The organism is Micromonospora sp. NPDC005710, assembly GCF_040630995.1.
Classification (GTDB): Bacteria; Actinomycetota; Actinomycetes; order Mycobacteriales; family Micromonosporaceae; genus Micromonospora.
The window spans coordinates 111,298-226,640 of the sequence record NZ_JBEXYP010000003.1; the positions used below are offsets into that span (position 1 = coordinate 111,298).

The 115,343-nt window shown below is 70.8% G+C and carries 99 protein-coding genes (1 of these 99 running past the window's edge); 36 read left to right on the forward strand and 63 right to left on the reverse strand.

The features are described 5' to 3' along the window. Nucleotides 1-362 precede the first annotated feature (362 nt). The 3 genes from murQ to ABZ406_RS04995 all read right to left on the reverse strand — a co-directional run bounded on the left by murQ (nt 363) and on the right by ABZ406_RS04995 (nt 3,307). Nucleotides 363-1,304, reverse strand: a complete 942-nt coding sequence (gene murQ / locus ABZ406_RS04985; RefSeq protein ID WP_357756027.1) for an N-acetylmuramic acid 6-phosphate etherase — start codon at nt 1,302-1,304, stop codon at nt 363-365. Then, complete coding sequence (locus ABZ406_RS04990) at nt 1,301-2,215, reverse strand: MurR/RpiR family transcriptional regulator (RefSeq protein ID WP_357756028.1); 915 nt, start codon at nt 2,213-2,215, stop codon at nt 1,301-1,303. The genes murQ and ABZ406_RS04990 overlap by 4 nt, the downstream gene beginning before the upstream one ends. A gap of 75 nt (nt 2,216-2,290) precedes the next feature. Further along, a complete protein-coding gene (locus ABZ406_RS04995; RefSeq protein WP_357756029.1) occupies nt 2,291-3,307 on the reverse strand; it encodes an NAD-dependent epimerase/dehydratase family protein in 1,017 nt (338 codons plus the stop codon). A 320-nt stretch (nt 3,308-3,627) separates the two neighbouring features. Here ABZ406_RS04995 and ABZ406_RS05000 point away from each other — a divergent pair, with 320 nt between their 5' ends. Continuing rightward, nucleotides 3,628-4,320 (forward strand): SDR family NAD(P)-dependent oxidoreductase, encoded by a 693-nt coding sequence (locus ABZ406_RS05000; protein ID WP_357756030.1) that lies wholly within the window; start codon nt 3,628-3,630, stop codon nt 4,318-4,320. Here ABZ406_RS05000 and ABZ406_RS05005 read toward each other — a convergent pair. Beyond that, nucleotides 4,305-4,991 (reverse strand): dTMP kinase, encoded by a 687-nt coding sequence (locus tag ABZ406_RS05005; RefSeq protein ID WP_357756031.1) that lies wholly within the window; start codon nt 4,989-4,991, stop codon nt 4,305-4,307. The two genes, ABZ406_RS05000 and ABZ406_RS05005, sit on opposite strands and share 16 nt — an antisense overlap. 166 nt (nt 4,992-5,157) lie before the next feature. On the opposite strand from ABZ406_RS05005, the gene ABZ406_RS05010 reads away from it, so the two are divergent. The 5 genes from ABZ406_RS05010 to ABZ406_RS05030 all read left to right on the forward strand — a co-directional run bounded on the left by ABZ406_RS05010 (nt 5,158) and on the right by ABZ406_RS05030 (nt 7,600). Continuing rightward, nucleotides 5,158-5,742, forward strand: a complete 585-nt coding sequence (locus tag ABZ406_RS05010; RefSeq protein ID WP_357756032.1) for a nucleotidyltransferase — start codon at nt 5,158-5,160, stop codon at nt 5,740-5,742. Then, nucleotides 5,739-6,014, forward strand: coding sequence for a hypothetical protein (locus ABZ406_RS05015; protein WP_357756033.1), 276 nt, complete (start codon nt 5,739-5,741; stop codon nt 6,012-6,014). The genes ABZ406_RS05010 and ABZ406_RS05015 overlap by 4 nt, the downstream gene beginning before the upstream one ends. 10 nt (nt 6,015-6,024) lie before the next feature. Then, complete coding sequence (locus tag ABZ406_RS05020; RefSeq protein ID WP_357756034.1) at nt 6,025-6,801, forward strand: metallophosphoesterase; 777 nt, start codon at nt 6,025-6,027, stop codon at nt 6,799-6,801. Continuing rightward, entirely contained in the window at nt 6,792-6,935 is a 144-nt protein-coding gene (locus tag ABZ406_RS05025) for a GPGG-motif small membrane protein (protein ID WP_007464364.1), read from the forward strand. Before ABZ406_RS05020 ends, ABZ406_RS05025 begins: the two co-directional genes overlap by 10 nt. Nucleotides 6,936-7,105: 170 nt before the next feature. Further along, the gene (locus ABZ406_RS05030) at nt 7,106-7,600 is read left to right on the forward strand and encodes a TspO/MBR family protein (RefSeq protein WP_357756035.1); all 495 of its coding nucleotides are present in this window, start codon (nt 7,106-7,108) and stop codon (nt 7,598-7,600) included. Between the two features lie 51 nt (nt 7,601-7,651). On the opposite strand, the gene ABZ406_RS05035 is transcribed toward ABZ406_RS05030, so the two are convergent. Next, entirely contained in the window at nt 7,652-8,425 is a 774-nt protein-coding gene (locus ABZ406_RS05035; RefSeq protein WP_357756036.1) for a peptidoglycan DD-metalloendopeptidase family protein, read from the reverse strand. 250 nt (nt 8,426-8,675) lie between these two features. Here ABZ406_RS05035 and ABZ406_RS05040 point away from each other — a divergent pair, with 250 nt between their 5' ends. The 5 genes from ABZ406_RS05040 to ABZ406_RS05060 all read left to right on the forward strand — a co-directional run bounded on the left by ABZ406_RS05040 (nt 8,676) and on the right by ABZ406_RS05060 (nt 14,930). Then, complete coding sequence (locus ABZ406_RS05040) at nt 8,676-10,022, forward strand: ABC transporter substrate-binding protein (RefSeq protein WP_357756037.1); 1,347 nt, start codon at nt 8,676-8,678, stop codon at nt 10,020-10,022. A 70-nt stretch (nt 10,023-10,092) separates the two neighbouring features. Beyond that, nucleotides 10,093-11,139 carry a sugar ABC transporter permease gene (locus ABZ406_RS05045; protein WP_357756038.1) on the forward strand — a complete coding sequence of 349 codons (1,047 nt, stop codon included), beginning with the start codon at nt 10,093-10,095 and terminating at the stop codon, nt 11,137-11,139. A 1-nt stretch (nt 11,140) separates the two neighbouring features. Continuing rightward, nucleotides 11,141-12,109, forward strand: a complete 969-nt coding sequence (locus ABZ406_RS05050; RefSeq protein ID WP_357756039.1) for a carbohydrate ABC transporter permease — start codon at nt 11,141-11,143, stop codon at nt 12,107-12,109. Nucleotides 12,110-12,179: 70 nt separating this feature from the next. Then, nucleotides 12,180-13,226 (forward strand): LacI family DNA-binding transcriptional regulator, encoded by a 1,047-nt coding sequence (locus ABZ406_RS05055; protein ID WP_357756040.1) that lies wholly within the window; start codon nt 12,180-12,182, stop codon nt 13,224-13,226. Between the two features lie 30 nt (nt 13,227-13,256). Next, nucleotides 13,257-14,930: a glycoside hydrolase family 13 protein gene (locus ABZ406_RS05060; protein WP_357756308.1), complete on the forward strand. Its 1,674-nt coding sequence runs from the start codon at nt 13,257-13,259 to the stop codon at nt 14,928-14,930. 674 nt (nt 14,931-15,604) lie between these two features. Here the strand turns inward: ABZ406_RS05060 and ABZ406_RS05065 are convergent. The 3 genes from ABZ406_RS05065 to xylA all read right to left on the reverse strand — a co-directional run bounded on the left by ABZ406_RS05065 (nt 15,605) and on the right by xylA (nt 19,755). Further along, nucleotides 15,605-17,038 carry an MFS transporter gene (locus ABZ406_RS05065; RefSeq protein ID WP_357756041.1) on the reverse strand — a complete coding sequence of 478 codons (1,434 nt, stop codon included), beginning with the start codon at nt 17,036-17,038 and terminating at the stop codon, nt 15,605-15,607. Between the two features lie 93 nt (nt 17,039-17,131). Continuing rightward, nucleotides 17,132-18,559, reverse strand: a complete 1,428-nt coding sequence (gene xylB, locus ABZ406_RS05070) for a xylulokinase (protein WP_357756042.1) — start codon at nt 18,557-18,559, stop codon at nt 17,132-17,134. An 8-nt stretch (nt 18,560-18,567) separates the two neighbouring features. After that, entirely contained in the window at nt 18,568-19,755 is a 1,188-nt protein-coding gene (xylA, locus tag ABZ406_RS05075; RefSeq protein ID WP_357756043.1) for a xylose isomerase, read from the reverse strand. A gap of 77 nt (nt 19,756-19,832) precedes the next feature. Between xylA and ABZ406_RS05080 the strand changes: the two genes are divergently transcribed. Continuing rightward, nucleotides 19,833-21,071, forward strand: a complete 1,239-nt coding sequence (locus ABZ406_RS05080) for an ROK family transcriptional regulator (RefSeq protein WP_357756044.1) — start codon at nt 19,833-19,835, stop codon at nt 21,069-21,071. A 71-nt stretch (nt 21,072-21,142) separates the two neighbouring features. Here the strand turns inward: ABZ406_RS05080 and ABZ406_RS05085 are convergent, their stop codons facing one another. Continuing rightward, nucleotides 21,143-21,799 (reverse strand): MarR family transcriptional regulator, encoded by a 657-nt coding sequence (locus ABZ406_RS05085; protein ID WP_357756045.1) that lies wholly within the window; start codon nt 21,797-21,799, stop codon nt 21,143-21,145. 67 nt (nt 21,800-21,866) lie between these two features. Here ABZ406_RS05085 and ABZ406_RS05090 point away from each other — a divergent pair, with 67 nt between their 5' ends. After that, nucleotides 21,867-22,940: a PP2C family protein-serine/threonine phosphatase gene (locus ABZ406_RS05090; protein WP_357756046.1), complete on the forward strand. Its 1,074-nt coding sequence runs from the start codon at nt 21,867-21,869 to the stop codon at nt 22,938-22,940. A gap of 61 nt (nt 22,941-23,001) precedes the next feature. On the opposite strand, the gene ABZ406_RS05095 is transcribed toward ABZ406_RS05090, so the two are convergent. From ABZ406_RS05095 to ABZ406_RS05125, 7 genes are all read right to left on the reverse strand, one after another. Beyond that, nucleotides 23,002-24,483, reverse strand: coding sequence for a sugar transferase (locus ABZ406_RS05095; RefSeq protein ID WP_357756047.1), 1,482 nt, complete (start codon nt 24,481-24,483; stop codon nt 23,002-23,004). Between the two features lie 216 nt (nt 24,484-24,699). Beyond that, a complete protein-coding gene (locus tag ABZ406_RS05100; protein ID WP_357756048.1) occupies nt 24,700-26,457 on the reverse strand; it encodes a substrate-binding domain-containing protein in 1,758 nt (585 codons plus the stop codon). A gap of 157 nt (nt 26,458-26,614) precedes the next feature. Then, the gene (locus ABZ406_RS05105) at nt 26,615-27,652 is read right to left on the reverse strand and encodes a lactonase family protein (protein ID WP_357756049.1); all 1,038 of its coding nucleotides are present in this window, start codon (nt 27,650-27,652) and stop codon (nt 26,615-26,617) included. An 87-nt stretch (nt 27,653-27,739) separates the two neighbouring features. Next, complete coding sequence (locus ABZ406_RS05110; RefSeq protein ID WP_357756050.1) at nt 27,740-28,342, reverse strand: ATP/GTP-binding protein; 603 nt, start codon at nt 28,340-28,342, stop codon at nt 27,740-27,742. Beyond that, on the reverse strand, nt 28,323-28,712 hold the full coding sequence (locus ABZ406_RS05115) for a DUF742 domain-containing protein (RefSeq protein WP_357756051.1): 390 nt from the start codon (nt 28,710-28,712) through the stop codon (nt 28,323-28,325). Before ABZ406_RS05115 ends, ABZ406_RS05110 begins: the two co-directional genes overlap by 20 nt. Continuing rightward, nucleotides 28,702-29,124, reverse strand: coding sequence for a roadblock/LC7 domain-containing protein (locus ABZ406_RS05120; protein WP_357756052.1), 423 nt, complete (start codon nt 29,122-29,124; stop codon nt 28,702-28,704). Before ABZ406_RS05120 ends, ABZ406_RS05115 begins: the two co-directional genes overlap by 11 nt. Next, on the reverse strand, nt 29,124-31,481 hold the full coding sequence (locus ABZ406_RS05125) for a nitrate- and nitrite sensing domain-containing protein (protein WP_357756053.1): 2,358 nt from the start codon (nt 31,479-31,481) through the stop codon (nt 29,124-29,126). Before ABZ406_RS05125 ends, ABZ406_RS05120 begins: the two co-directional genes overlap by 1 nt. Nucleotides 31,482-31,800: 319 nt before the next feature. Here ABZ406_RS05125 and ABZ406_RS05130 point away from each other — a divergent pair, with 319 nt between their 5' ends. From ABZ406_RS05130 to ABZ406_RS05150, 5 genes are all read left to right on the forward strand, one after another. Further along, the gene (locus ABZ406_RS05130; protein ID WP_357756309.1) at nt 31,801-32,394 is read left to right on the forward strand and encodes a hypothetical protein; all 594 of its coding nucleotides are present in this window, start codon (nt 31,801-31,803) and stop codon (nt 32,392-32,394) included. Between the two features lie 11 nt (nt 32,395-32,405). Beyond that, nucleotides 32,406-33,458, forward strand: coding sequence for a hypothetical protein (locus tag ABZ406_RS05135; RefSeq protein ID WP_357756054.1), 1,053 nt, complete (start codon nt 32,406-32,408; stop codon nt 33,456-33,458). Between the two features lie 195 nt (nt 33,459-33,653). Next, nucleotides 33,654-35,312 (forward strand): sodium:solute symporter family protein, encoded by a 1,659-nt coding sequence (locus tag ABZ406_RS05140; RefSeq protein ID WP_357756055.1) that lies wholly within the window; start codon nt 33,654-33,656, stop codon nt 35,310-35,312. A gap of 16 nt (nt 35,313-35,328) precedes the next feature. Further along, the gene (locus ABZ406_RS05145) at nt 35,329-35,637 is read left to right on the forward strand and encodes a hypothetical protein (RefSeq protein ID WP_355429394.1); all 309 of its coding nucleotides are present in this window, start codon (nt 35,329-35,331) and stop codon (nt 35,635-35,637) included. Nucleotides 35,638-35,770: 133 nt separating this feature from the next. Next, a complete protein-coding gene (locus tag ABZ406_RS05150) occupies nt 35,771-36,157 on the forward strand; it encodes a hypothetical protein (protein WP_357756056.1) in 387 nt (128 codons plus the stop codon). A 122-nt stretch (nt 36,158-36,279) separates the two neighbouring features. On the opposite strand, the gene ABZ406_RS05155 is transcribed toward ABZ406_RS05150, so the two are convergent. After that, a complete protein-coding gene (locus ABZ406_RS05155; RefSeq protein WP_357756057.1) occupies nt 36,280-38,061 on the reverse strand; it encodes a glycoside hydrolase family 6 protein in 1,782 nt (593 codons plus the stop codon). Between the two features lie 597 nt (nt 38,062-38,658). On the opposite strand from ABZ406_RS05155, the gene ABZ406_RS05160 reads away from it, so the two are divergent. Both ABZ406_RS05160 and ABZ406_RS05165 read left to right on the forward strand, forming a co-directional pair. Continuing rightward, on the forward strand, nt 38,659-39,948 hold the full coding sequence (locus ABZ406_RS05160; RefSeq protein WP_357756058.1) for a hypothetical protein: 1,290 nt from the start codon (nt 38,659-38,661) through the stop codon (nt 39,946-39,948). 1 nt (nt 39,949) lies between these two features. Then, nucleotides 39,950-40,648 (forward strand): class F sortase, encoded by a 699-nt coding sequence (locus tag ABZ406_RS05165; protein WP_357756059.1) that lies wholly within the window; start codon nt 39,950-39,952, stop codon nt 40,646-40,648. 75 nt (nt 40,649-40,723) lie between these two features. Here ABZ406_RS05165 and ABZ406_RS05170 read toward each other — a convergent pair whose 3' ends face one another. Next, nucleotides 40,724-45,805 (reverse strand): NAD-glutamate dehydrogenase, encoded by a 5,082-nt coding sequence (locus ABZ406_RS05170; protein WP_357756060.1) that lies wholly within the window; start codon nt 45,803-45,805, stop codon nt 40,724-40,726. Nucleotides 45,806-46,094: 289 nt separating this feature from the next. Between ABZ406_RS05170 and ABZ406_RS05175 the strand changes: the two genes are divergently transcribed. Continuing rightward, entirely contained in the window at nt 46,095-48,059 is a 1,965-nt protein-coding gene (locus ABZ406_RS05175; RefSeq protein ID WP_357756061.1) for a penicillin-binding transpeptidase domain-containing protein, read from the forward strand. Nucleotides 48,060-48,230: 171 nt separating this feature from the next. Here the strand turns inward: ABZ406_RS05175 and ABZ406_RS05180 are convergent, their stop codons facing one another. The 6 genes from ABZ406_RS05180 to ABZ406_RS05205 form a co-directional block, all read right to left on the reverse strand. Continuing rightward, nucleotides 48,231-49,658, reverse strand: a complete 1,428-nt coding sequence (locus ABZ406_RS05180; RefSeq protein WP_357756062.1) for an arginase family protein — start codon at nt 49,656-49,658, stop codon at nt 48,231-48,233. A gap of 69 nt (nt 49,659-49,727) precedes the next feature. After that, nucleotides 49,728-50,651, reverse strand: a complete 924-nt coding sequence (locus ABZ406_RS05185; RefSeq protein WP_357756063.1) for a tetratricopeptide repeat protein — start codon at nt 50,649-50,651, stop codon at nt 49,728-49,730. Nucleotides 50,652-50,848: 197 nt separating this feature from the next. Beyond that, a complete protein-coding gene (locus tag ABZ406_RS05190; RefSeq protein ID WP_357756064.1) occupies nt 50,849-52,537 on the reverse strand; it encodes a methylmalonyl-CoA mutase family protein in 1,689 nt (562 codons plus the stop codon). Nucleotides 52,538-52,660: 123 nt separating this feature from the next. Then, the gene (locus tag ABZ406_RS05195) at nt 52,661-53,074 is read right to left on the reverse strand and encodes an Asp23/Gls24 family envelope stress response protein (RefSeq protein ID WP_357756065.1); all 414 of its coding nucleotides are present in this window, start codon (nt 53,072-53,074) and stop codon (nt 52,661-52,663) included. A 218-nt stretch (nt 53,075-53,292) separates the two neighbouring features. Then, complete coding sequence (gene meaB / locus ABZ406_RS05200) at nt 53,293-54,297, reverse strand: methylmalonyl Co-A mutase-associated GTPase MeaB (RefSeq protein ID WP_357756066.1); 1,005 nt, start codon at nt 54,295-54,297, stop codon at nt 53,293-53,295. Between the two features lie 55 nt (nt 54,298-54,352). Beyond that, on the reverse strand, nt 54,353-55,552 hold the full coding sequence (locus ABZ406_RS05205; protein WP_357756067.1) for an acetyl-CoA C-acetyltransferase: 1,200 nt from the start codon (nt 55,550-55,552) through the stop codon (nt 54,353-54,355). A gap of 61 nt (nt 55,553-55,613) precedes the next feature. Here ABZ406_RS05205 and mce point away from each other — a divergent pair, with 61 nt between their 5' ends. The 4 genes from mce to ABZ406_RS05225 all read left to right on the forward strand — a co-directional run bounded on the left by mce (nt 55,614) and on the right by ABZ406_RS05225 (nt 61,721). Further along, nucleotides 55,614-56,090: a methylmalonyl-CoA epimerase gene (mce, locus tag ABZ406_RS05210; RefSeq protein WP_357756068.1), complete on the forward strand. Its 477-nt coding sequence runs from the start codon at nt 55,614-55,616 to the stop codon at nt 56,088-56,090. A gap of 370 nt (nt 56,091-56,460) precedes the next feature. Continuing rightward, complete coding sequence (gene ccrA / locus ABZ406_RS05215) at nt 56,461-57,816, forward strand: crotonyl-CoA carboxylase/reductase (protein WP_357756311.1); 1,356 nt, start codon at nt 56,461-56,463, stop codon at nt 57,814-57,816. Between the two features lie 356 nt (nt 57,817-58,172). Beyond that, a complete protein-coding gene (locus tag ABZ406_RS05220; protein ID WP_357756069.1) occupies nt 58,173-59,435 on the forward strand; it encodes a DivIVA domain-containing protein in 1,263 nt (420 codons plus the stop codon). Nucleotides 59,436-59,612: 177 nt separating this feature from the next. Continuing rightward, nucleotides 59,613-61,721, forward strand: a complete 2,109-nt coding sequence (locus ABZ406_RS05225; RefSeq protein WP_357756070.1) for a hypothetical protein — start codon at nt 59,613-59,615, stop codon at nt 61,719-61,721. 72 nt (nt 61,722-61,793) lie between these two features. Here ABZ406_RS05225 and ABZ406_RS05230 read toward each other — a convergent pair whose 3' ends face one another. Next, the gene (locus tag ABZ406_RS05230; RefSeq protein WP_357756071.1) at nt 61,794-62,768 is read right to left on the reverse strand and encodes a hypothetical protein; all 975 of its coding nucleotides are present in this window, start codon (nt 62,766-62,768) and stop codon (nt 61,794-61,796) included. Between the two features lie 260 nt (nt 62,769-63,028). Here ABZ406_RS05230 and ABZ406_RS05235 point away from each other — a divergent pair, with 260 nt between their 5' ends. Beyond that, nucleotides 63,029-63,193, forward strand: coding sequence for a DUF397 domain-containing protein (locus tag ABZ406_RS05235; RefSeq protein WP_357756072.1), 165 nt, complete (start codon nt 63,029-63,031; stop codon nt 63,191-63,193). A 144-nt stretch (nt 63,194-63,337) separates the two neighbouring features. After that, on the forward strand, nt 63,338-64,438 hold the full coding sequence (locus tag ABZ406_RS05240; protein WP_357756313.1) for an AI-2E family transporter: 1,101 nt from the start codon (nt 63,338-63,340) through the stop codon (nt 64,436-64,438). Between the two features lie 35 nt (nt 64,439-64,473). On the opposite strand, the gene ABZ406_RS05245 is transcribed toward ABZ406_RS05240, so the two are convergent. From ABZ406_RS05245 to ABZ406_RS05275, 7 genes are all read right to left on the reverse strand, one after another. Next, on the reverse strand, nt 64,474-65,283 hold the full coding sequence (locus tag ABZ406_RS05245) for an alpha/beta hydrolase (protein ID WP_357756073.1): 810 nt from the start codon (nt 65,281-65,283) through the stop codon (nt 64,474-64,476). 90 nt (nt 65,284-65,373) lie between these two features. Further along, nucleotides 65,374-65,697, reverse strand: a complete 324-nt coding sequence (locus tag ABZ406_RS05250) for a hypothetical protein (protein WP_357756074.1) — start codon at nt 65,695-65,697, stop codon at nt 65,374-65,376. Nucleotides 65,698-65,727: 30 nt separating this feature from the next. Continuing rightward, nucleotides 65,728-66,786, reverse strand: coding sequence for a hypothetical protein (locus tag ABZ406_RS05255; protein ID WP_357756075.1), 1,059 nt, complete (start codon nt 66,784-66,786; stop codon nt 65,728-65,730). Continuing rightward, entirely contained in the window at nt 66,783-67,277 is a 495-nt protein-coding gene (locus ABZ406_RS05260) for a SigE family RNA polymerase sigma factor (protein ID WP_357756076.1), read from the reverse strand. Before ABZ406_RS05260 ends, ABZ406_RS05255 begins: the two co-directional genes overlap by 4 nt. A gap of 40 nt (nt 67,278-67,317) precedes the next feature. Next, a complete protein-coding gene (locus tag ABZ406_RS05265; protein WP_357756077.1) occupies nt 67,318-69,108 on the reverse strand; it encodes a 3-hydroxybutyryl-CoA dehydrogenase in 1,791 nt (596 codons plus the stop codon). A 126-nt stretch (nt 69,109-69,234) separates the two neighbouring features. Beyond that, a complete protein-coding gene (locus tag ABZ406_RS05270; RefSeq protein ID WP_357756078.1) occupies nt 69,235-70,296 on the reverse strand; it encodes an alpha/beta hydrolase in 1,062 nt (353 codons plus the stop codon). A gap of 89 nt (nt 70,297-70,385) precedes the next feature. Next, on the reverse strand, nt 70,386-70,802 hold the full coding sequence (locus ABZ406_RS05275; protein WP_357756079.1) for an FHA domain-containing protein: 417 nt from the start codon (nt 70,800-70,802) through the stop codon (nt 70,386-70,388). Between the two features lie 257 nt (nt 70,803-71,059). Between ABZ406_RS05275 and ABZ406_RS05280 the strand changes: the two genes are divergently transcribed. Further along, nucleotides 71,060-72,556, forward strand: a complete 1,497-nt coding sequence (locus ABZ406_RS05280; RefSeq protein WP_357756080.1) for an aldehyde dehydrogenase family protein — start codon at nt 71,060-71,062, stop codon at nt 72,554-72,556. A gap of 9 nt (nt 72,557-72,565) precedes the next feature. Here the strand turns inward: ABZ406_RS05280 and nucS are convergent, their stop codons facing one another. After that, nucleotides 72,566-73,225 (reverse strand): endonuclease NucS, encoded by a 660-nt coding sequence (nucS, locus tag ABZ406_RS05285; protein ID WP_357756081.1) that lies wholly within the window; start codon nt 73,223-73,225, stop codon nt 72,566-72,568. Nucleotides 73,226-73,296: 71 nt separating this feature from the next. Between nucS and ABZ406_RS05290 the strand changes: the two genes are divergently transcribed. Continuing rightward, on the forward strand, nt 73,297-73,914 hold the full coding sequence (locus tag ABZ406_RS05290) for a DUF4126 domain-containing protein (protein ID WP_357756082.1): 618 nt from the start codon (nt 73,297-73,299) through the stop codon (nt 73,912-73,914). A gap of 83 nt (nt 73,915-73,997) precedes the next feature. After that, the gene (locus ABZ406_RS05295; RefSeq protein ID WP_357756083.1) at nt 73,998-74,294 is read left to right on the forward strand and encodes a DUF1540 domain-containing protein; all 297 of its coding nucleotides are present in this window, start codon (nt 73,998-74,000) and stop codon (nt 74,292-74,294) included. A gap of 73 nt (nt 74,295-74,367) precedes the next feature. Here ABZ406_RS05295 and ABZ406_RS05300 read toward each other — a convergent pair whose 3' ends face one another. Further along, nucleotides 74,368-76,374, reverse strand: a complete 2,007-nt coding sequence (locus ABZ406_RS05300; protein WP_357756084.1) for a protein meaA — start codon at nt 76,372-76,374, stop codon at nt 74,368-74,370. A 151-nt stretch (nt 76,375-76,525) separates the two neighbouring features. On the opposite strand from ABZ406_RS05300, the gene ABZ406_RS05305 reads away from it, so the two are divergent. Continuing rightward, nucleotides 76,526-77,377, forward strand: coding sequence for an ABC transporter ATP-binding protein (locus ABZ406_RS05305; protein ID WP_357756085.1), 852 nt, complete (start codon nt 76,526-76,528; stop codon nt 77,375-77,377). Continuing rightward, nucleotides 77,374-78,219, forward strand: a complete 846-nt coding sequence (locus ABZ406_RS05310; RefSeq protein WP_357756086.1) for an ABC transporter permease — start codon at nt 77,374-77,376, stop codon at nt 78,217-78,219. The genes ABZ406_RS05305 and ABZ406_RS05310 overlap by 4 nt, the downstream gene beginning before the upstream one ends. 44 nt (nt 78,220-78,263) lie before the next feature. Here ABZ406_RS05310 and ABZ406_RS05315 read toward each other — a convergent pair whose 3' ends face one another. Next, on the reverse strand, nt 78,264-79,112 hold the full coding sequence (locus ABZ406_RS05315) for a 3-hydroxyacyl-CoA dehydrogenase family protein (RefSeq protein WP_357756087.1): 849 nt from the start codon (nt 79,110-79,112) through the stop codon (nt 78,264-78,266). Nucleotides 79,113-79,210: 98 nt separating this feature from the next. Next, on the reverse strand, nt 79,211-80,653 hold the full coding sequence (gene murA / locus ABZ406_RS05320; protein WP_357756088.1) for a UDP-N-acetylglucosamine 1-carboxyvinyltransferase: 1,443 nt from the start codon (nt 80,651-80,653) through the stop codon (nt 79,211-79,213). On the opposite strand from murA, the gene ABZ406_RS05325 reads away from it, so the two are divergent. Further along, nucleotides 80,652-81,224, forward strand: coding sequence for a cob(I)yrinic acid a,c-diamide adenosyltransferase (locus ABZ406_RS05325; RefSeq protein WP_357756089.1), 573 nt, complete (start codon nt 80,652-80,654; stop codon nt 81,222-81,224). The genes murA and ABZ406_RS05325 overlap by 2 nt on opposite strands. Nucleotides 81,225-81,601: 377 nt before the next feature. Here ABZ406_RS05325 and ABZ406_RS05330 read toward each other — a convergent pair whose 3' ends face one another. The 13 genes from ABZ406_RS05330 to glyA form a co-directional block, all read right to left on the reverse strand. Beyond that, the gene (locus ABZ406_RS05330; RefSeq protein WP_357756090.1) at nt 81,602-82,057 is read right to left on the reverse strand and encodes a DUF2550 domain-containing protein; all 456 of its coding nucleotides are present in this window, start codon (nt 82,055-82,057) and stop codon (nt 81,602-81,604) included. A 12-nt stretch (nt 82,058-82,069) separates the two neighbouring features. Then, the gene (locus tag ABZ406_RS05335) at nt 82,070-82,351 is read right to left on the reverse strand and encodes a F0F1 ATP synthase subunit epsilon (protein ID WP_030333186.1); all 282 of its coding nucleotides are present in this window, start codon (nt 82,349-82,351) and stop codon (nt 82,070-82,072) included. Between the two features lie 87 nt (nt 82,352-82,438). Further along, nucleotides 82,439-83,581 (reverse strand): LCP family protein, encoded by a 1,143-nt coding sequence (locus ABZ406_RS05340; RefSeq protein WP_357756314.1) that lies wholly within the window; start codon nt 83,579-83,581, stop codon nt 82,439-82,441. A gap of 228 nt (nt 83,582-83,809) precedes the next feature. Beyond that, complete coding sequence (gene atpD / locus ABZ406_RS05345) at nt 83,810-85,246, reverse strand: F0F1 ATP synthase subunit beta (RefSeq protein ID WP_357756091.1); 1,437 nt, start codon at nt 85,244-85,246, stop codon at nt 83,810-83,812. Further along, on the reverse strand, nt 85,246-86,175 hold the full coding sequence (locus ABZ406_RS05350) for a F0F1 ATP synthase subunit gamma (protein ID WP_357756092.1): 930 nt from the start codon (nt 86,173-86,175) through the stop codon (nt 85,246-85,248). Before ABZ406_RS05350 ends, atpD begins: the two co-directional genes overlap by 1 nt. Nucleotides 86,176-86,179: 4 nt before the next feature. After that, nucleotides 86,180-87,832 carry a F0F1 ATP synthase subunit alpha gene (gene atpA, locus ABZ406_RS05355; RefSeq protein WP_357756093.1) on the reverse strand — a complete coding sequence of 551 codons (1,653 nt, stop codon included), beginning with the start codon at nt 87,830-87,832 and terminating at the stop codon, nt 86,180-86,182. A 142-nt stretch (nt 87,833-87,974) separates the two neighbouring features. Further along, complete coding sequence (locus tag ABZ406_RS05360) at nt 87,975-88,796, reverse strand: F0F1 ATP synthase subunit delta (RefSeq protein WP_357756094.1); 822 nt, start codon at nt 88,794-88,796, stop codon at nt 87,975-87,977. Then, a complete protein-coding gene (locus tag ABZ406_RS05365) occupies nt 88,796-89,335 on the reverse strand; it encodes a F0F1 ATP synthase subunit B (protein WP_357756316.1) in 540 nt (179 codons plus the stop codon). Before ABZ406_RS05365 ends, ABZ406_RS05360 begins: the two co-directional genes overlap by 1 nt. Before the next feature lie 33 nt (nt 89,336-89,368). Continuing rightward, entirely contained in the window at nt 89,369-89,602 is a 234-nt protein-coding gene (locus ABZ406_RS05370) for an ATP synthase F0 subunit C (protein WP_357756095.1), read from the reverse strand. 65 nt (nt 89,603-89,667) lie between these two features. Next, entirely contained in the window at nt 89,668-90,465 is a 798-nt protein-coding gene (gene atpB / locus ABZ406_RS05375; protein WP_357756096.1) for a F0F1 ATP synthase subunit A, read from the reverse strand. 11 nt (nt 90,466-90,476) lie between these two features. Further along, the gene (locus ABZ406_RS05380) at nt 90,477-90,713 is read right to left on the reverse strand and encodes a hypothetical protein (protein WP_357756097.1); all 237 of its coding nucleotides are present in this window, start codon (nt 90,711-90,713) and stop codon (nt 90,477-90,479) included. A 182-nt stretch (nt 90,714-90,895) separates the two neighbouring features. Further along, nucleotides 90,896-91,321 carry a hypothetical protein gene (locus tag ABZ406_RS05385; protein WP_357756098.1) on the reverse strand — a complete coding sequence of 142 codons (426 nt, stop codon included), beginning with the start codon at nt 91,319-91,321 and terminating at the stop codon, nt 90,896-90,898. Then, entirely contained in the window at nt 91,314-92,603 is a 1,290-nt protein-coding gene (glyA, locus tag ABZ406_RS05390; RefSeq protein ID WP_357756099.1) for a serine hydroxymethyltransferase, read from the reverse strand. Before glyA ends, ABZ406_RS05385 begins: the two co-directional genes overlap by 8 nt. Nucleotides 92,604-92,638: 35 nt before the next feature. Here glyA and ABZ406_RS05395 point away from each other — a divergent pair, with 35 nt between their 5' ends. Then, nucleotides 92,639-94,102, forward strand: a complete 1,464-nt coding sequence (locus ABZ406_RS05395) for an SDR family oxidoreductase (protein ID WP_357756100.1) — start codon at nt 92,639-92,641, stop codon at nt 94,100-94,102. 769 nt (nt 94,103-94,871) lie between these two features. Here the strand turns inward: ABZ406_RS05395 and ABZ406_RS05400 are convergent. From ABZ406_RS05400 to prmC, 4 genes are all read right to left on the reverse strand, one after another. Further along, entirely contained in the window at nt 94,872-96,986 is a 2,115-nt protein-coding gene (locus ABZ406_RS05400; RefSeq protein WP_357756101.1) for a transglycosylase domain-containing protein, read from the reverse strand. A 106-nt stretch (nt 96,987-97,092) separates the two neighbouring features. Then, nucleotides 97,093-97,704: a phosphotyrosine protein phosphatase gene (locus tag ABZ406_RS05405; protein WP_357756102.1), complete on the reverse strand. Its 612-nt coding sequence runs from the start codon at nt 97,702-97,704 to the stop codon at nt 97,093-97,095. After that, nucleotides 97,705-98,352 carry an L-threonylcarbamoyladenylate synthase gene (locus ABZ406_RS05410; RefSeq protein WP_091406475.1) on the reverse strand — a complete coding sequence of 216 codons (648 nt, stop codon included), beginning with the start codon at nt 98,350-98,352 and terminating at the stop codon, nt 97,705-97,707. Continuing rightward, nucleotides 98,352-99,299, reverse strand: a complete 948-nt coding sequence (gene prmC / locus ABZ406_RS05415; protein WP_357756103.1) for a peptide chain release factor N(5)-glutamine methyltransferase — start codon at nt 99,297-99,299, stop codon at nt 98,352-98,354. Before prmC ends, ABZ406_RS05410 begins: the two co-directional genes overlap by 1 nt. A gap of 73 nt (nt 99,300-99,372) precedes the next feature. On the opposite strand from prmC, the gene ABZ406_RS05420 reads away from it, so the two are divergent. Then, nucleotides 99,373-100,917 carry a GGDEF domain-containing protein gene (locus ABZ406_RS05420; protein ID WP_357756104.1) on the forward strand — a complete coding sequence of 515 codons (1,545 nt, stop codon included), beginning with the start codon at nt 99,373-99,375 and terminating at the stop codon, nt 100,915-100,917. 4 nt (nt 100,918-100,921) lie between these two features. On the opposite strand, the gene prfA is transcribed toward ABZ406_RS05420, so the two are convergent. Then, nucleotides 100,922-102,010: a peptide chain release factor 1 gene (prfA, locus tag ABZ406_RS05425; protein ID WP_357756105.1), complete on the reverse strand. Its 1,089-nt coding sequence runs from the start codon at nt 102,008-102,010 to the stop codon at nt 100,922-100,924. A 133-nt stretch (nt 102,011-102,143) separates the two neighbouring features. After that, nucleotides 102,144-102,368, reverse strand: coding sequence for a 50S ribosomal protein L31 (gene rpmE, locus ABZ406_RS05430; protein ID WP_030333150.1), 225 nt, complete (start codon nt 102,366-102,368; stop codon nt 102,144-102,146). A gap of 282 nt (nt 102,369-102,650) precedes the next feature. Between rpmE and ABZ406_RS05435 the strand changes: the two genes are divergently transcribed. Then, nucleotides 102,651-103,547 (forward strand): AAA family ATPase, encoded by an 897-nt coding sequence (locus ABZ406_RS05435; protein WP_357756106.1) that lies wholly within the window; start codon nt 102,651-102,653, stop codon nt 103,545-103,547. A gap of 75 nt (nt 103,548-103,622) precedes the next feature. Here ABZ406_RS05435 and rho read toward each other — a convergent pair whose 3' ends face one another. The 8 genes from rho to lysA form a co-directional block, all read right to left on the reverse strand. Continuing rightward, entirely contained in the window at nt 103,623-105,827 is a 2,205-nt protein-coding gene (gene rho / locus ABZ406_RS05440; RefSeq protein ID WP_357756107.1) for a transcription termination factor Rho, read from the reverse strand. Between the two features lie 297 nt (nt 105,828-106,124). Continuing rightward, the gene (gene thrB, locus ABZ406_RS05445; protein ID WP_357756108.1) at nt 106,125-107,069 is read right to left on the reverse strand and encodes a homoserine kinase; all 945 of its coding nucleotides are present in this window, start codon (nt 107,067-107,069) and stop codon (nt 106,125-106,127) included. A 64-nt stretch (nt 107,070-107,133) separates the two neighbouring features. Continuing rightward, a complete protein-coding gene (locus tag ABZ406_RS05450) occupies nt 107,134-108,378 on the reverse strand; it encodes an MFS transporter (protein ID WP_357756109.1) in 1,245 nt (414 codons plus the stop codon). An 11-nt stretch (nt 108,379-108,389) separates the two neighbouring features. Then, entirely contained in the window at nt 108,390-109,208 is an 819-nt protein-coding gene (locus ABZ406_RS05455; RefSeq protein WP_357756110.1) for a polysaccharide deacetylase family protein, read from the reverse strand. 159 nt (nt 109,209-109,367) lie between these two features. After that, nucleotides 109,368-112,646 (reverse strand): efflux RND transporter permease subunit, encoded by a 3,279-nt coding sequence (locus tag ABZ406_RS05460; RefSeq protein ID WP_357756111.1) that lies wholly within the window; start codon nt 112,644-112,646, stop codon nt 109,368-109,370. Between the two features lie 130 nt (nt 112,647-112,776). Beyond that, nucleotides 112,777-113,826, reverse strand: coding sequence for a threonine synthase (gene thrC, locus ABZ406_RS05465; RefSeq protein ID WP_357756112.1), 1,050 nt, complete (start codon nt 113,824-113,826; stop codon nt 112,777-112,779). Between the two features lie 138 nt (nt 113,827-113,964). After that, complete coding sequence (locus ABZ406_RS05470) at nt 113,965-115,275, reverse strand: homoserine dehydrogenase (RefSeq protein ID WP_357756318.1); 1,311 nt, start codon at nt 115,273-115,275, stop codon at nt 113,965-113,967. An 8-nt stretch (nt 115,276-115,283) separates the two neighbouring features. Then, nucleotides 115,284-115,343 carry the 3' portion of a diaminopimelate decarboxylase gene (gene lysA, locus ABZ406_RS05475; protein WP_357756113.1) on the reverse strand. Its footprint extends 1,326 nt past the window's final position, so 60 of the gene's 1,386 nt are visible here — the last part of the coding sequence; its start codon lies off the right edge, out of view; its stop codon occupies nt 115,284-115,286.

A 115,343-nucleotide genomic window follows, 5' to 3' on the forward strand; every position in this document is an offset into this window, starting at 1 on the left:
TCAGCCCCTGGTAACTTCTGCTGTGCCCATCGGTGCTGACACCTACACAACAGATGAGACGTGTCGGGGATTCCTCGTCGTGAGTCGAAAGTGTCACGAATGCCTGAGTAGTAGCTGAGAGCACGGTCCATGTTTGCTGTCAGCACCCCACCGGGTGGATAGCCACCGGGCACCACGTACGGGTTACGACCCATGGCAACACCGCCCGCCGTGGGGGCACAGCGACCCGGGTCACCACCGCGATGCGATCCTGGTCACTGCCAGATACGCACCGGTGGACCGGTCGGTTCATCCACGGGGGTGTTATTACCCCCCGGCCCGATGAACAATCCGAGACCCGGTTCGCTTCCCGGGGCGGGCGGCTACGGGGAGAGCAGGGCGAGGGCGCCGCGTACCTGGTCGGCCGAGCGGGCCAGCGCGGCCCGGGCGACGTCGATCTCGGCGCCCGAGACGAGGGAGACCAGGGCGGTCTTCAGATCCCCGTCGGCCTCGGTGAGGGCCCGCTGGGAAAGCTCCTCCGAGCAGCCGGTGGCCTCGACCAGAATCGAGAGCATTCGTCCCCGGAGTTTCGCGTTCGTGGCGACCATATCGATCATGAGGTTCGAGTAGACCCGGCCCAGGCGCACCATGACGGCTGTCGAGAACGTGTTGAGCACCAATTTCTGTGCGGTGCCCGCCTTCATCCGGGTCGACCCGGTGACCACCTCGGGTCCGGTGTCCACCCCGATGAACACGTCGACCGACCGGGCGGCCTCCGCCTCCGGATTGGCGCAGAGGAGCACGGTCGAGGCACCCTTGGCGCGGGCTGCGGCAAGCGCCCCGAGGACGTACGGGGTGCGCCCGCTGGCCGCCAGACCGACCACCAGGTCCCCGGCCCGTACACAACTGGCCGCTTCGACAGCGCCGCCCCGGTCATCGTCCTCGGCGTCCTCCACGGCCCGCCACATGGCGTCCGGGCCGCCCGCGAGGTGTGCGCAGAACCAGTGCCGGGGCGAGTTGAAGGTGGGGGCCAGCTCGGCGGCGTCGAGCACGCCCAGCCGGCCGGAGGTGCCGGCTCCGAAGTAGTGCACCCGGTGACCGCCGCGAAGGGCGGCGACCGCCAGGTCGACGGTGGTGGCGATCTCGTCGAGCACCGCGGCGACGGCCGCCGGCACCCGCCGGTCCGCCTCGTTGATCACGGTGAGCACGTCCCGGGTCGACATCAGGTCCAGGTCGACGCTGTGCGGGTTACGCCGTTCGGTGGGGGCGCCCACCCGGACCGTCGGGCGAGCGGGTGGTGCGGGCATCTCCGCACCGTCCGTCATCCCCGCCTCCGGTTGGCACCCACCCGGTGCGACTGGACCGCCTCGGCGGTCGCCTCCAGTGCCTTGCGGGCCCGGGCCCGGTTGCGGGCGGCCACGCCGACGAAGAGGCAGTCGACAACGGTGAGCTGGGCCAGTCGGCTTGCCGTCGCACCGGAACGGTAGGTGGTCTCCCGGGCCGCCGTCGTCAGCACGAAGTCCGCCACGTCGGTGATCGGCGAGCGCGGGAAGTTGGTGAGCGCCACTGTCGCGGCACCCCGGGTACGGGCCTGCTCCAGCACCTCGATCACGTCGGAGGTGGTGCCGGTGTGCGAGATGCCGATCGCGACGTCTCCCCGGCCGAGGAGGGCGGCCGAGGTGAGTGCGGTGTGCACGTCCGGGAAGTAGAAGGCGATCCGGCCGATGCGGTGCAGCTTCTGCTGGAAGTCCGAGGCGACGAACCCGCTGGCGCCCGCGCCGTAGATGTCGATCCGACCGGCGCCGCCGATCGCCTCGACCACCTGCTCGCAGACCGCCGGGTCGAGCTGCTCGGCAGTCTCCTCGACGGCGCGGGCGTCGTTGAACGCGATGGTGGCGATGATCTGGGCGAGGTCCGCTCCGGGCGGGATGTCACCGCCGACCACGCGGGCGTCCGGTGGTTCGATCCGGCGGGCGGCCTCGGCGGCCAGGCGAATGCGCAGTTGGGGGTAACCGTCCATGCCCACCGAACGGCAGAACCTGATGACTGTCGCCTCGGATGTCTCGGCTGCGGTGGCGAGGTCGGTGATCGTCCGACGGGCGGCGGCTGCCGGGTCGGAGACCACCAACCGGGCGACCCGCTGCTCGGCGGGCGACAGCGACGGCAACAGCCCGCTGATGTGGACGATCAGCCCACCGGGCTCGTGACTCGCAGAAATCTTCGCACTCTTCGCCACGGTTGAAACTTACTTTCAGCAGGCGTGAGCGTCAACTATGACTGTCCGAGGTGGGGGAAACTTTGGTCGCCGGGATCACCGGTCCCGTACAGCCTGCCACTTCCTCAGGATCGCCGCCTCATCCGCCGGGTCCAGTCCACTCTGCCGGACGGCAGCCGGGTGCGCGGCCAGCCAGGACGCGGTCGCCCAAACGGTGTCGGCAAGCGGCCGGATCGTCAGACCGGCGTCCAGGGCCGGTCGAACGTCCCGGTCCATCAGGCCGGCGGTCTCCGGCAGACGCACCCAGAGCGGCAGCGCCCGCTCCCCCGACCACTCGCGTACGTCGTGGGACAGCAGGAACTCCTGATCGACCCAGGTGAGGAACGGATCGGTGACGCCCAGCCCGGCGGCCACCCCGGCCAACAGGTCGGCCCGTGACATCGCCGGGCCGCTGCCGTCGTAGGTGCCGGCGAGGCGGGTGCCGGCGGCGTGCAACAGCCACCGCGCCAGGTCGGCGACGTCCACGAACTGCACCCGGTCGGTCGGGTGCCCGGGCGCCAGCACCTCGCCGCCGACCGCGAGCCGTCGCACCCAGTACGGGAAACGGTCGCTCGGATCCTCCGCGCCGACGATCAGCCCGGCTCGACAGATGAACGAACGGTCCCCACCCATCCGCTCCCGGACCATCTCCTCGATGCTCACCTTGCACTCGCCGTACCAGCGGTGATCCGGGCCCATCGGACCGTCCACGTCCGGCGGTGCGGGGGCCAGGACCGGCGCGTCCGCCACGGTCTGGCCCGGGGTGGTGTGGTCGGCGTACACCGAGATCGTCGAGACGAACGACCAGTGGGCGACGTGGTCGGCGAGTGCCGCGAGCGCGTGCCGGGCGTGGCTGATCTGGCGGGCCACGTCGACCACGGCGTCGAAACCCTCCTCGGCGAGCGGGACGAGCGCCTCCGGATCGTCGCGGTCGACGGGCACGAACCGCGCCCCGGCCGGCACCACGCCGGACACGCCCCGGGCCGCGCAGGTCACGTCGTGTCCCTGTTCGACGGCGAGCTGCGCCGTGGCCCGACCGAGAAACCGGGTCCCACCGAGAATGAGAATCTTCATCAGCCGATCCTGCGTCCCGACACCCGAACAACCCAACACAATCTGCCCACGGCAGACCCTCGTCGCGAAGCACCACCCCGTCTCGCCCCCCGTTCCCGTGCTGCCACCCCCGCTACCCCTCACTCCCCCGAGCCTCCCTTTGCTCTGCACCCGTACGCGCACCACCTACCGCCCGCCGTTCACAGAGCGTGACCGCCGCTTCGGCGGGTGCAGAGCAAAGGGGGATGCTCGCGGCAATGGACCCGAGCGCGGGCTCCCGCGACCACCGACCACGAGCGCTGGTCGGCGCGGGGGACGGTAGGGGTATTAGCGTGAGGCGCATGGCAGAGCGCAGCGTGTTGGTGACCGGGGGGTCAGGCGGGCTCGGCGGAGCGGTCGTCACCGCGTTCGTCGAGGCGGGCTGGCGGGTGGTCGTACCGGAGCGGAAGGCCCGGCCCGGGTCGGAGCCAGCGGCCGCCGGACTGGTCCGGGTGGTCGCGGACCTGGGCGAGCCGGCGGGCGCGGCACAGGCGGTCGAGGTCGCCGCCGGCGAACCGACGGCGCCGCTGCGCGCGGTGGTCAACCTCGTCGGGGGGTACGCCAGCGGTGGGCTGGTGCACGAGACGCCGGTCGAGGAGTTCGAACGGATGCTCACCGTCAACCTGCGGCCGACCTACCTGGTCACCCAGACCGCGCTGTCGCACCTGGTGGCGTCCGGTGGCGGCGCGGTGGTCTGCGTCTCGGCCCGGGCGGCGGTCGCCCCTTTCCGCGGCGCGGCCGGTTACTCGACGGCCAAGGCCGCGGTGCTGGCCTTCGCCAACGCGGTGGCGGTGGAGTACCGGCCGCAGCACGTGCGCTGCAACACGGTGCTGCCCAGCGTCATCGACACCCCGGCGAACCGGGCGGCACAGCCCGACGCCGACCACTCCCGTTGGGTGACGCCGGACGAGATCGCGCCGGTGATCCGGTTCCTGGCGTCGGACGAGTCCGCTCCGACGAGTGGGGCCACGGTTCCGGTCTACGGGCGGGCCTGAGCCGCCACCGGGCCGGCCTCGTCCCCGGTCGGCGCGGACGGCGGTAGCCAGGTCTCCAGGTGCGCCTGGATCTGCTCGGTCACCTCTTCGGCCGGGCGACCCGCGTCCACGAGCACGAAGCTGGGGTACTCGGGTAGCGCCCGGTAGGCGGTGTCGGCGGCGGTGAGCCAGCCCATCGTCTCGTGGTCGGTGCCGCGTTCCTCGATGCGCCGGTACGCCTCCGCCGGGTCGACGGTGAGCAGGAAGGTCACCTGCGGCGTCGGGAACAGCCGGTAGCCGGCCCGGGCCAGGCGCTCCCAGCGCTGCCCGCCGTGCGCCCGGATGCTCGCGTACTGGCAGGCCGAGTAGCGGTCCATCACCGCCGTCCGCCCGGTGAGCAGACAGCTGAGCAGGGCGATGGCGATGGCGAGCCAGCGCAGCACCGACTCCACGGCGAGCACGCCGTCGCGCCCGACGAGCCGTTGCGCGTCCGGTCGGCCGAGGCGGTGGGCGAGCCGGCCCAGCCAGCGCCGTCCACTGGCGTTTCGGCGGTAGGTGGCGGGGCGGCCGGCGGCGTTGAGCGCGTCGGCCAACCGGTGTGCCTGGGTGGTCTTGCCCGAACCGTCGATGCCGATCAGGGCGACGGTACGCAGTCGGGCCTTGGCTGGTCGCATCCCCGATGATCTGGCCACTCTCCACAGGTTATCCGACCCGCGCACCTGCTCCGCGCGGTTTGTCATGGTTCATCCCTGTTGGCGCCCGACCGGGGCACCGGCAGGTGTGGGCGACCGGAATGACGGGTACCGGAGTTCGAAATCCAACCGCCGGTCCACCAACACGACGACGGAGGAAATCCAGATGGCTGAGCGCGGGGACGAGAGTCTGGTGCACACCCTCAAAAAGGTCGCCGCCGTGCTCAAGCAGTCCGAGATTCCGTTCGCCCTGGGCGGCAGCTTCGCCGTCTACGCCCACGGAGGCCACTCGAGTGATCACGACGTCGACTTCCTGATCCGGGAGCCCGACGTCGAACAGGCGCTGGAGGCACTTGTCGCCGCCGGCTTCGTCGCCGAGCGGCCCCCGGAGGACTGGCTGGTGAAGGTCTTCGACGACGACCGGATGGTCGACCTGATCCACCGCCCGGTTGAGACGCCGGTGACCGAGGAGACGTTCGCCGACACCGTCGTCCGGCCTGTCGACGCGATCCGCATGCCGGTGCTGTCCGCCACCCAGCTGATGGTGCACAAACTGCTCAGCTTCTCCCAGCACTACTGCGACTTCGCCCGCGGTCTGCCGCTGGCCCGCTCGCTGCGGGAGCAGATCGACTGGGAACGGGTACGCAAGGAGACGCAGCACTCGCCGTACGCCGAGGCGTTCCTGGTGCTGCTGGACCGGCTGGAGGTGGTGCCGGCCGCCGGCACCCAGCCAGGAGAGGGGACATCGTGAGCCACCAACGCGACCTGAGCGCGGGCCCACCTGACGAGTACGTCGAGGCGGAGATCCAACGGTTACTCGTCGAGGACCCCGCCGTCGCCGAACAGGGGATCACCGTGGTCCGACGAGAAGAAGCCCTCGTGCTGCACGGCGAGGTGGAGAGCCCGCACCGGCGGGAGGAGATCCTGCGTCGGGTGTCCGAGCGCTTCCCGGACGTGCCGATCACCAGCGACATCGGGGTGATCCGCGCCCACGCGCCCACGGAGATCGAGCAACTGCCCTGAGGGAGGTTCCATGGTGATCCGGATAGCCGCTGTGGGCGACGTGCATCTGGACAAGGACGTGGTCGGCCGGTTCCGACCGGCGTTGGAAGAACTGCCGGAGTGCGCCGACGTGCTGCTGCTGGCCGGGGACCTGACCCGGCACGGCACCGAGGCCGAGGCGCGCTGCGTGGCAGAGGAGTTCGGCGGTTTGGCCGTGCCGGTGGTGACGGTGCTCGGCAACCACGACCACCAGTGTGACCAGGTGCCGCAGGTGGTCAAGGTGCTGGAGGACGCGGGCATCACCGTGCTGGAGGGCAACGGGGTGGTGCTGGACTGCGCGGGCGGCCGGCTCGGCATCGCCGGCGTGAAGGGCTTCGGCGGTGGGTTCGCCGGGCGGTGCGCGAGCGACTTCGGCGAGCCGGAGATGAAGGCCTTCGTGCGGACCACCACCGACAGCGCGGACCGCCTCGGGGCGGCGCTGCGCTCACTTGACTGCGACATGCTCGTCGCGCTCACCCACTACGCACCGGTGCCGGACACACTGGTCGGCGAACCGTTGGAGATCTACCCGTTCCTGGGGTCGTACCAGTTGGGGCAGGCGATCGACTCGGCGCCCACCGCGCTTGCCGTGCACGGGCACGCGCACGCCGGCACCGAGCGCGGCACGACGCCCGGAGGGGTGCGCGTCCGTAACGTCGCGCACCCGGTGATCAAGCAGGCGTACAGCGTTTTTCATGTCGGGGATCAACTCGACACGGACCAGGTTTCCCCGATCGGCCAGTCGGGTAGTCAGAGGTCATGGAGCTGATTCTCTGGATTCTCGCAGTCGTACTCGTGGTCGCCGGCATCCTCGCGCTGTTCCGCCGGCAGATCCTGTGGGGCATCGTCCTCATCGTTGTCGGGCTGTTGGTCGGCCCGGGTGGTGTCAGCATCTTCAATTAGCGCTCGTATCGCCCCAACACCAGTGACCCGCCGGGGTCGCCGCGGCCGGAGCTTCGTCCTCCCGACAGAAGCATCGGCTGCGGCGATCCCGGCGCTTTGTCGTTGCCGGCCGACCGGCCCGCCCTCCCATTCGGCGGTTTGAGCCGACCCGGAGAGGAAATATCTCGACGATGGAGATACCTCAGGACGCGCCGGCACGATCCGGGCGGCGAGTGTGGTGGGCCCTCGCCGGCTTCGCGGCGGCGGTCTTCGTCGCGGCCGCGATCGGCGGGCTGGGCGTGCAGGGCACCACCGAGGAGTACGCGAACCTGCGGCAGCCCGACTGGGCCCCGCCCTCCTGGCTGTTCGGCCCGGTCTGGTCGCTGCTCTACGCGTTCATCGCGGTGGCCGGCTGGCTGGTGTGGCGCCGGGTCGGCTTCTCCCCCGCCCTCTGGGCGTGGACCGCCCAGTTGGTGCTCAACGCGATCTGGACCCCACTGTTCTTCGGCGCGGGGCAGTACGGGCTGGCTTTCGCCGAGATCGTGCTGATGTGGCTGGCGATCGGCCTGACCGTCGTGCTCTTCGCCCGGGTGTCCCGGGTGGCGGCGGCGCTGATGCTGCCGTACTGGGCCTGGGTCACCTTCGCCGCCGCGCTGAACCTGACGATCTGGCAGCTGAACACCTGACCGACCGGTCCCCGGCGACCGCTGCCGCCGGGGACCGTGGGCGAAGGCTGGTCAGCAGCGGGGTACGCCGGGGATGTACCCGTCGTAGCCGGTGTACACGTACGCGTCGGCGATGTAGCGGCCCGAGCCGATCCGGTCCCAGATCGAGCTGGTGCCGTACGTGCCGGTGACAGTGGTGCCACTGGTCTGACAGGCGATCGTCACCCGGGTGCCGTCGGCGACGGTGCCCACCGACGCGTACCCGGTGCCGGGGCCGGAGCGGACGGTCAGCGGGGTGCCGCTGGTGTCGACAGTCGCGTTGCCGCTGCCCGAGGAGCACCCGTTGTCACTCGTGTAGCTCTTGGTGCCCCAGTAAAGGCCGAGGGTGCCGTTGAAGCGGACCTGGATGTCGCTGCCGTTGAGGCGCTGCTCGTAGTGCAGGTGAGGGCCCGTCGATCCCCCGGTGCTGCCGACCCAGCCGAGCACCTTGCCGTAGGCCACCGTCTGCCCGACCGAGACGTTGAACCCGTTGAGGTGCGCGTAGTAGGTGCTGTAACCGCCACCGTGGTTGATTCGGACGTACTTGCCGTAGCTGGTGCCGCCGAGGTCGGTCACCCGGTCGACGGTGCCGGGGGCGCTGGCGACCACCGGGTCGCCCAGGTCGTCGGTGCGGTTGAAGTCGACGGCGTACGCCGGGCTGTGATCCGACCTGGTCTGACCGGACCAGGACTGGCCGCACGGGAAGGGCACCTTGAAGCTCGGCGCGGCCAGCGCCGGGCTCGCTGGCACCAATGATCCTCCGACGAGCAGACCCGTCACCAGCAGGCTCATCCACCGCTTACGCATGCAGCTCCTCCTATGTCGAAAACCTTCGATCCGGTGCGCATAGCCTGACAGATATCGTCAAGCTTCGAAAGAGCTGAAGATCCGCACCGGGAACGCGCCCACCAGGCAGCCCGCAGGTTTCCGGATTGTTACTCGCTCGTGTCTGACTGGGGGTGGACCGCGCCGGATGCAAGCGCTTACATGTGTGCACGCCCAATCGGACCGGCGACGGGTCACCAGCACGACCGCGCCGGCTAGGAAGGAGGACGGCATGGCGGTCTTTACCAGACCACGTCAGGCCTTCGTGATCGCCGGTGTACTCGGGCTGGCGCTCAGCGCCACCGCCTGCGGTACCGGCAACGACAAGAAGAGCGACAAGGCAGGCTCCGCGGAGTGCGCCGCATACGACAAGTACGAGGGCCACGACGGCAAGAAGGTCTCCATCTACGCGTCCATCCGTGACGCCGAGGCCGACCTGCTGGAGAAGTCCTGGTCGCAGTTCACCGAGTGCACGGGCATCGAGATCGACTACGAGGGCAGCGGCGAGTTCGAGGCGCAGCTCCCCGTCCGGGTCGACGGTGGCAACGCCCCCGACATCGCCTTCGTGCCGCAGCCGGGCCTGGTGAAGCGCTTCGCCGACGCCGGCAAGCTCAAGTCGCTCGGCGCCGACACCAAGGCCCTCGCCGAGCAGAACATGCCCGCCGACTGGCTGAAGTACGGCACCGTGAACGGGACGCTCTACGGCGTGCCGCTCGGCGCCAACGTGAAGTCCTTCGTCTGGTACTCGCCGAAGACGTTCAAGGAGAAGGGCTGGGAGGTTCCGACCACCTGGGACCAGCTCATCGCCCTGAGCGACAAGATCGCCGCCAGTGGCATGAAGCCGTGGTGCGCGGGCGTCGAGTCCGGTGACGCCACCGGCTGGCCGGCCACCGACTGGATCGAGGACGTGGTCCTGCGGACGCAGGGTCCCGAGGTCTACGACCAGTGGACCACCCACGCCATCCCGTTCAACGACGCGAAGATCGTCGACGCGGTCGACCGCGCCGGCAGCATCCTCAAGAACGAGAAGTACATGAACGGCGGCTTCGGCGGCGTCAAGAGCATCACCACCACCGCCTTCCAGGAGGCGGGCCTGCCGGTGACCACCGGCAAGTGCGCGATGCACCGACAGGCGTCGTTCTACGCCAACCAGTTCCCCGAGGGCACCAAGGTGGCCGAGGACGGCGACGCGTTCGCCTTCTACTTCCCGGCCATCGACCCGGCCAAGGGCAAGCCGGTGCTGGGCGCTGGCGAGTTCGTCGTCGGCTACGCCGACCGTCCCGAGGTCCAGGCCGTGCAGACGTACCTCGTCTCGGCGGAGTACGTGAACAGCCGCGCGAAGCTCGGCAACTGGGTCACGGCGAACAACAAGCTGGACATCGCCAACGTCGCCAGCCCGATCGACAAGCTCTCCGTCCAGATCCTCCAGGACAAGACGGGCACCTTCCGCTTCGACGGATCCGACCTGATGCCGGCCGCGGTCGGTGCGGGAACGTTCTGGAAGGGCATGGTCGACTGGCTGAACGGCAAGGCGACCGCCCCGGTGCTCCAGGGCATCGAGAGCAGCTGGCCTAAGTGATCCCGGCGGTGGCCCGGTCCGCTGTCGCGGGCCGGGCCACCGGCCGAGGTGGACCCGGAAGGGAGGGTTGATGACGTTCGACTTCGCCGATCAGCAGCCGAAGTTCCTCATGCTGATGTACGGGCTGGTCGCCTTCGTGGTGGTCGTGGGCGGTCTGCTCCTGTTGCTCGACGTGGTGCCGGCCTGGTTCGCCCGTCGGCGGGAGGCCCAGCTCGTCGCCGCCTCAGTGGGCGGCGGCCCGCTGCCCCGCCGACGCAAGCAGCGGGAAGGGCTCTTCGCCTTCTTCTTCCTGCTGCCGACTGTGCTGCTGCTCGTCATCGGCCTGGTCGTGCCGGCCATCCGCACCACGCTGCTCTCCCTGATGGATGGAAGCAGCACCAACTGGGTGGGCCTGCGCAACTACGGCTGGATGTTCTCCGACGACTCGATCGTCCGGGTCCTGATCAACACTCTGGTCTGGGTGCTCCTGGTTCCGCTGGTGGCGACCGGCTTCGGCCTGATCTACGCCGTGCTCGTGGACAAGGCCCGGTTCGAGGCGGTGGCGAAGTCACTGATCTTCCTGCCGATGGCCATCTCCTTCGTCGGCGCCAGCATCATCTGGAAGTTCGTCTACGCCTACCGGGGTGAGGGCGACCAGATCGGTCTCCTCAACCAGATCGTGGTCAGCCTCGGCGGGGAACCGAAGCAGTGGCTCCTCGAATCACCCCTGAACACGCTGCTGCTGATCGTCATCATGGTCTGGATCCAGGCCGGTTTCGCCATGGTGGTGCTCTCCGCCGCGATCAAGGCGATCCCCGGCGACATCGTCGAGGCCGCCCGGCTCGACGGCGTCAGCCCCTGGCAGATGTTCTGGCGGATCACCATGCCGAGCATCCGGCCGGCGCTCATCGTCGTGGTGGTGACGCTCACCATCGCCACGCTCAAGGTCTTCGACATCGTCCGGACCTCGACCAACGGCAACTACGACACGAGCGTGATCGCCAGCGAGATGTACAACCAGGCGTTCCGGTACGGCCAGAACGGGCAGGGTTCCGCGCTCGCGGTCTTCCTCTTCATCCTGGTCATCCCGGTCGTGATCTACCAGATCCGCAACCTCCGTCAGCAGCGGGAGGGCTGAGATGACCACCGCAACGCCCACCGTCGCCGCCGGCACCCAGAAGACCGAAGGCACCCCGACCACCACGGCCGGGCGGGTCCGCAAGCGGTTGAACAGCCGCACCGCGACGCTCGTCTCGATCGTCATCGCGGTGGTCTGGACCATCCCGACGTTCGGCCTGCTCGTCTCCTCCCTCCGCCCGGAGGACGAGATCAAGACGACCGGTTGGTGGACGGCCTTCACCAACCCCCAGTTCACGTTCGACAACTACGAGCAGGTCCTGTTCGGGCGGTCGGCGTCCTCGGGGCAGCTCGCCGGTTCGTTCATCAACTCGCTGGCGATCACCATCCCGTCGGTGCTCTTCCCGCTCGCCTTCGCCTGTCTCGCCGCGTACGCGCTGGCGTGGATCAACTTCCGCGGTCGGGACTGGGTCTACATCGCGATCTTCGCGTTGCAGATCGTGCCGCTGCAGATGGCCCTGGTGCCGCTGCTGAAGTTCTTCTCCACAGGCGTCACCCTCGGCGGCGTCACACTGATGCCGGCCTGGGACCTGGTCGACGAGCAGAAGTTCGCCCAGGTGTGGTTCGCGCACACCTGCTTCGCGCTCCCGTTCGCCGTCTTCCTGCTGCACAACTTCATCTCGCAACTTCCCGGGGACCTGATGGAGGCGGCCCGCGTCGACGGCGCCACCCACCCGAAGATCTTCCGCACCATCGTGCTGCCACTGATCACCCCGGCCCTGGCGGCATTCGGCATCTTCCAGTTCCTCTGGGTCTGGAACGACCTGCTGGTGGCGCTGATCTTCGCCGGTGGCGGCAGCGAGACCGCCCCGCTCACCGTCCGGCTCGCCGAGATGGCAGGCACCCGGGGCAACGAGTGGCAACGCCTGACCGCCGGTGCGTTCGTCAGCATCGTCGTACCGCTCATCGTGTTCCTGTCCCTGCAGCGCTTCTTCGTGCGAGGTCTGCTCGCCGGCAGCGTCAAGGGCTGACCCGCGCGCCCGCCGCCGCCTGGCCCCTCGGGCGGCGGCGGGCGCTCCGGGCACCGAGCGGGGGAAAACCGTGACGAGGATCGATGATGTGGCCCGGCTGGCCGGAGTGTCCACGGCCACCGTCTCGCGGGCGCTGCGCGGGCTACCGACAGTCTCGGCCGCCACCCGCCGCCGGGTACTCGCCGCCGCCGAGCAACTCGACTACGAGGTCTCGCCCAGCGCGTCCCGGCTCGCCGGCGGCCGCACCGGCACTGTCGCGGTGGTGGTCCCCCGGATCACCCGCTGGTTCTTCAGCACCGTCGTCGAGGCAGTCGAGGAGTACCTCCACCAGTCCGGCTACGACCTGCTGCTCTACAACCTGGGCGGCCGGGAGCAGGTCCGCCAGCGGGTCCTGCGGACGGCCAACCTGCACAAGCGGGTGGACGCCATGATGCTCGTCGCCACGCCCCTGCATCCGGCCGACCTGACCGCACTGGCCGCGCTGGATCTGCCCGGTGTCACCATCAGCTCGGGCAGCAGGGTGCCCAACTGGCCCTGCGTACGGATCGACGACGTGGCAGCCGCGCGGACCGCCACCAAACACCTGATCGATCTGGGGCATCATCGGATCGCCCACATCTCCGGTGACCCGGACGACGAGTTGGCCTTCACCACCCACCTCGACCGACGCCGGGGATACCAGGCGGCGCTGCGTTCCGCCGGCCTGCGACCCGACCCCACCCTGGACATCGAGTCCACCTTCACCATCGACGGCGGCAACCGGGCCACCGCCGAACTGCTCGCCCGCGGCGAGCCACCGACCGCGATCGTCGCCGCCTGCGACGAGATGGCGATGGGCGCGTTCACCGCTCTGCGCGACGTCGGACTGCGGGTGCCTCAGGACGTCAGCGTGGTCGGCATCGACGACCACGACCTGGCCGGTGTGCTCGGGCTCAGCACCGTCGCCCAGCCCGCAGCCGAGCAGGGCCAACTGGCCGCCCAGATGCTGCTCGACCCGCTCGGGGCCCGGCCACCCGGGCCCGTCGTCAGTCAGCGGCGCGCCGGTTGCGACACTCCGGTGGTCCTGCCCACCCGGTTGGTGGTCCGGGATTCGACCGCACCGCCCCGGGCACACTGAAATTCACACACCGCAACACGGGAGACGACCCTGAACACCGACCCGACGCAGCAGACCACCTCCGACCACCCGCCCACCGGCTGGTGGACCGAGGCCGCCATCTACCAGATCTACCCCCGCTCGTTCGCCGACTCGGACGGGGACGGCATCGGTGACCTGCCCGGCATCACCGCCCGCCTCGACCACCTGGTCGAGCTGGGAGTGGACGCGGTGTGGCTCTCCCCCTTCTACCCCTCGCCGCAGGCCGACGCCGGCTACGACGTGGCCGACTACCGCGACATCGACAGGCTCTTCGGCACCCTCGCCGACGCGGACAAGCTGATCGCCGAGGCCCGGACCCGCAACCTGCGGGTGATCGTCGACCTGGTCCCGAACCACACCTCCTCGGCACACCGCTGGTTCCAGGCCGCCCTGCCGGCCGCGCCCGACAGTGCCGAACGGTCGCGCTACATCTTCCGGGACGGCCGCGGCCAGACCGGCGACCAACCGCCGAACGACTGGCAGAGCGTCTTCGGTGGTCCGGCCTGGACCCGGACGGTCGACGCCGACGGGCAGCCCGGCCAGTGGTACCTGCACCTGTTCGACACCGGGCAGCCGGATCTCAACTGGGACAACCCGGAGGTGCACGCCGAGTTCCTGGACGTGCTGCGGTTCTGGTTGGACCGCGGGGTGGACGGCTTCCGGGTCGACGTGGCGCACGGCCTCATCAAGCAGGCCGACCTGGCGGACTGGCAGGAGCCGCAGGAGATCCTCTCCGGCAACGAGATCGACAAGCCGCGCCCGCCGATGTGGGACCAGGAGGGCGTGCACGAGATCTACCGGCAGTGGCGGCAGGTGCTGGACAGCTACCCCGGTGAACGGGTGCTGGTCGCCGAGGCCTGGGTGGAGCCGGCCGAGCGGCTGGCCCGCTACGTGCGCCCGGACGAGATGCACCAGGCGTTCAACTTCGAGTACCTGCTCGCCGCGTGGACCGCGCCGGCCCAGTACGCGGTGATCACCCGCTCGTTGGAGGCGACCGACTCGGTCGGCGCGCCCACCACCTGGGTGCTGTCCAACCACGACGTGGTCCGGCACGCCTCCCGGCTCGGCCTGCCGATCGGCACCGTACGCCCCAACGGCATCGGCATCGGCGACCCCCAGCCGGACGCGGCACTCGGTCTGCGCCGGGCGCGGGCGGCCACCCTGCTGATGCTCGCGCTGCCCGGCTCGGCGTACCTCTACCAGGGCGAGGAGCTGGGCCTGCCCGAGCACACCACGCTTCCCGACGAGGCCCGGCAGGACCCCACCTGGGCGCGCAGCGGGCACACCCAGCGGGGCCGCGACGGCTGCCGGGTGCCGATCCCGTGGGAGGCCGACGCCCCGTCGTACGGCTTCGGGCCGACCGACGCGAGCTGGTTGCCGCAGCCCGCGCTGTGGGCGGAGTACGCGCTGGACCGCCAGCGTGACGTGCCCGGCTCGACGTACGAGCTGTACCGCTCGGCGCTGGGGTTGCGCCGCGCCCACGGGCTGGGTCGCGGCACGCTGGAGTGGCTGTCCTCCGGCGACGAGGTGCTGAGTTTCCGCAACGGTGAGCTGACCGTGCTGACCAACTTCGGTGCCGCCCCGGTGCCGGTGCCGGCCGGCGCCGAGGTGCTCGCCACCAGCGCACCCCTGGACGATGACGGCGCGGTCCCGGCCGACGTGACCGTCTGGCTGCGCGGCTGACCTACCACCGACCGGCCCGCCCCGCCGAGCCGTGCTCGCGGGCGGGCCGGTCGACATGGAGCGGTCCACTGTGGAGCTGATGTCGTAGGCGATTCGCCTCACGCCCACGCCCACGCCCACGCCGACGCCGACGCCGACGCCGACGCCGACGGAGAATGCGCGTCGGAGGCTCCCGTGCGGACAGGCGGTGACCGCGCCGCCCTCCTGGCCCTGCTGTCCGATGCCAGGGGCGTCCCACTCAGGTCGACAGCCGCAAGCCGAAGGGCCGGAACCGGAGGGGCGCACGCTGCACTAGGGGTCAGGCCCTGGTCGGCCGCGGACGGTGGCCTTGGAGCTCCTCGGGGTGGGCGCGTTACTCGCTGAGCCAAGGGGCACGCCGAGCTCCCGGGCTTGACCCTTCAGAACGCGCCGATCTTGCAGTTGTGGTCGTCGAGATGGGCAGAACGCCGTTTATGTCGGGACAGAAAGTGCAAGATCGCGGAGGTGCGCAGCTCGGCTTCACTGATCATGGAGTTGTGGTGCCTGACTTGATGCTATTCAGGTGATTTGCAACCCACCACAACTCCATGATCGACGCTCTTCGGGGCGGGGCGGGGCGGGGCGGGAGGGGCGGGAGGGGCGGGGCGGGAGGGGTCGGGGCCAGCGGTGCGGCATGCGGCAGGATGGCAGCGGGGCTACAGGCGGTCGGCTCGGGCGTGCAGGAGGTCGTGCACGTTGTCGATGTCCGTCGGTGAGGTACGCGAGGCCAGCCAGTACATGACGCCCGTCGGAATGAAGAAGAGCTGGAACGCTGCCAGCCCGACGGCGAAGTTCAGCGGGGGCGGGAATGCCCCCCGCAGGGCCTGGAAGGCCACCCCGACCAGACTGTTGCCGGCCGCGCGACCGACCCCGTTGACGAGGTTGCCGAGGCTGTAGACGGTGCCTCGATGCTCCGGCGGGTTGACGTCGGCGATCAACGCGAACCAGTTCGGCGAGTTGGCCGAGGTCAACGCCAGCGCCACGATCGCGGTGAGCAGACTCAGCCCGACCGACGGCTCGGTGAAGACACTTGCCAGCACCGCACCGACCACCGCGCCGCCGCTCGCGCCGTCCGGCACGTCGATGGTCACCGGAACGAAGAACAACACCAGGTAGAACGGCAGCGCGGCGAGGATGCCGATCGAGGCGACAAGGGCCCGCCCACGAGGGGTACGGCGTTGCACGGCGTCGCCGATCAGGCCACCCACGATGGACAGCACCCCACCGAGCTGGAACAGGGTGGCGAAGACGCTGCCCACCACCACCGCTGTGGACGGGGAGTAACCCTGGGCCTCGGCCCGCTCGGCGAAGAGCACCGGCAGCCAGACCAGTGAGCCGAACGCGGCCTGCGCGGTGAGCCCTTGCAGGATCAGCCACCGGTTGGTCCGCCGGGCCAGGATGCGCGGCAGGTCCGCGCGGCTGATCCGGTAGTCGTACTCGGCGCCCGCGTCGATCCGGCCGGCCAGCTCCGGCTCGCTCTGACCTCGCCGGATGTCGTACGTGAAAAGGTAGGCCACTGTGGCGGCCAGGCCGACGCCGGTCAGCAACAGGAACGGTCGCCGCCAGTCGGCCGCCCCGAGCAGCCCTCCGACGAGGGTGCCGGCGAGGGTGCCGACCCCCTGGGAGAGCCCCCAGAAGCTCATCACCAACCCCCGCCGGGTCGGTGAGATCAGATCGGTGACCACGGAGAAGCCCACCGAGCCGACCGCGCCGAGGCCGACCGCCGCCACCAGCTGCGCGCCCAGGAACGTCAGGTAGCCGCCGGCGAGCGCACTGCCGCCGGTGCCCGCCGCCCAGAGCAGCGTGCCCACCATGAGCAGCGGCTTACGGTTGGTCCGATCCCCGACGTACGCCCAACCGACCGCCGCTACCGCACTGACCAGGAAGCTGGCCGCGGTGACCACGCCGAGCAGTCGCCCGGACACGTCGAACGCGTCGGAGATCGGGCCGTACAGCGGGGGAACCAGCCCGATCGCCACATTGTCCAGCGAGGCGAGCAGCACGAACACCACGACGCTGTACAACCGGTGCGCCGGCCCGCCGCCCCGACCGTGCGGGCGCAGGCCGGGCCCGCCACTGCTCACCGTCATGACCGGCAGCCAACCAGACTCCGTGCAGGTTGTCGTCACGCGGGTGGGTGCCGGTCACCGTCGACAGGCACCCACCCGTGTCGATCCCGACGCTCAGCGCCTGTCGAGCACCAACCCGCGAGCGGCCGCGTACTGGTCGCGGACGGCGGGGACGGCAGGTGCCGCGTACTCCTCGGTGCCCTCCACCGCCCAGACCGGCGGCGCGGCACCACCCAGGGCGACCCAGGCGGCCTGCCGGGCGGCCCCGTCGGCGACGTACTCCCCGGCGGGCGGGACGACGACCGGGCAGCCGAAGACCTGCGGGGCGATCTGACGCACCGCTGCCGAGCGGGCCCCGCCGCCCACCAGGATGACCCGGCGGACGGTGGCACCCTGCGCGGTCAACGCGTCCAGCCCGTCGGCGAGTGCGCAGAGCATGCCCTCGACGGCGGCCCGCGCCAGGTGCGCGGGGGTCGACGTCCGCAGGGTCAGGCCGTGCACCGCACCGGTGGCGAGTGGCCGGTTCGGCGTCCGCTCACCCTCCAGGTACGGCACCATGACCAGCCCGTCCGCTCCGGCCGGCGCGGAGAGCGCCAGCTCGGCCAACTGGTCCAGGTCGACGCCGAGCATCGCGGCGGCGGCGTCCAGCACCCGGGCCGCGTTGAGCGTGCACACCAGGGGCAGGAAGCGGCCGGACGCGTCGGCGAAGCCGGCGACGGCGCCGCTCTCGTCGGCGGCCGGCACGTCGGCGACGCTGAACACGGTGCCGGAGGTGCCGATCGAGACGACCACGTCGCCCGGGCCGGCGCCGACACCCAACGCGGCGGCGGCGTTGTCCCCGGTGCCCGCGCCGAGCAGCGCACCGCCCGGCCCGCCCAGCTCGTCGGCGAGCTTGCCCGCCGACTCGGCCGGACCGAGAACCTCGGGCACCACCAACCGCCTACCGAAGCCCCGTTCCAGCAGGTCCAGTCGGTATTCGCCGGTCGCCGGCGACCAGTAGCCGGTGCCGCTGGCGTCACCCCGGTCGGTACGCAGTGCGCCCAACCCCGGTGCGCCGGCCAGCCGCCAGGTCAGCCAGTCGTGGGGCAGGCAGACGGCGGCCACCCGGGCGGCCAGGTCCGGTTCGTGCCGGGCCAACCACCGCAGCTTGGTGATGGTGAAGCTGGCCACCGGAACACTGCCGGTGGCCTCGGCCCAGAACCGACTCCCGGCCGAGCCGCCGCCGGCCTCCTCGATCAGGTCGGCGGCGGCGTCGGCGGATCGGGTGTCGTTCCACAGCAGCGCCGGGCGGACGACCCGGCCGTCCTCGTCGAGACACACCATGCCGTGCTGCTGGCCGGCGACGGAGATCGCCGCCAAGTCGGCAAACCCGCCGGCCTGGTCGGCGGCGCTGCGCAGCGCCTGCCACCAGGCTTCCGGGTCGACCTCGGTGCCGTCCGGGTGCGGTGCCCGGCCCTGCCGGACCAGGGCGCCGGTCTCCGCGTCCCGGATCACCACCTTGCAGGACTGGGTGGACGAGTCGACGCCTGCGACAAACGGCATGGCGGGCCTCAGCGGGCGCCGAGCAGGTGCTCGACGGCGAGCTGGTTGAGCCGGACGAAGGCGAAGCCCCGGGCGGCCACCGCGTCGACGTCGACATCCTCGAACGCGGACCTGTCGGCCAGGAACTCCTCGTAGCCCTCACCGTCGTTGAGCGTTGGCGTGTTCAGGTCGCCGACCTTGCTGGCGGCGAGCGCCTCGACCACCTCGGGGTCGGCGCGGAACGCCGCCGCCCGCTCCTTGAGCAGCAGGTACGTGCTCATGTTGGCCGCCGCCGAGGCCCAGACGCCGTCCATGTCCTCGGTCCGGGAGGGCTTGTAGTCGAAGTGCCGGGGGCCGTCGTAGGCCGGGCCGCCGTTCGGGCCGCCGTTCTCCAGGAGGTCCACCAGGGCGAACGCGTTCATCAGGTCGCCGTGGCCGAAGACCAGGTCCTGGTCGTACTTGATGCCGCGCTGGCCGTTGAGGTCCAGGTGGAACAGCTTGCCCTGCCAGAGCGCCTGGGCGATGCCGTGGGCGTAGTTGAGCCCGGCCATCTGCTCGTGACCGACCTCCGGGTTGAGGCCGACCAGCTCCGGGTGGGCCAGCTGGGAGATGAAGCCGAGCGCGTGCCCGATGGTCGGCAGCAGGATGTCGCCGCGCGGCTCGTTGGGCTTGGGCTCGAGGGCGAAGCGCAGGTTGTAGCCCTTGTCGATGGAGTACTGGGTGAGCAGGTCCACCGCCTCGCGGTAGCGGTCCAGGGCGGCGCGGACGTCCTTGGCGAGGTCGTACTCGGAGCCCTCGCGGCCACCCCACATCACGAAGGTGCTCGCACCCAGCTCGGCGGCCAGGTCGACCTGGCGCAGCACCTTGCGCAGCGCGTACCGGCGGACGTCGCGGTCGTTGCTGGTGAAGCCGCCGTCCTTGAAGATCGGGTGGGTGAAGAGGTTGGTGGTGACCATCGGCACCACGAGGCCGGTCTCGTCCAGGGCCTTGCGGAACCGGGCGATGTGCTGGTCCCGGGTGGCCGCGTCGACGCCGAACGGGATCAGGTCGTCGTCGTGGAAGGTGATGCCGTACGCGCCCAGCTCGGCGAGCCGGTGCACCGCCTCGACCGCGTCGAGCTCGGGACGGGTGGCGTCACCGAACGGGTCGCGGGCCTGCCAGCCCACGGTCCAGAGCCCGAAGGAGAACTTGTCGGCGGGGGTGGGACGGGGTGCCATGAGCGACCTCCGGGTGGTGTTGTCCGCTATTTGTTCAGCGATTGAATTATTTGCTCACCCTATGGCACTGTCAAGGGGTGAGCCTCACCCACGCCCCGGCCGGCGGAGTCCGTCAGGGCAGTCTGCGCGAGCTCAACCTCGCCCTGGTCCTCGGCCGGATCGCCGCTGCCGACCGACCTCCCTCCCGCGCCGACCTGGCGACCGCGACCGGCCTGACCAGAGCCACGGTGTCCGCGGTGGTCGAAGACCTGCTCGCCGGCCAACTGGTGAGCGAGTCCGAACCCGCGCCCCGCTCGGGCGCCGGCCGGCCGGCGCGCGGGCTGGTCCTGGCCGACCAGGGCCCGGCCGGGCTCGGCCTGGAGGTGAACGTCGACTACCTGGCGGTCTGCGTGGTGGATCTCGCCGGCCAGGTCCGGCACCGCACGGTACACCGGGTCGACCTGCGCCCGGTCGCCCCCGCCGACGCCCTGGCCCGCCTGGTCGAGATGGCCGGGGCGGCCCGCGACGACGCCGCCCGGGAAGACCTCACCCTGGTCGGCGCCGCGCTCGCGGTGCCCGGCCTGATCGACGACGCCGGGCTGGTCCGGCTCGCGCCGAACCTCGGCTGGCGGGACGTGCCGGTGCCCGAACTCCTTGCCCAACATCCTCCGCTCATCGAAGAGGTGCCCGGGGTTCCGGCGCTCACGGTGGACAACGAGGCCAACCTCGCCGCACTCGGGGAACTGCACTCTCAGCCGCCCGGCCCGCTCAGCTTTCTGCACATCTCCGGTGAGGTGGGCATCGGTGCCGGCATCGTGCTGGACGGTGCGCTGTTTCGCGGCGTCCGCGGGTGGAGCGGCGAGATCGGGCACCTTCCGGTGCACCCCGAGGGCCGTCCGTGCCGCTGCGGTGGGCAGGGTTGCCTGGAGCAGTACGCCGGCCAGGAGGCGATCGTGTCCGCTGCCGGGCTGGCTCGGGCAGAGCTGCCCGCTGACACCGCGACGGCCCGGCTCGCCCAGTTGGCCGACGCCGGCGACGCCGACGCGCTGCGGGCCCTGCACGACGCGGGGACGGCCCTCGGCGTCGCGGTGGCGAGCGTCGTCAACCTGCTCGACCTGGACACCGTGGTGCTCGGTGGCGGTTACGCCGCGCTCGCACCCTGGCTGCGCCCCCCGGTTCTCGCCGAGATCGACGCCCGGGTGCTCACCGCCGCCTGGTCGCCGGTCACGGTCCGGCCGTCGACGCTCGGCGCGGAGGCCGCCGCGGTGGGCGCCGCCGGCTCGGTGGCCCGTCGGATCATCGCCCAGCCCGCCGGGTGGTTGGCCCGCTCGGGCTGATCGCCGCAGGCCCACGACGACGTCGCGATGCTGGCCGTGGGCGCCTCGGGCTGACCGACGGGCCGGCTCGATCAGGCGGTACGCGCCACCGGCGGATCGCCGGCCGGCCACTCCCGGGTGGCGCCGGCCGATCGTTCCGCGCCCTCCGACGAACCTGTCCAGCCCGTTCGGGTCTGCCGACCCGAATCGACCGGCCGGTGTCCTGACCGCCCACCGGGGCGATCCGGGTCGTCCGGCCAGCCCTCCGGACCCGTCGACTCGTCCGACGCCGACGCGCGTCGCACCTGCTGGCTGCGGGCGGTCTCGTCGAACTCTCGCATCCCCCGCAGCAGCGCGTCGCGGCCCTCGCCGCTCATCGCCGCCAACACGGCGGCGAGTTGGCCCTGGCGGTCGGCCCGCAGCTCGGCGACGAGCCGACGGGCCTCCGGGGTGAGGTGCAGCGAGATCTCCCGCCGGTCGAAGCGGCCCGGCTCGCGCTCCAGCATGCCGGCGGCAACCAGCCGGTCGCAGAGACGGCTGGCGGAGCTGAGCAGCATGTCGAGTCGGGTGGCGAGCCGGCGTAGGTTGATCCCGTCGTACTGCTCCACCACCATCACCGCCCGTAACTGGGCGCCTGACACGCGGTTGGCGGTCCCTTCCCGGGCAGATTCCCAGATGCCCAGCAGGGCAGCGGCTGCCGCGTCCAGCGCGGCAGCCATACTCGTCTCAGGGTCCGTCGGGCGGTTCACATCGGCCATGGTGGCCCGAGAGTACTCCGAACCTCCTGGTAGTCGAGCTTTCAGTGAAGGACTGACGATGAGCGAACCGGTCAATCAGGCACGGCGCGCCCTGAACGAGACACCAGCTGACCGGCTCGTGGGTGGTATCGGGGACGTGCTCGCCCAGGCGTACGGGATCACCGACGTCGAGCTCTTCCAGGTCGACTACCGGATCGCGGAACTCCTGCCGCTCGGTGACGACGACTCGATCACCAACCCCGGGCACCCGGCCTGGCGTGCCTTCGACCATCAGTCGCCGATACCGGCCGACGGTACGGCCTGGTTCCCGGTCACCATGCGTGGTGAGCGTCGCGGGGTGCTGCGCCTGGCACCCGTTCCGGACGACCAGGACGTCGTCACCGCGCTGGCCGAGGTCGCCACCGCGCTCGCCCACGAGGTGGCCGCGGTCTCCGCCGGCACCGACGTCTATCTGGCGGCCCGGCGCACCCAGCGCCTCACCCTGGCCGCCGAGATGCAGTGGGACCTGCTCCCCGGCCGCAGCCGGATCCGTCCCTCGTTCAGCCTGGCCGGTCAGTTGGAGCCGGCGTACGCGGTGCGCGGCGACAGCTTCGACTGGTCCGACGACGGGGAACGGCTGTGGTTGTCCACCATCAACGGCACCGGTGAGGGGGTGGCCGCCTCCCTGCTCACGTCGCTGGCCACCCACGCGCTGCGCAACGCGCGTCGGGCCGGGCTGAGCCTGGCCGACCAGGCCGCCCTCGCCGATCAGGCCATCTACGACCTGTACCGGGGCGAGCAGCACCTCTCCGCGTTGCTGATGGAGCTGGACCTGCGCTCCGGGATGATGACAGTGGTGGACGCGGGGTCACCCCGACTGGTCCTGCTCCGCGGCGGGGAGGTCACCGAGCAGCCCCTGGAGGCGCAGTTCCCGCTGGGCATGTTCGAAGCGACCGACTACCACGAGCAGAAGTTCCCGCTGGAGCGCGGCGACCGGGTGTTCGTGGTCAGCGACGGGGTGGTGGAGGCCACCGGCCAGCACGTGCGCTACGGCGAGACGGCGCTGGACCGGTTCCTGCGACGGACCGGGCCGATGGCCCCCCTGGACGCCGTCCGGTCGCTCATCGGTGATCTGCGCGTTCGTGGCCGGTGACCTGGTCGACGACGCGGTGGTCGTCTGCCTGGACTGGACCGGCCCGCAATCGTGACAGTGGTCAGTACGCGCCGCGGCCGTTCAGCACCGCGCCGAAGGTCTTCCACAGGATGGTGAGGTCGGCGGCGAGGGACCAGTTCTCCACGTAGTAGAGGTCCAGCCGGATGCCGTCCTCCCAGCTCAGGTCGGAGCGGCCGCTCACCTGCCACAGGCCGGTCATGCCGGGCTTCACCAGCAGCCGGCGGGCCACGTCACCGTCGTAACGGGCCACCTCCGAGGGCAGCGGCGGGCGCGGCCCGACCAGGCTCATCTGACCCAGCAGCACGTTCACCAGTTGCGGCAGCTCGTCCAGTGACCATTTGCGCAGCAGCCGGCCGACGCGGGTCACCCGGGGGTCCTGGCGCATCTTGAACATCAGGCCGTCGGTCTCGTTGCGCGCGGTCAGCTCGGCGAGCAGCGCGTCCGCGTTCACCACCATGGTGCGGAACTTGAACACGCCGAACTCCTGCCCGCCCCGGCCGACCCGGACCTGGCGGAACAGCACCGGGCCCCGGCTGTCCAGTTTGATGGCCAGGGCGATGAACGCGATGAGCGGCAGCAGCACCGCAAGCGCCAGCGACGAGGCGGACCTGTCGACGAGACCCTTCACCAGCTTGCGGGCCCCACGGAACTCGGGCGCCTCGACGTGGATCAGCGGCAGGCCGGCGACCGGGCGGGTGTGGATGCGCGGGCCGGCGACGTCGGTGAGCGCCGGTGCCACGACCAGGTCGACGCCCGTTCCCTCCAACTGCCAGCCGAGACGGCGCAGCCGGGTCGCGGTCAGCTCACCGGAGGCGGTCACCGCCACCGTGTCCGCGCCGATCGCGGTGGCGGCCTCCGGAATGCCCCGGAACGACCCCACCACCGGCACGTCGCCCAACCGCTGCGCCACCGGCGCGAGCAACGCGTCCGGGATGCAGGCACCCACCACCTGATAGCCGGCGTACGGCTCCCGGCGCAGCGTGTGGACCAACTCCAGCACGTGGGCGGTGTCGCCGACCACGAGGACCTTGCGGGACCAGCCGACGCCGAGCGAACGGGCCCGGTGCAGGCGCTTGCGGGCGGCGAAGCGCGCCACCTCCAGCCCGACGGTGCCCACCGCGAACGAGATGCCCAGGAACCCCCGGGAAACGCCAACGTCGGCGATGTAGCCGAAGATGGCGATCGCCCCGGCCAGGCGGAGGCTGGCGGAGCTGACCCGCCGGTACTCGTCCGCCCCGTAGCCGATCACCCGGTCGTCGTAGCAGCCGAGCGCCTTGAGCGAGATCAGCCAGGCCAGCACCAACCCGGGGGCGACAAGCACGTACGGGATTTCCGAGCCACTCGGCTCGCCCTCACCGAAACGGGCGACATACCCGATCAGCAGCGCGATGATGAGGATCGTGGTGTCCAGCACCACGAGCACCCGGACGTAGGACCGTTGGTCGGCGCGGGCCACCAGCCCGGGGCGTCGGCCGTCCGGCTCCGCCGACGTGGCGGGGGTCAACAGTGTCGCCACGCTCACCGGCCCTCCCACTCTGTACAGGATGGCCCCGGCCGACGGGTCGGACCGGAGGCGGACCGACTGTGCCGGAACAGTCGACATCCTGCCTTGACAACTATGACTGCCGATTGCTTCCGACGTATTGCCGTCACTTTTCTTCAACAACCCGGTGGCCGAAAAGGGGCCTGCCACACCGAATCGACGGTACGGCCGGCCCCTGGACGTCTGAGCTGCGGATCAGCGTGGCGCTGGCGGGCGCCGCGCGATGGCGCTGAGGAAGATGCTGCCGATCTCGCTCGGGTCCTTGGTGACGAAAACGTCGCCACCGGTCACCTTGGTGATCGATTCCAGCTCCGCCTTGCTGACGCCCTCGCCGATACCGATCATGATGACCTGGACCGGCCGATCCGGGTCGGCGATCTGCTTGAGCTTGCTGAGCAGCTGCTGCTGGTTGAGACCGTTGTCGTCCTCGTTCTTGCCGTCGGTGAACAGCACTATCGAGTTGACCCGGCCGGGCTGCCAGTTTTCCTGCACCGCCTGGTAGGCGGCCAGCATCGTGTCGTAGAGGCCGGTGTCGCCGCTGGACGGCTTGACGGTGGCGAGCGCGCCCTCCAACTGGGCCCGCTGACCGGAGAGCGGTCCGATGGGGACCAGCTCCCGGTAGTCCCGGTTGCCGACGAGCTGCGTGGAGAAGGTCCACAGACCGATGGACCAGGAGTCGTCGAAGAGGCCGAGGCCACGGCGGGCCGCGTCGACGGTGACCTCCTCGCGGCTGCGGTTGTTGGCGCTGGGCACCGGGTCCTTCATCGAGCCGGAGACGTCGATGACGGCCAGCATCCGACCGGACTGGGTGGCGATCGACCAGCTGGAGACGACCCGCTGGATGGCGGCCGGGTCGAGGCCACCCGCCGCGGTGCCGCCGTTCGCCGGTGCGGTCGGCGCGCCGCCGGACGGGCTCGGCGCACCCTGCGGCGCCTTGAAACCCTCACCCCAGTTGCCGTCCGGCGCGCGCAGCGACTGCGCGGCGAGCCGGTCACGGAAGGTCGGGCTGGTGAGCAGTTCGAACAGCACCTTGGCGGCCGACGCCTTGCTCGGCTCGATGCCCGGCAACACCGCGTACGGGTAGTCCAGTGGCATCGGCGCCGGCTGCATGTAGAGCGCGGCGAGCGGCACCGGCGGCTTCTTGCTGTTGTAGGCGATCACGTCTTCTTCGGACAGGGCCGCCGCGCCCAGACCACTGGCGATCGACGTCGCGTCGTTCGCCGTCGGGAAGCGGGCCAGCAGGTCGTTGCGGAGCGAGGAACGCCCGGTGGCAAGCGCGCGGAGCGCGCCGACGGTGTTTCGCTGGGCGTCGCCGCCGGCGCCGTTGGCGGCCGCGGTCAGCGACAGCAGACCGGACAGGCCCGCCGCGTCGCGGGTCGGCTCGACGATCCCGGTGCGCAACGGCGCGCTCGTGTTGTTCACCTGCTTGAGCAGGTCGGTCCAGTTGAATTCCTTGTCCGGCCAGCCCAGCCGGGTGGCGATCGGCTCGGGCACCGCGACGACGATGGGGCTGCGCGCGATGGACGCGCCGTTGGTCGGAGCGAACGCTGTCGCGTCCTTCTTCAACCGCAGCAGCCAGGTCGAGGAGTCGGGCACCCAGACGTCCGGGCTGACGGCGGTGCCACTGGCCTGCCCCACACCCGCCAGGACCGCACCGTGCTTGGCCGCCACGACTGCCGCCACGTCGACCGGGTCGGACGCGGAGACGTCGACGCGGATGCAGGTCGGGCCCACCGCGGCGCCGTCCTTGACCCACTGCGACGCGGCGGCGTCGACCGCCGGCGCGAGTTCGGAGGCGACCGCCACGGCAAGCCGGATCTCCCCCGAGCAGCTGGGCTGGACCAACTCCCGATAGCCGAACCACGCGCCCGTCGTCACGACGAGCACCCCCGCCGTTGCGGCGGCGGCGGCTAGGTGGAGTTTCGAACGCATGCGATGGCGGCCTGCTGACACGGTGACCATCTTGCGTACAAGGTGCCGTCTCTGCCACATCCGTTCGGACTAAAGTTACGCAGGAGAAACAGTTGATCACTCTTTTGCGACAGAGAGTGACGTGACAGCCCCATGGCGTTGCGGAATCAGTGCAACACTCGCGTCTCTAAACCATCGTTCAGGGCAAAACGCACGTCGGGCTCGGCACCGGCACCGGCTCCCCGGCCACATCCAGAAAACCGGTCTCGGCGTCGCGCCGGAACACCCGCACCATGTCCGCCCGCTCGTCGGCGACGTAGAGGTGCGCACCGATCAGCGCGAAGTGCCGAGGCCACTCGCCGCCGGTGTCCACTTCGGCCACCAACTCGGGCAACTCTTCGGTCAGGGCGAAGACCGCAACGGTCCCCACCCCCCGGTTGGCGACGTAGAGGAACCGCCCGTCCGGCGCGACAGCGACCTCCGACGGCTGCACGTGACCGGCCCGCTCACTCGCCTCGACACGCCCCCGCTGGTGCAACGCGCCGTCGTCGGTCACCTCGTACGCGGTGACCGAGGCATCCAGCTCACCCACGAGGTAGCAGCGCCGTCCGTCCGGGTGCCGGGCCAGGTGCCGGGGGCCGGTGCCGGGTGTCGTACGGATTCGCGGGGCACGCGGCACCAGCCGTCCGGTCGCCCCGTCCAGGTCGTACCGGTAGACCGAGTCTGTGCCGAGGTCCACGCCGAGGATCGGCCCGCCGCCCGACCCCGGCGAGACCATGTGGGCGTGGGCGTGGTCCTGCCGCTCCGGATCGGGACCGTGCCCCTCGTGCACCACCAGGTCGCTGCGCTCGCCCGGCACACCCTGCGGGTCGAGTGGGAAGACCGCGATGCTGCCGCTGCCGTAGTTCGCCGCCAGCAGATGGTCGCCGCCGGGCAGCACCGCCAGGTGGCAGGGCTCGGCGCCACCCGTCGACCGGCTGCCGAGCGGGTCCAACGCACCGTCCGCGCCGACCTGCCAGGCGCTGATCTGCCCGTCGGTCAGCTCGTTCACCGCGTAGAGCACCGGCTGGGTGGGGTGCCGCGCCAGGAAGGAGGGGGACGGGGTGACCGCCACCGTGCCGAGCGAGGTCAGCGCCCCGGTCCGAGGGTCGCGGTGGGCCGCGACGATGCCGCTGCCCCGTCCGCCACTCTGCGCGGTGTAACCCCCGATGTGGACGATGTCACCCTGACCGCTCACGTTCGACTCCTCCGCCGGCATCCCTCGTTGATCCAACCAGAGGCTGCCCCCGTTGCCCGTCCGTTAACCGGCTTTCCGGCCCGGTTCTCAGGCCGCCGGCACCGGCTCTCCGCGCTGCCGGGCGACGTGCTCCACCAGAGAGATCAACACCACCTTGCCGGACTGCCGGTCCCGAGCGTCGCAGAGCACCATCGGCACGTCCGGGTCCAGGTCGAGCGCTCTGCGTACGGTTTCCAGGTTGAACCGGCGGGAATCGTCGAAGCAGTTCACGCCCACGACGAACGGGATGCCACGCTGCTCGAAGTAGTCGATGGAGGGGAAACAGTCGGCCAGCCGCCGGGTGTCGGCGAGCACCACCGCGCCCAGCGCACCGAACGCCAACTCGTCCCAGAGGAACCAGAACCGGTCCTGACCCGGCGTCCCGAACAGGTAGACCTGAAGGTCCTCGTTGATGGTGATCCGGCCGAAGTCCATCGCCACGGTGGTGGTGGACTTGCCCTCCACGCCGGAGATGTCGTCGGTGCCGATTCCCGCACCCGTCAACACCTCCTCGGTCTGCAACGGACGGACCTCGCTCAGGGCGCTCACCAAGGTCGTCTTGCCGGCACCGAAGCCTCCCGCGATGAGGATCTTCAGGGCCAGCGGAATGGTGGTGCTGGTGCCCGCCTGGTCAAAGCGCACGGAGTCCACTGACCACCGCCTTGAGGATGTCGTCGTCGGGAAGGATGCCGGCGGTCGGCGGCTCGTGCACCGCGACCAGGCCCTCGGCGAAGAGATCACCGAGCAGTACCCGGACCACGCCGACCGCGAGGTCCAACTCGGCGGCCAGTTCCGCCACCGACACCGGCCGGCTGGCCAACGCGACCAGCCGTCGATGCTCCGGCAGCAGACGCGGGTGACTCGCCGCGTCGACGTCCGCACCGGCCAGCACGAACGCGACCAGGTTGAATTCGTCGACGGCGGCGCGTACCCGGCCACCGGTGAGCGTGTACGGGCGCATCACCGGGCCGGCGTCACCGTCCAGCCACTCGTGCTGCGGCCCGGGCGGCTCAGTCCGCATCTCCGGCACCCGCCGCCGATCGGGCCGGCGCGGCAAGGCTCTCCCCCACCCGGATCACCAGCATCGCCATCTCGTACGCGACAAGCCCGATGTCCGCGTCGGCGTCGCTCACCACGGCGAGGCAGGCACCCTGCCCGGCGGCGGTGACGAAGAGGTACGCCGCCTCCATCTCCACCACTGTCTGCCGGACCGGCCCGCCGTCCACGTGGCGGCTGGCCCCCCGGGCCAGGCTGGAGAAGCCGGCGGCGAGCGCACACAGGTGCTCGGCGTCGGAGCGCTCCAACTCGGCGGAACAGCCGAGCATCAGGCCGTCGGCGGAGAGCACCACCGCCTCCCGGGCGGGCGGTACCCGTTGCACCAGGTCGTCGAGCAACCAGTCGAGGCCGGCGCTCTGCTTCGTCGAATTCCGCACTAGGCGTCCCTCTCAGTTGCGGTGGGGGGTCCGGGATTTCTCGGCGGGTCGGCGGGGACCACCGGGGCCGCCGTCGGGGTCGGTGCCGGGCCGGCCGGGGCCGCCGGGGGGACGACTGTGGCGCGTCCGCGCGCCGTGCCGGCCTGAAGCGCCGCCATCACCTGGCGGACCTCCTCCGGCGAGCGGGGCGACGGGGTGTCGGCGACAGTCGACCGGGGCTGGGCGGCGGGGGTACGACGCCGTACCCGGCGGGGCAGGCCGTCCAGCTCGTCGGTCGGATCGTCGGAGGTGACCGGCGGGGCGGTCGAGGCCGGTGCCCCGCTCGGTGGGGCGGGCGGGGCCGTGCTGGCGGACGGGGCCGTCGGCGGGCGGGTACGGGGGCGGGTCACGGTGCCCCGGCGTGCCGTCCGAACCAGTCGCCGGCTCGAGTCGGCCGACGCGGCGTCGAGGGTGGCGGGGTCGGGGCCGGCAGGCGGTTCGGTGGTGATCAGGTCGCCGGGGACCAGCACCACGGCGGTCACGCCACCCTCGCTGGACGAGCGCAGCCGCACCCGTACGCCGTGCCGGGCGGCCAGCCGGGCCACCACGAACAGCCCCAGGCGGGCGCTCTGCGCCGGGTCGAACTCGGGCGAGCTGGCCAGCCGGATGTTGGCGGCCTCCAGAGCCACGTCTGACATGCCCAGCCCCTGATCGGTGATCTCCAGGGCGTACCCGTTGGCCACCTGTTCGCCGCTGACGGTGACCCGGGTATCCGGCGGAGAGAAGGCGGTGGCGTTCTCGACCAGCTCGGCGAGCAGGTGGATCACGTCGCCGACCGCCCGCCCGAGCACCCCGGCCGGCTGCACGGAGGTGACGTCCACCCGCTCGTACGCCTCGACCTCGGAGATCGCACCGCGGATCAGGTCGACGATCGCGACCGGGTTCCGCCAACCCCGGCCCGGTGCCGAGCCGGCGAGGATGACGAGGTCCTCGGCGTGCCGGCGGAGCCGGGTGGCCAGGTGGTCGACCTGGAACAGCTCGGCCAGCTCGTCCGGGTCCTCGCTACGCCGCTCCATCCGGTCCAGCAGGTGCAGCTGGCGGTGCACCAGGCTCTGGCTGCGGCGGGCGATGTTGAGGAAGACCTCGTTGAGCCCACGCCGCAGGGTGACCTCGTCCACAGCGGCCTGGACGGCGGTGCGCTGCACCTCGGTGAAGGCGCGCCCGACCTCGCCGATCTCGTCGTGGCCGTACTCCAGCGGTGGCGCCTCCCGGGCGACGTCGACCTGCTCGCCCTGGCGCAGCCGGGTCACCACGTCGGGCAGCCGGTGCTCGGCCAGCTCCAGCGCGGCGGTGCGGACGCCGCTGAGCCGCCGGGCCAGGGTGCGGCCGACCCGCAGCGCCACGAGCACCGAGACGACCACGGCGATGAGCCCGAGCACCCCGGCGGCGGCGAGCCGCACCAGGATGCCGACCGCCATCGGCACCGAACGGTCGGTGAGCGCGTCGGCCTCGGACAGCTCGAAGTCCCGCAACTGCTGCTGCACCGCGTCCTGACTGGCCTGCCACGCCGCCGCGTCGACGGCCGGCCGGCCGGACCGGTTGGGTACGACAAGCGCGTCCTGCATGGTGCGCAGCCGGGTGAACGCCTCGCCCTCGGTCAACCGCTGGTAGGCGGCCCGGCTGCTCTCGGGCAGGTCGGCGACGGCGCTTTCGGTGAGCCACCGTTGGTTGCCGATGGTCTGGACGAGCTGGGTGTGTTCCCCCTCGGCGAACCGCCCGGCGGTCAGCGCGCCGGCCAGCAGCGCGTCGCTCTGCCCGAGGAGTTCCCGGGAGCGCCCCAGCGCGGTGAGCGCCAGTGCCTCCCGGTTGATGGCCGGGTCGGTCAGGGTCGCCATGCCGGCGAACGCCTGGAAGGCAGCGGTGACCATGCCGCTGTAGAGGCCGATCGCGCCGGCCCGGTCCACCTTGCGGTCGTCGATGAACGTCCGCCCACTGGGTAGTGCCGCCAGGGCGGTGACCAGTTTGTCGATTCGGGTTTCCAGCAGGTCGTCAGCGGCGTCGCGCAGGGGCTCCCCGTCCACCCGGCGGCGCAGTTCGGCGACCGCCCGATCGGTGCGTCCACGCTGTTGGGCGAGTGCGGGCAGCTCGGTGTCGCCGGCGAGCTGCACCACCGAGAGTCGGCGTTCCCGTTGCAGCTCGGTGACGACTGTCTCGCCGGGGCGACCCAGGTCGTACAGCAGCGTGCGGGAGGAGAGCAGGTTCAGGGCGGGGCCGAAGGTCAGGGTGGTCGCGAAGATCCACAGCGCCAGGAGCGCTGTCACTGGCGCGACGACCAACGCGGTCAGCTTGGAGCGGATCGGCCAGTCGCGGGTTCTCATCAGACCTCGCCCATACAGGGGTGGCAGGAGGGGTGCCGGCACCGCCGGGCAACGCGCCGCCCGGCCGCGTCGCCGAGCACCGGCGCGGGCGACTTGGGCAGGATACGTAATCGGGGGCGGTTGCACTACCGCCCGTCGCGTCGACATCCACGCTCCGGGATGTGCGCGGGGTGGGAATCTGCCGGCCGCGACGAAACCGCACTGCTGCACCACTCGTCCCGAATCTGCTCCCGGTCGAGGGCCCCGATCAGGAAAGTGTCTCGGATCGGGATTGGCGATCACTGCGCAGAGGGAATAGCAGATGACGAAGGAGGAGCCCATGTCGCCCACGCAGATAATCGTCATCGTGCTCGTCGTGCTGGTGGTCGTCGCGGTGCTGGCCGTGGCCGCCCGCTCGCTCAACAGCCGCCGCTCGCTGCGCAACCGGTTCGGGCCGGAGTACGACCGGGTGGTGGCGGAACAGGACAGCCGGTCCGCCGCCGAGCGCGAACTGCGCGACCGGGAACGTCGGCATGCCGAGCTCACGCTCACCCCACTCACCCCGGAGTCCCGGGCCCGGTACGCGGCCGCCTGGGAGGAACTCCAGGTCCGCTTCATCGACTCCCCCGGCGAGACCGTGGGCGACGCCGACGAACTGGTCACCCGGCTCATCGAGGAGCAGGGCTACCCGACCGGCGACTTCTCCGACCAGATCGCCCACCTCTCGGTGGAGCACGCCCGCACGCTCACCAACTACCGGGACGCGCACGAGATCCACCTGCGCAACTCCCGAGGCGAGGCCAACACCGAGGAGCTGCGGCAGGCGGTCGTGCACTACCGCGCACTCTTCGCCGACCTGCTGGGCGAGGACCCGGTCGGTCACCGCACGCCCGAACAGCGCCACCACCCGGACCACGACGCCACGAGCCGCTGAGGAGGCCACCGATGCGCCAGGAAGAGCAGCAGGTGAGCAACGACCACCCGGAGGCCGTCAGGTCCGCTCCCGTGCCGGTGCCCCCGGCCGGCGATCGGGCCGACCGCTCCGATGTCCCGGAGGACACCCTCGACGACCGGGGCACCTTCGACGACCACACCGCCGTTCACGAGCGGACCGACGACACTGACCGGGAAACCGCGTACGACAGGGCCGACGACGAGTTGACCGACGACTCCGACAGGCGTCACCGGCGCGACGACCAGTCCACCGACGAGGGCGGTTTCCACGAGCCGGGGCCGCTGCCGACGACGTTCGGCGCCACCACGGTGGCCGACGCGGTGGCCGCGTCCGCGCTGGCCAGCCCGCACCCGCAGGATCAGCCGGACCCGCGGGCCGAGCGCACCGCCCAGCCGGGTGACGGCGCCGAGGACGGCGAGCGGGAGGGTCTGCGCGCCGACCCGACAGCGGAGCTGCACCGCCGCGACGCGGACCTCGACGACGACCCGGTCCTCGACGGCCGGCAGGATCTCGACGACCGCACGGACCTCGACGACGCGGACCCGTCCGCGCGGCCCGTCGTCACGCCGGGGAACACCGACGACGACAGCGAGGGACGCGGCGATCTGACCGGCGATCGGGATGCGGTGACGGCGGGCGCGGCCGGCTACGGCAGCGCGACACCGGGAATGGTCGACCCGGACGCGGACGGCGAGCCGGTTCCCGGCGACGACACCAGCCCCACGCTGGAGTCGGCCGGAACGTCGCGGCCCGCCGGGTCGACGGTGGCGGCCGAGCCCGCCACCCTCCTCGACATGGACACCGCGCAGGGCTTCCGGGACCGTTGGCGGGACGTGCAGCTGCGCTTCGTCGACGACCCGCAGGCGGCCGCCGGTGAGGCGCAGTCGCTGGTGGAGGAGGCCATCCAGGCTCTCTCCTCGGCGCTTGCCGCACAGAAGAACACGCTGGGTGGGTGGCAGGACGCCGGCTCGGTCGACACCGAGCAGCTGCGAATGGCGGTCCGCAACTACCGGGACTTCCTGGACCGCGTACTCGGTCGCTGATCCAACCGACCTCACGAGGCGCCCCGGCCGAGACGGCCGGGGCGCCTCGTGCGTGCTGCCCGTGGCCACCCGCCGGAAGCAGCCCGTCCGCGCCGCAAAACGGCGGTGTCGCTCTTCAGGAGTGAAACCGCGCGGACGGGGTAATAGGGCGCGCGCGGACCAACACGCGCGGGCGTCGTGACGAGGGGTGACGGCATGGACGGCGACGGTCTTCGGCTCAACATGAACGGCCTGGACTACCTGATCCTGGCGCTGTACTTCGTCACCGTCCTCGGGGTCGGCTTCGCCGCCCGCCGGGCGATCCGGACCAGCGTCGACTTCTTCCTCTCCGGCCGTTCGCTGCCGGCCTGGGTGACCGGTCTCGCCTTCGTCTCGGCGAACCTGGGCGCCCTGGAGATCATCGGAATGGCCGCGAACGGGGCCCAGTACGGCGTGATGACGGTCCACTACTACTGGATCGGCGCGGTCCCGGCGATGGTCTTCCTGGGCATCGTGATGATGCCCTTCTACTACGGCTCCAAGGTCCGCAGCGTGCCGGAGTACCTGCGCCTGCGGTTCAACCGCCCCACCCATCTGCTCAACGCGCTCAGCTTCGCCGTCGCCCAGGTGCTGATCGCCGGTGTGAACCTCTACGCGCTGGCCCTCGTCATGCAGGCGCTGCTCGGCTGGCCGCTCTGGACGGCGATCGTCGTCGGCGCGGCGATCGTGCTGGCGTACATCACCATCGGTGGCCTGTCCGGGGCGATCTACAACGAGGTGCTCCAGTTCTTCGTCATCCTCGCCGGCCTCATCCCGGTCACCGTGATCGGTCTGGTCAAGGTCGGCGGGTGGAACGGCCTGATGGACGCGGTAGGCGACACCAAGCTGGGCGAGGCGGGCCTGCACGCGTGGCAGGGCACCGGTAGCACTGCCAACCCGCTGGGCGCGCACTGGCTCGGCATCGTCTTCGGCCTCGGCTTCGTGCTGTCCTTCGGCTACTGGACGACGAACTTCGCCGAGGTGCAGCGGGCCCTCTCGGCGAAGAACATGAGCGCCGCCCGGCGTACGCCGATCATCGCCGCGTACCCGAAGCTGTTCATCCCCCTGGTCACGATCATCCCCGGCCTGGTGGCCCTGGTCACCGTCAAGGGCCTCGGCGCGGAGAGCGGCGACCTGCAGTACAACAACGCGATCCCGCTGCTGATGCGCGACCTGCTCCCCAACGGCGTGCTCGGGGTGGCGGTGACCGGCCTGCTCGCCTCGTTCATGGCCGGCATGGCGGCCAACGTGAGCGGCTTCAACACCGTGTTCACCTACGACATCTGGCAGGCGTACGTCCGCCGGGACCGCTCGGACGAGTACTACCTGCGGGTCGGCCGGTGGGCCACCGTCGCCGCCGTGGTGATCGGGATCGGCACCGCGTTCATCGCGGCCGGGTTCAGCAACATCATGAACTACATCCAGGCGCTCTTCTCCGTCTTCAACGCGCCACTGTTCGCCACCTTCATCATCGGCATGTTCTGGAAGCGGATGAGCGCCCTGGCCGGCTTCTGGTCGCTGCTGCTGGGCACCCTGGTGTCACTGAGCCTCTACCTGCTCTACAAGGGCGGTGTGATCGATTTCAACTCCGACCTGGAGGAGAGCTTCTGGGGTGCGGGCCTGGCGTTCGTCACGGCGGTGGTGGTCGCCGCGATCGTCACCCCGCTCACCTCGCCCAAGCGGGACGAGGAACTGCGCGGGCTGGTGTACGGCATGGGTGGCGTCGACCTGAAGGGCGACGTGCTCGCCGGGGACGCTGTCTGGTACCGCTCCCCGGTGCTGCTCGGTCTGATCGCGGTCGCGCTGGCCGCCGTCTTCTACATCCCGGTCTTCTGAGGAAAGGGGTCGGCAGATGAGCAACGATGGCCAGCCGGCACAGGACCCGCTGATCGACGAGGCGCAGGCGGAGCAACGGCGCTCAGCCGCCGCCCGGCTGTTCGACATCCGCCGGGTGATCGGTGGCCTCTTCGTCGCGTACGGGATCATCGTGACGCTTATCGGCATCTTCGACAGCCGGGCCGAGATCGACAAGGCCGAAGGCGTACGGATCAACCTGTGGGCCGGGCTGGCGATGCTCGTGTTCGGTCTGCTCATGTTGCTCTGGCAGTGGCTGCGTCCCGCCGAAGCGCCGTCCCCGAACGAGCAGCAGCCCGACGCCTGACCGTCGGCCCCTGGACCCCGATCGCACGTCATGAGCACGGCCCGGCCCGACCGCCGGGCCGTGCGGCATGAGCACGGCACGAAGGGGTACGTGGGGGAAATCAGGCACCGTGTCGGACCCAGGAGGCAGCACCATGACCGATCGCGATCGCCAACCGCCGCTGGAGGACAGCCCCGAGGTGGCCTCGGCGGTGGACGATGACGCCACCGTGCCGCAACTGCGCACCGGGGGCGGCCCGGACCGGGACACTCCGGGCTTCGCCGAGCCCCGCAGCCGACCGGACGACCTCGCACCGGAGACCGACGAGCTGATCGGTGATCCGTACGCTGCCGGCACCGGGGCGACCGGGACGGGCACCGGCGCCGGCGGGGACAACATCCGCACCGGTGCCGAACAGCAGTGGGAGCCGGAGGACCTGGTGATGGCCCGCGGCCAGGACCTGACCCCGGAGAACCTGGACAAGGCCCGCCGTGACCTGGCCGAGCAGGGTCGCGCGGCGATCGAACGCACGGTGCCCTGATCGGGCCCGCAAAGGGGGGTCCCCGGCCCGACCTGTGACGGTCGAGCCGGGGACCCGGGGGAACCTGCTGCCAACAGTGCCTCACCAACCACTGGCAGCGGGTTGGTGCGTGCCCTACCCGATCAGAGCGCCGGGTAGGCGTTGCGCATGAGCTCCTGGAACTGGGCGGAGAACCACGCACCGGAGATCGGCGCGTTGCCCAGGGCTCCCGACGGGTTGTTGCCGTTGCGGGCGTTGCCGCCGTACGTCGGGTCGCACATCCGGTCGAAGCCCTTGCCCTCGTTGTTCGGGATCTCGCTGCTGGAGCCGTCCGACTCGCCCGGGGGCTTCACCCAGACGTAGGCGTCGATGCCCGTCGCCGGGTTCGCCCGCGGCCGCTCACCGAGACCGGCACCAGCCTGGTTGCACCAGTTGCCGAGGTGCGCCCGGCGGTCGATACGACCTCCGTTGACGTAGGTGTCGACGCTGGTCATGGCACCCGGACCGGTGGGCCGGGCGGAGCCGCCCCAGCCGTTGCGGGAGGTGTCGATGAGCATGCCGATGTTCGAGTTGAAGCCCAACGAGACCAGCTTGGTCCGGAACGCCTGGGCGAACGACAGCTCGTCGACGTAGTAGTTCCAGTCGACCCACTTGGACTGCCGCACCGTCTGGCCGTTCACGTTGTCGGTGACCTTGAAGTACGGCTCCTGCAACGCCGAGTAGTTCGCGGTGTTGGTGATGAAGCCGTGCACGTTGTTGACGGTGCTGCCGGAGGCGACGGCGGCGGTCTTCAGGATTTCGGCGCTCGGGTTGAAGTTGCTGTCCCAACCGAGCCAGCCGTGGTGCCCCGAGTCGATGTAGTTGTAGACGTTGCCGATCGCGCCCAGCTTGGCCAGGGCGTAGCCGACGCCGTTGACGTAGGCGCCGTTGGCCTTGACCGTGTCGCACATGACCGTGCCGCCCGGCTGGCCGGAGGTGTTGGTCACCAGGTTCGGCAGCGAGTCGATCTCGATGATGTTGATGATCCGCAGGCTGCTGTACTTCGACTGACCCTGGATCGCGGCGATCGGGTCGATGTACTGGGCCTTGTACTTCGGCAGCTCGTCCGGACCCAACTCACCGTTGGAGGCGAGCGCCGAGCAGTCCCGGCCGGGCAGGTTGTAGATCACGAACTGGATGTAGCCGGCACCCTGGCGCAGTGCCTCGTCCAGGTGCTCCTTCACGCCGAAGGCGCCGTTGGAGCTGCTGTTCGGCGTGCCGTTGATCGCGGCGATCCGGTCCAGCCAGACGGCGGTGGGGTTGTTCGAGACCCGACTTCCGCCGGTCTCGGCGTCCGCCTTGGCCTTCCACTCCGGGTTCACGTAACCGCGGACCCCGGCGTACGGGTTGTCGACCTTGGTGCCCGGCGGCGGGGTGGTGGTGGGCGGCGGGTCGGTGGGCGGCGGGTCGGTCGGCGGAGGCGTGGTGGTCGGCGGGGGCGTGGTCGGCGGGGTGGTGCCACCGTTGCAGACCACGCCGTTCAGGGTGAACGAGGTGGGCTTCGGGTTGCTGCCGCTCCACGCGCCGTTGAAGCCGATGCTCGTCGACGCGCCGGTGGCCAGAGTGCCGTTGTACGACATGCTCCGGGCGGTCACCTGGCTGCCGGACTGGGTGAACGTGGCCGACCAGCCCTGCTGCACCCGCTGGCTGGAGTTGGGGAAGGTCCAGCCCAGCGTCCAGCCGTTCAGCGCGTCGCCGACGTTCTTGATGGTGATGTTCGCGGTGAAGCCGCCCTGCCAGTCGTTGCTCGTGTACGCGATGTCGCACTGCGTCGCGGCCTGCGCCGCGGTTACCGGAATCGTTACGAGCCCACCGGCGACCAGGGCACCCGCGCCGGCGAGCGCGAGGGCCCGGCGTGGGCCGGTTAGCCTTCTCCACACATTCATGCCACTGATCTCCTTGGGCGAGACCGGGCCCACGTACGGCCCGGCGGGACGGCCCGATGGACGTCCTGCACGGACGGCCGTCGGCGCCAACGGGATTTTTGGGGGCGCCCGACCCGGACGGGCGATGGTGGTGGTGGTGCCCGGCCGAGACGTCGGCTGGTCGATCGGCGGCGGGATGTCGCCCCGGTGAACCGGGTGCCCTCGACTCCCTGCCTGCACGGTGTGGCTCTCTGAACCGCGTTCGCCGATTCTTGCATGGGAGCGCTTCCATGGCAATGGCTCGATGCGTGGCCGGGGTGGTCCGGACGATACCCCGGACCGGGCCCGACCGGTACGGGTCGCCCGGACCGGCCACTACCGCACCACAGAGGCAGGGCGGGAACGGCGAGCGCCGAACACCGTGCGAAACCCAGATGGTTGCGGGTCGCCTGAGACGACACTCAGCATCGAGAAAGCCGCGTACCACCCCTTCACCTCTTACTTGGATCAAAGGTCAAAACGCGAATCTTTCACTTCATAAGTCATGAAACGGTCTAACGTCGGTCTTAGCTCGGTTGTCGCCGGGCTCAGGACAACAGGGATGGAGTGACGCAGGTCATGGCTAAGAAGATGCTCGGGAAGGTCGTTGCGGGCGCCGCGCTCGGCGGCGCGTCGCTCCTGGTGTTCGCACCGGGGATCGCGTTCGCCGACGGTCACGACGACGGCAAGGTCTACGCCAAGCCGCACGTCGTCAAGGCCGGCGACGAGGTCAAGCTCCTCGAGATCTGCCCGGATCGGCAGGAGCACGCGTACGTGTGGTCCAAGGTCACCGGCAAGGTCAATCTCAAGCCGGCATCTGAGGACCGGGGCGAGGACCGCGAGTGGAGCGAGGAGGAGGACTCCTCCGACCACGACAAGGGCAAGGACCACGAAGGCAAGGACGAGAACGGCAAGGACGAGAACGGCAAGGACGAGCACGGCAAGGACGACAAGGCCAAGGACGAGAACGGCAAGGACGACAAGGCCAAGGACGACAAGGCCAAGGACGACAAGGCCAAGGACGAGAACGGCAAGGACGACAAGGCCAAGGACGACAAGGCCAAGGACGAGAACGGCAAGGGCGGCCAGGGCGGCGGCGCTGCCGCTGACGCGTACGGCGACGAGGACAGCAAGGACTGGAAGGGCGAGGAGCACGGCCAGGACGCCGAAGAGGGCCGTGACAAGAAGGACTGGGACTCCAAGGACGAAGACAAGAAGGACTGGGAGTCCAAGGACGAGCACGGCTCCGACTACGGCTCCGACAAGGGCTGGGAGAACAAGGACGAGCACGGCTCCGACAACGGCTCCGACAAGGGCTGGGAAAACAAGGACGAGCACGGCTCCGACAACGGCTCCAACAAGGGCTGGGAAAACAAGGACGAGCACGGCTCCGACAACGGCTCGGACAAGGGCTGGGAAAACAAGGACGAGCACGGCTCCGACAACGGCTCCGACAAGGGCTGGGAAAACAAGGACGAGCACGGCTCCGACAACGGCTCCAACAAGGGCTGGGAAAACAAGGACGAGCACGGCTCCGACAACGGCTCCGACAAGGGCTGGGAGAACAAGGACGAGCACGGCTCCGACAACGGCTCCGACAAGGGCTGGGACAAGGAGCGCGAGTTCGTCTACTACGGCGAAGCCACCGTCGCCAAGGACGCCAAGCCGGGTCGCTACGAGCTCAAGGGCTCCTGCGGCGAGGGCGAGCTGGTCGTGCTGCCGCACGGCGGTGTCGACGGTGGTGACGGCGGCGTCAGCACCGGCACCGACCGGGGTCTGGCCACCGGCGGGGCGGGCCTGCTCGGCGCTGCCGCGCTCGGCGGGATCGTGCTGATGCGTCGTCGGCGGACCGATGGTTCGCTCGTCTGACGTGACGGCGACACCGGCCGGCGGCCGCCACGGGAGACCGTGGCGTGCCGCCGGCACGGCCGTCGTCGTCACCCTCGCCATGGTCGGCGCCGGCATGATCGGCGCCTCGCTGAAGACCACGCCCACTCCCCGACCGCCGCAGCCGCTGGCCCAGGCCGGCCCCGAGGCCACCGCGCCGGCGAGCCCCGCCGACGATGCTCCGGCGGTCGACGGGCAACCGGCCGCTCAGGCACCGTCCGGGTTGGCCCGCTCGGCGCCGACGAGCATCGAGATCCCCCGGATCGGTGTCGACGCGACGATCATGTCGTTGGGCACCAACCCGGACGGCACCGTCCAGGTCCCGCCGCTGGACAAGGCCGACCAGGCCGGGTGGTACGAGCCCGGTGCGAGCCCGGGCGAGACGGGTAACGCGGTGATCGTCGGGCATGTGGACTCGGCGGTGCTCGGCCCGGCGGTCTTCTTCGACCTCGGCGCTCTCACCCCCGGTGACACAGTCACCGTGCGCCGCGCCGACGGGTTGCCAGCCACCTTCACCGTCGACTCGGTCACGTCGTACCCGAAGACGGCCTTCCCCACCGAGTTGGTCTACGGACCGAGCGACCGGCCCAGCCTGCGGGTGGTCACCTGCGGCGGCCAGTTCGACGAGGTTGCCAAGAGCTACCCGGACAACATCGTCGTCTTCGCCACCCTGGCGGTCTGACCGGCGACGAACGAACGCGGTCCGGCTGATCGGGGGTGACCCCGACCGGCCGGACCGCGTCCGGTGTGTCTGACCTCAGGCGGCCGCGGAGGTGCGCACCAGGGTGCGAATCTGACGCAGCAGCACCGACAGGGCGGCGAGATCCGCCCGCGACTCGTCGAACTCCCCCATCGCCCGTCGGGCTCGGTGGATGGAGGTGGCGTTCGACTGCTCCCACTGGTGCACCCGCTCGTGTGGCGGCAGGTCGCCCGGCGTGGAGTCCAGCACCTCCGCGGTGAGCGCTGCCAGCGCGGCGTACAGGTCGTACCGCAGCGCCATCCGGGCCAGTGTCTGCCAGCGGTCCTCCCGCGGCAGCAGGGAGATCTTCGACAGCAGCGAGTCCACCCGGAACAGGTCGGACAGCACGAAGTAGACCGAGGCCACCTCGCTGACGTCCCGCCCGCTGGCGTTCGCGGTCTCCACCACGTCCATCAGGCCGAAGCTGTACATCAGCCGGGTCGCCCGCTCCGCCAGCTCGCGGGGCAGCCCACGCTCGGTCATGGAGTCCATGTGCGCGGCGATGCCCTGGCGCTCGTTGCCGTAGAACAGTTCCTCGAGCCCTGGCAGCAGCCGGGTGACGCCGTCACGCAGCCGGGCGATCTCGGCCGGCACGTCGATCGGCGAGCGCCGGTTGGAGACCAGCCACCGCACCGCCCGGTCGAGCAGCCGGCGGGTGTCCAGGTAGACGCTGGTCTGCAGCTCCGGCGCCACCTTGTTGTCGAGCGCCTCGACCGCGTCCCACAGGTCGCGCAGGCCGAACACCTCGCTGATCACCACGTACGCCCGGATCACGTCGGCCGCGCTGGCCGCCGTCTCCTCGACCACGCGGAAGATGAACGAGATGCCACCCCGGTTGATCGCCTCGTTGACGAGCACCGTCGTGACGATGTCCCGGCGCAGCCGGTGCCGGCCCATCCGGTCGGCGAACCGCTCGCGCATCGGCGTCGGGAAGTAGTTGACCAGGACGTCCGTCGTCCACTCCTCGTCGGCCAACCCCTCGGTGAGGATCTCCCGCTCCAGGACGATCTTCACGTACGCGAGCAGCACCGCGAACTCCGGCGCGGTCAGGCCGGATTCGCTGCGAACCGCCAACTCCTCGTCCGGCGGCAACGCCTCCAGTGCCCGGTCCAACCCGCCCGACCGCTCCAGCTCGTTGATCATCCGGCGGTGCACCGGGAGCAGCGAGGCGGCCTGGGCCTGGGCGTTGTTGATCGCCCGGGCCTGGTCGTAGTTGTCCCGCAGCACCAGCTCCGCGACCTCACTGGTCATACCGGCCAGCAGTTCGTCCCGGTCGGCCATGCTCAGCTCACCGTCGGCCACCGCCGTGTTGAGCAGGATCTTGATGTTGACCTCGTGGTCGGAGGTGTCCACCCCGGCCGCGTTGTCGATGAAGTCCGTGTAGATCCGGCCACCGGTCAACGCGTACTCGATCCGGCCGAGCTGGGTCCAGCCCAGGTTGCCGCCCTCGCCCGCCACCCGGCAGCGAAGGTTGCGCCCGTCCACCCGGATCGCGTCGTTGGACTTGTCGCCCACCTCGGCGTTGGTCTGGGAGGAGGCCTTGACGTAGGTGCCGATGCCGCCGTTCCAGAACAGGTCCACCGGGGCGGTGACGATCGCCTTCATCAGGTCCTGCGGCGACATCTGCGTGACGTCGTCGTCCAGGCCGATCGCCGCCCGAACCTGCGGCGTGATCGGGATGGACTTCGCGGTACGCGGGAAGATGCCGCCACCTGCCGAGATCAGCTCGGTGTTGTAGTCCTCCCACGAAGACCGGGGCAGGTCGAACAGCCGTCGGCGCTCCGCGTAGGAGGTGGCGGTGTCCGGCTCCGGGTCGAGGAAGATGTGCCGGTGGTCGAAGGCGGCCACCAGCCGGATGTGCTCGGAGAGCAGCATCCCGTTGCCGAACACGTCGCCGGACATGTCGCCGACGCCGACCACTGTGAAGTCCTGGGTCTGGGTGTCCAGGCCCAACTCCCGGAAGTGCCGCTTGACCGACTCCCAGGCCCCGCGGGCCGTGATGCCCATCTTCTTGTGGTCGTACCCGGCGGAACCACCGGACGCGAACGCGTCACCCATCCAGAAGGTGTGCGCCTTGGAGATCTCGTTCGCGATGTCGGAGAACGTCGCGGTGCCCTTGTCGGCGGCCACCACCAGGTACGGGTCGTCGCCGTCGTGCCGGACCACGTCCTCGGGCGGCACGATCTGCCCGCTGACGATGTTGTCGGTGACGTCGAGCATCGCGCCCACGAACTCCTGGTAACAGGCGACCGCCTCGTCCCGGTCACCAGGCTTCTGCTTCAGCACGAAGCCGCCCTTGGCGCCGACCGGCACGATCACCGTGTTCTTCACCATCTGCGCCTTGACCAGGCCCAGCACCTCGGTACGGAAGTCCTCCCGACGGTCGGACCAGCGCAACCCACCTCGGGCCACCGGCCCGAACCGCAGGTGCACACCCTCGAACCGGGGCGAGTAGACGAAGATCTCGAACTTCGGCCGCGGCGCCGGCAGGTCCGGAATGGCCTGCGGGTCGAGCTTGAACGCCACGTACGCCTTCGGCCGCCCGTCGGCGCGCTTCTGGTAGAAGCTGGTCCGCAGGGTCGCCTCGATGAGCGTCAGGTACGAGCGCAGGATCCGATCCTGGTCCAGGCTCGCCACGTCGTCGAGCGCGCTCCGGATCGTCTCCACCAGCTCACCGCTGCGCTGCTGCCGCTGCTCGGTGCTCGACTCGCCCGGCGCGAACCGGGTCTCGAACAGCTCCACGAGCAACGCGGCGAGCTTCGGGTACGCGACGAAGGTCTGCTCCATGTAGTCCTGGGAGAAGACCGTGCCGGCCTGCCGCAGGTACTTCGCGTACGCCCGCAGCACCACCACCTGTCGCCAGGTCAGCCCGCCGCGCAGCACCAGCTCGTTGAACCTGTCCACCTCGGCCTCGCCGCGCCAGGCCGCCGCGAAGGCGTTCTCGACGTGCGGGCGCACCTCGGCCAGCTCGTGATGCCCCTCGGGCAGCATGAGGCCGAAGTCGTACAGGTAGACCCGACCGTCGATCCGGTCCACCTCGTACGGGTGCTCGTCGACCACCCGTACGCCGAGCGAGTGCAGCACCGGCAGCACCGCGGAGAGCATCATCGGCTCGCCGTACCGGTAGACCTTGAACCGGACGTCCATCGCCTCGGCCAGTTCCGCACCCGGCACCCGGGTGCCCGGTCGGGGAGCCAACTGCTTGCGGAACAGGTGCATCTCCAGCTGCCCGGGCTCCTCCAGCAGCTCCAGCTTCGCCAGGTCCTTCATCGCCTCGTACGGCGTGTGCCCGTCCTTGTAGCCCTCCGGGAACGCGTCGGCGTACCTGGTGAACAGGTGCTTGGCCTGCTCGTCGCCGAGCTTGCGTTCCAGCACCAGCCGGTAGTCGTCGTCCCAGAGCCGGGTGGCGTCGGCCAACTCCTCGGCCAGCAGGTCGGCGTCGATGTCGCCGGGCGGCCGGGTCGGGTCGGTACGGACGATGAAGTGCACCCGAGCCAGCATCGATTCGGTGACCCGGGTGGTGTAGTCCACCCCGACACCGTTCAGCTCCCGGAGCAGGATGTCCTGCATGCGTAGCCGGTTCTGCGTGGTGAACCGGTCCCGGGGCAGGTAGATCAGGCAGGAGATGAACCGCCCGTACGCGTCGCGACGCAGGAAGACCCGCAACTGCCGGCGGCCGGCCATCCGCAGCACGCCGACCACCGCGTGGTACAGGTCGTCGGTCTTGATCTGGAACAGCTCGTCGCGCGGGTAGGTCTCCAGGATCTGGATCAGGTCCTTGCCGGAGTGGCTGCGCTGGCTGAGGCCGGAGCGGTCCAGCACCTCGGCCACCTTGCGGCGCACCACCGGCAGCTCGCGGACGCTGGTCCGGTACGCGGCCGTCGAGAACAGGCCCAGGAAGCGCCGCTCACCGATCACGTCACCGGCGGAGTTGAAGATTTTGAAGCCGATGTAGTCCAGGTACGCCGAGCGGTGCACTGTGGCTCGGGAGTTGGCCTTGGTGATGATGAGCAGGCGCTTCTCCAGCACCTTCTCGTGCGCCTCGGGCGTCATCGAGGACAACGACCGTGCCTCCGGCGAATCCGAGCGCAGGATGCCCAGACCGGTGCCGAGCACCGCCTCCAACGCCTTGCCGTCGACCGGGTCGGCGGCGTCGCCGCCGTCGGCGTCCACCAGCCGGTACTCGCGGTAGCCGAGGAAGGTGAAGTGGTCCTGGGCGAGCCACCGCAGCAGCTCCACCGAGTCGGTGATGTCCTTTTCCGGCACCGGTGGGCGGTTGTCGGAGGTACGGGCCGAGGCCAGCTCGTCGGCGAGCGCGAGGGCACGCTGACGCATCTTCGGCCAGTCCTCCACCGCCTCCCGCACGTCGGTGAGCACCCGCTGCAACTCGCGGCGCAACCGGTCCCGCTCGGCCGCGTCCCGGACCGGGTCGATCTCGATCCGCATCCAGCTCTCGATGATGTCGCCGGCGATCGCGTCGTCCGGTTCCACATCGGCGGAAACCTCGGCGAGCCGACCCAGCGGCTCCCGCCGCACCACCACCAGCGGGTGCACCAGCAGGTGCACGTCGAGGTGGTACGAGTTGAGCAGCGCCGTCACCGAGTCGACCAGGAACGGCATGTCGTCAGTGACGATCTCGACGACGGTGTGGTGCTGGTCCGCGTGCGGTTCGTGGATCCGCAGCTTCAACTCGCCGGGAACCCGTTGCTGGGCGAGGTCCCGGTGCGCCCGGGCCGCGTCGAGCATTTCCTCCGCCGTGAAGCCGACCAGCTCCTCGTCCGGGGCGAACCGCCAGAAACGGCCGACAAGTGTCGCCGCGTCGTGGTCGTCCCCCGCGAGCGCGACGGCCTGGGCCACCAGGCGCTCCGCGTTGGGAACTGGTTCGTCGAGCTCGGCGTCCTCCACGTCGTCGGCCAGCGCCTCGACTGGCAGACCAAGATCGTAGATGGTGTCGATGCTCGACCCGGTCAGCCCGGTGACTCCCGTGTCGAGCCGGCCGTAGCCGTCCCCGTCGGTCGCCGAATCGAAGCTGTCATCGTCCCGGCCGGAGTCATCCTGCCGGAGGTCGGGTTCCGGTTTGATCGCCGGACGCCGGTCCATCGGTGCCACTCCCCTCGACCCACCGCGTTGTGGGTCACTCTGCCGCCCAGCCTAGGCCCTGTCGTTCTGCGCCTTCGTCGGCGGACCACTGGCCGGACGTCCGGATCGGGACTTTGTCCTTTCACCCGTTGCGGGTCCGAGGTTGGCCGGCTGCGGGATACCCCGCCACGCGATGTTCATCACACGGGGGCGGGCCGTCTTTGAGCGCGGCCGAGCACCTGGGGGACGTTGGGGACGCTGTTCGCGTACTACCGTGCGGGGGCAGTCCGAGATCGGAAGGACCAGCTTCATGCCCTTGTCGTACCCTCGGCCCCACCGGCCGAACCCCACCCGTCGCCTGGCCGCCGCCGTCACCAGTGCGGTGCTCACGGCGGGCGTCCTGGTCGGTTGCTCGGGTGACGACGGGCCGCAGCGCACCGTCGACGCGTTCCTGGCGGGCTGGCGCAGCGGCGACCTCCAGGCGGTCGGGCTGATCGACCCGGTCGGCGCGAAACTGCCGTCGGCGGACGTGGCGCGCGAGATCAAGGAACTTTCCGGCGAGTTGGCGGCCACCCCGCCCACGCTGACGCGTCGCGGCGAGCCGAAGGTCACCAAGGACATCGCGACCACCACGGTCCAGGTGGAGTGGGCCCTCCCCGGTCAGACCCGCTGGGCGTACGACCGGGAGGTGCGGCTCGCCCACGGCGACGACGACCAGTGGCAGGTGATCTGGGAGCCGAAGCTGGTGCACGAGCAGCTCACCAAGGGCGACCGGTTGGCGCTGCGCCGCGACGCCGCTGCCCGCGCCGCACTGCTGGACAACGCCGGCAAGCCGCTGGTGACCCCACGCACCGTGGTCCGGGTGGGTGTGCAACCTGACGGGGTCGCCGACATCAAGAAGCTCGTCAAGGACCTCGACGCGGCGTTCAAGGCCATCCGTCCGGCGCTGGTCCCGGGCGTCGACCTGGCCGACCTGCCAAAGCGGGTGGCCGAGGCCGAGCCGGGTGCCTTCGTCGAGGTGGTGTCGCTCCGCGAGGAGGCGTACCGGCAGATCAAACCCCGGATCTACGACCTGCCCGGCACCAAGTTCGTCACCGACAAGATCGACCTGGCGCCCACCCGCGAGTTCGCCCGTGCGCTGCTCGGCACCGTCGACCCGGCGCAGGCCGACGACCTCGCCGCACACCCGGACCGGTACGTCGTCGGCGACCTGGTCGGCCACGGCGGGCTTCAGGGCCGTTACGACGAACGACTGCGCGGCGGCCCCGGGCTGACCGTGGTGGTGGAACGTCCGGCCGAGGACGGCAAACTCGAACCCACCGGCGCCGAGTTGTTCCGTCGGGAGCCGCAGCCCGGGCAGGCGCTGAAGACCACGCTCGACGTGGCCGTCCAGAACGCGGCCGACGGGGCGCTGCGCGCCGAGTCGCGCCGGTCGGCAGTGGTGGCGCTCCGGATCAGCGACGGTGCCGTGCTCGCCGCGGCGAACGGCCCTGGGCCGGCCGGCGAGAATCTGGCCTTCGACGCCCAGGTGCCTCCGGGCTCCACCTTCAAAATGGTCAGCACGTTGGGCCTACTGGACCGGGGCGCCGTCACACTGGACGGGCCGGTGGACTGCAAGAAGACCTTCACTGTGGATGGCCGGTCGTTCAAGAACTCGGACAACTTCGAGCTCGGCTCGGTGCCGTTCCGCACCGACTTCGCCAAGTCCTGCAACACAGCGTTCGCCGCGCTGGCCCCGAAGCTCGGCGGCGACGGCCTGGCCGCCGCCGGCCGCTCGCTGGGCCTGGAGGGTCAATGGGACCTCGGCACGGACGCCTTCACCGGCAAGGTCTCGACGGGCGGCAGCCTGGCCGAGCAGGCCGCCGCGTCGTTCGGGCAGGGCACCACGCTGGTCAGCCCGATCGCCATGGCCGGCGCCACCGCCGCCGTCGCCCGTGGCCGCTTCGAGCAGCCGAAGCTGCTGATCGACCCGGCGCCGGCCAAGCCGGCCCCGGCAGGCGAGCAACTGAAGCCGGAATCCGTCACGGCGCTGCGCACGATGATGCGCGAGGTGGTCACCGCCGGCACCGGCAGCGCGCTCAAGGATGTGCCGGGCGAGGTGTACGGCAAGACCGGCACCGCCGAGTACGACGACAACCCGGCCCACACCCACGCCTGGTTCGTCGGCTGGCGGGGTGACGTGGCGTTCGCCGTCTTCGTGGAGAAGGGCGGGGCCAGCACCGCCTCGGCCGTTCCGATCGCCGAGCGCTTCCTCCGCGCCCTCCCCGCCACCTGACCTCGATCCCATACGCGCACCGGCCGGCAACCCGCTACGCCCGGGGCGGCCGGCCGGTGGGCCATGGCTCTGATCAACTCGGGTTCCGTGAAACCGCGCCATCCAAAGCGCTCGGATGCGCCGACTTCACGGAAACCGACTCGATCAGCGGCCGGCAAGCCGACGATCGGGTCAGGCAGTGTCGGCTTTGTGCAGATCTGCGCCGTTCTCGACAGCAGACCTCTGGCCCGACGTGTCCTCAACGACCGGCGGGACGCGCCGAAGCAGGCCCGGCCCGGCCGAGGCGGGCGGACCGACCGGCTCACGCTCGGGCGCGACCGGAACCCCCGACAACTCGGCATGGGCCGGTTCACCAGTGCTCGGCTGCTCCGCCGCCACCGAGTCGTCCGGGCCGGCATCGGCCGCGCCACGACCGGAGCCGGCAAGATCTACGGCGTCAGGCCCGTCCGGCCGCTCCGCAGACCCGTCCACCCCATTGGCCCGCCCGGCACCGTCGAACCCCTCGGGCCGCCCGGCACGGTCGAGCCCTCCCACCCCATTCGGCCGCCCGGCACCGTCGAACCCCTCGGGCCGCCCGGCACCGTCGTGCCCTTCCACCCCAGCGGAGCGCTGTGCACGATCGGTGGAAGCGGCACGCCGCGGGGAGGGCGTCGCTCGGGCCGACAGCAGTCGGGGCGGCACGGCTTCCGGGGCGGTCACCGGTGCCAGACCGGCGACCACCGTGTTGACGATCTCGGCCGCGTACGAGCCGTCCGGGTCGTAGTCGGGGTCGAAGACGGTCAGCTCCACGCCGAGGCAGTGCGGTGTGTCCACCAGGCCGGCGAGCAGGATTTCCAACTCGGCGAAGGCGATGCCCCCCGGGTCGGGAGCGTCCACGGCGGGCATCACCGCCGGGTCGAGCACGTCGACGTCGATGTGCACCCAGTAGCCCGCGCAGTCGGCGAGCTGCTCGTGCGCCCACTGGGCCGTCCGCGCGGCGCCTTCGGCGCGCAGCGCCGGCACGGGGCGGGTGGTGATCCCGGCGGCCTGGAGGTCTAGCCGGTATTCGTCCTGGGCACGGATGCCGAGCACCACCACGTCGATGTCGCGGAAGTAGGGCCGACGGCCCTCCAGGGCGGCCAGGTCGGCCTGCCCTCGCCCGGTGACCAGGGCCAGGTCCTCACCGGCCGCCGCGCCGACGTAGGAGGCGTTGCCGGGGTGCCGGAAGTCGGAGTGCCCGTCGACGAAGACCAGCCCGATCCGCCCACCGACGGCTTCGCCGAGGCGGTGCATGGCCAGGGCCGAGCCGAGCAGTACGGAACAGTCGCCGCCCAGCACCACCGGGAACTCGCCCCGGTCGATGATCGAGCCGATGCGTTCGGCGAGGGCCAGCGAGTAGTCGGCGATGTCCCGGGCGTGGCACACCCCGTCGCCGGGCCGCCAGTCGCCCGGGTCGTACCGGGCGGGCGTGACGCAGCCGGCGTCGCGGGCGCGGAGCCGGGCCAGCAGGTCGTGGTCGCGCAGCGCCCCGGGCGCTTTGGCGCAGCCCGGGACCGACGTGGGCGTCGGCGGCCGTAGACCGAGATTTGTCGGCGCGTCGAGGACGGCGATCCGGCGCATCGTGAGCTCCCGTCCTCGTTGGTCGGGCGGGCCGGCCGGAACGCCGGCCCGCACTGGCGTGCTACGAACTCAGAACAGGGCGCTGGCCAGGGCCCGACGCGCCGAGGCGACGGCCGGATCGTCCGGGCCGGCGATGGAGAACAGCGAGACCAGGTGCTGGCGAGCCGTCTCGCGGTCCTCGCCGGCGGTGCGCCGGACCAGACCGACGAGCCGCGCGTACGCCTGCTCGGCCAGACCGCTGAGCACCTCGATGTCGGCGGCCAGCAGTTGGGCGGCGACGTCGTCGGGGGCGCTCTCGGCGGCGGCCAGCGCGGCGGACGGGTCGGCGCCTGCCACCCGGCGGGCGACTCCGACCTGGGCCAACCCCGCCGTGGCCGCGGCGTCCGCCGGGGCGTCGGCGAGGATCTTCCGGTACGCCTGCTCGGCGGCGTCCAGATCGCCGCTCATCAGCGCGTCGTCGGCCTCGTCGAGGCGGGGGTCCTCCGGTTCGGCGACTGTCACGCCGCCGGCCTTGAGCACGGCTTGGATCCACTGCCGCAGCTGCGCCTCGGGCACCACCCCGGAGAAGGCGTCGACCGGCTGGCCGCCGACGACCGCGTAGACCATGGGGATGCCCTGCACCCGGAACATCTGGGCGATGCGCGGGTTTTCCTGCACGTCGACACGGGCCAGCACCCAGGTGCCGTCACCTTCGGCGTTCAGCCGCTCCAGGACCGGGGCGAACTCGTCGCTCTCCGGGAAGCCGGCCGCGCCGAAGAACACGACGACGGGCGTGGCCATCGAGCGCTCGAGCACGTCGGTCTGGATCGTCGCCTCGGTGACGTCCACGATGGCGGTGTCACCGCCGGCTGTGGGTGCGCCGGGGACGGTGCTGGACGGGCCGCCCTGCGGGGGCGTGCCGGGGCGGGTACTTGCTGGTGCGGGGCCACGCAGCGTGCTGAGGTCGACCGCGCCGCGGGTGAAGATCGACGAGGTGATCCGTGGGTCGCTCATGGTTACCTAGTCTCGCACGTGAGCCCCCGATCTCAGCTCACCCGCAACCCCGACGTTGCAACTCTCACGCCCCCGGCCCTCACCCCAGCGATCTTGCACTTTCTGTCGCCGGTACGCCACATTCATGCCTTATGCCGCCGCACAAACTGCAAGATCGACGGGGTGAGGGTGCGCCCGGGCGGGCCGGGGGGTTTGGGTCAGAAGCGGGCTGGTTCTCGGTAGGTGCCCCATTCGGCTCGCAGGGCGTCGCAGATCTCGCCGAGGGTCGCCTCGGCGCGGACCGCGTCGAGCATGGCGGGGATCATGTTCTCGTCGGTACGGCTCGCCGCGATCATCCGGGTGACCGCGGCGCGCACCGCCTCCTCGTCCCGCGCGCTCTTGCGTTCGGCGAGCACCCGGCGCTGCTCCAGCTCCACCTCGTGCGAGATGCGCAGAATCTCCAGTTCCTTGGCGGTAGTGCTCGTGTGGCAGTTGACGCCGACGATCTTCTTGTCGCCCTTCTCGAGGGCCTGCTGGTAGACGAAGGCCGACTCGGCGATGTGCCCGGTGAACCAGCCGTCCTCGATACCGCGCAGGATCCCCGAGGTCATCGGGCCGATCTGGTGCGGACCGTCCCCTCCGAGCTGCCGGATCCGGGCGAAGATCTCCTCCGCCTCGGCTTCGATCTTGTCGGTCAGCGCCTCGACGTACCAGGAGCCGCCGAGCGGGTCGGCCACGTTCACCACTCCGGTCTCCTCCATCAGCACCTGCTGGGTACGCAGGGCGATCTCGGCCGACTCGTCGGTGGGCAGCGCCAGGGTCTCGTCAAGCGCGTTGGTGTGCAGCGAGTTCGTGCCGCCGAGCACCGCCGCGAGCGCCTCGACGGCGGTGCGTACGACGTTGTTGACCGGCTGCTGCGCGGTCAGCGACACCCCGGCGGTCTGCGTGTGGAACCGCAGCCACAGGGCCTTGTCGCTGGTCGCGCCATAGACGTCGCGCAGCCAGCGGGCCCAGATCCGGCGGGCGGCACGGAACTTGGCGATCTCCTCGAAGAAGTCGAGGTGCGAGTCGAAGAAGAAGCTCAGCCCCGGCGCGAAGACGTTCACGTCCAGCCCGCGCGAGAGGCCCAGCTCGACGTAACCGAAGCCGTCGGCCAGGGTGTACGCCAGCTCCTGTGCGGCGGTCGAGCCGGCCTCACGGATGTGGTAGCCGGACACCGACAGCGGCTTGTAGCGCGGGATCTCGGCGGCGCAGTATTCCATCAGGTCGCCGATCAGGCGCAGGTGCGGCTCCGGGTCGAAGAGCCACTCCTTCTGCGCGATGTACTCCTTGAAGATGTCCGTCTGCAGGGTGCCGTCCAGCGTGGACAGGTCGGCGCCCTGCCGCTCGGCGGCGACGAGGTACATGCAGAACACCGGCACGGCCGGGCCGGAGATGGTCATCGAGGTGGTCACGCTGGCCAGGTCGATGCCGTCGAAGAGCGCCTGCATGTCGGTGGCGGTGTCGACGGCCACGCCGCAGTGGCCGACCTCACCGAGCGCCTGCGGGTCGTCCGAGTCGCGGCCCATGAGCGTCGGCATGTCGAACGCCACCGAGAGCCCGCCGCCGCCGGCGCCGAGGATCATCTTGTAACGCTCGTTCGTCTGCTGCGCGTTGCCGAAGCCGGCGAACTGCCGGATCGTCCAGGTCCGCCCGCGGTAGCCGGTCGGATACAAACCCCTGGTGTACGGATATTCGCCCGGCCATCCGATCCGTTCGAAGCCCGGATAGGTGGCGCCCTCCGGCGGCCCGTAGACAGGTTCCACGGGCATTCCGGAGAGCGTGGTGAAGTCCGCGTCCCGCTTGCGCGCGGCGTCGTACCGGGCCTGCCAGCGCGCCCGTCCGGCGTCGATCTCGTCGGCGTCCATGAGCAGGGCTCCTCCTCGGGTCCTCGACTGCACGTCGAGTGTAAGGCCCCTACCTGAACGATCGCTAAGTCACGCCGTACCGGCGGGTAACGGGCGGCCCGGCAGCCACCGGGCGGCCACACCTCAGAGGCCGGCGCCCGGCTGGTTCATCTCGATGTCGTCAACCGTGACGTTGACCTGGGTGACAGTCAGGCCGTACTTCTCCACCGCCTCGATCACCGCGGCCCGTACCGCCTCGGTCACGTCGACCACGACGTGCCCGGCGTCGATCACGAGGACCACGTTGATGACGGCCGAGCTGCCCTTCACGTCGGCCGAGACGCCCCGGCGGGCGTCGCCCACCTCGTCCAGGCCGATCTTGTCCAGCACGCTGTTGAAGAAACGGGAAACGTCACCGCCGAGATCGGCGACACCGGGCACGGCACGAGCCGCCGCGCCGGCGATCTTCTCCACGACCTCGTCGGAAACCGACGTGACACCCCGGGCCGCGCCCGTCGCGGGCTGCACTGCGCCGGCGTTCTCCACCGCGTCCGTCATGATCACATCTCCCCTGGTCCCGGTACACTGTGGACCGACCGGTTCGTCAGCCCGCTTCGCGGCAGCCTCGCTCCCGGCCACGCGCCGCGAGCCTACTAAAACCGGAGTGACATTCGCTTGCGGCCGGTAGGCGTGCTCCCACCGGCCACCCGGCGACGACGTCGGGGGGGTACCGGACCACGCCGGCCGGGCCCCTCCACAGTGGGCGGGTCGTCGGCTCAGCGGGCGAGCTGGGCGAGCAGTTCGTCCGCCGCCGTGTACGGATCGGTGGTACCCTCGGCGACCTTCGTCGCGAACGTGGCCAACTCCGTACCGTCGCGCAAGGAGCCGATCCGAGAGCGGAGGGTGCCGAGCGCGATGGCCTCGATCTCGGCGGCGGCCCGCGCCTCCTGGCGGCGGCGCAGCCCGCCGTGCTCGACCAGCCAGCCCCGGTGCTTGTCGATGGCGGCGGCGATGTCGTCGATGCCCTCGCCGCGCGCGGCGACCGAGCGGACCACCTGCGGCCGCCACTGCCCCGGCCCGCGCTCACCGAGAGCGATCATGCCCTGAATGTCGCGGACGGTGGCGTCGACGCCGTCCCGGTCGGCCTTGTTGACCACGAACACGTCGGCGATCTCCAGGATGCCGGCCTTCACCGCCTGGATGGCGTCGCCCATCCCGGGGGCGAGCAGCACGAGCGTCGTGTCGGCAAGTGAGGCGACCTCCACCTCGGCCTGCCCGACGCCGACGGTCTCCACAAGCACCACGTCGCAGCCGGCGCCCTCCAGCACCCGGACCGCCTGCGGCGTCGCCGCGGCCAGCCCGCCGAGGTGCCCCCGACTGGACATCGACCGGATGTAGACCCCGGGGTCGGTGGCGTGATCCTGCATCCGCACCCGGTCGCCGAGGATCGCTCCGCCGGTGAACGGGCTGGACGGGTCGACAGCCAGCACGCCCACCCGGTGCCCGCGCGTCCGCAGCGCGCGGACCAGCTCGTTCGTCGTGGTCGACTTGCCCACCCCGGGCGAGCCGGTCAGCCCGACCACCTGAGCCTGCCCGGCGTACGGCGCCAGCGCCGCGGCGATCGCCGGCAACAGCGCGTCACCGTTCTCCACGAGCGTGATCAGGCGGGCCACCGCACGCGGGTCGCCCGCGCGGGCCCGCTCGACAAGCAGCGGTACGTCCCGGCTACGACGCACCGACGTGGTGCCCGCCGCCGGGACGTGCTCGACCGCCTCGCTCACTGCGTCATCTTTGTTCGCGCCCGCGGGGCTCGCAAGATCGGCTCGCTCCTCGCGCTCACCGGCTGGCCGCGGTGTTTCCCGGCACGTGAATGATCAGCGCGTCGCCCTGGCCACCGCCGCCACAGAGCGCCGCAGCGCCGGTGCCACCGCCGCGCCGCTTCAGCTCTAGGGCGAGGGTGAGTACGAGGCGCGCGCCGGACATCCCGATCGGGTGCCCCAGCGCGATCGCGCCGCCGTTGACGTTGACCCTGTCCGCACTGATCCCGAGGTCCCGGATGGACTGGATGCCGACCTGCGCGAACGCCTCGTTGATCTCGATGAGGTCCAGGTCCGTCACGCTCAGGCCACCCTTCTTCAGGGCGTGGTTGATCGCGTTCGACGGCTGCGAGTGCAGGGAGTTGTCCGGGCCCGCCACATTGCCGTGCGCACCGATCTCGGCCAACCAGGTCAGCCCCAGTTCCGTTGCCTTGGCCTTGCTCATCACGAGCACCGCTGCGGCGCCGTCGGAGATCGGCGACGAACTGCCGGCGGTGATGGTGCCGTCCTTGGCGAACGCGGGACGCAGCTTGGCCAACGACTCGACAGTGGTGTCCGGGCGGATGCCCTCGTCCTCGCTGATCACCAGCGGGTCACCCTTGCGCTGCGGAATGACCACCGGGGCGATCTCGTCGGCGAAGTGGCCGTTCTTCTGCGCGGCGGCGGCGCGCTGGTGGCTGGAGGCGGCGAAGGCGTCCTGCTCCTCGCGCGAGATGCCGTGCCGGGCGCCGAGCCGCTCGGTCGACTCGCCCATCGAGCAGCAGTCCCAGGCGTCGCTGAGCCCGTCGTGTGCCATGTGGTCCTTGACCACCACGTCGCCGTACTTGTAGCCGGTGCGCTGGCCCATCAGCAGGTGCGGGGCGTTGGTCATCGACTCCATGCCCCCGGCCACCACGATGTCGAACTCGCCGGCCCGGATCAGCTGGTCGGCCAGGGCGATCGCGTCCAGGCCGGAGAGGCAGACCTTGTTGATGGTCAGCGCCGGCACCGACATCGGTACGCCGGCCTCGACCGCCGCCTGCCGAGCCGGGATCTGACCGGCACCGGCCTGCAACACCTGGCCCATGATCACGTACTGGACCTGGTCCGGACTGACGCCGGCACGCTCCAGCGCCGCCTTGATGGCGATCCCGCCGAGCTTCGTGGCCGGGAGGTCCTTGAGGTTGCCCAGCAGCCGGCCCATCGGGGTCCGCGCGCCGCTGACGATCACCGAAGCCATGCCTGCCTCCGAAGGGGTGCCGAGCTGTACGCCTTAACGATTGTTCGGCCAGACTAGCGCCATGGCAGAGAACTCCCCCGTCGAGCCCGGTGCGGACTACGTCACAGACATCGGGCTTCGCAAGATTGACCACGTCGGGATCGCCGTGGCCGACCTGGACGCCGCGATCGACTTCTACCAGCGGACGTTCGGGATGCGCTGCGTCCACGTGGAGACCAACGCCGAGCAGGGCGTTCGGGAGGCGATGTTGGCCGTCGGGCCGACCACCGAGGGCGGCTGCGTGCAGTTGCTCGCCCCGCTCACCCCGGAGTCGACGATCGCGAAGTTCCTGGACCGCAACGGGCCGGGCGTGCAGCAGGTCGCGTACACCGTGGTGGACATCGACGCGGCCTGCGCGGCGCTCCGCGAGCGCGGCATGCGCCTGCTCTACGACACCCCGAGGCGTGGCACCGCGGACAGCCGGATCAACTTCGTCCACCCCAAGGACGCCGGCGGCGTCCTCGTCGAACTCGTCCAACCCGCCCCCACCCCCCACTGACCCCCCACCCCCCCCCACTGCCCCCGCCCCCGGGCGCCCCGCGCCCTCGCCTTGTTGATCAAGAGGTTTGCGTCAGCCTCGGCCCTTCAGATGACCGAAAGCTCTTGATCAACGGGGGTGGCGGTCCGTCGAATCGGGCGGGCGCGCACGTCAGTGCGCGGTTGGCGGGGTGGCTGGACACCTTCACGCATCGGCGGATGCAGTTTTTCACAGAGGACTTCCCGGCCTAGCTACCGTTCAGTAACGTCCGGCCCCACAGGAGCGCGACCGGTGCCGGATGTGTCGAATGCCGACATGGCGGGTCGTGCCCACCGGCGCCGACGATGGCAGCACCCGGGCCCGTGCGGGTGCGGACGAACCGGAGGTCACCGTGCAGGACATCCTCGAAGCGATCATGGCGGCGGAGGAATCGAACGACCCGGACCGCGAACTCGCCGGCGTCGCCGGACTGCCCGTACCGGAGAGCTACCGGGGCGTGGTGGTCCGCGCCGAGGAGTCCCGGATGTTCGACGGCATGGCCACCCGGGACAAGGACCCGCGCAAGGCTCTGCACGTGCAGGAGGTGCCGACGCCGGAACTCGCGCCGGGCGAGGCGCTGGTCGCGGTGATGGCCAGCGCCATCAACTACAACACGGTGTGGACCAGCATCTTCGAACCGGTCTCCACGTTCAGGTTCCTTCAGCGCTACGGGAGGGTCTCCGAGCTGACCCGCCGGCACGACCTGCCGTACCACGTGGTCGGCTCGGACGCGGCCGGCGTGGTGCTGCGCACCGGCCCCGGGGTGACCCGGTGGGCGCCCGGCGACGAGGTCGTCGCGCACTGCCTGTCCGTCGAGCTGGAGGACGCGGCCGGTCACGACGACACGATGCTCGACCCGCAGCAACGGATCTGGGGCTTCGAGACCAACTTCGGCGGGCTGGCCGAACTGGCAGTGGTCAAGGCCAACCAACTGATGCCCAAGCCACGGCACCTGAGCTGGGAGGAGGCGGCCAGCCCCGGGCTGGTCAACTCCACCGCGTACCGGCAGCTCGTCTCGCACCACGGTGCCAACATGAAGCAGGGCGACGTGGTGCTGATCTGGGGGGCCTCCGGCGGACTCGGCGGGTACGCCACCCAGATGGCGCTCAACGGCGGCGCTATCCCGGTCTGCGTGGTGTCCTCACCGGAGAAGGCCGAACTGTGCCGCCGGATGGGTGCGGAGCTGGTCATCGACCGGGCCGCCGAGGGCTTCCGCTTCTGGAAGGACGAGGAGACCCAGGACACCGACGAGTGGCGGCGCTTCGGCGAGCGGATCCGCGAGCTGACCAGCGGCGAGGACCCGGACATCGTGTTCGAGCACCCGGGTCGGGAGACCTTCGGCGCGAGCGTCTACGTGGCCCGGCGCGGCGGCACCATCGTCACCTGCGCCTCCACGAGCGGCTTCCAGCACCAGTACGACAACCGCTACCTGTGGATGCACCTCAAGCGGATCGTGGGCAGCCACTTCGCCAACTACCACGAGGCGTGGCAGGCCAACCGCCTGGTCGCGCTCGGCAAGGTGCACCCGACGGTGTCGCGCACCTATCCGTTGGAGCAGACCGGCCAGGCCGCGTACGAGGTGCACCGCAACGCCCACCAGGGCAAGGTCGGCGTGCGCTGCCTCGCACCCACCGACGGGCTGGGCGTCCGCGACGGTGAGCTGCGGGCCCGGCACGAGGACGCGATCAACCGGTTCCGGGGTCAGTGAGCGGCACCGTCGGTCCCGGGGCCAACCGCGCGGCACCCGCCGGTCCCCGGCTGCTGACCGGTACGACCGGTTGCGGCACCCGGCCGGACGGTGGAACGCCGGATGACCATTGCGCCGATCGCTCATTGTTCTTCCGCCCCCATTAGCGGATAACCCACCCGGATCGAACAAAGGGCCTCGGGGTAACCCCGGGGCCCTTTTCCGCGTCACGCTGCGTGGCGTCCGACAGGCCGGGACCTGCCAAGACCGCCGATTGGTCCAACCTCGCCGATGGCGGGAGTTGACCATGTAAAGAGGGCACGAAAGCTTCGCACCGCTCTTGCGAAGCACCCTGGGGCGTCTGCCAGTATGTCCCAATGCCCCAGCAGCAGTCCTCCCCTCTCGCGTTCTTCGATAACGCGAACTCGCAGCCAGATTTCACCGTTGGCCTGCGCGGATACAACACCCATCAGGTCGACGACTTCCTCGGCCGGATGACCGCCGCGCTGACCCAGTCCGAGCAGGCACGTGCCGAGGCCGAGCAGCGGATGAACGACGCCCAGCGTCGACTCCGCCAGGCCGAGCAGCGCATGAGTGCGCTGGAGCAGAAGCTCACCGACACGAACAAGCAGCTCGAAGAGAACAGCCGGCCCACCCTCTCCGGTCTCGGCACCCGCGTCGAGCAGATCCTCCGGCTCGCCGAGGAGCAGGCCAACGACCACCGCAACGAGGCCAAGCGCGAGTCGGAGGGCATCCTCTCCGCCGCCCGCCTCGAGGCCCGTGAGATCACCGACAAGGCCCGCGCCGAGGCTGCGGCCATGAAGGCGAGCGCCGAGCGCGAGGCGGGCAACCTGCGCACGGCAGCCGAGCGCGAGGCCGCCGAGGTTCGGGTGCAGGCCCGCCGCGAGGCCGACACGCTGCGCGCCGACGCCGACCGGGAGACCAAGCAGCTGCGTACGGTCACCGCGCACGAGGTGGCCGAGCTGAAGTCGACAGTCGAGCGGGAGGTCGCCACCCTCCGGGCCACCGCCGAGCGGGAGATCACCCAGCAGCGGGCGAAGGCCGCCCGCGAGGCCGAGGAGAAGCGCGCCGAGGCGACCAAGCTGCTCACCGACGCGCGGGACAAGCGCGACAAGGACCTGCAGGCCCTGGAGCTCCAGCTGGCCGAGCGGCGGGAGAAGGCCGAGCGCGAGGAGTCCGAGCGGCACGCCGCCCAGGTCGCGCAGACCCAGAAAATGGTCAGCGAGGCCGAGCAGCGGGCCCGGGCCGCGCAGGAGCGGGCCAAGGAGATCGAGCAGCGCGCCGAGGCGCGGCGGGTCGAGTCGGAGCGCAACGCCGCCGAGACCGTCGACAAGGCCAAGGCGCACTCGGAGAAGACCCTCCACGAGGCTAAGGCCGAGTCGCAGCGTCTGCTGACCGAGGCCCGCACCGAGGCGGAGCTGACCACGCAGGCCGCCCGCCGCGAGGTCGACGACCTCACCCGGCAGAAGGACGCGGTCACCTCGCAGCTGGGTCAGATGCTGTCCGGGCTCGCCGGAATCGTTCCGGGAATGCCGGCGCAGGCCGCTCCGGCTGCCAAGCCGGAAGCAAAGAAGACGGACGGCGGTCAGGAGCGGGTGCCCGCGGAGACTGCCGGCTGACGCGAGGCGTCAGTTCGGGGCATCGACGGCGCGAGGTGACACCGGGTAACCGGTGCCATCTCGCGCCGTGTGCGTTTCCCAGCCCGTGGTATCCGGTGGCCGCAACGAAGTGAAGTAGCTCCCACAAGGCCCGTCCGTATCGCCCCAGCAGGACCGGTTGCGTGTGAGGATGGGGGCATGTCGCACGGCGAGGAACTGTTCGCTCTCGGCGGGGACGTGACGACGGAGCCCAGCTTCGAGTCCGCTCTGCGGGGGTACGAGAAGAAACAGGTCGACCGGTATGTCGCGCGTGCCGAGCACGAGATCGCGACCCTCGCATCGGAACGGGAACAGGCGTACACACAGATCCACAAGCTCGCCGGCCAGGTCGAGGTTCTGCAACGCGACCTGACGCAGGTGCGCAAGCAGATGAACGTGGTCGACCGGGCGTCGTTCCGGCACCTCGGCCCGCGGGTCGAGTCGATCCTCACGCTCGCCGAGGAGCAGGCCGAGCAGATTCTCGCCGACGCGAACGGGGAGATCGAAGCCCGTCGTGCCGCTGCCGAGCACATCATCGAGGAAGCCCGCGAGCAGGCCGCACGGGCTCTGAAGGACTTCGAGATCGCCCTCGCCGCCCGGCGCGCGGAGGAGGAGCGGCACAGCGCCGCCCAGCGGGCCGAGGCGGATGCCGCCCTGCGGTCGGCCAAGGACGAGTCGGCGCAGTTGCGCAAGGCGGCGCAGGACGCGCTGGCGAAGGCCCAGCAGGAGGCCACCCAGCTACGCGATTCCGCCAAGGAGATCCACACCCGCGCCCAGCAGGAGGCCACCAAGCTGCGCGAGACGGCCCGCGAGACGCTGGCCAACGCTCGGCAGGAGGCCAGCGACCTGCGCGATGCTGCCAAAGAGGTGCATGCCAAGGCGCTTCAGGAGGCCAAGCGGCTCACCGACACGGCGACCGAGGCCGGGCGGGCCACGCACGCCAAGGCGCAGCAGGAGGCCAAGCAGATCATCGACGACGCGTCGATGGCCGGGCGGGCCACCCGCGCCAAGGCGCAGCAGGAGGTCGAGCGGCTGACGACCCAGGCCACCGAGTCGGCGAAGCGCAGCCGCGGTGAGACCGAGGCGTACGTGCAGCGGATGCGCTCCGAGACCGAGGCGTACGTGCAGCACACCCGGGCGCAGACCCAGCAGGAGTTGGGCGCGTGGCGGGCCGGGGTCGAGCAGGAGGTCAACTCCCGTCGGGAGGCTGCCGACCGGGAGTTGGCGCAGCGACAGTCAGCGGCCGAGCAGGAGTTCGCCAAGCGTCGCGACGAGTTGGACAAGCAGCACGCGGCCCGCCAGCAGGAGCTGGAGGCCGGGTTTGCCAGCCGCCAGCAGGAGCTGGAGGGCGGGTTCACCAGTCGTCGGGACGAGTTGGAGACCGAGTACTCCAGCCGCAAGGACGAGCTGGAGACCGAGTACGCCGCTCGCAAGAACGAGATCGAGCAGGGCGCGGCCGGCATCCGTCAGGCCGCCGAGCAGGACGCCACGGCGCTGCGCCAGCGGTCCGAGTCGGAGGCCGCCGAGCTGCTGCGCCGGGCCGAGACCGAGGCCGGCGACAAGCGCCGCAAGGCCGACGAGCACGTCGCGGCGTCCCGGCGACAGTTCGAGGAGTACGCGGCCACCACGCAGCAGCACCTGGCCACCACCCAGCAGCACCTGGCGGCGACCCAGCAGGAGTCGGCGGCGGGCCGGCAGCAGTTGGCCCACGTGATGCTGGAGATCGCTCAGGCTCAGCAGCAGTTGGCGGATCTGCGTCAGGAAACCTGGAAGGCCCGGCAGGAGTCCGACGAGTTCCAGCGTCAGATGTCCGAGCTGCGGTTGCAAAGTGTCGCCGGCCCGATCGACGGCCCCACCGCACCGGACGCGGCGGACGACGCGAGCGCGGGTGCGCCCGTCGGTGGGGACGACGGCGTGAGCGTTTCGGCAGGCGCGGCCGCCGGGTCAGGCACAGGCGCCGGGTCAGGCGCGGGCACCGGGCTGAAGGCCGAGCCCGCCGACACCAGGCAGCCGGTGAACGCGGGCGCGGACGAGTCCGGGCAGTCCACGACGCGGCCGGTGGCCGAGCCGGTGACCACGGTGGACGGTGGTACGGCCAGCGCCGGGGTGGACGGCGAGCCGACAGTGGCCGCCGTACCGGGCGAGGGTGGCCGGGGCGCCAAGCCCACCAGGATCACCAGCACCGGTGAGAACGGCAAGCGACCCAGCAAGCCGACCACCGACGAGCGCAGCGCCAAGCCCAGCAAGGTCACCATCGAAAAGGAGTGACGGGCGTCCGCCCGTCCGAGCTTCGAAATCTTGGACACTTTCCGTCATCGGCTGACGGAAAGTGTCCAAGATTCATTTCTGGGTGCGGTGGCGCAGCGGTGTCGTGGGGGTCCAGCCGGCCGCCACGAGGGCACGGCGGACGGTGTCGGCGACCTCGTCCGGGCGGGCGCGGACCAGCCAGGCCGGGAAGCGCAGGATCCGGTCGCCGGCGGTCCAGACGTCGTTCTGCCGACGCATGTCGGCCACCCACTGCCTGGCGTCCATGTGGTGTGCGCCGTCGATCTCGACCTGCACCCTCCACTCCCGCCAGTACGCGTCCAGCCAGCGATTCCGGCCGGCCGCGTCGATCCGATGTTCCTGCAGGTCGGGGGCGGGCAACCGGTGTCGGCGGCACAGCCGGACAAAATCGATCTCGGAGAGCGCCTGCGCGCCGCCGGCGATGTCGCTGACGGTCTGCCCGATCAGGCGTCGACGGGGGGCCCGAGGGAGGACGTCGAGTACTGCCTGCAACTCCTCGGGCAGCACCCGTCGTTGCTGACAACCGGCGGCCAGGACCGCCTGCGCCTCGTCCACGCCGGCCGCCCATCCCGCCGCGTCCACCAGGGCCCGCGCCGTCGTGGTGCGCGGTGGGCGGGCCCGTTGAAGATGAGCCTCGGGTAAAACCGTGGTGCGATGCACCAGCACGGCGGGCATGTCGATCGGGAGTCGACGCAGTGTGGTCCGCGCGGCACGGCGGGCTGCCGGCACCAGCACGTGCAGCGGCTCACGTCGCAGTCCCCGTACCCCGGCCTCGGCGGCGGCGGACACCCCGGCCAGCACCGCCCCCGGCCCGGCTGCCAGCACCGCCACCCAGAGCTGTTGGTCTCGGGTGAGTCGGCCGTTACCGGCCAGCAGGATCCCGCGACAGATCGACCGCCACCGACCGGAGCGAATCCGACCCCGTACCCGCGCCTCGCTGAGCAGGCCACGGACCTGCGCGGTCGTCAGCACGCCGGCCTGCTCGAAGGCGAGCCAGTCGAGTGCATCGGCGTCATCGGCGGGCAGCATCCGAACAGCTTTCGCCGTTGCGGGCCGCCGCACCACCAGATCTTGGACACTTACCGTCAGCGCGTGACGGAAACTGTCCAAGATCTGCACCGATCCCACCGGCGACGGTGGTCGGGTGCACACAGGGAGCACCGGATTGACGGTCTCGTGGGCGATGGAGACCATGAGGTGGCTACGCTGCTGGCGCGCTGGGCGATGATCAGTAACGGTGCGTCGGCCCGCCGCCAGTCGATCGACCTGTCGAAGAAAGTTGTGACCTCATGGACCTGACCGGCGCGCTGTGGCGCACGTCCAGCCGTACTGGCAGCGGAGACAGCGTCGCGGTGGCGGACAACCTGCCCGGGACGGTGGGGGTGCGGGACAGCAGGGACCCGGCGGGTCCGGTGCTGGTGTTCGTGGCCGTCACCAGTCGTCCGACGGCCTGAGCCGGGAGGTCGGTGGTGCCACAGCAGGACGCGTCCGGCGACGACAGGAACTTGACCCCCGGTCCTCCGTCACCGAAGAACCCACCGCCGGCGGAGACACCAACGCCCGCCGAGACACCACTGACAGCGACGACGCCACCGCCGGTGCCGGTCCCCGCCCCGGGAGTCGACCCGGAGGAGCCGCCGGCGGTGCCGTCCGGGAAGTTCGGCACACCGGGGCGGCCACTGCGCCGCAGCAGCTTCCTGCTCGGCTTCACGGGTGCGCTCGGCGTGCTGCTGGCGTACACCCTCTATCTGGGGATTCGCAATGCCGGCGGAATCCTCGTGCTGGTGGTGATCGCGCTCTTCCTCGCGGTCGGCCTCAACCCGGCGGTGGCCCGACTGGGCCGCTGGGGTGTGCCGCACGGCCTGGCGGTGGCGGCTGTCGCCCTGACCGTGGTGCTGCTGCTCTGCGGCGGCGTGGTGGCGTTGGTCCCGCCTATCGTCACCCAGTCCGGCCAGTTCATCGACCAGATCCCGAGCCTGCTGGACGAGTTGCGCCGCAACCCGACGGTCAATGATCTGGTGGAACGGTACGACGTGGTGGAGCGGGTGCAGGGCGCGGCGAACGCGCAGACGGTCGGGCGGGCGCTCGGCGGGGTGCTGGGCGGCGCTCAACTGATCTTCGGCACGGTGTTCCGGACGCTCACGGTGCTGGTGCTGACGATCTACTTCCTGGCCTACTTCGACAAGCTTCGCTCACTCGGTTACTCGTTGGTGCCCCGGTCCCGGCGGCAGCGGGTGCAGCTGATCGGCGACGAGATCCTCGCCAAGGTGGGCGCGTACATGGTGGGCGCGCTGAGCATCGCGGTGCTGGCCGGCGCGACCACGTTCGTGTTCGCGCTGATCGTCGACCTGCCGTACCCGTTCGCGTTGGCAGTGGTGGTCGCGGTGACCGACCTGATCCCACAGATCGGCGCCACCCTCGGCGCGGTGATCGTGAGTCTGGTCGGTTTCGCCGCCGACCTGCCCACCGGCATCGCCTGCGCGGTGTTCTTCCTCGTCTACCAGCAGGTGGAGAACTACGTCATCTACCCGAAGGTGATGCGGCGTTCGGTGGAGGTCAACGAGGTGGCCGCCCTGCTGGCCGCGCTGCTCGGGGTGTCGCTGCTGGGTGTGGTGGGCGCGCTGATCGCCATCCCCACGGTGGCCGCCCTGCAACTGATCCTGCGCGAGGTGGTGCTGCCCCGCCAGGAGCGCCGCTGAGCGTCGACCGGCCCGCCCCCGGAAGGGGCGGCTGGTCAGTCCGCTGTGGTGGCGGCCGGGCCGGGGACGGGGGTGTCGGAGAAGGCGGCCACCGTCCGGTCGGCGTACGCGCTGACGTCGCCGGCCTCCATCGGGCCGTCCCAGGTGGTCGGCAGCGGCACCTCGACGGCCGGGTTGACCCGCCTGACGATCTCGTCGAGCACCGTCTCCGCGTCGCCCACCCAGAGGTGCTTGGCACCCGGCACCCCGACCACCTCGGCCTGCGGCACGGCGGCGAACCGCTCCCGCGCCTCGGTGGGGCGCAGGTAGTCGTCGAACTCCGGCACCAGCGCCACCAGCGGCCGACCCGAGTCGGCCCAGGTGGTCAGGTCCTCGGGGGCGGAGAAGCGCAGCGGCGGGGAGAGCAGGATCGCGCCGGCGATCGCCGGGTCGCAGCCGTACTTCAGCGCCAGGTCGGTGCCGAACGACCAGCCGACGAGCCAGATGTTGGGCAGCTCGGCGAACTCCGCGTACTCGATGGCGGCGGCGACGTCGTACCGCTCGCCCACCGCGCCGTCGAAAGCTCCCTCGCTGGTGCCGCGGACGCTGCTGGTGCCCCTGGTGTTGAACCGCAGCACCGCCAGGTCGGCGAGTGCGGGCAGCCGCCAGGCCGCCTTGCGGAACACGTGGCTGTCCATCATTCCGCCGTGGGTGGGCAGCGGGTGCAGGCAGACCAGGGTGGCAACCGGCGGTCGGTCGGCCGGTAGGGCCAGCTCACCGACCAGCCGCAGACCGTCGGCGGTGTGCAGCTCGATGTCCTCCCGGCGGCCGGGCAGGATCGACGACGCGCGGATCGCTGTGCTCACCGCCCCAGTCTGTCGCGAAGTCTCCGCCGCCGCCCGCTCAGGCACGAACAGGGTGACCCAGGTCGCTACGCGGCAGCGCGGGCGGGTGGTTCAGTAGCGCGGGCTGCCCCGGCCGCGCTGCACCGCGGGCCCGCGCCGGTCCCGGGCACGCCAGCAGCCGCTGTGCCAGTGCCGCCGGTCGGTCAGGTCACCCAGGCCGTCCGCCGGCCAGGCCACCAGGTGCGCCACCCCGGGCCGGATCTCCTGGTCACAGCCGGGGCAACGGTACGTCTTGACCGACGCGCCCCCGCCGATCCCGCGCACCTGCCACGCGCCGTCGGTCCACTGCTGCACCGAGGCGACGCCCTGCCGGACGCGATCGGCGTCCAGGTTGGCGTTGTCGTCCCGGCGAGGGCGATTGCGACGGGGGCTCACAGTCACCAAGCGTACGGCCGTCCGGGGCGGTCACCAGGTCGCGGGTCGGTCCAGGTGCGCGGCGACCTGCGCCCCGCCCAACACGGTGGCCGCGTCGTCCTCGTCGTACCCCTGACCCATCCAGTTCGCGGTCAGGTGGGCCTGGGGAAAACCGAGCAGTTCGAGTTCCGTGCCCTGGGGAGCGGCGTAGCCCGGTCTGCCGCCGAGAGTCCGGTTGCCCTCGGGGCGGCTTCCGTTGATGCTGCGCGCGTACTGGAGCTGGACCTGAACGGCGCCGACAGTGGTGCCGGAGACCATCAGGTGCACACCGAATGCGGCCGGGAACGGCGCCACCGTCACCTCGCACCTGTTCACCCGGGCGCCCGCCGGCACTGTGGTGAGCCGCAGCGGACCACCGCAGCGGTGCGCCTGGTCGAGCCGCAACGCGGCGGCCACGTCGAACAGGTCCCGGTCGTCGTCGGCGACGGCGCTGGCCCGCGCGTACACCCCGGGGGCGGGTTGCCAGTGCCGCAGCCAGACCGTGACGCCGTACGGACCCTTGGCGCGCGCCACCGACCCGTCGAAGACGCCATTGGTGACCAGGTCCGGGACCAGCTCCGCCGGCAGGCCCTGCGCGCGCGGGGGCAGCGCCTCGGTGGACCCGGACAGCTCCAGGGTGACCGGACGTCCGTCCACGTCGAGACGTGCCATCTCCACACCGTTCTGCACCGACCAGGAGAGGTATCGAAGCCCATCCGGGGCGAACCCGAAGTGCAGCACCTGCGGATCGGCGCCGATCAGATCCGGTCGGGCGGCAGCGCCCGGCACACCGTCGGCCCGGGGCGGCACCACCGACACCGGGGGGTCGGCGGGTAGACCCAGGCCCGGAATCACGACGTCCGGACCGGAGTCGAGCAGCCGCCCCGGACCGATGGCCACGCCCAGGCCGAGCACCGCCGCCACACCGAGCGCGGTGCCGGCGGTGGTGCGCCGACGGCGTACCCGGGCACGGCCCCGGGTGACCGCAACGGCCAGCAGCCGGTCGGTGTCGACACCGCCCTCGGCGCGCTCGCGCAGCGTCTGGTCGATTCGCTGGTCGAGGTCTGTCACGGTCGGCTCCCGTTGGTGGCCGGGGCGCCGCAGCGCTCCCGGAGGTTGGCGAGTGCCCGCATCGCGTGGGTGCGGACGGTGACCGGCGAGCAGTCCAGGATCTGCGCGATGGTGGAGTCGTCGAGGTCCTCGTAGTACCGCAGCACGAGGACCGCCCGCTGACGGTCGGGCAGGCCGAGGATCAGCCGCCACATCTCGTCCCGGTCGGCGGCCTCACCGCCGAGGTCGCCACGGTGCGCCCGTTCGGCGAAGGTGTCGACGACCAGTTCGCGGTTGGACCGGCGACGCCACCAGGAGATGTTGGCGTTGACGAGCATGCGGCGCACGTACACGTCGGGCCGATCGGCGCGGGCGATCCGGCGCCACTGCACGTACGCCTGGGACAGCACGTCCTGGGTGAGGTCCTCGGCCCGGTGCTGGTCACCGGTCAGTAGCCGGGCGAGCCGGACCAGCGCCGGGCCCCGGCTGCTGACGTACTCCTCGAAGGTCACACTCTGCAGACGCGGTGGACACCCGCGGGCGTTGACGCGGTCAGCGGTGCGAGTGGTCGCGGAAGCCCCGGCGGGTCTTGCGGCCCAGGTAACCGGCGGTGACCAGGTGCTCCAGCAGCGGGGCGGGCGCGAAGCCCGGCTCGCGCAGTTCCAGGTACAGCTCGCGTTGGATGGCCAGGGAGACGTCCAACCCGACGACGTCGAGCAGCTCGAACGGGCCCATCGGGTAGCCGCAGCCCAGCTTCATGGCGTGGTCGATGTCGTCGGCGGTCGAGTAGCTGGCCTCGAGCATCTTCACTGCGTCGTTCAGGTACGGGAAGAGCAGCGCGTTGACGATGAAGCCGGACCTGTCGCCGCAGACGACGCCGGTCTTGCCGAGGGCGGCGCAGACGGCGCGGGCGGTGGCGGTGGCCTCCGGGGAGGTGCGGATGGTGCGGACGACCTCGACCAGCGGCATGACCGGGGCCGGGTTGAAGAAGTGCAGCCCCACCACGTCGGCCGGTCGATGGGTGGCCATCGCCACGTCGATCACCGGCAGCGACGAGGTGGTGGTGGCCAGCACGACGCCCGGTTTGCAGATCTCGTCGAGGCTCGCGAAGAGGGCCTTCTTGACGCTCAGCTCCTCGACGACCGCCTCGACCACCAGGTCGACGTCGGCGAGGTGGTCGAGCGTGGCGGACCAGCTGATCCGGCCGAGGGCGGCGTCGCGGTCGGCCTCGGTGAGCTTGCCGCGCACCACGCCCTTGTTCAGTGAGGTCTTCAGCGCCTCGCAGACCGTCGCGGACTTCTCCATGCCACGGGTCACCGAGACGACCTCGTAGCCGGCCTTCGCGAAGACCTCGATGATCCCGGTGGCCATGGTTCCGGAACCCACCACGCCGACCTTCGTGATGGCGCGCGCACCGTCGGCGAGCGCGGCCTCGGTGGCCGGCGGCGTCGCCTCATCCGGTACGACCACCGGGGAACCGGGCCGTTCATAGGTGTAGAAGCCCCGGCCCGACTTCCGGCCGAGCAGCCCCGCCGTCACCATCTGCTTGAGCAGTGGCACCGGGGCGTGCCGGCGGTCCCGCCCACCACGGCGGTACATGGTGTCCAGGATCTCGTACGCGGTGTCCAGGCCGATCAGGTCCATCAACGCCAGCGGGCCCATCGGCAGGCCGCAGCCGAGCTTCATCGCGGCGTCGATGTCCTCCCGGGTGGCGTAGTGCGCCTCGAACATGCCGACGGCGTGGTTGAGGTAGCCGAAGAGCAGCGCGTTGGCGATGAAGCCGGCCCGGTCGTTGATCGTGACGTCGACCTTGCCGAGCCGGGCGCAGAGCGCCTCGACGTCGGCGACCACCTCGGGGGCGGTGACGACGGTGCGGACCACCTCGACCAGCTTCATCACCGGGGCCGGGTTGAAGAAGTGGATGCCGATCACCTGGTTGGGTCGGCTGGTGGCGACCGAGATCTCGGTGACGCTCAACGAGGAGGTGTTGGTGGCGAGGATGGTCTCCGGCCGGCAGACCCGGTCCAGTTCGGCGAAGATCCGCTGCTTGAGGTCGAGGTGCTCGGGCACCGCCTCGATGACCAGGTCGACGGAGTGCAGCGCGTCCAGCCCGACGGCGAAGTGCACCCGCTCGTGCAGGGCGTCGCGGTCCGCCTCGGCGAGTTTGCCCTTGGCGACCGCCCGGTCGGTGGAGCCCTTGAGGGTGGCCCGGCCGCGTTCCAGCGCCGGCTCGGAGATCTCCACTGCCAACACGTCGATGCCGTTGCGGGCGAAGACCTCGACGATGCCGGCACCCATGGTGCCCAGTCCCACCACGCCAACGGTGCTGAACTCGCGCGCCACGACCGGCCTCCCCAGAGACTCCGCACGGCCACTGAACGGCCGCTAAGGTTATGCGCGCGAGTCTGCCACGTGACGCTTGGTTGTCGAGACGCCGTGGCCTATTTCACCCACGGCGCCGCCGCGCCGTCAGGCGGTCGCCACGCTGGTCAGGGCCAGCAACTCCGCGACGAACTCGGCCGGGCGCTCCAGGTGCGGGCTGTGACCGCAGCCGGGCAGCACCACCTCGTGGTACGAGCCGCCGGCCGCCGCGTACCTGTCGAGCACCGCCCGGGTCTGGCCGACCATCGGCTGCGGTGGGCAGGCGTCCGCGCCGGGCCAGCCGGGCACGAGATCCAGTGAGCCCAGGTACGCCAGGTCGAAGAGCGAGGTGTCCGAGACGATGACGTCGACGTCGCCGCGTACCCAGGTGACGGGTGGCTTCTCGGCGACGGCCACCAGCTCGTCGGCGAGCCGGAACCAGGTCGGCGCGAGCGCGTTGAGCACTCCGCGCTCCCCCGGCGCGGTACCCGGCCAGTTCTCCGACGGCACCGCGGTGCCCGGGTAGTTGTCGTCCCCGGTGGCGGTGGAGAGCACGGTGTCCAGCAGCAGATCCTCGTCCTCGCCCAACGACGTGGGATCGGCCACATAGGTGGCTCGTAGCACGGCCCGTGGGCTGGCGGGCGCGTCGGCGCTCCGGTCGCCGGCCGCGAGGCGGGCGATGAAGTCCGGGTTCGCGGTGCCGGCGCCGGTGCCGGCGAAGTCGGGGGTGGTGGGCGTACCGGTCAGGTCGCGGGTGCCGCCGAAGCCGTACGGGGAGACCGGTGCGGCGAGCAGCAACGCCCCCACCCGGGCCGGATGGTCGACGAGGAGGCGCATCGCCACCCCGCCGCCGAGGGAGTGCCCGACCACCACCGGGCGCGCGTCGGCGGCGAAGAGGGTCGGGTCGTCGAGCAGGGCGGCCACGTCGTCGGCGAAGTCCCGCAGCCCTCGGGTGGCGTCCACCGGTGCGGTAGCCGAGTCGCCGTACCCCCGCAGGTCGGGGGCGACCACCCGCAGCGTCGCTGGCAGCCGCCGGACCAGCGGCTCCCAGAACAGCGCCGACGAGCAGTTGCCGTGGATCAGCAGCACCGGTGTGCCGTCCGGCGGGCCGGCCACCCGTACCGCCTGGGTGATGCCGTTGGCCGTCACGGTCCGCTGCTCGGTCTCCATCCGCGGCATGCTGCCACGGGCGTCGCCGCCGGTCCAGGTGTCGGACCGCCACCCCAGGTCGCTGCCCGGTGTGGCGGACCGCCAGGCGATCAGCGACGCGTGCCCGGTGGCGCGGCCAGCGGTAGCGGCAACGTGGGTCGGACGTCACGCCGGGACGGGCCGAAGCTGAGCCCCACCGGGTCGGTGAGCGCCACCCCGGGGTCGAACAGGCGCAGTTCGGTACGGCCCAGCCGGATCACGTCACCGTCGGAGAGTCGTTCCACGTCGGTGATCCGGCGGTCGTTGAGCCAGGTGCCGTTCGTGGAGCCCAGGTCCCGCAGGGACGGGCCCTCCGGTGCCAGCCACACCTCGGCGTGGCGACGGCTCAGGTGCGGGTCGTTGATGACGACCTGACCGGTCGGCGCGCGGCCGATCACCTGGACGTCGAATCGCATGCGAAAGCTCGCTCCGCGCATCGGCCCACCCGCGACCGTCAACAGCGGCATCAGTTCCGGATGTTCCTCCATGGACAGTCAGCCCTCCACCCCACACCGTCACTCCGCGCGTCAGCTTGCCATCAGACGGTAGTCGTCAATACCGACCGGCCGGTCAGCCTCTCGTCACCTCCCGGCCACCTGCCGTTCGACGATTCGGGCGGGCCGCAGCCCTCACACACACCCTGACCTGCACTGATCAACGATCGGTCGGGTTGGTGCGACGCCGTTCCCCCGGTCCCGAATCGGGGACCCTACCGGTGAGTAATCCTCAGGTCTAGACTTCCGCCATGACGGCAGTGCATATCCCGGGCGTTCCGGTCATCGACGCGGGCCAGTTGGTCTCCACCAGCCCCGCGACCGGCGCCGAGGCCGGTCGACTCCCGGTCGCCACCGACGCTGACGTGCGGGAAGCCGTCAACCGCGCCCGCGCCGCCGGCGAATGGTGGGCCGGTCTCGGCTTCACCGGCCGCCGCGAGCGGTTGCTGCGCTGGCGTGCCCTGCTCGCCAAGCGGATCGAGCAGTTGGCCGAGGTGGTGCACGTCGAGGGCGGGAAACCGGTCGCCGACGCCATCGTCGAGATCGTCACCGCGATCGAGCACATCGACTGGGCCGCGCGTAACGCCGGTCGCGTGCTCGGTGCACGCCGGGTGCGGTCGCGCCTCATCCTCGCCGAGTTCTCCGCGCACCTCGAATACCAGCCGTACGGGGTGGTAGGCGTGATCGGGCCGTGGAACTACCCGGTCTTCACACCGATCGGCTCCGCCGCGTACGCCCTCGCCGCCGGGAACGCGGTGGTGCTCAAGCCGAGCGAGTACACCCCCGCCGTCGGCCAGTGGCTGGTGGACAGCTTCGCCGAGGTGGTGCCCGAGCAACCGGTCTTCACCGCCGTGCACGGGCTGGGCGACGTGGGCGCGGCGCTGTGCCGCTCCGGCGTCGACAAGCTGGCCTTCACCGGCTCGACAGCCACCGCCCGGAAGGTCATGGCCGCCTGCGCCGAGACGCTGACCCCGGTGCTCATCGAGGGCGGCGGCAAGGACGCCATGATCGTCGACAGCGACGCCGACCTGGACGCGGCTGCCGAGGCGTGTGTCTGGGGCGGCATGACCAACGCGGGCCAGACCTGCATCGGCATCGAGCGGGTGTACGCCGTCGACAGCGTCTTCGACGCCTTCGTCGACAAGGTGGTGGCCCGCGCCGGTCGGCTGACGGTCGGGCCGGAGGGCAGCGACCTCGGCCCGATCACCATGCCCACGCAGATCGACGTGATCCGGCGGCACATCGACGCCGCGATCGCGTCCGGCGGGCGCGCCGTGCTCGGCGGCCCGAGCGCCGTACAGCCGCCGTACGTCCACCCCACGGTGCTTGTCGACGTACCGGAGGATTCCGCAGCGGTCCGCGAGGAGACCTTCGGCCCCACGCTGACCATCAGCCGGGTCCGCGACGCCGACGAGGCCGTCGCCCGCGCCAACGCCCTGTCGTACGGCCTCGGGGGTTCGGTGTTCGGCCGGCGTCGCGCGGTGGCCATCGCCCGACGGTTGCGCTCCGGGATGGCGTCGATCAACTCCACGTTGACCTTCGCCGGCATGTCCACCCTGCCGTTCGGCGGTGTCGGCGACTCCGGTTTCGGCCGGATCCACGGGGAGGACGGCCTGCGCGAGTTCGGCCGGTCCAAGGCCATCACCCGACGTCGCGCCCGGTCGCTGCTGCCGTCGATGACCTTCGACCGCACGCCCACCGACGTGACCCGGCTCGTCAAGGCGATCAAGGCGATGTACGGAAGGTGAGTCAATCGGTCAGAAGAGGGTCAGCTCGTCCTTCACGATGCCACGCAGCCTGTCGTAGTCGACGACCACGCACCGGATGCCCCGGTCGGTGGCGAGCACCCGGGCCTGCGGCTTGATCTCCTGGGCGGCGAAGACGCCGACGACCGGGCTGAGCAGCGGGTCACGGTTCATCAACTCGAGATAGCGGGTCAACTGCTCCACGCCGTCGATGTCACCCCGCCGCTTGATCTCGACGGCGACCGAACCCGAGTTGGCATCCCGGCACAGCAGGTCGACCGGGCCGATCGCCGTCATGTACTCGCGGCGGACCAGGGTGAACCCGTCACCGAGGACACCCGGGTTGGCGGCCAGCAGCTCCTGCAGGTGCGCCTCCACCCCGTCCTTGCGCAGGCCCGGATCCACACCCAGCTCGTACGAGGTGTCCTGGAAGATCTCCTCCAGGGTGATCCGCAGCTCCTCGCCAGCCTTGTTGACGACCCGCCACACCCCGGGGGCCTCCTCCAGCCGACACGGCGGGCTCATCCAGTTCAACGGCTTGTACGCCCGGTCGTCGGCATGAATGGACACCGACCCGTCCGCCTTCACCATCAGCAACCGGGTGGCCGGCGGCAGGTGAGCCGAGAGCCGTCCGACATAGTCCACCGAGCACTTCGCAATGACCAACCGCACCCGACGAGGGTAGCCGAGCACCCACCGGTCGCCAGCGAGCGGCACTGGCGCGTCGATGCGATGCTGAGTTCGTGTTCGAAGTCCTCACTGGCACCGGTCTCGCCGCCTCGGCGGGGCTGAACGCCTACATCCCCCTTCTCATCCTCGGTCTCCTCGGCCGTTACACCGACCTGATCGACCTGCCCAGCGGCTGGACCTGGCTCGGCAACGGCTGGGTCATCGCCATCATGGCCGCGCTTCTCGTCGTCGAGATGGTGGCCGACAAGGTGCCGGTGGTCGACCACATCAACGACGTGGTGCAGACCGTGGTCCGCCCCACCGCCGGCGGTCTGGCCTTCGGTGCCGGCTCCTCGTCGGAGACGGTGACGGTGAGCGACCCGGGGAGCTTCTTCTCGTCCCACCAGTGGGTGCCCGTCGTCACCGGCGTACTGCTGGCGTTGGGCGTGCACCTGCTCAAGTCCGCGGCACGTCCGGTGATCAACGCGACCACCGCCGGGTTCGGCGCCCCGGTCGCCAGCACCGCCGAGGACGCCACGAGCGTGGTGGTCTCCCTGGTGGCGATCATTCTGCCGGTGCTGGTGCTCGTCTTCCTGGTCGGCTTGGTGATCTTCATCTTCTGGTTCGTCCGGCGACGGTCCGAGCGACGCCGCGAACGAGAGGCTGCCCGCGCCGCCGGCTTCCGCGTCTGATGCCGGATCGGCGGCCCGCGATACCGGGGTTCCGCCGGCAGACAGAAGCCTACGATCGGGGCAGGAGCCTAGAGGAGGTCGGCATGACCGCAGCGTTGGAGATGCCCCGAGTCCAGGAATGTGTGGTCGCCGCGTGCGCGTACAACCAGTCGGGTGACTGTCACGCGTTCGCGATCACGATCGGCAGCATGGATCACGCCCACTGCCACACCTTCGTCGAGTCACCCGTCCGTGGCGGTGTGGAGAGCCTCATCGCGCAGGTGGGCGCCTGCCAGCGCGCCGACTGCCGGCACAACGAACAGTTGGAGTGCCACGCCGCGTCGATCAGGGTCGGCCCGGACAACGACATGGCCGACTGCATGACCTACACCGGCCGCTGAACCACTCCGGTCGCTGACAGGTACCGGCCGCCGGCCCGCACCGGCTGGCGGCCGGGGTGGGTCGGCGTTCGCGTCAGGGCAGGTCGTTGGCGTGACGGATGACGGTCACCAGGTCGTCGATGATGCCGGTGAGGGCGAAGTCCTTCGGGGTGAAGACCCGGGCGACCCCGGCTGCCAGGAGGGTCTCCGCGTCCCCGGTCGGGATGATTCCCCCCACCACCACCGGCAGGTCCGGCCGGCCGGCGGCGCGCAACCCGTCGAGCACCGCGGGCACGGCGGCCAGGTGCGACCCGGAGAGCACGGAGAGCCCGACCAGGTCGACGTCCTCCTCCACAGCGGCGGCGACGATCTGCCCAGCGGTCAACCTGATGCCCTGATAAACGACCTCGAAGCCGGCGTCTCGGGCGCGTACCGCGATCTGCTCCGCGCCGTTCGAGTGCCCGTCCAGGCCGGGCTTGCCGACCAGCAGCCGCAGCCGACCGCTGCCCAGTTCGCGCGCCGTGGCGGTGACCCGCTCGCGGACCGCCGCCAGGCCCGGCTCACCGCCGCCACCGGTGGCGCCGGCCAGGCCGGTCGGCGCCCGGTACTCGCCGAAGACCTGGCGCAACGCGCCGGCCCACTCGCCGGTGGTCACCCCGGCCCGTACACACTCGACCGTGGCCGGCATCAGGTTCGTGGTGGTCGCGGCGTCCGCGCGGAGCCGGGCCAGCGCCGCGTCGACGACTGCCGCGTCCCGGTCGGCCCGCCACCGGCGTACGCCGTCCACGGCGGCTTCCTCGACCGCCGGATCGACCTGTTCGACAGCACCGGCACCGGCGGCGGTCAGCGGTGAGGACTCGGTCTCGGTGTACCTGTTGACGCCGACCACCACGTCGGCACCGGACTCGATGCGGCGGCGGCGTTCGGCGAGCGACGCGACGAGCGCGCTCTTGAGATAGCCGGTCTCCACGGCGGCGACGACGCCGCCCAACTCCAGCACCGTGTTCAGCTCGACTCGGGCCCCGGCGACGACCTCGTCGACGAGCGCTGTCATCACGTGCGAGCCGGCGAAGAGGTCGGGATATTCGAGCAGGTCCGACTCGTACGCCAGCACCTGCTGCATCCGCAGCGACCACTGCTGATCCCACGGGCGGGGCAGGCCGAGCGCCTCGTTCCAGGCCGGCAACTGGACCGCGCGGGCCCGCGCGTCGCGGGACATCGTCACGCCGAGCATCTCCAGCACGATGCGCTGGATGTTGTTCTCCGGCTGCGCCTCGGTGAGGCCGAGGGAGTTGACCTGCACGCCGTAGCGGAACCGTCGTTGCCTCGCGTCGGTGACCCTGTACCGGTCACGGGTGATCTCGTCCCAGAGCACGCCGAACGCGCGCATCTTGGCGATCTCCTCGACGAAGCGCACCCCGGCGTTGACGAAGAACGAGATCCGTTGGACCACGTCGCCCATCCGCTCGGCCGGCACCTGACCTGCGTCGCGAACCGCGTCGAGCACGGCGACCGCGGTGGCGAGTGCGAACCCGACCTCCTGCACGGGCGTGGCGCCGGCCTCCTGGAGGTGGTACGAGCAGATGTTCACCGGGTTCCACCGGGGCATCTCGCGCAGCGTGTACGCCACCACGTCGGCGGTCAGCCGCAGCGACGCCGCCGGCGGAAAGATGTAGGTGCCCCGGGACAGGTACTCCTTGATGATGTCGTTCTGGGTGGTGCCTGCGCAGCGGGTCAGGTCGGCGCCCTGCTCCGACCCGACGGTTTCGTACAGGGCGAGCAGCCACATCGCCGGGGCGTTGATGGTCATCGAGGTGTTCGTGTCGGCGAGCGGGAGACCGTCGAAGAGCGCCCGCATGTCGCCGAGGTGGGCCACCGGCACGCCGACCCGTCCGACCTCACCGGAGGCGAGTTCGTGGTCCGGGTCGTACCCGGTCTGGGTGGGCAGGTCGAAGGCGACCGAGAGGCCGGTCTGCCCCTTCGCCAGGTTGCGGCGGAAGAGGGCGTTCGTCGCCGCGGCCGACGAGTGGCCGGCGTAGGTGCGCATCACCCACGGGCGGTCCCGCTCGGGCAGCCGCCCCGGGAATGCCGTCTCATCCATGGCCGAAGTCTAAGTTACCGTTCAGTAGAAGCGGCTGTGGAAAACCACACAGGTCCATGTCGGGGACGTCCGGGTGCCAAGCACCCGCTGTGGCGCGCACCGCCACACCCCGGGCACCCGCTGGTTGCCGCCAGGACGCACACTTGACGGCATGGATGACGAGCTGGCCATCTCCGTCCGAGGGCTGCGCAAGGCGTACGGCGACAACGTGGCGGTGGCGGGTGTGGACCTGGACGTCCACCGCGGTGAGGTGTTCGCGTTGCTCGGCCCGAACGGCGCCGGCAAGACCACCACGGTGGAGATCCTGGAGGGCTACCGGCGGCGCGACGCGGGCGAGGTGAGCGTGCTCGGCGTCGACCCGGCGAACCCTGACGCCGACTGGCGGTCCCGGGTGGGCATCGTCCTTCAGGGCACCGGCGAGTTCGACGAGCTGACAGTGGCCGAGGTGGTCCGGCACTTCTCCGGCTTCTATCCCGACGCGGACGACCCCGACAAGGTGATCGAGCGAGTAGGGCTGGCCGCGAAGGCGAAGGCCCGGACGCACACCCTCTCCGGCGGGCAGAAGCGCCGGCTGGACGTGGCGCTGGGCATCATCGGCCGACCCGAGCTGCTCTTCCTCGACGAGCCGACGACAGGTTTCGACCCGGAGGCCCGCCGCGAGTTCTGGGAGCTGATCCGTGACCTCGCCGCCGCCGGGACCACCATCCTGCTCACCACCCACTATCTGGACGAGGCCGAGACACTCGCCGACCGGGTCGGCGTGATCGCCGGCGGTCGACTGGTCGAGGTGGCCGCTCCCAACCGGTTGGGCAATCGACAGGAGGCCCTGGCGACGGTCTCCTGGCGTACCCCGGAAGGGGCGCTGGAAAGCGCGCAGAGCGCGACGCCGACGGCATTCGTGGCCGACCTCGCCGCGCGTCACGGCGGCGAGGTCCCCGGGCTCACCGTGACCCGGCCGACCCTGGAGGACGTCTACCTCACCATGATCGGACATGCGCGATGACGACCACGACGAAGCCGGCGACGCCGGTCACCGCGGCCCGCGGCCGGCGGCCGGGTGCTGGCGCGCTCGCCCTGCGGCAGGGCCGGCTGGAGATCACCCAGTTCCTGCGCAGCAAGGAATCGGTGGTCTTCACGATGGGCTTTCCCATCATCATGATCCTGATCTTCGCGTCGATCTTCGGCGGGACGATCGGGGGCGGGGTCAAGTTCACTCAGTACTTCATCACCGGCATGATCGCGACCGGCCTGATGACGGTGAGCTTCCAGAACCTGGGCATCTGGATCCCGGTCGAGCGGGACCGGGGTGTGCTCAAGCGCTACCGGGGCACGCCGATGCCGAAGTGGGTCTGGTTCGCCGGCAAGGTGATCATGGTGATCGCCATCGGCATCGCCGAGACCGCGCTGCTGCTGGCCGTCGCGGTGGCGCTGTTCGACCTGAACCTGCCCGGCACCGCGGCGAAGTGGCTCACCTTCGGATGGGTCTCCGTGCTCGGCGTGACCGCCTGCACCCTGTGCGGCATCGCCATCTCGTCGCTGGCCCGCACCGCCCGCAGCGGCTCTGCGGTGGTCACCCCGGTCGCCCTGGTGCTCCAGTTCATCTCCGGCGTGTTCTTCGTCTTCACCGAACTGCCCACCTGGATGCAGCAGGTCGCCGCGTTGTTCCCGCTCAAGTGGATGTGCCAGGGCCTGCGGGCGGTGTTCCTGCCGGAGACGTTCGGGGCGCAGGAGCCGGGCGGCTCGTTCGAGCTGGGCCGGGTGGCGCTGGTCCTCGCCCTGTGGTGCGTGATCGGCCTGGCGCTCTGCCTGACCACCTTCCGCTGGACCAACGAGCGCGACGGCTGAGCGGTCGACCGGGGCGGGTAGCCCTCGCCCCGGTCGTCACCCACTCAGTACGTGTAGAAACCCTTGCCGGTCTTGCGGCCCAGGTCGCCGGCGGTGACCATCCGCTGGAGCAGCTCCGGCGGGAAGAACTTCTCGTCGGCGGTGTCGGTGTAGATGTTCTTCGAGGCATGCAGCAGCACGTCCACGCCGGTCAGGTCGGTGGTGGCCAGCGGGCCCATCGCGTGCCCGAAGCCCAGCCGGCAGGCGGTGTCCAGGTCCTCGGCGGAGACCACCCCGGCCTCGACGAGCTTGACCGCCTCCATCACCAGGGCGGAGATCAGCCGGGTCGTGACGAAGCCGGCGATGTCCCGGTTGACCACGACCACCGTCTTGCCGATCTCCTCGGCGAAGGCCCGCGCGGTGTCCAGCGCGGCGTCGCTGGTCTTGTAGCCGCGCACCAGCTCACAGAGCTGCATCATCGGCACCGGGGAGAAGAAGTGGGTGCCGACTACCGATTCGGGCCGCTCGGTCACCGCGGCGATCTGGGTGACCGGAATGGCCGAGGTGTTCGTGGCGAGGACCGCGTCCGACTTGCAGATCTTGTCCAGGGCGCGGAAGACCTCGTGCTTGATCTCCAGCCGCTCGAAGACCGCCTCGACCACGATGTCCGCGTCCGCCGCCGCCTCCAGGTCGGTGGTGGGCGTGATCCGGGCCAGCGTCGCCTCGACCTCGGACGCCTCGATCCTGCCCTTCTCGGCGAACTTCTCCAGTGACTTCCGAATGCCGCCGAGCCCTCGGGTGGTGGCCGCGTCGTCCAGGTCGCGCAGCGTCACCTGCCAGCCCGCCTGCGCCGCCACCTGGGCGATGCCGGAACCCATCAATCCGGCCCCGACGACCGCGAGTCGACCCGCCATCTGCTTCTCCCTCGCTGCTCTTGAGTGCCTGTCTGCACCCTAGTCGGCGAGCCTGAACGATGGCTAAGTGGTGGTAGGGCCGCGTCGCGGGGCCGGCCTCAGATCTCCAGTGCCGGCTCCTCCGGCGTGGTGCCCCGCTCGACATTCACCCCGAGGGCTCGCAGGTCGGCCACGAAGTCCGGATAGCCCCTGTCGACGTGGTGGACGTGGGAGACCTCGGTGACCCCCTCCGCGCAGAGCCCGGCGATGATCAACCCGGCTCCGGCCCGGATGTCGGTGGCCCGCACCGGGGCACCGGAGAGCCGTCCCCGCCCCCGTACCACCGCGTGGTGCCCATCGGTCTTGATGTCCGCGCCGAGCCGCATCATCTCGTTGGCGAACATGAACCGGCCGTCGAAGATGTTCTCGGTGATCAGGGAGGCACCGTCGCTGACGGCCGCCAGCCCGATCGCCATCGGCAGCAGGTCGGTGGCGAAGCCGGGGTACGGCAGCGTCACCACGTCCACCGCCCGGGGTCGCTCGTCCATCCGTACCCGGAAGCCGTCTCCCCGCGTCTCGACCAGGCCGCCGGCCGCGACGACCTTGTCCAGCGCGACCTCCAGATAGGCCGGGTCCAGGCCGGTCACCGTCACGTCGCCCCGGGTCATCGCGGCCCCGAACGCCCAGGTGCCGGCGACGATCCGGTCCCCCACCGTGGCATGGCGCACCGGACGCAGACCGGGCACACCGGTGATCCGCAACGTGGACGTGCCCGCGCCGACGATGCGCGCGCCCATCCGGTTGAGCATCGTGCAGATGTCGACGATCTCCGGCTCCCGGGCCGCGTTGTCGATCATCGTGGTGCCCTGGGCCAACACCGCCGCCATCACCAGGTTCTCCGTCGCGCCGACGCTCGGGAAATCCAGCACGATGTCCGCGCCCCGCAGCCCGTGCGGGGCGGAGGCGATCACGAACCCGTGCTCACCGGAGATCTCCGCGCCCATTCGGGTCAGCCCGGAGATGTGCATGTCCAACCCCCGCGACCCGATCGCGTCGCCGCCGGGATGGGCCACCCGCACGTACCCCCGACGAGCCAGCAGCGGGCCGAGCACACAGATCGACGCGCGCAACCGTCGGACCAGGTCGTAGTCGGCCTCCGCGCCCGGCTGCTCCGGTACGTCGATCGTCACCGATCGGGACCGGGCCACACCACCGCGGGCGACCATCGGGTCGACCGGATCATCCGCCTCGAACTGGACGTCGCAGCCCAGCCGACGCAGCACCTCCCCCATGATCGCGATGTCGGTGATCCGGGGAACGTTGGTGATCACGCTGCGGCCCGGTGCGAGCAGCGCGGCGGCCATCAGCTTCAACGCCGAGTTCTTGGCACCGACCACATGCACGGTGCCGGCCAGCCGAGCGTCACCGTGCACCCGGATGACGTCGACATCGTTCACCGCCGGATCGCCGGCGTCGCCAGGACCCACCACCACCGGCCAGCCGGGGGTGCTGTCCGGCCGCGCCGGGATCGTCAGGTCGGGAATCCGTAGGCTGTGCGTCATGGCCGTCCACCTCACGCGCATCTACACCAAAGCCGGCGACGCCGGCATGACCAGGCTGAGCAACAACGAGCAGGTGCCGAAGACCGATCCACGGATCGCCGCGTACGCGGATGTCGACGAGTGCAACGCGGCGATCGGCGTGGCGATCGCCTTGGGCAACCTCGACGACGAGCTTCGCGGCGTGCTGGCGTCGGTGCAGAACGACCTGTTCGACGTCGGCGCCGACCTGTCCACCCCGGTCGAGCCGGAGCCGAAGTACCCGCCACTGCGGGTCACCGAGGAGTACGTCGAGCGACTGGAGGGCTGGTGCGACGAGCACAACGCACGCCTGAGCAAGCTCGACTCCTTCATCCTCCCCGGCGGCACCGCAGGCGCGGCGCTGCTGCACGTGGCGCGGACCGTCGCCCGGCGTGCCGAACGGGCAGCGTGGGCGCTGGTCGGCCACGATCCGGAACGAACCAGCACGCTCCCGGCAAAGTATCTCAACAGGCTCTCCGATCTGCTCTTTATCCTGTCAAGAACGGCAAATCCGGCAGGAGATGTGCTATGGGTGCCGGGCGGCAAGCGCTGACCGTCGGCGCTCCGCACCACCGTCGAGGGGTGGGTTCCCACTCTGCCCGCCGCCACGCGTCGCCAAGCCTTGATCCACTCGGGCGAGTCAGGCTAAGCAGCGCCTTGGTCAACTCCGGTTCCTTGATGTCGCGGCATGCCAGCCACCACAACACCCCGACATCAGGAAGCCCGAGTCGATCAACCAGCCCCGACCCCCGAGAAGGCGCGACTCGACAAAACCGGTAACGGCAGGTGATGAAAAACCGCGCCGGACCGACGCACAGTGGCAACGAGGGGTTTCCGGGGGAGCCCGCCCGGCGCAGGGATCAAGCCTGACCGCCCGGAGCCGGGCGGGGCTCCCCCGGAAACCCAGAAGAGCAACCACAGAAGAGCAGATCAGGCAGCCGGCCAGTCCTGGGAGGCCATACGCGGCGAGACCGCCCCCGGAGGGGCGGCCTCGAGCCAGGAGAGAAAACCGGTAACTGTGGATCGCGCCATGGCGATCTCCACCGGTGCGTGGTTACTGGTACAGCGGAGAATCACCCAGTCGGCCGGCATGGAGAACCGTTCCTGACCTTCGGGCAACCGGCGGCGCTCCACTGCCAACCCCTTGCGGGAGAGCACCCGCTTGGGCCGGATCGCGAAGCTGAACATCCGGTACCAGCGCAGCTCGTCACCGGCGAACCGGCCGAAGCCGGGCGACCAGCCGCGGCCGTCGAGCATCGTGGTGACCCGGACGCTGAGCCGGATGATGCCACCGCTGCGGGTGACCAGAGCTCGCCGGCCGAAGAGGATCAGAAGCGCACAGAGGATGACGACGACGCCGATTCCGAATCCTTCGACGATCTCCATCCCCGGTGTGGCTCAGCGGCTCTGCGCGGAGACCGGGGTCGCGCTCTCGGCAAGCACTGTGACACCGTCGGCGCTCACCGAGAGGAAGCCGCCGGCCACCTCGTAGGCGACCTGCTCGCCGCCGGCGAGCTTGATGCGGACCTGACCGGGCTCGGCGAGTTGGCCGAGCAGCGGCGCGTGCCCCGGCAGGACACCGAGCTCGCCTTCGGTCGTCCGGGCGACGACCATCTCGGCGTCACCGGACCAGACCTTCTCCTCGACGGCGACGAGCTCGACGTGAAGCTGCTGTGCCACGCTGTCTCCTTGCTGCGGCTACGGATTGCCGAAAGTCTAGCCTGACGACATGGCCCGCCCAACGCGGGTGGGGACAACGCGCCCCGGCTACTTGGTCTTGTTCACGAATTCCGGGTGCTCGAGCAGGAACGGGTCGAGTTGCTCGTTGTGCAGGGCGGTGAAGAAGTCCGGGACCCCCTCCTGGAACTGCTCGCCCAGATACTTCTTACCGTCGAACACTCCCCCGCCGGGGAGCTTGATCATCTCGATCGTGTTCGGTCGGATGTCCTTCAGGGCGAGCCCGAAGTCGACGACGCTGCTGCCCCGACCGTTGAAGATCAGTGACTGGCCGGCGGCGCGGAGCACCTTGTCCAGCTTGATCGGGTTGGACACCACGTCGGCGCTGAACGCCTGGCCGACCATGGCCTTGACGAACTGCTGCTGGTGGCGCTGCCGGCCGTAGTCGGAATCCGGGACACCATTCTTCGGGTAGCGCTGCCGGACGTAGTCCAACGCCTGCCACCCACTCAGGTGCCGGTTGCCCTTCTTGTAGAGCGCCTGCGGGCCGACGTAGCCCTCACCACGGGTGTTGCCCGGCCGCGGCTTGCCGTCCGGCTGCTTGTGCTCGGACTTCACGTCGCGCTCGATGTACATGTCGACACCACCCATGGCGTCGACGATCTTCTGGAAGCCGGTGAAGTTGATGATCGCGCCAGCGTCGAAGCGCTTGATGCCTGTCACCTTCTGCACAGTGGTCGCGAGCAGCTCGAAGCCCCGGGCTGCGTCGGGGTTGGCCCCCGGCACCTGGCTGCCGAAGGACATGGCAGCGTTGATCTTGGTGGTCTCGCCTGAGAAGTTGGCCTTCTTGAACGCCGGGATCTGCACGTAGAGATCACGGGGCAGGGAGAACAGGTAGGCCCGGTCCATTGAAGCCGGCACGTGCAGCACCATGATCGAGTCAGCGAGGGGCGCTGCGGTCGGCGTACGCGGGTCGATACCGACGAGCAGGATGTTGAGCGGACCCTTGATGTCGCTCTTCTTCGCCTGGGCACCCGCCGCCTGGTCACCGAAGAGGTCAGCCTTGCCGACGGACCCCTCGTAGCGGGCCATCAGCACCTCGGTGCCGACAAGCACCGCGCCGCTCAGCACCGCCAGCACGGTGCCGAACACCGTGCAGATCCTCGCCCACCGCGGCACGCCTCGCCAGATGGACGGCTTGCGGCCCCTCTTGCCGGCCTTACCCACGAGCAGCTCCGTTCGTTACGCCCACGACAAGGAAGACGGGCGCACGTCGTCGAAAGGTTGCAAAGATCAACGCTCGTTCAGGTGAGCGCGAACCGAACCGTAGCTCGGAAGCCTCGGAAGTGGCGACAACGAGTAACGGACCGCGACGATGGTAAGACGCGAAGATGAACAAAAGACTGCCCCGGCATTGCCGGGGCAGTCTTTTTGCGCACTACAGGGTCGGACGAGGGCTGGTCAGCCCTTCATCAGCTCCTCAGCCTTCTTCTCCAGGTCTTCGAGACCGCCGCACATGAAGAACGCCTGCTCGGGGAAGTGATCGTACTCACCCTCGCTGATCTTGCGGAACGCCTCGATGGTCTCCTTGATCGGGACCGTCGAGCCCGGCACGCCGGTGAACTGCTCCGCCGCGTAGGTGTTCTGCGAGAGGAAACGCTCGATCCGCCGGGCCCGGGCCACGGTGATCTTGTCTTCCTCGGAGAGCTCCTCGATACCGAGGATGGCGATGATGTCCTGCAGGTCGCGGTAGCGCTGCAGGATCCGCTTCACCTCGGTGGCCACCTGGAAGTGCTCGTTGCCGACGAACTCCGGGGCGAGGATCCGGGACGAGGACGCCAGCGGGTCCACGGCCGGGTAGATGCCCTTGTCGGAGATCGACCGCTCCAGGTTGGTGGTCGCGTCCAGGTGGGCGAACGTGGTGGCCGGGGCGGGGTCGGTGTAGTCGTCCGCCGGCACGTAGATCGCCTGCATGGAGGTGATGGCCTGGCCCCGGACGGAGGTGATCCGCTCCTGGAGCTCGCCCATCTCGTCGGCCAGGGTCGGCTGGTAACCCACGGCGCTCGGCATGCGGCCCAGCAGCGTGGACACCTCCGAACCGGCCTGCGTGAAGCGGAAGATGTTGTCGATGAAGAGCAGCACCTCCTGCTTCTTCACGTCCCGGAAGTACTCCGCCATGGTCAGCGCGGAGAGCGCCACCCGCAGCCGGGTGCCCGGCGGCTCGTCCATCTGGCCGTAGACCAGAGCGGTCTTGTCGATGACGCCGGACTCGGTCATCTCGGCGATGAGGTCGTTGCCCTCACGGGTGCGCTCACCCACGCCGGCGAAGACCGAGGTACCACCGAAGTTGCGGGCAACCCGGGTGATCATCTCCTGGATGAGCACCGTCTTGCCCACGCCCGCGCCGCCGAACAGGCCGATCTTGCCGCCCTTGACGTACGGGGCGAGCAGGTCGATCACCTTGATGCCGGTCTCCAGCATCTCGGTCTTCGGCTCCAGGTCGGCGAAGGCCGGGGCCTTGCGGTGGATACCCCACCGGTCGTCGGCCTCGAACGTCTCGCCCTCTTTGAGGTTGAGCACCTCGCCGATCGCGTTGAACACGTGGCCCTTGACCGCGTCGCCCACCGGCACACTGATCGGCTCGCCGAGGTCACGGACCTCGGCGCCGCGGACCAGACCGTCGGTCGGCTGCATCGAGATGGCGCGGACCAGGTTGTCACCCAGGTGCTGGGCAACCTCCAGGGTCAGCGTCTTCTCACCGCCGGACAGGTTCACCTTGACGTTGAGGGCGTTGAACAGGGCCGGCATGGCGTCGCGCGGGAACTCGGCGTCGACGACCGGGCCGATGACCCGGACCACGCGACCCGTGGCCGTCTTGGTCTCTACTGGTGCAGTCATCACACTTCACTTCCCGACGCGGCAAGCGCGTTCGCGCCGCCGACGATCTCGCTGATCTCCTGGGTGATCCCGGCCTGCCGGGCCGAGTTCATCTCACGCGTGTACTTCTCGATCATGTCTTCGGCGTTGTCGGTGGCGCTCTTCATCGCCCGCCGCCGTGCCGCCGACTCACTCGCCGCCGACTCGATCAACGCCGCGTAGATCCGCGTGTTGATGTACCTCGGCAGGAGCGCGTCGAGCAACGCCTCCGCCTCCGGCTCGAACTCGTACGCCGGCAGCAGCCCTTCGGAGCGCGGCCGGTCCTCCACCTGCATCGGACCGATGACCTTGGTGACCGGGCTCTGCGTCATCAGCGAGTGGAACTCGGTGTAGACGATGTGCAACTCGTCGACGCCGAGCACCCCGTCCGCACCGGCGCTGCCGTCCGCGTCGTCCGCACCGGCCGTGAACGCCTTGATCAGCGTCTCACCGACGGTACGCGCGTCCTCGAACGACGGCTGCTCGCTGAACCCGGTCCAGTTGGCCTCGATCGGCCGGTCGCGGAAGCGATAGAACCCGACGCCCTTACGCCCGATGACGTAGAGCACCGGCTCCTTGCCGTCCGCCCTGAGCCGGGCGATGAGCGACTCCGCCATCCTGATGGCGTTGGAGCTGTAGCCGCCGGCCAGGCCACGGTCGCTGGTGACCAACAGGACGCCCGCCCGCCGCACCCGCTCGCGAGGGGTGAGCAGCGGGTGGTCGATCCGCGCGTTGGACGCCAGCGCCGTGAGCACACCGGTGATGGCCTGGGCGTACGGCAGGGACGCCTGCACCCGGGCCTGGGCCTTGGCGATCCGGCTCGTCGCCACGAGCTCCATCGCCTTGGTGATCTTCTTCATCGACTTCGCCGAGCGGATCCGTTGACGAAGAACGCGTACCTGGGCCGCCATGGGATCAGCTCTCGGCCGGACGGTCGGTCGCGCCGTCGCGGAAGCGGGTCACCGTCTCACGGTTCTCGTCACCCTCGAGCGGTGCGGCCGGCGCGTCGTTGACCCGACGCTCGTCCTCCTTGCCGAGGAAGACCTGCTTGAACTCGCTGATCGCGGTGTCCAGCGAGCCGATGATGTCATCGTTCCACTGGTTGTCGGCGATGCCGGCCAGCACACCCTCGTGCTTGTGCCGCAGGTACTGGAGGAACTCGGACTCGAAGCGCTTGACCTCGCCCACCGGAACGTCGTCCAGCTTGCCCTCGACGCCGGCCCAGACCGAGACGACCTGCTCCTGCACCGGGAACGGCGAGTAGTTCGGCTGCTTGAGCAGCTCCACCAGGCGGGAACCGCGGTTCAGCTGGTTCTGCGAGGCCCGGTCCAGATCGGAGGCGAAGGCGGCGAACGCCTCCAGCTCGCGGTACTGGGCGAGGTTGAGCCGCAGCGAACCGGCGACCTTCTTCATCGGCTTGACCTGCGCGGCGCCGCCGACCCGGGAGACCGAGGTGCCGACGTTGATCGCCGGACGAACGCCCTGGTTGAACAGGTCGGTCTCCAGGAAGATCTGGCCGTCGGTGATCGAGATGACGTTGGTCGGGATGAAGGCCGAGATGTCGTTGGCCTTCGTCTCGATGATCGGCAGACCGGTCATCGAGCCGCCACCCAGCTCGTCGGAGAGCTTCGCGCAGCGCTCCAGCAGGCGGGAGTGCAGGTAGAAGACGTCACCCGGGTACGCCTCACGGCCCGGCGGGCGACGCAGCAGCAGCGACACGGCGCGGTACGCCTCGGCCTGCTTGCTCAGGTCGTCGAAGACGATCAGGACGTGCTTGCCGCCGTACATCCAGTGCTGCCCGATGGACGAGCCGGTGTACGGGGCGAGGTACTTGAAGCCGGCCGGGTCGGAGGCCGGGGAGGCCACGATGGTGGTGAACTCCATCGCGCCCGCCTCCTCGAGCTGCCCCTTGATGGAGGCGATCGTGGAGGCCTTCTGGCCGATGGCGACGTAGATGCAGCGAACCTGCTTCTTCGGGTCGCCGGTGCGCCAGTTGTCCCGCTGGTTGAGGATGGCGTCCAGGGCGACAGTGGTCTTACCTGTCTTCCGGTCACCGATGATCAGCTGACGCTGACCCCGACCGATCGGGGTCATCGCGTCGATGGCCTTGATGCCGGTCTGCAGCGGCTCGAAGACGGACTGCCGGGCCATCACGTTCGGAGCCTGCAGCTCCAGCTCGCGGAAGCCCTCGTTGGCGATGTCGCCGAGCGCGTCGATCGGCTCACCGAGCGCGTTGACCACGCGGCCGAGGAAGGCGTCGCCGACCGGAACGGAGAGAACCCGCTCGGTGCGCTTGACGCGCTGCCCCTCCTCCAGCTTGCCGGAGTCACCGAGAACGACGACGCCGATCTCCCGGACGTCGAGGTTCAACGCCACGCCGAGCGTGCCGTCCTCGAACTCCAGGAGCTCGTTGGTCATGGTCGAGGGCAGGCCCTCGACGTGGGCGATACCGTCGCCGGTGTCGGCGACGGTGCCGACCTCCTCGCGGGAGACGTCGGACGAGTAGGAAGAGACGTAGCGCTCCAGGGCGCCGCGGATCTCTTCCGTCGAGATGGTCAGCTCGGCCATCCTCTGCTTCCTTAAAATTCAGGGGCCCGGGATACCTAGTACCGACCGGTCCGAATGGCGTCTGTCATTCCGGGCGCTGAGTGGTCCAGCCACCCCGAAAGCTGGGCGGCGGAGCCGCTCAGCCGCGGGGCGGCGAAGCCGATCAGCGCTTCGCGAGCGCGTTGCGGGTCTCGTTGAGGCGGCGCAGGATGGTGCCGTCGTACAGGTCGGAGCCGACCCGCACGCTCACGCCACCCAGGACGTGGGGGTCCACCGTCTGCTTGACGGAGACCTCTCGACCGTATATCGCGCTGAGGCTCGCACCCAGCCGGCGCTCGTCCTCGTCACTCAACGGGGCCGCGACGGTCACGTACGCCACCTGCCGGTCGCGTCGCTCGGCGGCGAGCTCCACCAGCCGGGTGAGCGCGCCGGTGAAGGAGCGCCCGCCGTACCCGCCGAGGGCGACCTCGACGAGGCGGACGGTGACCGGACGAGCCTTGTCGGCGAGCAGCTCGCGGGCCAGGGTGGCCCGCTGCTCGACCGGGGCGACCGGGTCGGCGAGGGTGTTGCTCAGCGCCGACTGACCGGCCACCACCTGACCGAAGCGGAACAGCTCGTCCTCGACCTCGCCCAGCTCGCCGGCCTTGTCGGCGCTGGCGAGCAGCGCCTCCACGCCCAGCCGCTCGGCGCCGTCGAGCAGCTCCGACGGTGCCGACCAACGGCCGGAGACCAGGGTGACGAGCAGATCGAGCGCGTCGGCGCCGATCCGCCCACCGAGCATGTCGCCGAGCAGAGCACCGCGGTCCTCGCCGGAACGGGCCGGCTCGGAGAGTGCGCGGCGCAGCCGCGGCTCACGCCGCAGCAGGGACGCCACGGAGAGGACGGCGTCGGCGGTGGAGGCCACCGCCGACGGCTCCGCGCCGCGGACGTACGCGTCGAGGCGCTCGGCCGCGATCTTGTACGACTCCCGGCTGGCGGCCTGCATCAGCGGGCCCCCGTGCTCTCGAGACCGCTCAGGAACCTGTCGACGGTGCCCTTACGCCGTGCCTCGTCGGCGAGCGACTCGCCAACGATCTTGCTGGCCAGGTCCACCGCGATGGTGCCGACCTCCGTGCGCAGCTCGCGCACGATGGTGGCCCGCTCGGCGGCGAGCGCGTCCTTACCGGCCTGGATCACCCGGTCGGACTCCTCGCGTGCCTTCGCGAGGATGTCCTGCCGGATCCCCTCGGCGTCGGCCCGCGCGTCGTCCCGGATCTTCGCGGCGTCGGTCCGCGCCTCAGCGAGCTGGGCACGGTACTGCTCGAGCAGCTGGTTCGCCTCGGCCTGGGCGGCCTCGGCGCGCTTGATGCCGCCCTCGATCGCGTCGACCCGAGCCTGGAACGTCTGTTCCATCCGCGGGAAAACGAACTTCATCAGCACGAAGCAGAGCACGCCGAAGGCGATCGTGCCGACAACGATCTCCTGCCCGATCGGAAGAATCGGGTTGTGCTCTGACTCACCACCCTCGGCGGCGAGGAGGAACAACATGGGTGACCTCCCGGTCGGAAGGGGCGGGTACTACTTGGCCCAGATGAAGCCGAAGGCGATGCCGAACAGCGCGAGCGCCTCGATGACGGCGAAGCCGATCCAGACGTACGGCAGGGTCATCCGGGACGACTCCGGCTGACGGGCCGTCGACTGGATGTAGGCGGCGAAGACCAGGCCGACGCCGATGCCCGGGCCGATGGCCGCGAGGCCGTAGCCGATGGCGGCGGTGCTGCCCTTGACCTCGGCGAGAACGCTAACGTCCATTGGTGTGGTTCCTCCTGGTTATCACGCGTGACTCTCACGCGGGACGACAACGGTTGGTGCGTGGATCAGTGCTCTTCGGCGAGCGCGCCCTGGATGTAGCTGGCGCTCAACACCGTGAAGACGTAGGCCTGCAGGACGATGACAAGCGCCTCGAGAAGGGTCAGCGCCACTGTCATCACCCAGGACACCACCGAGACCGGTGCCAGCCAGGCGTTGGCGTTGAGCATCGCGAAGCCGCCGAGCGTGAAGACCAGCAGAAGCATGTGGCCGGCGAACATGTTCGCGAAGAGACGAACGGCGAGCGAGAACGGCCGGATGATGAAGGTCGAGAACGCCTCGATCGGGATCAGCAGCGGCAGGATGTACCAGGGTGCCGGCGGGATCAGGGCGTGCTTGAAGTATTTGCCGAAGCCGTGGTGCCGGATGCCGATGTAGTTGAACAGCACGTAGCTGATCACCGCGAGGATCGCCGGGAAGGCGATGTGCGAGTTCGGCGAGATCTGGAAGAGCGGGATGATCGCGAACGCGTTCGTCACGAGCACGAAGCAGAACAGCGTCGTGAAGTACGGAGCGAACCGCACGCCCTGGTGCCCGATCATGTCGACCGAGATGTTGTTGCGCACGAAGCCGTAGATCGACTCGGCGAACCACTGCTTCTTGGTCGGCACCAGCTTCGGGTTCCGATAGGTCGCCAGGAAGAAGATGATCAGGAAGCCGACGGCGATCCAGATCATCAGCGTGAACTTCGTGACCCAGTACGAGTCGTGTGCACCCCAGGGCAGGATGCTGGGCAGGTAGAAGTCCTCCACACTGGGTGGAAATGCCGCCTGGCCCGCTGCCAGGACGTTCGCCTGTCCGAACACCGCGTCCCTTCCTAAGTAGGCGTGCCGAGTCGGCGGATGACCAGGATGACTCCCCCGGCCATGCCGAGCACGAAGCCGATGCCGGTGGCGACGCCCCCGGTGTCGAGCCACTGGTCGACCAGCCAGCCGATGAAACCCCACACGAGCATGCCTCCGATGAGGTAGCTGAGTGCGGTCCAGCCCTGACCGGCGCCGGACGGATAGTCGTCTGGTGCGCCGGCCGGACGGGGGGTTTGGTCATCAGCCATGACGGGGCGAACGATATCAGCCGGGAAGACGAGGCTGTGCCTCACCCCCCGCACAACCATCGTTGTGTGGGCTTCTCGTGGGCGCCGTCGTCTGTGGGCACGCTACTCCCCTTCCGCCCGTCGGAAAATGACCGGAGGCCGACACATTGCCGCGCGTCCGAAAGATGGGACGACCCGCCGGGTCAGTCGTGCGCCCGACGAGCGTGCACCGTGGTCAGCCACCAGATGTGCACCGCCGTCCACACTGCCACCCCGGCGACGATGCCGAGGCAGAGCGGGATCAAACCGGCCCAACCGGACGATGCCACAGCCACCAGTACCGCACCCAGAAGGCTGAACTTCAGCACGTACAGGCCCACGCCGAGCGGCAACAGCAACTGCGGGTTGACCTGATCGGCCCGGGCCAGCACCACTGTGGTGAGGGTGTAGCTGAGCACCGTGACGCCCACGCCGGCCGCCGCGCCGAGCGCGCCCGTCAGGCCGCCGGTCAACCCGCCCAGCACGGCGGCGACAGCGGCCAACGCCGCCGACGCGACCAGCAACACCGGGAGGTGCCGCAGCCGCCACCGCCGGTCGGTGGCCGGCTCGACCACACCGGGCTCAGCCACGGGGGTACGCCGGGAACGCCGCCACCAGCTCGGACACCTCGGCGCCGATCCGGGTCAGCTCGTCGGCCCCGCCCACGGCCCCGGGATCGGTGCGCACCGCGCGGGCGATCAGAGAAGCCACCTGACGCAGCTCCCCCTCGCGCATTCCCTGCGTGGTGACGCTCGGGGTGCCCACCCGGATGCCGGAGGCCACCATCGGCGGCTGCGGGTCGTACGGAATCGCGTTCTTGTTCAGGGTGATCGACGCGGCGTCGCAACGACGCTCGGCCTCGGCGCCCGTCACCCCCAGCTCCCGCAGGTCGATCAGTGCCAGGTGGGTGTCGGTGCCACCGGACACCGGGCGCATGCCCTCGTCGGTGAGCCCGGCGGCGAGCGCTTGGGCGTTGCCGACCACCTGCCGGGCGTACGTCTGGAACTCCGGCTGGGCCGCCTCGCGCAGCGCGACCGCCTTGGCCGCTACAGCGTGCATCAGCGGGCCGCCCTGCGTGAACGGAAAGACCGCCTTGTCGATCCGCTGGGCCAGCGACTCACGGCAGAGGATCATGCCGCCGCGCGGGCCGCGCAGCACCTTGTGGGTGGTGGCGCAGACGACGTCGGCATACGGCACCGGGGACGGGATCGCCCGACCGGCGACCAGGCCGATGAAGTGCGCCGCGTCCACCATCAGGTACGCGCCGACCTCGTCGGCGATCTCCCGGAACCGCGCGAAGTCGATGAGCCTGGGGTACGCGGTCGCCCCGCAGATGATCAGCCTGGGCCGGTGCGCCCGGGCCAGGTCGCGTACCTCGTCGTAGTCGATCTGCTCGGTGTCCGGCCGGACCGGGTAGCCGACCGGGTGGAACCACGTGCCGGAGAAGTTCACCCGGCTGCCGTGGGTGAGGTGGCCGCCGTGCGGCAGATCCATGGCCAGCACCGTGTCCCCCGGCTGCACCAACGCGGCGTACGCGGCCAGGTTGGCGCTCGCCCCGGAGTGCGGCTGGAGGTTCGCGTGTTCGGCCCCGAAGAGCTCCTTGGCACGGGCGATGCCGATCTCCTCGGCCCGGTCCACCTCGGCGCAGCCGCCGTAGTAGCGCCGGCCCGGATAACCCTCGGCGTACTTGTTGGTGAGCGTCGAACCGAGCGCCGCCAGCACCGCCGGCGAGGTCAGGTTCTCGCTGGCGATGAGTTGCAGGCCGCCACGCAACCGGTCCAACTCGCCGAGGACCACCCCGGCGATCTCCGGATCAGTGGCCCTGAGCTGCGCGAAATCCGGCCCCCAGAAGGTGCTCGTCTCGGTCTCCACAGCGAACGAGTCTAGGGGGCCGCAGACTGGGACCTGTGAGATGCCTCGTCACCGGAGCGACCGGCTACATCGGCGGGCGGCTGACGCCGCTGCTGCTCGCCGACGGAAACACAGTGCGCTGCCTCGCCCGCAAGGCGGTGCGGCTGCGTGACGTGCCCTGGGCCTCGGCGGCCGAGATCGTCGAGGGAGACCTGAGCCGGCCGGAGACGCTCGCCGCCGCGTTCGCCGACGTGGACGTCGCGTACTTCCTGGTGCACTCGCTGGGCCGAGCCGACTTCGAGGCGGTCGACCGGCAGGCCGCCACCAACTTCGCCGCGGCGGCGACAGCGGCCGGCGTACGGCGAATCGTCTACCTGGGCGGCCCGGAGCCGGCGTCCGACGCCGAGGTGCCCTCCCCGCACCTGCGGTCCCGCGCCGAGGTGGGTCGGATCCTGCTGGACAGCGGGGTACCCACCGCGGTCCTCCGCGCCGCCGTGATCATCGGGTCCGGTTCGGCGTCGTTCGAGATGCTGCGTTACCTGACCGAACGACTGCCCGCCATGATCACGCCCCGCTGGGTCCGCAACCGGATCCAACCGATAGCGGTTCGCGACGTGCTGCACTACCTCAGCGGCTGCGCCCACCTGCCGGCCGCTGTCAACCGGGGCTTCGACGTCGGCGGACCCGACGTACTGACGTTCCGCGAGATGATGCAGCGCTACGCCCGGGTGGCCGGGCTACGACAGCGGATCATCGTGCCGGTCCGCCCGCTCACCCCCTCGCTCTCCTCGCACTGGGTCGGGCTGATCACCCCGGTACCGAACAAGATCGCCCGACCGCTCGTGGAAAGCCTGATCCACGAGGCGGTCGCCCACGAACACGACATCGCCCAGTACGTCCCGGACCCACCCGGCGGACTGACCGGCTTCGACGAGGCCGTGGCGCTGGCACTGGCCAAGGTCCGCGACGCCCAGGTGGAAACCCGCTGGTCCACCGCCAGCGGCCCGGACGCACCCGCCGAGCCACTGCCCACCGACCCCGACTGGTCCGGCGGCAGCGTCTACACCGACGTCCGCGAAACAGTCGTGGACGCACCACCCGCGGCACTCTGGCGCGTCGTCGAAGGCGTCGGCGGCGAACACGGCTGGTACTCGTTCCCGCTGGCCTGGTCGGTCCGCGGCTGGCTGGACCGGCTGGTCGGCGGCGTCGGCCTACGACGAGGGCGACGCGACCCGCACCGCCTCCAGGTCGGTGAGGCGCTGGACTTCTGGCGGGTCGAGGAAATCGTCCCCGGGGAACTGCTGCGACTGCGCGCCGAGATGCGCCTACCCGGCCGGGCCTGGCTCGAGATGCGGGTCGTACCTGCCGACAGCGGCCGCAGCCGCTACCAACAGCGCGCCGTCTTCCTGCCCCGCGGCCTGGCCGGGCACGCCTACTGGGGGTCGGTGGCCCCGTTCCACGCAGTGGTCTTCGGCGGCATGGCCCGCAACATAGCCCGCAACGCCGAACAAACCCGCTGACCTGCCCCGCCCCGCCCCGCCCCGCCGCCCTGTCCTAACCCGCCCGCCCCGCCGTGCCTGCCCTAACTCGCCCTGCCCGCCCCTGCCCCGCCCGGCCCTGCCGCCCGGCCCGGCCCTGCCCTGCCGCCCGGCCCGGCCCTGCCCGGCCCTGCCGCCCCGCCCTTACCCGCCCGCCTCGCCGCGCCGCGCCTGCCCTAACTCGCCCTGCCCGCCCCTGCCCCGCCCGGCCCTGCCCCCGCCCGCCTGACCTGGCCTACCCCGCCTGGCCTGGCTCTGACCTGACCTGCCTCACCCGGCCTGACCTGAGCTGACCTGAGCTGACCTGAGCTGACCGGCCCGGCCCGGCCCGTCGATCATGGAGTTGTGGTGCCCGGCATAAGGGGTTTTTGTGCATTTGATGCCCACCACAAGTCCATGATCGACGCGGTTCGAGCGCCGCACTCCCGGCCGCTTACGCGATCTTGCACTTTGTGTTGCCGATTAGCTCTTTTCCGCATTTTTTGTCCCGACAGTAAGTGCAAGATCGGCGTGGCGGGAGGGCGGGGCGGGGCAGAGGGCGGGGCCGGGCGGGCACGGGCGAAAGGCGGGGCCCGGCAGGGCGGGGCGAGAGGCGGGGCGGGCCGGGCGGACCGGCAGGGCGGCAGGGCCGGCAGGGCGGCAGGGCCGGCAGGGCAGCAGGACCGGCAGGGCAGCAGGACCGGCACGGCGGCAGGACCGGCACGGCGGCAGGACCGGCACGGCGGCAGGACCGGCAGGGCGGGAGGGTTGGTTAGTTGCCGGTGCGGGCTCCAGTTAGTTGGAAGGCGGTTCGTTCGCTGGGGGGGACGAAGTCGCGGACCGGTTGGTCGCGCAGGGCGAAGGCGAGAACCTCACCTACCGCGTTCACCATTCGGGCCTGGACCGCCTGACCGACCGCGTCCCGGGGATCGTCCGGGTTCGCGGCCATCGAGGCGACAGCGAGCTGCGGCGTGAACGCCACCACCGTCTCCGTCTCGTACCGCTCGGAGCTGCCGGTCTTGCCCGCCACCGGACGTCCGAGCTTCGCCCGCAGCCCGGGGGCGGTGGCGCCGTCGCAGCGCCCGTACATCGACTGGTCGCCGACCGGGCAGCGGGCCGCGTCGGCGGCTGCCCGCGCCACGTCGGGGTCGAGCACCTGTCGGCAGTCCGGCTTGGCGGCGTCCACCGGCCGACCCCCCGAGTCGGTGATCGAGACCACCGGGAGCGGCGCGCACCAGGTTCCTTCGGCCGCCACGGTGGCGTACGCGCTGGCCAGGTCCAACGGGGTGGTCGCGGCGACGCCCAGGGTGAACGGGCCCCAGTCCTTCGCGCCGTAGCGGGCCAGTTTGGCGTCGGACTCGGCGCGCAGCACGATGCCGAGTCGTTCGGCCATCTCCACGACCCGGTCGGCGCCGACCTTTTCGGTGAGCCAGGCGAAGTAGGTGTTGACGGAGCGGCCGAACGCGCTCCACATGGTGCGGGGGCCGTCCATCGACGACGGGCTGGCGTTCGCCGGGCACCACCGTCCGTCGCAGCTCGCCTCCCCGGTGACCGGGAAACGGGTGAGCAGCTGGGTCGGCGCCACGAAGTCGGTCGACAGCGGCAGGCCGGACTCCAGCGCGGCCAGCAGGGTGAAGAGTTTGAACGTCGAACCGCCCTGGTACCCCTCGATCGCGCCGCCGCCGGCGATCAACTGGTTGACGGTGTTCGGCCTGTTCTTCTGCCCGACCGGGTTGCCCGCCACGCTGTAGGTCCGGTTCACCGACATCGCCAGGACCCGCCCGGTGCCCGGTTGCACCACAGCGGTCGGCACCGCTTCGGCGGTGTTCGGCGGATAAATTTTCCGCACCTGCGTGGTGGTGGCCCGCTGCACCCCCGGGTCCAGCGACGACACGATGGAGAACCCTCCCCGGCGCAGCGCGCGTTGCCGCTCGTCGGCTGTCGCCCCGAACGCGGACTGGTTGCTCCACCAGCGGGTGAACCAGTCGCAGAAGAAGCCCCAGTCGTTGTGCGCGTCGGGCACGCCGGTGCAGTCGTTCGGGGTCTCGCTGGGCCGCAGCTGCAACGGTTCGGCGCGCGCCGTCGCCGCCGCGTCCGCCGGCACCTGCCCCGTCTCGACCAGCCGTTCCAACACGTACGACCGTCGGGCCACCGCACTGTCGGCGTCGCCGTTGATCGGGTCGTCGCTGTCCGGCGAACGGACCAGACCGGCGAGGAGTGCCGCCTGGGCCAGGGTCAACTCGGCCGGGGAGCGGGAGAAGTACCGCTTGCTGGCCGCCGCGATGCCGTACGCCCCGGCGCCGAAGTAGGCGATGTTCAGGTAGCGGGTCAGGATCTCGTCCTTGTCGAGTTCCCGCTCCAACGCGAGCGCGTACCTCATTTCCTGAAGCTTGCGGACGGTGGTGAGTTCGGTGGCGGCGTCCCGCTGCGCCTCGGTGAGCCGGGGGTCGTTTCTGAGCACGTTGCGGACGTACTGCATGGTCAGTGTGGAGGCGCCCTGTCGGGTCTGGCCGTCCCGCTTGTTGACCGTGAAGGCGCGCACCACGCCCCGCAGGTCGACCCCGCTGTGCTGGTAGAACCGGACGTCTTCGGCGGCCACTATCGCGCGGCGCATCACCGGGGCCACCTCGTGCAGTGGCACGTCCACCCGGTCCTCCTGGTAGAAGGAGGTGATCACTGTGGTGCCGTCGTTGGCGTAGAGGTTGGAGCGCTGCGCGGTGGGCGGCGTCCGGAGTGTGTTCGGCAGCTCCGAGTACGGCGTCGACAGGGCGCTGAAGCCGATCCCGAAGACCAGGGCCGCGGGCAGGGCGGCGGCGGCCAGCACCAGCCCGGCCAGCACTCCGGCGATCACCACGGTCAGCAGTTTGTCGAGTTGGGCCCGGATCATCAGCTCTCCCCGCAGGAGCCGGTCACGCTAGGACCCGTTCAGAATGACCCGGAACGCCCCTTTGGCCCTGGGTTTTCCCCAAACCCGGAGGAAACTCGCACCACGCTCAGGGCAGCAGCGCGCCGGCCAGCGGGTGGACCGTCTCCTCGATCTCGTCGGCGACCCGGCTGAAGCACTGGTCACCGCGACCCCACGGGTCGTCCAGATCATCGGTGGTCAGCGACGACGCGCCCAGCCGTGCGTCGTGGGCAGCCGCCACCAGGGCCACCCCGCGGGCGTACACGGCCTCCGGGGTGGCGTCGCCCGGCGGCAGCGCGGCGGCGTCCACAGCGGCGAGCAACCGACCGAACTCGCCCAGCACGAACGTGCGGGCCGCCGCGTCCGGACGAAGCGCCACCACGTACTCGTGCTGGTCGGCGGTGGCGGTCAGCACCAGGTCGGCGGCGTCGATGTGGTCCGAGCGCAGCTTGCGCGCGGCGAACCCCGCCACGTCCCCACCCCGGCCGGTGACCTGCCGTGCCGCCGGCGGGTTCATCTCCTCACCCGCGTGCCAGCCACCCGTGCCGGCGCTGTGGCTGTGCACCAGTTCCTCGGCCTGAGCCGGGTCCTGCGTACGCCGGGTCAGCCGCTCCCGCACCGCCAGGGCGAGCAGCCGCTCCGCCATTGGCGAGCGGCAGATGTTGCCCATGCAGACGTGCAGAACCGTGAACGGGGGCACTCAGACCGCCCGACCGTCGACGAGATCCGGGACCACGTCGCGCAGCTTCTCCAGCGGGATCGCCCCGGCCCGCAACAACTGCGGCACCTCACCGGTCAGATCCACGATCGTGCTGGGCACCGGGTCCGGGCAGGGACCGGCCTCCAGGTAGGCCCGCACCGAGTAGCTGAGCTGGTCACGAGCCTCGTCGGCGGTGACCGCCGCCGGCTGGCCGGTCTTGTTCGCCGACGAGACCGCCATCGGGCCGGTCTCGCGCAGCACCTCCAACGCCACCGGGTGCAGCGGCATCCGCACCGCCACCGTGCCGGTCTTGTCGCCCAGGTCCCACTGCAGGCTCGGCGAGTGCTCGACCACGATCGTCAGGGCACCCGGCCAGAACGCCTCAACGAGGTCCCGGGCGGCGGTGGGCAGCGAGAAGACCAACCCGTCCAGGGTGTGCCGCGAGCCGATCAGCACCGGCGGCGGCATCTGCCGACCCCGGCCCTTGGCATCCAGCAGCGCCTTCACCGCGTACGGGGTGAACGCGTCCGCGCCGATCCCGTAGACGGTGTCCGTCGGGAGAACAACAAGCTCGCCGTTCTTGACCGCCTCGATCGCCGCAGCGATGCCGCGGTCCCGATCGGCGGGCGACCGGCAGTCGTAGAGCATCACGAGGAGTCAGTCTGCCACGCCGCCCCGATCGGGGCGTGCTGGCCGTCCGCCCGTCGGGACGCGGTGGCGTAGCGGGGACGTCCGGTGAGGTCCAGATGCTCCGCGACAGCGGTGAATCCGCCCTCCTCGGCGAGCAGCCCGGGCACCGCGGTGCCGTGGGTGTCGTCGTGTTCGACGCCGAACACGCCACCCGGGCGCAGCAGCACCGCCGCCCGTGCGACGACGGGCCGGATCACCACCAGCCCGTCCGCGCCGCCGAAGACCGCCTCCGCCGGGTCGTGCGCGGCCACCTCCGGCGGGACCACCACGTCGTCGGGTACGTAGGGCGGGTTGCAGAGCAGCACGTCCACCCGGCCCACCAGCTCCGCCAGCAGGTCCGGCGCGGTGACGTCGGCCTCGATCACCTCGATCGGCCGGTCCCCCGCCGCGGCCCGCTCCGCCGCGTTACGCCGCAGCCAGGTCAGCGCCGCCGGAGACCGCTCCACCGCGATGACCCGCGCCGCCGGCAGTTCCTGAGCCACCGCCAGCGCGATCGCGCCCGAGCCGCTGCACAGGTCCACCACCACCGGGTCGGGCCGGCCCTGGGCCTGCTCGACGCCCCAGCCGGCCAACAGTTCGGTCTCCGGGCGGGGCACGAAGACACCCGGGCCGACCGACAGCTCCAGGTGCCGGAACCCGGCCCGACCGGTCAGGTGCTGCAACGGCTCACGCGCGGCGCGGCGGCGGGTCAGCTCGTCGAGCCGCGCCAACTGGTCGTCGCCGAGACCGGCGGCGAGAGCCAGCCGACCCCGGGGAACCCCCAGCACGTACGCCGCCAGCACCTCGGCCTCCGCCCGGGCGGAACCGACCCCGGCGGCGGCGAGCGCACGGGCCGCTCGGGCCACCGCGGCGGACGGCCGGATGGGGCCTGTCCCTTCGGGGGGGTGTTGCGGCAAAGTACTCACGACATAATCATGAAGCGTCGCGGGCGACGTGACGAACAGGTGCGCGCGGGCGCGCACGACAGGAGGTTGGCGGGTGGGCTGGCTCGACCGGGTCGATGACCAGGTTGACGCCCTCACGCACGCCCGGGCGTTGCAGGAGGCAAGCCGCTCTGCGGAGTCGTACGTCCTGCTGGAGCGTGTGATTCGCACCACCACCGACCCGGCGGCGCGGGCGGACGCGATGGTGCAACGCCTCTCCGCGCTGATCAATCTCGGTCGGACCGCCGAGTTCACCAGGGCCATCGAAGAGGCATCGGCGGCGGTCCGTGACCTCGCGGAGCCCTACCTGCACGGGCACCTCAACGCCCTCGCCGCGCTCGCCGCCCATCACCAGGGCGCACTGGACCGCTGCGTCATGCACCTCGTCCGGGCGGCCCGGGCGCTGGGCGCCGTCGCCGACCCGGACCGGGACACCGCCTGGGGCTGGCACGACCTGGCCATGGCCTACAGCTACCTGAGCTTCCACGGGTACGCCCTGGGCGCCATCGAGCGGGCCCGGCAACTCGGGCTGACCGCCGGGATCCCGGAGGAGACGTTCGCCGCGCCGGGCATCCGCCTGCGCAACGCCGTCGCCCTGGACCACAACGGCGACAGCGACGGTTGCCTGCGGGTGCTCCGGGACGTGGCCTCCGACCTGACCCGCTTCGTCCGCGCCGGGCGGGCCGGTCAGCTCCGCCCGAGCAGCCTCGCCGCCTACGGCTACGCGGCGGCCCGACAGGCGGCTCTCGGCGACCAGGTGGCGACCGAGGGCCCCGAGCCGGCCCGGTTGTTGAGCCACGGTGGGGACAGCGCCCGTGCCCGTGACCTGCGGCAGCTCGGGCAGGTGTGCCTCGCCGTCGCCGACGGTCGGCCGATCGAGGCGGTCGCCCGACTGGACACCGTCCGGGTCTCGAACGAGACGCTCGGGGCGGCCGAGCCGGCCCGGCTGCGTAGCATCGCGCTGACCCGCGCCGGGGACCACCTCTCCGCGCACCGGGCCGACCGACTGGCGTTCCGGCTCGCCGCTCAGCGCAACGACCGTCTGCGCGACGTCTACATCGACGGCATCGCCGCCCGCATCGACCATGAGGAGATGCGCCGCGAGGCGGCGCGCTTCGAGGGTGAGGCGTTGACCGACCCGCTCACCGGGCTGCCGAACCGCCGCCGGCTGGAGCGGTACATCACCGCCGTGGTCACCCGCGGCGACCGGGTGGTCATCGGCGTCTGCGACCTGGACGGCTTCAAGGCGGTGAACACCCGGCACGGGCACCACTCCGGTGACCTGGTCCTGCAACGCATCGCCGGTGTGATCAACCGGGTGATGCGCCGGGACGACTTTGTGGCCCGCTACGGCGGTGACGAATTCGTGGTGGTGCTGCCGGACACCGGCATGGCCGAGGCCGCCGAGGTGGCCCGCCGGATCGAGGCCGCGGTCCGCCTGGAGGACTGGGAATCGTTGGTGCCGGGCACCCCGGTCGGGGTGAGCATCGGCTTCGCCGAGGTCTCCGGTGGCGGCGGGCTGCGCGACGCGCTGAGCGTCGCGTTCGAGCAGGCCGACCGCGAGATGCTCCGCGCCAAGAGTCGCCCCCGCGCGAGCTGATCGGTCAGCGGCGGGTCAGCTCGGTGTCGCCGGCGAGTCGGGCGGCCCGGTCGGCCTCGGTGAGGGCGTCCAGCACCCCGTCCAGCTCGCCACCGAGCGCCAGATCCAGGTTGTACGCGGTGTAGCCGATCCGGTGATCGGTGATCCGGTTCTGCGGGAAGTTGTAGGTGCGGATCCGCTCCGAACGGTCCACGGTGCGCACCTGGGCCTTACGCGCGTCCGAGGCGGCGGCGTCGGCCTGCTCCTGCGCGGCGGCGAGCAGCCGGGCCCGCATGATCCGCATCGCCTGCTCCCGGTTCTGCAACTGGGACTTCTCGTTCTGGCAGGAGACGACGATGCCGGTCGGCAGGTGGGTGATCCGCACCGCCGAGTCTGTGGTGTTCACCGACTGACCACCCGGGCCGGACGACCGGAACACGTCGATGCGCAGGTCGTTCTGGTCGATCGTCACGTCGACGTCCTCGGCCTCCGGCAGCACCAGGACCCCGGCGGCGCTGGTGTGGATCCGGCCCTGCGACTCCGTGACCGGGACACGCTGCACCCGGTGCACGCCGCCCTCCCACTTGAGCCGCGACCAGACGCCGTTGCCGCCGTCCGGCACACCCTTGGTCTTGATCGCCAGGGAGACGTCCTTGACCCCGCCGAGGTCCGAATCCTGGGCGTCGATCACCTCGGTGAGCCAGCCGTGCCGCTCGGCGTACCTGGTGTACATCCGCAGCAGGTCACCGGCGAACAACGCCGACTCCTCGCCACCCTCACCGGCCTTGATCTCGACGATCACGTCCTTGGCGTCGTGCGGGTCACGCGGAATGAGCAGCTCGGCGAGGCGCTCCTCCAACACCGGCAGGGAGCTGGCGATGGAATCCGCCTCACCGGCGAAGGACGGGTCCTCCGCGGCCAGCTCACGAGCCGCGGCCAGGTCGGCGCGGGCCTGCTCCAACTCGCCGGCGGCCTTGTGCAGCGGCACCAGCTCGGCGTACCGGCGGCCGACCCTGCGCGCGGTGGCCTGGTCGGCGTGAATGGCCGGGTCGGCCAACCGCTTCTCCAGCTGCGCGTACTCGTCGAGAAGGCCGGCCAGACGCTCGCTGCTCATGCTGCGGATGCTCCTTCGACGGTGCGCGACGACCAGGCCGGGCCGAGAGGCCAGCGGCCGGGCGGAAAACGGAGGGAAACGCGGACGGCGCCCGCGTCCGGCGGTAAACCGGACGCGGGCGCCGAACGTGGAACTACTTGGCCTTCTTGGCCTGAACCTTGGCGTACTTCTGCTGGAACTTCGCGACCCGGCCGGCGGTGTCGAGAACGCGCTGCTTACCGGTGTAGAACGGGTGGCAGGCGCTGCAGGTCTCGGCGTGGATCGCCCCGCCCTTGGCGGTGCTGCGGGTCGTGAACGTGTTGCCACAGGAGCAGCTGACCTCGGTGGTCACGTACTCCGGGTGGATGTTTGCCTTCATCGCCTCGGTCCTCTCGTTGGTGGTCGCCGGGTCGCCGTCATCGCTCGTCGCGCCGTACGCGACGGGCTCGGGCGTGAACCGGAACCGGTGGCCGATTGACCAGTGTGCCATGGGCCTGAGCCGACCCGGTAATCGGGCCGCACACCTCGTCCGGCATCGTCAACACGTGCCTACCCGTCCGCATTCCCGCCGCCCAACGGGACATTCGCGCGCCCGCCGGCCCGCCGCCGGGTACCCCACCCGGGGTACGTCCGCCACGCCCGTCGAACCCGAGGTGCGCCGATGACACGCCTCATCGTCACCCGGGGACTGCCCGCCTCGGGCAAGACGACGTTCGCCCGTACGCTCCAGCCGTCCGTAGCGCGGGTGAACCGCGACGACCTGCGCCGGATGCTGCACGGCGAGCGGCTGTTCACCACGTGGGCCGAGGCACAGGTGACCGCCGTGCAGCAGGCTCAGGTCGAGGCGCTGCTGAGGGCCCGGGCGGACGTCTGCGTCGACGACACCAACCTACGCGCGCGGGCCCTGCGCGGCTGGGTCGAGCTGGCCAACCGCCACGGCGCGGATGTCGAGGTGCACGACTTCACCGACGTGCCACTTGCCGAGTGCCTGCGCCGCGACGCCGCCCGCCCGGCCGACGAGCAGGTCGGCGCGGACGCGATCCGCCGACTGCACGAGCGGTACCTTCAGGGGCGGGAGTTGCCGTTGCCGGTGCCGACGGCCCGTACCGGAGGCTCCGCCGTGGTGCATCCGCCGTCGACCGAGCCACCGGAGATCGTCCTGGTGGACATCGACGGCACCGTCGCGCTGGCGGTCTCCCGCAGCCCGTACGACATGACGCGGGTAAGCCAGGACCAGCCGAACACGGCGGTGATCGCGGCGGTCCGGGCGATGCACGCCGCCGGGTACGGGGTGGTGTTCTGCTCGGGGCGGGACGCCTCCGCCCGCACGGCCACCGAGGCGTGGCTGGCCCGGCACGTACGAGTGCCCTACCTGGGCCTGCACCTGCGCGCCGTCGGCGACTCCCGGAAGGACTCGATCGTCAAACGGGAGATCTACGACCGGGAGATCCGCGACAGGTACCGGGTGGCCGGCGTCTTCGACGACCGCGTCCAGGTGGTCCAGATGTGGCGATCCCTCGGCCTCACCGTCTTCCAGGTGGCCGACGGCGACTTCTGAGGGCCCGGGGCCAACGGACACGGCGAAGGGGCACGGCCGTCGTGGCCGTGCCCCTTCGCCGTCAATCCGGGATCGTCACTCCCCCGGCGTCGACTTCGCGATCTGCATCAGGAACTCGATGTTCGTGCGGGACTGCTTGAGCCGGTCCAGCAGGAGATCCATCGCGGCCTGAGAGTCCAGCGAGTGCAGCACCTTCCGGAGCTTGTGGATGATGGCCAGCTCTTCCGGTGCGAGCAGGACCTCTTCCTTACGCGTACCGGACGGGTTGATGTCGATGGCCGGGAAGGTCCGCTTGTCGGCGATCTTCCGGTCCAGCTTCAACTCGGCGTTGCCGGTGCCCTTGAACTCCTCGAAGATGACAGTGTCCGCCATGGACCCGGTCTCCACCAGCGCCGTGGCGATGATGGTCAGCGACCCGCCGTTCTCGATGTTGCGGGCCGCGCCGAGGAAGCGCTTCGGCGGGTAGAGCGCCGTGGAGTCGATACCACCCGACATGATCCGGCCGCTGGCCGGCGCCGCCAGGTTGTACGACCGACCGAGCCGGGTCACCGAGTCGAGCAGCACGACGACGTCGTGTCCGAGCTCGACGAGGCGCTTGGCCCGCTCGATGGCCAGCTCCGCCACCGTGGTGTGGTCCTGCGGCGGGCGGTCGAACGTGGCCGCGATGACCTCGCCCTTGATCGACCGCTGCATGTCGGTGACCTCTTCAGGCCGCTCGTCCACCAGCACCACCATCAGGTGGCACTCCGGGTTGTTGCGGGTGATCGCGTTCGCGATCGCCTGCAGCACCATCGTCTTACCCGCCTTGGGCGGAGACTGGATGAGTGCCCGCTGGCCCTTGCCGATCGGCATGACCAGGTCGATGACCCGGGTGGTCAGGATGTGCGGCTCGGTCTCCAGCCGCAGACGCTCCTGCGGGTAGAGCGGAGTGAGCTTGTAGAACTCCGGACGCCGCCGCGCCTCCTCCGGCTCCATCCCGTTGATCGTGTCCAGCCGCATCAGCGGGTTGTACTTGTCGCGCCGCTGGTCACCGCTGTTGCCGCCCTCGCGGGCCGCCCGGACCGCACCGGTGATCGCGTCACCTCGGCGCAGGCCGTACTTCTTGATCTGGGACATCGAGACGTACACGTCGTTCGGGCCGGCCAGGTAGCCGGTGGTCCGCACGAAGGCGTAGTTGTCGAGCACGTCGATGATGCCGGCCACCGGGACGAGCACGTCGTCCTCGCTGACCTGCGGCTCACGCCCGCCGGTGTCGGTACCGGTCTCGGTGCGCTCGCCGCGCCCACGGCGACGGTCCCGGAAGCGGCTACGCCGGCCGCGCCGGCCGCCACTCTCGTCGTCGTCGTCGCTGTCCCGCTCGACACGCTGACCACGGTCGTTGCGGTCGTTGCCGGCGTTCCGGTCGTTGCCGGCGTTGCGGTCGGCCCGCTCGCCCCGGTCGGCCCGCTCGCCCCGATCGTTGCGCTCGCCCCGGTCGGCACGCTCACCCCGGTCGGAACGCTCACCCCGGTCGTTGCGCTCGGCACGTTCGCCCCGATCGTTGCGCTCGGCACGCTCGGTCCGGTCGGCACGCTCGCCCCGATCGTTGCGCTCGGCACGCTCGCCCCGGTCGGCACGCTCGCCCCGATCGTTGCGCTCGGCACGCTCGCCCCGGTCGTTGCGCTCGGTCCGGTCGGCACGCTCGCCCCGGTCGGCACGCTCCGGACGCTCGGCCCGCTCACGGCGGTTCTCGCCGCGGTCGGCCCGCTCGCCGGCTTCCGCCTCGTCGGCACGCGTCTCGGTCGCACGCGCCTCGACCGCACGCGTCTCGGTCGCACGCGCCTCGGTCGCACGCGCTTCAGCGGGGCGCGACTCCGTGGCACGGGTCTCCGCCGTCGCGGTCCGGCTCCGCCGGGTGCGGGTACGGCCCTCGGTCTCGGCGGCCGGCTCGGCCGGCGCCTTCTCGGCACCGCGACCGTCGGCGGCCGGCCGGTCGGCGGTCTCCCGCACCTCGGCGCGTACCCCCTCACGGGTCGGGGCGGCCGCGGCCGCGACCTCGGCCCGGGGTCGAGGGGTCCCGGCGGCGTTGCCGCCCTGCCGCTCGGAGATCGCGGCGATCAGCTCGCCCTTGCGCATGCGAGCCGTGCCGGAGATGCCGAGCGACGCAGCCAGGCTCTGCAGCTCTGGCAGCAGCATCGCCGACAGACCGGTGCCGCTACGCCGACGACGGGCGGGAGCGGCGGCGGTGGCATCGCCAGCGACGTTGGAAACATCCGACGTCACGTCGGTGGTGTCGCTCAATGGATTCCTTCCCTCGATAAGGCCGGGACTGCCCGGAGTCGGAACTCAGGTGGCCGGGCGGCCTCGGTGCACCCGCCTCGCAAGGACGCGTCGCGGGAGTCTGTTACACAGCAGCCGGTCGGTATCCCGACTCACCAACGTCGGTGAGCAGGTCTCGCCGTCTGCGGCGACCTGTGGAAACTGCGGTGCGGCGTGGGCCTTTGGCAGGGGTAGACGGGCTGACCGCCGAGAGCTTCGGGGGTGCGCCGCCCCGCAGGAGATCGCGTGCTTCGCGGCTGTGCTAGGTCTAGAGCGTAATCAACTCTTCCGACCTGCGGCAACAGGGTCCCGCTCGGCGTGTCCAAGTCTACCCCGTACAACCCGCGCGCCGCTGACGTCTATCGGTAACTGCCAGATCTCCCAGTCTGTTCCCACCGGAAAGCCTACGGGAGGCTCGCTGAGTGCCAGGACAGTCGGGCCCGCCCCACTGACCACAGCCGCCACACCGGCCGCTCGCAACGCACTGACCAGGGCAGACGTGCCGGGCATCCCGGCCGCGCGGTAACCCTGGTGGAGCCGGTCGGCGGTGGCCGGCAACAGCAGGGCCGGCGCCCCGGTGAGCGCGTGCACCAGCAGCGCTGCCCGTCCCGCGCTGAATGCGGCGTCGCCGTGCGGCACTGTCTCCGGCAGAGCCGCCCGCGCGGTCGCTGTCAATCCGCGTTCCGCCGGGACAAAAACTATTGGCCGCACCGCGTCGGCGACCGGCAGGGAGACCGCCCGGGAGCCGCCCGGCTCGGACCAGGCCACTGTGAAGCCGCCGAGCAGACACGGCGCCACGTTGTCGGGGTGACCCTCGATCTCGGCGGCCAGCCGGAGCGCGCCAGCGTCGTCGAGGCGCTGCTCACCGTCGACGACGAGGGCTCGGGCCAACAGCACGCCGGCGACGATCGCTGCGGACGAGGAACCCAGCCCGCGCGCCTGGGGGATCCGGTTGACGCACTCCACGGCAAGCCCGTCGGGGTGGACCCCGAGCACGTCGAACGCGGCCCGCATGGACCGCACCACCAGGTGCCGGTCGTCGTCGGGCAGCTCACCGGCGCCCTGCCCGGTCACCGTCACCCGGACGCCGCCGGACGCGACCTCGGCGGCCACGTCGTCGTAGAGCCCGAGAGCGAGGCCCAGCGCGTCGAAGCCCGGGCCCAGGTTGGCGCTCGTCGCGGGCACCCGGACCCGGACCGGCCCGGCAGTGAGGTTCGTCGGCACGCGCCCATGCTAGGGCCCGGCACCGACGAACCCACGTCGCGTCCGCTGCCTGGGACCGCCGAGTTCAGCCCGCCGCGTCCGGGACCGGCTCGGCGGCCGGTTCGGTGAGCGAGAGCCGGCGGGTGGCGATCCGCCAACCGACCGCGTACACGAGGGTGATCAGTCCGCAGCCGGCGAGCACCACCCGTTCGTCGACCGAGTCCACCACCAGGGCCACCGCCAGTTGGCTCACCGAGATCGCCAGCGTCGCCAGCATCATGTCGGTGGCGAAGACGCGCCCCCGCAACCGGTCCGGCACCTCACCCTGGAGGGCGAAGTTCGACATCACCCAGTTGCTGCCACCCGCGAAGTGCGCCACGAAGACCAGCAGCAGCACCAGCGGAAACCACCGCACCACAGAGGCGCCCAGGTAGGACAGGCCGTAGAGCGACATGGACAGCGCGAGCCCGGGCAGCAGCCAGGCCCGGTTGGTCAGCACCCGGCGCATCAGGATCGGCCCCACCAACGCACCCGCGCCGCGTACCGCGAAGAGCAGGCCGGCGCCGAGCGGGCCGACACCGTAGACGCCGGCCAGCAGCGGAAACACGGTCAGCACGCCGTTGCCCAGGCCCACCGCCGACTTCACGGTGACCAGCGCGAGCACCCGGGGGCGGTGACCGATGTAGCCGAGTGCCTCGCGGACCGCCGACCAGGTCCGCTGGGCCGGTTCGTCGGCGTCCCGGGGCGCCTGCAACGGCCGGCGGATCCGGGTGGCGAGGGCCGCGGCCATCACCAGGCCCACCGCCGCCACCCAGAAGCAGGCGTACGGGCCGGCAGCGGTGCTGAGCACGCCGCCGAGCGAGGCACCGACCACCGTCATGGTGCCCCAGGCCGAGCCGGCGACGGCGTTGCCCGCGGCAAGCTCGTGCGGTTCCAGTACGTTCGGCAGCGCCGCCTGGGCGGCCGGCGAGTAGAACGCCTTGGCGACCGCCACCACGCCGATCGCGACGAGCGCCAGCCACGCCGTCCCGGCGTCGCGTACCCCGAGCAGCAGCAGCACGCCGACCAGCGCGGCCACGTTCGCGGCGATCATGATCTTCCGGCGGTCGAAGCGGTCGGCGATCGTGCCGGTGTACGGCAACAGCAACGCCACGATGCCGGTGTCCACCGCCAACACCAGCGCGCCCCAGACACCGCTGCCGGTGAGGTGCGGCAGCAGGACCAGCAGCGGCACCATGACGAACCAGTCGGCGCCGAAGACCACCAACTCGGCGAGGAACAGGTTGCGGAAGCTCCGATTGCCGGTCAGAACCGAGAGGGTGGACGCCACGGAGCGCGACCCTACCTGGTCGGCGTCGAAGCCTCACCCGCTCCCAGCAGCGCCGAGACCGTGACGAATGTGTAGCCGCTTGACCGTAGCCCGTTGATCATGTCGGTCAGCCCGCGCAGTGCGACGAGCCGCCGGGGCGCCCCCACATCGTGGCCGAGCACTATCGTTCCCGGTCGGACGTCGGCCACCACCCGTCTGGCGTGGCCGGCCGGATCGTCGGGGAACTCACGCTCGACCATCTGCAACGACCAGAGCACCAGCCGGTAGTCCAGTCGGGCCGCCGCGTGCAGCACCGCCCCACCCAGGTGGCCGTACGGCGGGCGGAGGAGCGCCGGTGCCCTCCCGGTCAGGTCCGCGATGGCATCGTGGCTGCGGCGCAGGTCGTCGTACGCCTCGGCGGCGTCCATCTTGGCCAGGTCCCGGTGCTGCCAGCTGTGGTTGCCCACCTCGTGCCCGGCGAGCCGGTCGCGGACGATGCCGCCGTGCCGGCGGACCTGCGCACCAACCATGAAGAAGGTGGCCGGAACCCGGTGCTGGGCCAGTGTGTCGAGCACCATCGGAGTCCACTGTGGTGCCGGGCCGTCGTCGAAGGTGAGGGCCACCAGGCGTTGGTTCGTCCGCCCCGACCAGACGACCTCCAGCGCGCCGGACCCGACATCCTGCTGGCCGTTGCCGAGCGTGCCGCTGGCGGGGCCACCGCCGATCGGCATCTGGCGATGGGTGATCCACCACGCCTCGGACGTTCCGGCGCCGATGGCCCCACCACCGACCACCAGCAGGCCACGACGCAGCAGGTCGCGTCGCCTCCACCCCCGTGTGCCCTCGGCCATCCACCCGCCCCGCTCCGCCCACACCCCTAACCCATCTACGAGGAGTATGCAAGAAGCTACCGAAAGTGTGGGGCGGTCGAGTCGGAGTGTTTCCGTCGGACAGACCTGAGAACGCCCCCGGCGACAATCCGCCGGGGGCGTTCCGAACCGCGAGACGACCTACTCGGTCGGCTCCGTCGGCGGCAGTGGCGAGGTACGGCTGCGGGGCAGCCGCAGCACCTCGAACTGGTCGGTGCCCTCCACGAGCGCGGCGGACGGTGCTTGTCGCCCGGCCGGCCGGGCGACCTCGGCCGCCGCCGGGGTGGGCGCGTCGCTCGGCACCGCGACCTGGTTAGGGGTCGACACCTCGTCGGTCTCCGTCGTGGTCACCGCCGACCCCCCGGAGCGCCGCCGGGCGCGCCGACTCCGCAACGACTCCTTGGTGTGCTCCACCATCGTGTACAGCGTCGGCACCAGGATCAGCGTGAGCAGCGTCGAGCTGAGCAGACCACCGATCACCACGACCGCCAGCGGCTGCGAGATGAAGCCACCCTCACCGGTCAACCCCAACGCCATCGGCAGCAACGCGAAGATGGTCGCCACCGCCGTCATCAGGATCGGGCGCAGCCGGCGACGGCCACCTTCGACCACCGCCTCCCGGACCCCCATGCCCTGTGCCCGGTACTGGTTGATCAGATCGAGCAACACGATCGCGTTCGTCACGACGATGCCGACGAGCATCAGCACACCGATGAGCGCCGGCACGCCGAGCGGCGTCCCCGTGACCAACAGCAGGCCGATCGCGCCGGTCGACGCGAACGGGATGGAGATCAGCAAAATCAGCGCCTGGGTGAGGCTGCGGAACGTGGCCACCATGATCAGGAACACGATGGCGATCGCGGCCAGCACCGCCAGGCCCAGGTCACCGAAGGCGTCCGCCTGATCGGCGCTGACACCACCGATGGTGAAGCTCGCGCCCGGCACGTTCAGGCCGTCCAGCCGCTTCTGCAACTCCTTGCTGGTGGCGCCCAGGTTCGAGCCGGTCGCCGCGCCGGTCACCGACACGCTGCGCTCACCGTCGATCCGGGTGACCTGCTGCGGCCCCTCGCCCTGGGTGACCTGCGCGATGTCACCCAGCTTGACCGGGCCCACCGGCAGTGCCCGCAGCTCCTCCACTGTCATCGGCGGCTGCGTGCCCAACCGCAGCACCACGTTCTGCTGCTGGCCGTCGAGCGCGACCTGACCCAGCGGTGCTCCCCGGAACGCCTGCGACACGATCTGCCCCACGGCGGCCTCGGTGAGCCCGACCCGACCGGCGGCGACCCGGTCGACAGTCACGTCGACCCGCGGCACCCGTGCGGCCAGGCTGGTGGTGACGTCCTCCACGTCCGAGACGCCGGCCATCGCGGCCCGCGCCTCCTCGGCAGCCCGGGTCAGCACCTCCGGGTCGCTGGCCTGGACGACCACCTCCAGCTGGCTGGTGGACGCCTCCTGGCCGCCACCGAAGCTGATCTCACCCACGCCGTCGCCGAGCTTGTCGAACTCCTTGCGCAACACCTCACGCATCTGCTTGGCGTCGGTGTCACCGCCGAGCGCCAGCGACCAGCTGGCGACGTTGTTGCCGCCGCCGCCCGCCCACGGGTTGTCCCCACCGCCCGCCGTCACCTGGTACGTCTCGACGCCCTCGGTGCGGGACAGCACCGACTCGACCTGCTTGGCCGCCGCGTCGGTCGCCGCCAGGCCACTGCCCGCCGGCAACTCCTGGCTGATGTTGAGGGTGTCCTGGCCGGAGTCGTCCAGGAAGTTGGTCTCCAACTTCTGCGCCAGACCGAAGGTGCCGAAGATCACCAGCAGGCCGAGCCCCACGGTGATCCAACGGGTCGACCGCTTGCGCGTGGCGAACCCGATCACCGGCAGGTACGCCCGCTGCAACGGGCTGCGCAGCTCCTTCTCCTCCGCGGCGTGTCGTACCGCCTCGTCGTCGGCGGTGCCGCCGCGCGGCTTGAGGAACCAGTACGCGAGAACCGGGATGACGGTGAGCGACACCAGCAGGGAGGCGAGCAGGGCCACCGTCACGGTGATCGCGAACGGGGCGAAGAGCTGGCCCACGAACCCGCCGACGAGCGCGATCGGCGCGAACACCGCCACAGTGGTGAGGGTGGACGCGGTCACCGCGCCGGCGACCTCCCGGACGCCGGTGATGATGGCGTGCCGCTTCTCCTCGCCGTACTCCAGGTGTCGTTTGATGTTCTCCAACACCACGATCGAGTCGTCCACCACCCGGCCCACAGCGATGGTCAACGCGCCGAGGGTGAGCAGGTTGAGCGAGTAGTCCCCGATCCACAGGGCGATCAGTGCCACCAGCACGGAGAGCGGGATGGAGACCGCGGTGACCACCGTCGACCGTACCGACAGCAGGAACACCAGGATGACGATGACCGCCATCACCAGGCCCAGCAGGCCCTCGGTGGTCAGCGACTCGATCGACTTCTCGACGAACGGCGCCTGGTCGAAGACCACAGTCAGCTCCGCGCCGGAGGCGTCCTTCAGGTCGTCGAGCCGGTCGCGGATCTCGTGCGAGATCTGCACGGCGTTGCCGTCCGGTGCCGCGGTGACAGCGATGCCGAGGCTGTCCTTGCCGTTGGTCCGGGTGATCGCGGTGGCCGGTGCGAGCTGCTGCTCGACAGTCGCCACGTCACCGAGGCGGACCGGTGCCGCAGCCGGGAGGACGACGATGCCGCGCAGCTCATCCAGTGTGGCGATCGGCGTGCCGACCTGCACCGGGAGGGTCAGCGCGCCGTCGGTCACCGCGCCGGCCGGAACCGCCACGCCGTTGGTCTTCAGCGCCGCGCCGATCGCCGTCGGCTGGATCTTCGAGGCGGCCAGCTTCGCCGGGTCGGGGGTGATCACCACGACGTTGTCGCGGGTGCCGGTCACCTCGACGGTGCGGACCCCCTCGATGCCCTCCAGCTCCGGCACGACAGTGGTGCGCAGCTTCTCGGCGAGCACGCGCTCGTCCGTCGCGCCGGCCGCTGCCAGCACCACCGCCGGGAGGTCGTCGGTGCTGCCCGCGATGACCTGCGGGTCGACGCTCTCCGGCAACTGGGAGTCGATCCGGCTCAGCGCGGTCTGCATCTTGTTGACCACGTCGTCGAGATCGGTGCCGAACTCGTAGGTCACCTGGACGGTGGCCGCTCCCTCGCGGGACGTGGAGGTGACCTTGTCCAGCCCCGGGATGCCCTGGAGGGCATTCTCGATCGGCTCGGTCACCTGCGACTCGACGATCTCGGGGCCGGCGCCGGGGTAGGGGGCCACGATGAACGCGGCGGGGAACTCGAGCGACGGCAGCAGTTGCTGCTTCAGCGATGGCACGGCGAACGCCCCGAACGCCGTGATCACCACCGCGAAGAGTGCGACGAGCGCTCGGTTGGCGAGGCTGAATCTGGCGAGCAGCGACATCGGCCTGGTTCACTCCTGAACGAGAATGCGGGCGGGGATACCCGAAAGTGTGCCGGACTCGCCTCTTCCGACCCCCGCCGCCCCCACGCTGTCCCGCCGACCGCGGGCCCGCCCCGGGCGGGTGGCGCGCTCAGGCCAGGTCGAGAGCGCGGGCCGCCGCCAGCGGGTCGTTCGCGATGGTCACCGGTGACGGCGCGGTGGAAATCGCCCACTCCGGGTCCTTCAGCCCGTGGCCGGTCACCGTGCAGACAACAGTGGAACCGGGCGGCACCGCGCCCGCCGCGGCCTGCTGCAGGAGGCCGGCCACGCTTGCCGCGCTGCCCAACTCGACGAAGACCCCCACCTCGCGGGCGAGCAGGCGGTACGCGGAGAGGATCTCCCGGTCGGTCACCGACGCGATCAGGCCACCCGACGCGTCCCGGGCATCAAGCGCCTTGGTCCAGCTCGCCGGGTTGCCGATCCGGATCGCGGTGGCGATCGTCGACGGTTGCGGAACCACCTGGCCGGTCACGATCGGGGCCGCCCCGGCGGCCTGGAAGCCGTACATCTTCGGCGTCCGGGTGGTGGCGCCGACGGCCGACTCCTCCGCATAGCCCATCCAGTACGCGGAGATGTTGCCCGCGTTGCCGACCGGCAGGCAGTGGATGTCGGGGGCGTCACCAAGCGCCTCGACGATCTCGAAGGCGGCAGTCTTCTGGCCGTGCAACCGGTCGATGTTCACCGAGTTGACCAACGCGACCGGGTAGTCCTGGGCGAGCTTGGCGGCCGTCGCCAGGCAGTCGTCGAAGTTGCCGTTCACCTGGAGCAGCTTCGCGCCGTGCACGAGCGCCTGGGCCAGCTTGCCCAACGCGATCTTGCCCTGGGGCACCAGCACGGCACAGGTCAGACCGGCCCGGGCCGCGTACGCCGCCGCGGAGGCGCTCGTGTTGCCGGTGGAGGCGCAGATGATGGCCTTGTTGCCGGCCTCGACCGCCTTGGACACCGCGAGGGTCATCCCCCGGTCCTTGAAGGAGCCGGTCGGGTTGGCGCCCTCCACCTTGAGGTGCACGTCGCACCCGAGCCGGGCGGACAGCACCGGCGCCGGCAACAGCGGGGTGTTCCCCTCGTGCAGCGTGACGACCGGCGTGGCCGTGGTGACCGGCAGCCGATCCCGGTACGCCTCGATCAGACCCCGCCACATGTCGTTCTCCTCGCCTCTACCGACGCGCCCAGCCGAGCATCAGGGCCACCTTGGACCAGCCTGCCGGAGTGGTCGATGGCACACCCCGGCTTACCCACCTGGCGGGACACGCAAGCCGTCCGTCGATGATGCAACGACTCAGGCGCCGCCCTCGACCCGCAGCACGCTCGTCACCGACCTGACGATGTCCAGACCGCGCAGCTCACCGACTGTGGCAGCGAGCGCGGCGTCCGGTGCCACATGCGTGACGATGACCAACTCGGCGTCGCCGTCGCGGCCGGCCGGCCCGCCCGCGGAGCCCTGCCGGACGGTCGCGATCGACACGTCGTGCCGGGCGAACACGCTCGCCACCGAGGCCAGCACACCCGGACGGTCGGCCACGTCGAGGCTCACGTGGTAGCGGGTCAACGCCTCACCCATCGGCCGGACCGCGAGGTCCGCGTACGCGCTCTCGCTGGCCGCACGCACCCCGGCGAGCCGGTTGCGGGACACCGCGACCACGTCACCCAGCACCGCGCTGGCGGTGGGCGCACCGCCGGCGCCCCGACCGTAGAACATCAACTGACCGGCCGCGTCCGCCTCCACGAAGACCGCGTTGAACGCGTCCCCGACGCTCGCCAGCGGGTGGCTGCGCGGAATCATCGCCGGGTGCACCCGGACGCTCACCGTCTCCCGGCCGGTGGAGTCGACACCCCGGGCCGCGATGCAGAGCAGTTTGATCGTGCAGCCCATCGCCTGGGCGCTGGCCATGTCCGCGGCGGTCACCTCGGTGATGCCCTCGCGGTGCACGTCGGCGGCCCCCACCCGGGTGTGGAACGCCAACGAGGCGAGGATCGCCGCCTTCGCCGCCGCGTCGAAGCCCTCGACGTCGGCGGTCGGGTCGGCCTCCGCGTACCCCAGGGCGGTTGCCTCTTCGAGTGCCTCGGCGAAGCCGGCACCGGTCGCGTCCATCGCGGAGAGGATGAAGTTGGTGGTGCCGTTGACGATGCCGGTGACCCGGTTGATCCGATCGCCGTGCAGCGACTCCCGCAGCGGGCGCAGCAGCGGGATCGCCCCGGCCACCGACGCCTCGTAGTAGAGGTCGCCCCCGCCCTCGGCCGCCGCCTCGTGCAGGGCCACGCCGTCCTCGGCGAGCAGCGCCTTGTTGGCGGTGACCACGCTCTTGCCGGCGCGCAGCGCCTCGACCAGCCAACTCCGGGCCGGTTCGATGCCACCGACCACCTCGATCACCACGTCCACGTCGTCGCGCTTGATCAGGCCCAGCGCGTCGGTGGTGAACAGGTCCTCGTCGACCGGAAGGTCACCCCGGTCGCGGCCGAGCCGACGGACGGCGATGCCGGCGATCTCCAGCGGGGCGCCGATCCGGGCGGCCAGGTCGGCCGACTGATCGTGCAGCAGCCGGACCACCTCCTGGCCGACAGTGCCACAGCCGAGCAGCGCCAAGCGCACAGGTGACGTCATCCCACATCCAATGCCAGCAGATCGTCTTCGGTCTCCCGCCGGACGATCAGACGCGC

Bases quoted from the DNA above. Each gene is read 5' to 3' on its own strand.
- atpA (WP_357756093.1), bottom strand. From the start codon at position 87,832: ATGGCCGAGCTGACCATCTCGACGGAAGAGATCCGCGGCGCCCTGGAG.
- ABZ406_RS05025 (WP_007464364.1), top strand. From the start codon at position 6,792: ATGGAGCTGATTCTCTGGATTCTCGCAGTCGTACTCGTGGTCGCCGGC.
- murQ (WP_357756027.1), bottom strand. From the start codon at position 1,304: ATGACGGACGGTGCGGAGATGCCCGCACCACCCGCTCGCCCGACGGTC.
- ABZ406_RS05020 (WP_357756034.1), top strand. From the start codon at position 6,025: ATGGTGATCCGGATAGCCGCTGTGGGCGACGTGCATCTGGACAAGGAC.
- xylB (WP_357756042.1), bottom strand. From the start codon at position 18,559: ATGCCGTTTGTCGCAGGCGTCGACTCGTCCACCCAGTCCTGCAAGGTG.
- ABZ406_RS05205 (WP_357756067.1), bottom strand. From the start codon at position 55,552: ATGGCTTCGGTGATCGTCAGCGGCGCGCGGACCCCGATGGGCCGGCTG.
- ABZ406_RS05160 (WP_357756058.1), top strand. From the start codon at position 38,659: ATGGCTAAGAAGATGCTCGGGAAGGTCGTTGCGGGCGCCGCGCTCGGC.
- ABZ406_RS05030 (WP_357756035.1), top strand. From the start codon at position 7,106: ATGGAGATACCTCAGGACGCGCCGGCACGATCCGGGCGGCGAGTGTGG.
- thrC (WP_357756112.1), bottom strand. From the start codon at position 113,826: ATGTGGCGGGGTCTGATCGAGGCGTACCGGGATCGGCTGCCGGTCACC.
- ABZ406_RS05040 (WP_357756037.1), top strand. From the start codon at position 8,676: ATGGCGGTCTTTACCAGACCACGTCAGGCCTTCGTGATCGCCGGTGTA.
- ABZ406_RS05130 (WP_357756309.1), top strand. From the start codon at position 31,801: ATGTCGCCCACGCAGATAATCGTCATCGTGCTCGTCGTGCTGGTGGTC.
- rpmE (WP_030333150.1), bottom strand. From the start codon at position 102,368: ATGAAGGCAAACATCCACCCGGAGTACGTGACCACCGAGGTCAGCTGC.
- ABZ406_RS05300 (WP_357756084.1), bottom strand. From the start codon at position 76,374: ATGGATGAGACGGCATTCCCGGGGCGGCTGCCCGAGCGGGACCGCCCG.
- ABZ406_RS05360 (WP_357756094.1), bottom strand. From the start codon at position 88,796: ATGCAGGCCGCCAGCCGGGAGTCGTACAAGATCGCGGCCGAGCGCCTC.
- ABZ406_RS05135 (WP_357756054.1), top strand. From the start codon at position 32,406: ATGCGCCAGGAAGAGCAGCAGGTGAGCAACGACCACCCGGAGGCCGTC.
- ABZ406_RS05050 (WP_357756039.1), top strand. From the start codon at position 11,141: ATGACCACCGCAACGCCCACCGTCGCCGCCGGCACCCAGAAGACCGAA.
- ABZ406_RS05310 (WP_357756086.1), top strand. From the start codon at position 77,374: ATGACGACCACGACGAAGCCGGCGACGCCGGTCACCGCGGCCCGCGGC.
- ABZ406_RS05225 (WP_357756070.1), top strand. From the start codon at position 59,613: ATGTCGCACGGCGAGGAACTGTTCGCTCTCGGCGGGGACGTGACGACG.
- ABZ406_RS05180 (WP_357756062.1), bottom strand. From the start codon at position 49,658: ATGCGCCGGATCGCCGTCCTCGACGCGCCGACAAATCTCGGTCTACGG.
- ABZ406_RS05115 (WP_357756051.1), bottom strand. From the start codon at position 28,712: ATGCGGACTGAGCCGCCCGGGCCGCAGCACGAGTGGCTGGACGGTGAC.
- ABZ406_RS05270 (WP_357756078.1), bottom strand. From the start codon at position 70,296: ATGGAGACCGAGCAGCGGACCGTGACGGCCAACGGCATCACCCAGGCG.
- prfA (WP_357756105.1), bottom strand. From the start codon at position 102,010: ATGAGCAGCGAGCGTCTGGCCGGCCTTCTCGACGAGTACGCGCAGCTG.
- ABZ406_RS05370 (WP_357756095.1), bottom strand. From the start codon at position 89,602: ATGGACGTTAGCGTTCTCGCCGAGGTCAAGGGCAGCACCGCCGCCATC.
- ABZ406_RS05410 (WP_091406475.1), bottom strand. From the start codon at position 98,352: ATGCTCTACGACTGCCGGTCGCCCGCCGATCGGGACCGCGGCATCGCT.
- ABZ406_RS05140 (WP_357756055.1), top strand. From the start codon at position 33,654: ATGGACGGCGACGGTCTTCGGCTCAACATGAACGGCCTGGACTACCTG.
- ABZ406_RS05315 (WP_357756087.1), bottom strand. From the start codon at position 79,112: ATGGCGGGTCGACTCGCGGTCGTCGGGGCCGGATTGATGGGTTCCGGC.
- ABZ406_RS05090 (WP_357756046.1), top strand. From the start codon at position 21,867: ATGAGCGAACCGGTCAATCAGGCACGGCGCGCCCTGAACGAGACACCA.
- ABZ406_RS05000 (WP_357756030.1), top strand. From the start codon at position 3,628: ATGGCAGAGCGCAGCGTGTTGGTGACCGGGGGGTCAGGCGGGCTCGGC.
- ABZ406_RS05175 (WP_357756061.1), top strand. From the start codon at position 46,095: ATGCCCTTGTCGTACCCTCGGCCCCACCGGCCGAACCCCACCCGTCGC.
- ABZ406_RS05280 (WP_357756080.1), top strand. From the start codon at position 71,060: ATGACGGCAGTGCATATCCCGGGCGTTCCGGTCATCGACGCGGGCCAG.
- ABZ406_RS05305 (WP_357756085.1), top strand. From the start codon at position 76,526: ATGGATGACGAGCTGGCCATCTCCGTCCGAGGGCTGCGCAAGGCGTAC.
- ABZ406_RS05195 (WP_357756065.1), bottom strand. From the start codon at position 53,074: ATGACGGACGCGGTGGAGAACGCCGGCGCAGTGCAGCCCGCGACGGGC.
- ABZ406_RS05065 (WP_357756041.1), bottom strand. From the start codon at position 17,038: ATGACGGTGAGCAGTGGCGGGCCCGGCCTGCGCCCGCACGGTCGGGGC.
- ABZ406_RS05400 (WP_357756101.1), bottom strand. From the start codon at position 96,986: ATGATCCGGGCCCAACTCGACAAACTGCTGACCGTGGTGATCGCCGGA.
- ABZ406_RS05220 (WP_357756069.1), top strand. From the start codon at position 58,173: ATGCCCCAGCAGCAGTCCTCCCCTCTCGCGTTCTTCGATAACGCGAAC.
- mce (WP_357756068.1), top strand. From the start codon at position 55,614: ATGGCAGAGAACTCCCCCGTCGAGCCCGGTGCGGACTACGTCACAGAC.
- ABZ406_RS05350 (WP_357756092.1), bottom strand. From the start codon at position 86,175: ATGGCGGCCCAGGTACGCGTTCTTCGTCAACGGATCCGCTCGGCGAAG.
- atpD (WP_357756091.1), bottom strand. From the start codon at position 85,246: ATGACTGCACCAGTAGAGACCAAGACGGCCACGGGTCGCGTGGTCCGG.
- ABZ406_RS05235 (WP_357756072.1), top strand. From the start codon at position 63,029: ATGGACCTGACCGGCGCGCTGTGGCGCACGTCCAGCCGTACTGGCAGC.
- ABZ406_RS05325 (WP_357756089.1), top strand. From the start codon at position 80,652: ATGGCCGTCCACCTCACGCGCATCTACACCAAAGCCGGCGACGCCGGC.
- ABZ406_RS05455 (WP_357756110.1), bottom strand. From the start codon at position 109,208: ATGGCCGAGGGCACACGGGGGTGGAGGCGACGCGACCTGCTGCGTCGT.
- ABZ406_RS05190 (WP_357756064.1), bottom strand. From the start codon at position 52,537: ATGGACGCCGACGAGATCGACGCCGGACGGGCGCGCTGGCAGGCCCGG.
- ABZ406_RS05185 (WP_357756063.1), bottom strand. From the start codon at position 50,651: ATGAGCGACCCACGGATCACCTCGTCGATCTTCACCCGCGGCGCGGTC.
- ABZ406_RS05150 (WP_357756056.1), top strand. From the start codon at position 35,771: ATGACCGATCGCGATCGCCAACCGCCGCTGGAGGACAGCCCCGAGGTG.
- ABZ406_RS05460 (WP_357756111.1), bottom strand. From the start codon at position 112,646: ATGTCGCTGCTCGCCAGATTCAGCCTCGCCAACCGAGCGCTCGTCGCA.
- xylA (WP_357756043.1), bottom strand. From the start codon at position 19,755: ATGGCACCCCGTCCCACCCCCGCCGACAAGTTCTCCTTCGGGCTCTGG.
- ABZ406_RS05010 (WP_357756032.1), top strand. From the start codon at position 5,158: ATGGCTGAGCGCGGGGACGAGAGTCTGGTGCACACCCTCAAAAAGGTC.
- ABZ406_RS05125 (WP_357756053.1), bottom strand. From the start codon at position 31,481: ATGAGAACCCGCGACTGGCCGATCCGCTCCAAGCTGACCGCGTTGGTC.
- ABZ406_RS05275 (WP_357756079.1), bottom strand. From the start codon at position 70,802: ATGGAGGAACATCCGGAACTGATGCCGCTGTTGACGGTCGCGGGTGGG.
- ABZ406_RS05155 (WP_357756057.1), bottom strand. From the start codon at position 38,061: ATGAATGTGTGGAGAAGGCTAACCGGCCCACGCCGGGCCCTCGCGCTC.
- murA (WP_357756088.1), bottom strand. From the start codon at position 80,653: ATGACGCACAGCCTACGGATTCCCGACCTGACGATCCCGGCGCGGCCG.
- ABZ406_RS05380 (WP_357756097.1), bottom strand. From the start codon at position 90,713: ATGGCTGATGACCAAACCCCCCGTCCGGCCGGCGCACCAGACGACTAT.
- ABZ406_RS05435 (WP_357756106.1), top strand. From the start codon at position 102,651: ATGACACGCCTCATCGTCACCCGGGGACTGCCCGCCTCGGGCAAGACG.
- ABZ406_RS05295 (WP_357756083.1), top strand. From the start codon at position 73,998: ATGACCGCAGCGTTGGAGATGCCCCGAGTCCAGGAATGTGTGGTCGCC.
- ABZ406_RS05045 (WP_357756038.1), top strand. From the start codon at position 10,093: ATGACGTTCGACTTCGCCGATCAGCAGCCGAAGTTCCTCATGCTGATG.
- ABZ406_RS05330 (WP_357756090.1), bottom strand. From the start codon at position 82,057: ATGGAGATCGTCGAAGGATTCGGAATCGGCGTCGTCGTCATCCTCTGT.
- ABZ406_RS05230 (WP_357756071.1), bottom strand. From the start codon at position 62,768: ATGCTGCCCGCCGATGACGCCGATGCACTCGACTGGCTCGCCTTCGAG.
- ABZ406_RS05035 (WP_357756036.1), bottom strand. From the start codon at position 8,425: ATGCGTAAGCGGTGGATGAGCCTGCTGGTGACGGGTCTGCTCGTCGGA.
- ABZ406_RS04995 (WP_357756029.1), bottom strand. From the start codon at position 3,307: ATGAAGATTCTCATTCTCGGTGGGACCCGGTTTCTCGGTCGGGCCACG.
- ABZ406_RS05170 (WP_357756060.1), bottom strand. From the start codon at position 45,805: ATGGACCGGCGTCCGGCGATCAAACCGGAACCCGACCTCCGGCAGGAT.
- ABZ406_RS05145 (WP_355429394.1), top strand. From the start codon at position 35,329: ATGAGCAACGATGGCCAGCCGGCACAGGACCCGCTGATCGACGAGGCG.